At 62.5% G+C, this 104,341-nt stretch carries 85 protein-coding genes and 3 tRNA genes; 44 read left to right on the top strand and 44 right to left on the bottom strand.

The annotated features are described in order from the left end of the window. Positions 1-21: 21 nt before the first annotated feature. The 10 genes from fbp to QMK33_RS03660 all read right to left on the bottom strand — a co-directional run bounded on the left by fbp (position 22) and on the right by QMK33_RS03660 (position 11,795). Complete coding sequence (gene fbp / locus QMK33_RS03705; RefSeq protein WP_283563198.1) at positions 22-1,032, bottom strand: class 1 fructose-bisphosphatase; 1,011 nt, start codon at positions 1,030-1,032, stop codon at positions 22-24. 151 nt (positions 1,033-1,183) lie between these two features. After that, complete coding sequence (locus QMK33_RS03700) at positions 1,184-1,660, bottom strand: nuclear transport factor 2 family protein (RefSeq protein WP_283563197.1); 477 nt, start codon at positions 1,658-1,660, stop codon at positions 1,184-1,186. Positions 1,661-1,670: 10 nt separating this feature from the next. Continuing rightward, positions 1,671-3,041, bottom strand: a complete 1,371-nt coding sequence (locus QMK33_RS03695) for an MFS transporter (RefSeq protein ID WP_283563196.1) — start codon at positions 3,039-3,041, stop codon at positions 1,671-1,673. 79 nt (positions 3,042-3,120) lie between these two features. Beyond that, positions 3,121-3,765, bottom strand: a complete 645-nt coding sequence (locus QMK33_RS03690) for a beta/alpha barrel domain-containing protein (protein WP_283563195.1) — start codon at positions 3,763-3,765, stop codon at positions 3,121-3,123. A gap of 123 nt (positions 3,766-3,888) precedes the next feature. Next, positions 3,889-4,902, bottom strand: coding sequence for a sugar kinase (locus QMK33_RS03685; protein ID WP_283563194.1), 1,014 nt, complete (start codon positions 4,900-4,902; stop codon positions 3,889-3,891). A 345-nt stretch (positions 4,903-5,247) separates the two neighbouring features. Further along, entirely contained in the window at positions 5,248-6,693 is a 1,446-nt protein-coding gene (uxaC, locus tag QMK33_RS03680; RefSeq protein ID WP_283563193.1) for a glucuronate isomerase, read from the bottom strand. Positions 6,694-6,795: 102 nt separating this feature from the next. After that, a complete protein-coding gene (locus tag QMK33_RS03675; RefSeq protein WP_283563192.1) occupies positions 6,796-8,445 on the bottom strand; it encodes a UxaA family hydrolase in 1,650 nt (549 codons plus the stop codon). Positions 8,446-8,524: 79 nt separating this feature from the next. Then, complete coding sequence (locus QMK33_RS03670) at positions 8,525-10,057, bottom strand: tagaturonate reductase (protein ID WP_283563191.1); 1,533 nt, start codon at positions 10,055-10,057, stop codon at positions 8,525-8,527. 108 nt (positions 10,058-10,165) lie between these two features. Then, positions 10,166-10,999: a 5-dehydro-4-deoxy-D-glucuronate isomerase gene (gene kduI, locus QMK33_RS03665; protein WP_283563190.1), complete on the bottom strand. Its 834-nt coding sequence runs from the start codon at positions 10,997-10,999 to the stop codon at positions 10,166-10,168. A 139-nt stretch (positions 11,000-11,138) separates the two neighbouring features. Then, positions 11,139-11,795, bottom strand: coding sequence for an SDR family NAD(P)-dependent oxidoreductase (locus tag QMK33_RS03660; RefSeq protein WP_349361674.1), 657 nt, complete (start codon positions 11,793-11,795; stop codon positions 11,139-11,141). 278 nt (positions 11,796-12,073) lie between these two features. Between QMK33_RS03660 and QMK33_RS03655 the strand changes: the two genes are divergently transcribed. Further along, positions 12,074-13,108 (top strand): LacI family DNA-binding transcriptional regulator, encoded by a 1,035-nt coding sequence (locus QMK33_RS03655; RefSeq protein ID WP_283563189.1) that lies wholly within the window; start codon positions 12,074-12,076, stop codon positions 13,106-13,108. A 128-nt stretch (positions 13,109-13,236) separates the two neighbouring features. Here QMK33_RS03655 and QMK33_RS03650 read toward each other — a convergent pair whose 3' ends face one another. Next, entirely contained in the window at positions 13,237-13,701 is a 465-nt protein-coding gene (locus QMK33_RS03650) for a pectinesterase family protein (RefSeq protein ID WP_283563188.1), read from the bottom strand. Between the two features lie 620 nt (positions 13,702-14,321). Here QMK33_RS03650 and QMK33_RS03645 point away from each other — a divergent pair. After that, positions 14,322-18,506, top strand: a complete 4,185-nt coding sequence (locus tag QMK33_RS03645) for a DUF8696 domain-containing protein (protein ID WP_283563186.1) — start codon at positions 14,322-14,324, stop codon at positions 18,504-18,506. A gap of 200 nt (positions 18,507-18,706) precedes the next feature. Here QMK33_RS03645 and QMK33_RS03640 read toward each other — a convergent pair whose 3' ends face one another. Next, entirely contained in the window at positions 18,707-19,567 is an 861-nt protein-coding gene (locus QMK33_RS03640; RefSeq protein WP_283563185.1) for a fumarylacetoacetate hydrolase family protein, read from the bottom strand. Between the two features lie 174 nt (positions 19,568-19,741). Continuing rightward, complete coding sequence (locus tag QMK33_RS03635; RefSeq protein WP_283563184.1) at positions 19,742-21,655, bottom strand: DUF4350 domain-containing protein; 1,914 nt, start codon at positions 21,653-21,655, stop codon at positions 19,742-19,744. A 501-nt stretch (positions 21,656-22,156) separates the two neighbouring features. Between QMK33_RS03635 and QMK33_RS03630 the strand changes: the two genes are divergently transcribed. The 6 genes from QMK33_RS03630 to can all read left to right on the top strand — a co-directional run bounded on the left by QMK33_RS03630 (position 22,157) and on the right by can (position 29,636). Continuing rightward, positions 22,157-22,984, top strand: coding sequence for a phosphatase PAP2 family protein (locus QMK33_RS03630; protein WP_283563183.1), 828 nt, complete (start codon positions 22,157-22,159; stop codon positions 22,982-22,984). Between the two features lie 179 nt (positions 22,985-23,163). After that, positions 23,164-23,841: a response regulator transcription factor gene (locus QMK33_RS03625; protein WP_283563182.1), complete on the top strand. Its 678-nt coding sequence runs from the start codon at positions 23,164-23,166 to the stop codon at positions 23,839-23,841. 193 nt (positions 23,842-24,034) lie between these two features. Further along, positions 24,035-25,327, top strand: coding sequence for a sensor histidine kinase (locus QMK33_RS03620; protein ID WP_283563181.1), 1,293 nt, complete (start codon positions 24,035-24,037; stop codon positions 25,325-25,327). 74 nt (positions 25,328-25,401) lie between these two features. Then, positions 25,402-27,822, top strand: coding sequence for a TonB-dependent receptor (locus tag QMK33_RS03615; protein WP_283563180.1), 2,421 nt, complete (start codon positions 25,402-25,404; stop codon positions 27,820-27,822). A gap of 171 nt (positions 27,823-27,993) precedes the next feature. Beyond that, a complete protein-coding gene (locus QMK33_RS03610; protein ID WP_283563179.1) occupies positions 27,994-28,824 on the top strand; it encodes a DUF4249 domain-containing protein in 831 nt (276 codons plus the stop codon). A gap of 86 nt (positions 28,825-28,910) precedes the next feature. Next, positions 28,911-29,636 (top strand): carbonate dehydratase, encoded by a 726-nt coding sequence (gene can / locus QMK33_RS03605; RefSeq protein WP_283563178.1) that lies wholly within the window; start codon positions 28,911-28,913, stop codon positions 29,634-29,636. Between the two features lie 173 nt (positions 29,637-29,809). Here the strand turns inward: can and QMK33_RS03600 are convergent, their stop codons facing one another. Then, entirely contained in the window at positions 29,810-30,964 is a 1,155-nt protein-coding gene (locus QMK33_RS03600; RefSeq protein WP_283563177.1) for an acyltransferase family protein, read from the bottom strand. 111 nt (positions 30,965-31,075) lie between these two features. Here QMK33_RS03600 and QMK33_RS03595 point away from each other — a divergent pair, with 111 nt between their 5' ends. The 7 genes from QMK33_RS03595 (at position 31,076) to QMK33_RS03565 (ending at position 40,207) form a co-directional block, all read left to right on the top strand. After that, positions 31,076-31,984: a DUF3078 domain-containing protein gene (locus QMK33_RS03595; protein ID WP_283563176.1), complete on the top strand. Its 909-nt coding sequence runs from the start codon at positions 31,076-31,078 to the stop codon at positions 31,982-31,984. A 66-nt stretch (positions 31,985-32,050) separates the two neighbouring features. Next, entirely contained in the window at positions 32,051-34,060 is a 2,010-nt protein-coding gene (locus QMK33_RS03590) for a TonB-dependent receptor plug domain-containing protein (protein ID WP_283563175.1), read from the top strand. Positions 34,061-34,119: 59 nt separating this feature from the next. After that, complete coding sequence (locus tag QMK33_RS03585; RefSeq protein WP_283563174.1) at positions 34,120-35,025, top strand: EamA family transporter; 906 nt, start codon at positions 34,120-34,122, stop codon at positions 35,023-35,025. 66 nt (positions 35,026-35,091) lie between these two features. Next, positions 35,092-35,868, top strand: a complete 777-nt coding sequence (locus QMK33_RS03580) for a hypothetical protein (RefSeq protein ID WP_283563173.1) — start codon at positions 35,092-35,094, stop codon at positions 35,866-35,868. Positions 35,869-36,412: 544 nt separating this feature from the next. After that, positions 36,413-36,928 carry a hypothetical protein gene (locus tag QMK33_RS03575; protein WP_283563172.1) on the top strand — a complete coding sequence of 172 codons (516 nt, stop codon included), beginning with the start codon at positions 36,413-36,415 and terminating at the stop codon, positions 36,926-36,928. Positions 36,929-37,050: 122 nt separating this feature from the next. Further along, a complete protein-coding gene (locus tag QMK33_RS03570; RefSeq protein WP_283563171.1) occupies positions 37,051-37,212 on the top strand; it encodes a hypothetical protein in 162 nt (53 codons plus the stop codon). Positions 37,213-37,633: 421 nt separating this feature from the next. Continuing rightward, entirely contained in the window at positions 37,634-40,207 is a 2,574-nt protein-coding gene (locus QMK33_RS03565) for a type IA DNA topoisomerase (protein ID WP_283563170.1), read from the top strand. A 101-nt stretch (positions 40,208-40,308) separates the two neighbouring features. Here the strand turns inward: QMK33_RS03565 and QMK33_RS03560 are convergent, their stop codons facing one another. The 6 genes from QMK33_RS03560 to QMK33_RS03535 all read right to left on the bottom strand — a co-directional run bounded on the left by QMK33_RS03560 (position 40,309) and on the right by QMK33_RS03535 (position 48,328). Next, the gene (locus QMK33_RS03560; protein ID WP_283563169.1) at positions 40,309-41,724 is read right to left on the bottom strand and encodes a toxin-antitoxin system YwqK family antitoxin; all 1,416 of its coding nucleotides are present in this window, start codon (positions 41,722-41,724) and stop codon (positions 40,309-40,311) included. A gap of 169 nt (positions 41,725-41,893) precedes the next feature. Beyond that, entirely contained in the window at positions 41,894-43,363 is a 1,470-nt protein-coding gene (locus QMK33_RS03555) for a M16 family metallopeptidase (protein ID WP_283563168.1), read from the bottom strand. 8 nt (positions 43,364-43,371) lie between these two features. Further along, positions 43,372-44,814: a M16 family metallopeptidase gene (locus QMK33_RS03550; RefSeq protein ID WP_283563167.1), complete on the bottom strand. Its 1,443-nt coding sequence runs from the start codon at positions 44,812-44,814 to the stop codon at positions 43,372-43,374. A 167-nt stretch (positions 44,815-44,981) separates the two neighbouring features. Then, on the bottom strand, positions 44,982-46,163 hold the full coding sequence (locus tag QMK33_RS03545; RefSeq protein WP_283563166.1) for an acetyl-CoA C-acyltransferase: 1,182 nt from the start codon (positions 46,161-46,163) through the stop codon (positions 44,982-44,984). 150 nt (positions 46,164-46,313) lie between these two features. Continuing rightward, positions 46,314-47,327 (bottom strand): tetratricopeptide repeat protein, encoded by a 1,014-nt coding sequence (locus QMK33_RS03540; protein WP_283563165.1) that lies wholly within the window; start codon positions 47,325-47,327, stop codon positions 46,314-46,316. Further along, on the bottom strand, positions 47,324-48,328 hold the full coding sequence (locus QMK33_RS03535; protein ID WP_283563164.1) for a VWA domain-containing protein: 1,005 nt from the start codon (positions 48,326-48,328) through the stop codon (positions 47,324-47,326). The genes QMK33_RS03540 and QMK33_RS03535 overlap by 4 nt, the downstream gene beginning before the upstream one ends. 189 nt (positions 48,329-48,517) lie before the next feature. On the opposite strand from QMK33_RS03535, the gene QMK33_RS03530 reads away from it, so the two are divergent. The 5 genes from QMK33_RS03530 (at position 48,518) to QMK33_RS03510 (ending at position 51,817) form a co-directional block, all read left to right on the top strand. Next, positions 48,518-48,605 (top strand) — tRNA-Ser (locus tag QMK33_RS03530). A gap of 93 nt (positions 48,606-48,698) precedes the next feature. After that, positions 48,699-48,772 (top strand) — tRNA-Pro (locus QMK33_RS03525). Between the two features lie 16 nt (positions 48,773-48,788). Next, a tRNA-Arg gene (locus QMK33_RS03520) sits at positions 48,789-48,862 on the top strand. A gap of 193 nt (positions 48,863-49,055) precedes the next feature. Next, positions 49,056-51,077, top strand: coding sequence for a DNA topoisomerase (ATP-hydrolyzing) subunit B (gene gyrB, locus QMK33_RS03515; RefSeq protein ID WP_283563163.1), 2,022 nt, complete (start codon positions 49,056-49,058; stop codon positions 51,075-51,077). Between the two features lie 188 nt (positions 51,078-51,265). After that, positions 51,266-51,817, top strand: a complete 552-nt coding sequence (locus tag QMK33_RS03510) for a GNAT family N-acetyltransferase (protein ID WP_283563162.1) — start codon at positions 51,266-51,268, stop codon at positions 51,815-51,817. A gap of 6 nt (positions 51,818-51,823) precedes the next feature. Here QMK33_RS03510 and QMK33_RS03505 read toward each other — a convergent pair whose 3' ends face one another. Continuing rightward, the gene (locus tag QMK33_RS03505; protein ID WP_283563161.1) at positions 51,824-52,321 is read right to left on the bottom strand and encodes a nucleoside deaminase; all 498 of its coding nucleotides are present in this window, start codon (positions 52,319-52,321) and stop codon (positions 51,824-51,826) included. Positions 52,322-53,110: 789 nt separating this feature from the next. Here QMK33_RS03505 and QMK33_RS03500 point away from each other — a divergent pair. The 11 genes from QMK33_RS03500 to QMK33_RS03450 all read left to right on the top strand — a co-directional run bounded on the left by QMK33_RS03500 (position 53,111) and on the right by QMK33_RS03450 (position 64,747). Continuing rightward, the gene (locus QMK33_RS03500) at positions 53,111-53,680 is read left to right on the top strand and encodes a gluconate 2-dehydrogenase subunit 3 family protein (RefSeq protein WP_283563160.1); all 570 of its coding nucleotides are present in this window, start codon (positions 53,111-53,113) and stop codon (positions 53,678-53,680) included. Next, positions 53,667-55,385 (top strand): GMC oxidoreductase, encoded by a 1,719-nt coding sequence (locus tag QMK33_RS03495; protein ID WP_283563159.1) that lies wholly within the window; start codon positions 53,667-53,669, stop codon positions 55,383-55,385. Before QMK33_RS03500 ends, QMK33_RS03495 begins: the two co-directional genes overlap by 14 nt. 153 nt (positions 55,386-55,538) lie before the next feature. Next, entirely contained in the window at positions 55,539-57,215 is a 1,677-nt protein-coding gene (locus tag QMK33_RS03490) for a GMC oxidoreductase (protein ID WP_283563158.1), read from the top strand. A gap of 13 nt (positions 57,216-57,228) precedes the next feature. Continuing rightward, positions 57,229-57,834 (top strand): gluconate 2-dehydrogenase subunit 3 family protein, encoded by a 606-nt coding sequence (locus QMK33_RS03485; protein ID WP_283563157.1) that lies wholly within the window; start codon positions 57,229-57,231, stop codon positions 57,832-57,834. Between the two features lie 175 nt (positions 57,835-58,009). Further along, positions 58,010-59,260, top strand: a complete 1,251-nt coding sequence (locus QMK33_RS03480) for a nucleoside permease (RefSeq protein ID WP_283563156.1) — start codon at positions 58,010-58,012, stop codon at positions 59,258-59,260. 24 nt (positions 59,261-59,284) lie between these two features. Continuing rightward, on the top strand, positions 59,285-60,436 hold the full coding sequence (locus tag QMK33_RS03475; protein WP_283563155.1) for a Gfo/Idh/MocA family protein: 1,152 nt from the start codon (positions 59,285-59,287) through the stop codon (positions 60,434-60,436). A 7-nt stretch (positions 60,437-60,443) separates the two neighbouring features. Continuing rightward, a complete protein-coding gene (locus QMK33_RS03470) occupies positions 60,444-61,496 on the top strand; it encodes a sugar phosphate isomerase/epimerase family protein (RefSeq protein ID WP_283563154.1) in 1,053 nt (350 codons plus the stop codon). Between the two features lie 12 nt (positions 61,497-61,508). Continuing rightward, positions 61,509-61,982 (top strand): c-type cytochrome, encoded by a 474-nt coding sequence (locus QMK33_RS03465; RefSeq protein ID WP_283563153.1) that lies wholly within the window; start codon positions 61,509-61,511, stop codon positions 61,980-61,982. Positions 61,983-61,993: 11 nt separating this feature from the next. Further along, on the top strand, positions 61,994-62,881 hold the full coding sequence (locus tag QMK33_RS03460) for a hydroxypyruvate isomerase family protein (protein WP_283563152.1): 888 nt from the start codon (positions 61,994-61,996) through the stop codon (positions 62,879-62,881). 171 nt (positions 62,882-63,052) lie between these two features. Further along, on the top strand, positions 63,053-63,937 hold the full coding sequence (locus QMK33_RS03455; protein ID WP_283563151.1) for a sugar phosphate isomerase/epimerase family protein: 885 nt from the start codon (positions 63,053-63,055) through the stop codon (positions 63,935-63,937). 27 nt (positions 63,938-63,964) lie between these two features. Beyond that, on the top strand, positions 63,965-64,747 hold the full coding sequence (locus QMK33_RS03450) for a 3-keto-disaccharide hydrolase (protein WP_283563150.1): 783 nt from the start codon (positions 63,965-63,967) through the stop codon (positions 64,745-64,747). Positions 64,748-64,829: 82 nt separating this feature from the next. Here QMK33_RS03450 and QMK33_RS03445 read toward each other — a convergent pair whose 3' ends face one another. Next, a complete protein-coding gene (locus tag QMK33_RS03445; protein ID WP_283563149.1) occupies positions 64,830-65,717 on the bottom strand; it encodes a sugar phosphate isomerase/epimerase family protein in 888 nt (295 codons plus the stop codon). Positions 65,718-66,349: 632 nt separating this feature from the next. Further along, a complete protein-coding gene (locus QMK33_RS03440; protein WP_283563148.1) occupies positions 66,350-66,832 on the bottom strand; it encodes a VOC family protein in 483 nt (160 codons plus the stop codon). Between the two features lie 240 nt (positions 66,833-67,072). On the opposite strand from QMK33_RS03440, the gene QMK33_RS03435 reads away from it, so the two are divergent. Together QMK33_RS03435 and QMK33_RS03430 are read left to right on the top strand one after the other, a co-directional pair. After that, entirely contained in the window at positions 67,073-69,289 is a 2,217-nt protein-coding gene (locus tag QMK33_RS03435; protein WP_283563147.1) for a penicillin acylase family protein, read from the top strand. Between the two features lie 135 nt (positions 69,290-69,424). Beyond that, a complete protein-coding gene (locus QMK33_RS03430; RefSeq protein WP_283563146.1) occupies positions 69,425-70,696 on the top strand; it encodes a metal-dependent hydrolase family protein in 1,272 nt (423 codons plus the stop codon). A 12-nt stretch (positions 70,697-70,708) separates the two neighbouring features. Here QMK33_RS03430 and QMK33_RS03425 read toward each other — a convergent pair whose 3' ends face one another. Genes QMK33_RS03425 through QMK33_RS03415 form a run of 3 tightly spaced genes read right to left on the bottom strand, consistent with a single transcriptional unit; the run spans position 70,709 to position 72,399 of the window. Continuing rightward, positions 70,709-70,963, bottom strand: a complete 255-nt coding sequence (locus tag QMK33_RS03425; protein ID WP_283563145.1) for a hypothetical protein — start codon at positions 70,961-70,963, stop codon at positions 70,709-70,711. Continuing rightward, positions 70,963-71,574, bottom strand: a complete 612-nt coding sequence (locus QMK33_RS03420) for a sigma-70 family RNA polymerase sigma factor (RefSeq protein ID WP_283563144.1) — start codon at positions 71,572-71,574, stop codon at positions 70,963-70,965. The genes QMK33_RS03425 and QMK33_RS03420 overlap by 1 nt, the downstream gene beginning before the upstream one ends. Positions 71,575-71,619: 45 nt before the next feature. Then, positions 71,620-72,399 (bottom strand): DUF1223 domain-containing protein, encoded by a 780-nt coding sequence (locus QMK33_RS03415; protein ID WP_283563143.1) that lies wholly within the window; start codon positions 72,397-72,399, stop codon positions 71,620-71,622. Between the two features lie 240 nt (positions 72,400-72,639). Between QMK33_RS03415 and QMK33_RS03410 the strand changes: the two genes are divergently transcribed. Further along, a complete protein-coding gene (locus QMK33_RS03410; protein ID WP_283563142.1) occupies positions 72,640-73,350 on the top strand; it encodes a cytochrome b/b6 domain-containing protein in 711 nt (236 codons plus the stop codon). Positions 73,351-73,581: 231 nt separating this feature from the next. Then, the gene (locus QMK33_RS03405; RefSeq protein WP_283563141.1) at positions 73,582-74,445 is read left to right on the top strand and encodes a molybdopterin-dependent oxidoreductase; all 864 of its coding nucleotides are present in this window, start codon (positions 73,582-73,584) and stop codon (positions 74,443-74,445) included. Between the two features lie 33 nt (positions 74,446-74,478). Here QMK33_RS03405 and QMK33_RS03400 read toward each other — a convergent pair whose 3' ends face one another. Beyond that, positions 74,479-74,874 carry a hypothetical protein gene (locus tag QMK33_RS03400; protein WP_283563140.1) on the bottom strand — a complete coding sequence of 132 codons (396 nt, stop codon included), beginning with the start codon at positions 74,872-74,874 and terminating at the stop codon, positions 74,479-74,481. Between the two features lie 126 nt (positions 74,875-75,000). Next, entirely contained in the window at positions 75,001-75,156 is a 156-nt protein-coding gene (locus tag QMK33_RS03395; RefSeq protein WP_283563139.1) for a DUF2256 domain-containing protein, read from the bottom strand. Positions 75,157-75,248: 92 nt separating this feature from the next. Between QMK33_RS03395 and QMK33_RS03390 the strand changes: the two genes are divergently transcribed. Further along, positions 75,249-76,001: a class I SAM-dependent methyltransferase gene (locus QMK33_RS03390; protein WP_283563138.1), complete on the top strand. Its 753-nt coding sequence runs from the start codon at positions 75,249-75,251 to the stop codon at positions 75,999-76,001. Between the two features lie 96 nt (positions 76,002-76,097). Beyond that, entirely contained in the window at positions 76,098-76,508 is a 411-nt protein-coding gene (locus QMK33_RS03385) for an acyl-CoA thioesterase (RefSeq protein WP_283563137.1), read from the top strand. 154 nt (positions 76,509-76,662) lie between these two features. On the opposite strand, the gene QMK33_RS03380 is transcribed toward QMK33_RS03385, so the two are convergent. Next, positions 76,663-77,208, bottom strand: coding sequence for a DinB family protein (locus QMK33_RS03380; RefSeq protein ID WP_283563136.1), 546 nt, complete (start codon positions 77,206-77,208; stop codon positions 76,663-76,665). Between the two features lie 172 nt (positions 77,209-77,380). Here QMK33_RS03380 and QMK33_RS03375 point away from each other — a divergent pair, with 172 nt between their 5' ends. Further along, the gene (locus tag QMK33_RS03375; protein ID WP_283563135.1) at positions 77,381-79,066 is read left to right on the top strand and encodes an ABC1 kinase family protein; all 1,686 of its coding nucleotides are present in this window, start codon (positions 77,381-77,383) and stop codon (positions 79,064-79,066) included. Between the two features lie 23 nt (positions 79,067-79,089). After that, positions 79,090-79,704: a Uma2 family endonuclease gene (locus QMK33_RS03370; RefSeq protein WP_283563134.1), complete on the top strand. Its 615-nt coding sequence runs from the start codon at positions 79,090-79,092 to the stop codon at positions 79,702-79,704. On the opposite strand, the gene QMK33_RS03365 is transcribed toward QMK33_RS03370, so the two are convergent. Then, the gene (locus QMK33_RS03365; RefSeq protein WP_283563133.1) at positions 79,701-79,835 is read right to left on the bottom strand and encodes a WCX domain-containing protein; all 135 of its coding nucleotides are present in this window, start codon (positions 79,833-79,835) and stop codon (positions 79,701-79,703) included. The genes QMK33_RS03370 and QMK33_RS03365 overlap by 4 nt on opposite strands. Positions 79,836-80,162: 327 nt before the next feature. On the opposite strand from QMK33_RS03365, the gene ppk1 reads away from it, so the two are divergent. Further along, complete coding sequence (gene ppk1, locus QMK33_RS03360) at positions 80,163-82,496, top strand: polyphosphate kinase 1 (protein ID WP_283563132.1); 2,334 nt, start codon at positions 80,163-80,165, stop codon at positions 82,494-82,496. Positions 82,497-82,549: 53 nt separating this feature from the next. Here ppk1 and QMK33_RS03355 read toward each other — a convergent pair whose 3' ends face one another. The 5 genes from QMK33_RS03355 to QMK33_RS03335 all read right to left on the bottom strand — a co-directional run bounded on the left by QMK33_RS03355 (position 82,550) and on the right by QMK33_RS03335 (position 90,608). Continuing rightward, on the bottom strand, positions 82,550-83,527 hold the full coding sequence (locus QMK33_RS03355) for a Ppx/GppA phosphatase family protein (RefSeq protein ID WP_283563131.1): 978 nt from the start codon (positions 83,525-83,527) through the stop codon (positions 82,550-82,552). A gap of 255 nt (positions 83,528-83,782) precedes the next feature. Beyond that, a complete protein-coding gene (locus tag QMK33_RS03350; RefSeq protein ID WP_283563130.1) occupies positions 83,783-84,733 on the bottom strand; it encodes a type IV toxin-antitoxin system AbiEi family antitoxin in 951 nt (316 codons plus the stop codon). A gap of 200 nt (positions 84,734-84,933) precedes the next feature. Further along, on the bottom strand, positions 84,934-86,472 hold the full coding sequence (locus QMK33_RS03345) for a beta-helix domain-containing protein (protein ID WP_283563129.1): 1,539 nt from the start codon (positions 86,470-86,472) through the stop codon (positions 84,934-84,936). A 57-nt stretch (positions 86,473-86,529) separates the two neighbouring features. After that, positions 86,530-89,304 (bottom strand): TonB-dependent receptor, encoded by a 2,775-nt coding sequence (locus tag QMK33_RS03340; protein ID WP_283563128.1) that lies wholly within the window; start codon positions 89,302-89,304, stop codon positions 86,530-86,532. Positions 89,305-89,846: 542 nt separating this feature from the next. After that, positions 89,847-90,608 carry a glycosyltransferase family 2 protein gene (locus QMK33_RS03335; protein ID WP_283563127.1) on the bottom strand — a complete coding sequence of 254 codons (762 nt, stop codon included), beginning with the start codon at positions 90,606-90,608 and terminating at the stop codon, positions 89,847-89,849. A 320-nt stretch (positions 90,609-90,928) separates the two neighbouring features. Here QMK33_RS03335 and QMK33_RS03330 point away from each other — a divergent pair, with 320 nt between their 5' ends. Further along, positions 90,929-91,834, top strand: coding sequence for a prohibitin family protein (locus QMK33_RS03330; protein WP_283563126.1), 906 nt, complete (start codon positions 90,929-90,931; stop codon positions 91,832-91,834). A gap of 330 nt (positions 91,835-92,164) precedes the next feature. On the opposite strand, the gene QMK33_RS03325 is transcribed toward QMK33_RS03330, so the two are convergent. The 7 genes from QMK33_RS03325 to QMK33_RS03295 form a co-directional block, all read right to left on the bottom strand. Then, positions 92,165-93,949 carry an ABC transporter ATP-binding protein gene (locus QMK33_RS03325; RefSeq protein WP_283563125.1) on the bottom strand — a complete coding sequence of 595 codons (1,785 nt, stop codon included), beginning with the start codon at positions 93,947-93,949 and terminating at the stop codon, positions 92,165-92,167. A 745-nt stretch (positions 93,950-94,694) separates the two neighbouring features. Further along, a complete protein-coding gene (locus QMK33_RS03320; RefSeq protein WP_283563124.1) occupies positions 94,695-94,979 on the bottom strand; it encodes a hypothetical protein in 285 nt (94 codons plus the stop codon). A 78-nt stretch (positions 94,980-95,057) separates the two neighbouring features. After that, positions 95,058-95,216, bottom strand: coding sequence for a hypothetical protein (locus QMK33_RS03315; RefSeq protein WP_283563123.1), 159 nt, complete (start codon positions 95,214-95,216; stop codon positions 95,058-95,060). Positions 95,217-95,386: 170 nt separating this feature from the next. After that, positions 95,387-95,797, bottom strand: coding sequence for a hypothetical protein (locus QMK33_RS03310; protein WP_283563122.1), 411 nt, complete (start codon positions 95,795-95,797; stop codon positions 95,387-95,389). 730 nt (positions 95,798-96,527) lie between these two features. Beyond that, the gene (locus tag QMK33_RS23465; protein ID WP_349361671.1) at positions 96,528-97,421 is read right to left on the bottom strand and encodes a hypothetical protein; all 894 of its coding nucleotides are present in this window, start codon (positions 97,419-97,421) and stop codon (positions 96,528-96,530) included. A gap of 205 nt (positions 97,422-97,626) precedes the next feature. Beyond that, positions 97,627-98,013 carry a hypothetical protein gene (locus tag QMK33_RS03300; protein ID WP_283563121.1) on the bottom strand — a complete coding sequence of 129 codons (387 nt, stop codon included), beginning with the start codon at positions 98,011-98,013 and terminating at the stop codon, positions 97,627-97,629. Between the two features lie 201 nt (positions 98,014-98,214). Then, complete coding sequence (locus QMK33_RS03295) at positions 98,215-99,423, bottom strand: proline dehydrogenase family protein (protein WP_283563120.1); 1,209 nt, start codon at positions 99,421-99,423, stop codon at positions 98,215-98,217. Between the two features lie 199 nt (positions 99,424-99,622). On the opposite strand from QMK33_RS03295, the gene QMK33_RS03290 reads away from it, so the two are divergent. Next, positions 99,623-100,753 carry a chorismate mutase gene (locus QMK33_RS03290; RefSeq protein WP_283563119.1) on the top strand — a complete coding sequence of 377 codons (1,131 nt, stop codon included), beginning with the start codon at positions 99,623-99,625 and terminating at the stop codon, positions 100,751-100,753. A 107-nt stretch (positions 100,754-100,860) separates the two neighbouring features. On the opposite strand, the gene QMK33_RS03285 is transcribed toward QMK33_RS03290, so the two are convergent. Both QMK33_RS03285 and QMK33_RS03280 read right to left on the bottom strand, forming a co-directional pair. Continuing rightward, on the bottom strand, positions 100,861-101,277 hold the full coding sequence (locus QMK33_RS03285; RefSeq protein ID WP_283563118.1) for a hypothetical protein: 417 nt from the start codon (positions 101,275-101,277) through the stop codon (positions 100,861-100,863). 18 nt (positions 101,278-101,295) lie between these two features. Further along, on the bottom strand, positions 101,296-101,763 hold the full coding sequence (locus tag QMK33_RS03280) for a hypothetical protein (RefSeq protein WP_283563117.1): 468 nt from the start codon (positions 101,761-101,763) through the stop codon (positions 101,296-101,298). Positions 101,764-101,909: 146 nt separating this feature from the next. Between QMK33_RS03280 and aroB the strand changes: the two genes are divergently transcribed. Both aroB and QMK33_RS03270 read left to right on the top strand, forming a co-directional pair. After that, the gene (aroB, locus tag QMK33_RS03275; RefSeq protein ID WP_283563116.1) at positions 101,910-102,947 is read left to right on the top strand and encodes a 3-dehydroquinate synthase; all 1,038 of its coding nucleotides are present in this window, start codon (positions 101,910-101,912) and stop codon (positions 102,945-102,947) included. Between the two features lie 59 nt (positions 102,948-103,006). After that, positions 103,007-104,260: a 3-phosphoshikimate 1-carboxyvinyltransferase gene (locus QMK33_RS03270; RefSeq protein WP_283563115.1), complete on the top strand. Its 1,254-nt coding sequence runs from the start codon at positions 103,007-103,009 to the stop codon at positions 104,258-104,260. Positions 104,261-104,341 lie beyond the last annotated feature (81 nt).

Raw genomic sequence — 104,341 nt, 5'->3', positions numbered from 1 at the left:
CCGGGCGCGTGCGACGCGCCCCTACCCGGCTACCGCTTGCAGCTCGCGCACCAGGTCGGCCGAGCCCACGAAGAGCGGCACGCGCTGGTGCAGGTCGGCGGTGGGGGGCACGTCGAGCACTTCGGTGGCACCGGCAACTGCCAGGCCACCAGCTTGTTGGCTAATGAAGGCGATGGGGTAGCATTCGTAGAGCAGGCGCAGCTTGCCGCTGGGCCACTCGCCGGTGGGCGGGTAGAGGTAGATGCCGCCCGTGAACAGGTTGCGGTGGAAGTCGGCAGCCAGCGAGCCCACGTAGCGGGCCGTGTAGCGGCGCTGCTTGCAGGTGGTGAGGAAGGTGCGCGCAAATTCCGGGAAATCAAACCAGTTGCCTTCGTTGCACGAGAAAACCGCGCCCCGCGCCGGAATGGTGAGCCGGGGGTGCGAGAGGAAAAACTCGCCCAGGCTTGGCTCGTAGGTGAAGCCCGCCACGCCGTGGCCGGTGGTGTACACCAGCATCACGCTGGAGCCGTAGAGGATGTAGCCCGCCGCCACCTGCGCCCGGCCGCCCTGGGTGAAATCTTCGGCCCGGGCCGGCCCGCCGTAGCGGCTCACGCGCCGGTAAATGCTGAAGATGGTACCGGTGCTCACGTTGAAATCGAGGCTTACCGAGCCGTTCATCGGGTTGAGCGCCACCACGTATTTGCCGTCGTGGTTGCCGGTGTCAATAATTTCTTCCCGGGCCTCGCTGAGGATGGCGCAGCACTCGCGGCCGTTGGTGAGAGCCCGCACGAAGCGGATGTGCGCCTCCTCGCCCAGGCGGTGGCGCGGGGCGGTGGGCTGGCCCTCGGCCTCCACCACTTCGCCCATGCCGCTGAGGCCGGCGCGGCTCACTTCGCGCACCATTATTTTGCTGGCCAGGGCCAGGTCGCGCAGCAGCTGCGAAAGCTCACCGGTGGCAAACGGAAACTCGGCCTGCTTGCGCATGATGTAGCGCTCCAGGGTGGTGCCGACGGGGGTAGCCAGTTTGTCGTGCGAGGGTAGCGTGGGGGACATAACTATCGGGTATGAATTCGTAAAAGCCAGTCGCCATTGCGAGCAACGCGAAGCAATCGCATCCGAACGACCTAGCCCGAACGAAAGGCGCTGGTATCGTTCGGGTGCGATTGCTTCGCGTTGCTCGCAATAACAGGCTTTTTGCAGGTTGTTACTTGGCTTCCGGTTGCTTCTGCGATTGCCAGAGCACCACTTGCCAGCCTTTTTTGGGGTCTTTCACCTGCACGGTTACGTACTTGAGGTGGGCCACATTGGGCGTGCCGTCGGGCTTATTGGGCTGGTAGATAATAATTTGGCCATTGACTGCGGCGGCTTGGCCGTTGTTGTAGGCGCGCACGTTGATGTTTTCGACGTCGATTTTGTCGTACACGCTTTTGCCCTCGCGCACGCCCTGAAGGTAGTCGGTTTTGCCCTGCTGCTTGCCGTTGCTGTGGGTATATACCAGGTCGTCGGCAAAGGCTTTGTCCAGGAACGTGAAGTCCTTGCTTACCAGGGCAGCGAAGCGCTGGCGCTCCAGCTTATCGACCTCCTGGGCGGCGGCCTGGTCCTTGCTGTTTTTGGCCGGCGCCTGGGCCAGGGCCAGCAGCGGCAGGCCCAACAGGGCAAGGGTATACACTAACTGTTTCATAGTAAGTTGGTTAGGTGGTGGCAATACTATCGTCCTTATCGAGCTGAATGGGCTCCATGCGCGGCACCAGCGTAAACATGATAACCCAGGCCAGCAGGTAGGCCCCGCCGCAAATCAGAAACATGATGAAGTAAGCCTTGTCGAGCTGCCCGATGGCCTCGTAGTGCACAAACATTTTCTTTTGCACCAAGGCCGTGAGGGCGATGCCGCCCAGCCCGCCGGCCATGCCGCCAATGCCCGTAACCGAGGCCACCGCGCGCTTGGGAAACATGTCGGACACGGTGGTGAAAATGTTGGCGCTCCAGGCCTGGTGGGCCGCCGCCGCAATGCCGATTACCAGCACCGCCAGCCACATATTGAGCTGCCCCAGGTACTGCGCAAACACAATCGGGAACACGCAGAACGCAATGAGCAGCATGGCCGTTTTGCGGGCCTTGAAGGCCGGCATACCGCGCCGCATAAAGCCCAGCGGCAGGTAGCCGCCGCCCACGCTGCCAATGCTTGAGAGCACGTACACGGCCGCTACCGGCAGGGCAATGGCCGTGCCCTGGAGGTGGTATTGCTTGCCCAGGAAATCGGGGAGCCAAAACAGGTAAAACCACCAGATGGGGTCGGTGAGGAACTTGCCCGCCACGAAGGCCCAGGTTTGGCGAAACGAGAGCAGCTTGCCCCACGACGCCTTGGGCCGCTCCTCGGTGACGCCCTCCGTGGGCAGGCCCGCCGGAATGTCGGCGTTGATGTAGTCGAACTCGGCCTTGGTGAGGCGCTTGCTGTCAGCCGGGGTTTCGTAAATCAACATCCACAGCACCAGCCAGATAAAGCCCAGCGCCCCGGTGATAATGAAGGCCCACTGCCAGCCAATGGTTTCGGCAATGAGCGGCACCGTAAGCGGGGCCACAATGGCCCCCACGTTGGAGCCCGAGTTGAAGATGCCCGTGGCCAGCGCCCGCTCGCGCTGCGGAAACCACTCGGCCGTGGTCTTGATGGCGGCCGGGAAGTTGCCGGCCTCCGTAATTCCCAAAAACCCGCGCGCAATGCCAAAGCCCAACGTGCTGGTTACCAACGCGTGGCCCATGGCCGCCAGGCTCCACAGCACCGTCGAGAGCGCGTAGCCAATCTTGGTGCCCAGCTTGTCGATGATGCGGCCCACCCCAATCATGCCCACCGCATACGCCAGCTTGAAGGCGATTTCGATGTTGGCGTAGTCGCCGGCATTCCAGCTAAACGTCTTTTCGAGGTAGGGCTTCAGCAGCGAGATAACGGCCCGGTCGAGGTAGTTAATGGTGGTGGCAAAAAACACCAGCGAGCAGATGGTCCAGCGGTACCGGCCCATGGGCGAGGTATCGAGGCCGGGCGGCGAAGGGTAAAGGGTGGGATTCATAGGTAATGAGCAATGAGTAGTGAGCATTTGTCATTGCGAGCGCAACGCAGTGGAGCGCGGCAATAACAGGCTGTTGCAGCTACTTGCCAGCGGCCAAAAAGGCCATTAGCGGGGCCACGCGGCCGGTAATGGTGGCCGCATCAGTAGCGCCCTTAAAGAGCTGGGAGCCAATGCCCACCACATTTACGCCGGCCCCAAACCATTCGGTGAGGCTGGCCTCGGTGGGCTCCACGCCGCCCGTTACCATGAGCTTGGTGGTGGGCATGGGCCCGCGCAGCGATTTGATGTAGTCGGGCCCGACGAGGTTGCCGGGAAATATCTTCACAAGCTGCGCGCCGAGCTGGGTGGCGGCGTGTATCTCGTTGGGGGTGAGGGCGCCCGGTAGCCAGGCTACGCCGTGACGCTGGCAGGCGGCGGCCACGTCGGCGGTAGTTACGGGCTGCACCACGAAGGCCGCGCCGGCCGCAATGAAGCGCTCGGCCTCGGCGGCCGTGTAGATGGTGCCGATGCCCAGCACGAGGTCGGGGCAGCCATCGGCCACTAGCTGGGCCAGCTCCTGAAACACCTCAAAGGCGTTGGCCCCGCGGTTGGTAAACTCAAATACCCGCACGCCGCCCGCGTAGCAGGCCCGCACCACCGCCTGCGCGTAGGCCGCATCGGCGTGGTAAAAAACCGGCACCAGCGGCGCTTGCAGCGTGCGGGCGATAACTTCGGAAGAGGACATCTTTTTAAGCTGTTAGCTAATAGCTGCTAGCTGTTAGCTTGATGTTCAAATGGAAAGCGCCGGGGGCCAAGGTGGTGCCCGGCTAAGGGAAGAGCTAACAGCTAGCAGCTATTAGCTGACAGCTCACCTTAGCAGCCGCCCCGTGAGGTTGCCCTGCATGAGGTGCTCGACTTCGGCGGGCGTTACCAGGTTGATGTCGCCGTGGATGGTGTGTTTCAGCGCCGAGGCGATGGTGGCGAAGGACAGGGCTTGCTCGCAGCTCTCGTAAGTACTTGAGCCGTAGATGAAACCCGAAATGAATGAGTCGCCGCCGCCGATGCGGTCTACCACCGGCGAAATGTCGTAGAAGGGCGTTTCGAAGAACTCGCCCTGGTCCCAGAGCAAGCCGCAGATGCGCTCGTGCGAGGCACTCTGCGTTTGGCGGCGCGTGGCAATCACGCGCTTGATGTGCGGGAAGCGCTTGGCCAGCTGCTCGCTCATCGAACTGAAGCCGTTGGCCGAATTTGCGCTGGCCTTGATGCCGAACAGGTCGTCGGCGTCGCCCTCGGTGCAGACTACGATATCGCAGCCGGCTACCAGGCCGGGCATCACGTCCTGGGCCGTTTGGCCATACTGCCACAGGTTGCGGCGGTAGTTCACATCGGCCGATACGGTGAGGCCCAGGCGGCGGGCGGCCATGATGGCATCGGCGGTGGCCTGGGCGGCGGCGGCCGAAATGGCGGGCGTGATGCCCGTCCAGTGCAGCCAGCCAGCATCTTGCAGTATTTCGTCCCAGTTGAAGGCGGCCGGGTCGAGGTGGGCGAAGGCCGAGTCGGCGCGGTCATACACGATGCGGCTGGGACGGAGGGAGGCCCCCACTTCCAGAAAGTATAGGCCCAGCCGGTGGCCCTCGGTGAAGCGGCAGTGGCTGACGTCCACGCCGTAGCGGCGCAGGTGGTTGGCGGCGGCGTGGCCCAGCTCGTTGGCCGGGAAGGCCGATACGTGGGCGGCGGGCACGCCCATTTGGGCGAGGGCGGCGGCCACGTTGGCGTCGCCGCCGCCGTAGGTTACTTCGAGGGCAGCGGCCTGGGTCAGCCGATAGTTCAGCGGCGGCGAGAGCCGCATCATCACTTCGCCGAAGGTTACGACTTGCTTCATGGGGTGGGAATCAGCGCCCCGCTACGGGGTAAGCTGGACTTGGCGGGAGCGTATTCGACTTGAAAGGTAGGCCGCTAACGGGGTGCTTCGGGGCGCGTTTGGGGCTTTTTTTAACGCAAACGTTTCCGATAACCCGTCCGTGCAGCAGGCCAAAACTGTCAGTTTGGTAAAGGCAAGGCCTACAGCGGTTGCCAGTTCGGGTTACGTGCCCCGGTCCGCCGGCGGAGCCGATCGACCGGTTGACGGGCGCACCGCCTAGCTGGTCGTGCAGCTACCGTTATCGCGACAACCGGTCGGCCGGCGGAGCCGGCCGACCGGTTGTCGCAACCCGGCTTGGGGATTGTGCTAGCTGGCTGCCAGCTCGCCAGTGCTTGCCGGGGCCGCCGCCGGCGTGAAGCCGAAGTAGTCGCGGGCGTTGCCGTAACTGATGTTTTCGACCAGCTGGCCCAGCCAAGGCAGCTCCTCGGCGGGTAGCTCGCCGTTTTCCACGTCGCGGCCCAGCAGGTTGCACAAAATGCGGCGGAAGTACTCGTGGCGCGGAAACGAGAGGAAACTGCGCGAGTCGGTGAGCATGCCCACGAAGCGGCTCAGCAAACCCATGTTGCTGAGGGCGTTGAGCTGCTTTTCCATGCCATCCTTCTGGTCGAGGAACCACCAGCCCGAGCCAAACTGCATTTTGCCGGCCACCGAGCCATCCTGAAAGTCACCAATCAGGGTGGCAAACACGTCGTTATCGGCTGGGTTGAGGTTGTAAAGGATGGTTTTGGCCAGCTTGTCCTGGCTGTCGAGGCGGTCCAAGAAGCGCGACAGGGCCTGGGCCTGGGTAAAGTCGCCAATCGAGTCCCAGCCCGTGTCGGGGCCAAGCTGGCGCAGGGCGCGGGCGTTGGTGTTGCGCAGCGCGCCCAGGTGAAACTGCTGCGTCCAGCCCTTCTGCCAGTCCAGCTCAGCCAGGAAAATCAGCATGGCCGATTTGAATTGCTCCACCTCCAACGTGCTCAGCAACTGCTCGTTGCGGGCCTTGTCGAAAATGACGGCTACCTCCTCCTCCGTGTAGTCGGCGGCGTACAGCTGCTCCAGGCCGTGGTCGGAGAGTCGCCCGCCCTGCGCGGCAAAAAAGTCGTGGCGCTGGCGCAGGGCGTCCTGCAAGTCCTTGTACGACTGAATGTTAACGCCCGCAGCCGCGCCCAGCTTATCCAAGTATTGGCGGTAGTCGGCGGCCTCGGGCGTCATGGCCTTGTCGGGGCGGAAGGTGGGCAGTATCTGCGTGCTAAAGCCTTGGTTGGCAATGGCCTGGTGATGTTCCAGCGAGTCGGCCGGGTCGTCGGTGGTGCACACCACCTTCACGTTCATCTTGGTGAGCAGGCCCTGCACGCTGTACGCGGGCGTTTGGAGCAGCGCATTGCACTGGTCGTAGATGCGGCGGGCGCTGGTTTTGTTCAGCAGCTCAGTGATGCCGAAGTAGCGGCGCAGCTCCAGGTGCGTCCAGTGGTACAAGGGGTTACGCACGGTGTAGGGCACCGTTTCGGCCCATTTCTCAAACTTCTCCCAGTCGGTGGCGTCGCCGGTGACGAAGCGCTCGTTCACGCCGTTGGCCCGCATGGCGCGCCACTTGTAGTGGTCGCCGTAGAGCCAGATTTGGGTGATGTTCTCGAATTGCCGGTTTTGGGCAATCTGGTCGGGCGGCAGGTGGCAGTGGTAGTCAATAATGGGCTGCGGCGCGGCGTGAAAGTGGTAGAGCTGGCGGGCCGTTTCGGTGTGCAGCAGGAAGTCGTCGGAGAGGAAGGGGGTCATAACTTCAGTTATCAATGAGTAATTATCAATTGCTGTATAAATCAGTTTGTCATTGCCGCGCTCCACTGCGTTGCGCTCGCAATGACAAAAGGAGCTAAATACCTACAGGGACACGCCGCGCTTCCACGGAATGAAATCGGTTTGGCCGTGGCGCACGGCGCTCACTTCCAGGCCGCTGGCTACCTGAATAACGTAGTCTAATATCCGCGCGCCGGCCTGCTCAATGGTTTCGGCGCCGTCGATGACGGTGCCGGTGTTCACGTCGATGATGTCGGGCATGCGCTGGGCCAGCTTGGTGTTGGAGCTGATTTTGACGACCGGTGCGATGGGGTTGCCGGTGGGCGTGCCCAGGCCGGTGGTGAAGAGCACCACGTTGGCGCCCGAGCCCACTTCGGCGGTGGTGCTTTCGACGTCGTTGCCGGGCGTGCAGAGCAGGTTGAGGCCGGGCTTGGTGACGAGCTCGGGGTAGTCGAGCACGGCCACTACCGGCGACGAGCCGCCCTTGCGGGCCGCCCCCGCCGATTTCATGGCGTCGGTGATGAGGCCGTCGCGGATGTTGCCGGGCGAGGGGTTGCTGTCGAAGCCCGAGCCCACGGCCACCGCACTGTCGCCGTAGGCTTTCATGAGGGAGGTGAAGCGCTGGGCCGTTTCGTGGTCCACGGCGCGGTTCACTATTTCCTGCTCCACGCCGCACAGCTCCGGGAATTCGGCCAGGATAACCGAGCCGCCGAGCGCCACCAGCAGGTCGGAGACGTGGCCCACGGCCGGGTTGGCCGAAATGCCCGAAAAGCCATCCGAGCCGCCGCACTCCAGGCCGATGGTAAGCTTGCTGAGCGGCGCGGGCCGGCGCTGCTGCTGGTTGGCCAGCATGAGGCCGGCAAACGTTTGGCGCAACGCCGTGCTCACGAGCGCTTCCTCGGTGCCAATGGTCTGCTGGTCAAGAATAAACAGCGGCTTGCTGAAGTGCGGGTCGCGCCGGGTAATCTCGTCCTGCAACATGCTGGCCTGCGCGTTCTGGCAGCCCAGGCTGAGCACGGTGGCCCCGGCCACGTTGGGGTGGGTGATGTAGCCGGCCAGCAGGCCGCACAGCGACTGCGCATCCTGCCGAATGCCGCCGCAGCCGCCCTCGTGGCTCAAAAACCGGATGCCGTCCACGTTCGGAAACGGCTTGGCTTTCTGCTGGCTGCTTTCGGCCGCGTGCAGGTCGGTGGCCAGGATTTCCTCCACCGATTTGCCGGCGTGCAGCAGCGCCAGCAGGGCCTGGGTTTGGGGCTGGTAGCTTTTGCGGCGGGCGTAGCCCAGCTCGTTCACCAGGGCTTCTTCGAGCACCTGAATGTTGCGGTTCTCGCAGAAAACCAGCGGGATAACCAGCCAGTAGTTGGCGGTGCCCACGCGGCCATCGGCCCGATGGAAGCCCATAAAGGTGCGGCCCGCAAACTGCGTCACGTCGGGCTGGGCCCAGTGGTGGGGGTGCCGGCCCTCCTGGTAGGCGTCGGTGGCGTGGGTGAGGTTGGCGGTGGTGAGCAGGCCGCCCTGGCCCACGGGCGCGGCCACGCGGCCCACCAGCACGCCGTACATAGTTATTTCATCGCCGGGGGCGAAGGCTCGCAGCGCCAGCTTGTGCTTGGCGGGTATCTTCTCGGTGGTGGTCACGGTCACCCCGTCCCAGGTTACGGGCGTGCCGGTAGGCAGGTCGGTGAGGGCGACGAGCACGTTATCGGCGGGGTGAATTTTGGCAACTAAATGATTCATAAGTAATTAGCAAAAGCCTGTTTATCACTGCGAGGAGGAACGACGAAGCAGTGACAAACAGGCTTTTGTATAGTAGCTATTAAACAGGGACGCGCTGGTTTTTAGCTACTAGCGTGGCCAGGGTGGCGGTGGTGCCCTCGGCGGCCAGCTGGGTGAGGTAGCGCGTTACTGCCTCGGTAAAGCCGGGCAGGGCCGTAAGGTCGGTGCCCCAGAGCGCCACGTTGCTGAGCACAATCTGCGCCAGGCTGGCGGCCGGCTGGTGCTGCCACAAGTCGGCAAAGTAGCCGGCCTGCTCGTCCTGAATGGGGTATTCCTGGCCGTGGGCCTCGCCCAGCCAGGTGCTGCCTTCCTGGCGGGTGCCGCGCATGAAGAGCAGGTAGGCCGCGAAGCCCAGCGCCACGTGCTGCGGCACGGCCCCGAAGCGCCCGCAGTAGTGCAGCAAATCGGGCAGCACGCGCACACGCAGCTTGGCCGAGTAATTGAGCGTGATGGCCAGCCAGCGGTGCTCCACGGCGGGGTTGCGGAAGCGGTCGAGCACCTGCATGCCAAAGCGCTGGCCCACTTTTTCGTCGATGGGGTAGGGGATGCCGGGCAGCAAATCGGCCAGCAGCAGCTGGTGAATGTAGGCGAGCAGGTTCTCGTCCTTCATGGCTTCGCGCACGGTGGGCACGCCCGCCAGCACGGCCAGCCCGCAGGCCAGCGAGTGCGTGCCGTTGAGCAGGCGCAGCTTCAGCTCGCGGTGCTGCGTGATGTCGGGCTGCACCACCACGCCCGCGTCGGCCTGCTGAAAGCTCAGAATTTTCTTCACCCGCTCGTCGCCCTCAATGGCCCAGAGCAGGTACACCTCGGCCATGGTCAGCAGCTCGTCGGTATAGCCTAGCTCCTGGCTGAGGGTCGCGCAGACGGCCGCATCGGGCCGGCCGGGTACAATGCGGTCCACCAGCGAGTTGCACACCGTGTTGGCTTTGTCGAGCCAGGCCAGGAAGCCGCTGTCGGGCACCTGCTGCCCGGCCAGCTCGCGCAGAATATTGCGCAGCTTGGTGCCGTTGCCGGGCACCAGCTCGGTGGGCACAATGACGAGGCCCTTGTCGGCCGCGCCGGCAAAGGCCTCGTAGCGGGCCAGCAGCACGGCCAGCAGCTTGCCCGGAAACGAGCGCGGCGGCGCGGCGCGCACGTCGTCGGCCAGGTCGAGCACCAGGCCCACCTCGGTGGTGTTGGAGAGCACAATCTGCAAATCGGGGCTGGTGGCGAAGGCCAGCACCTGGGCCCACTCGCTGCGGGCCGCCAGCACCCGGCTGATGCTGGCGCACACCACGTTCTGGCTCACGAGCTGCTCATTTTCCACGCCGCGTACGCACACGGTGTACAGGTTATCCTGGCGGGCAAAGGCGGCGGCATCGCCACTGGCGGTGCTTTTCACCACCACCACCCGGCCGTTGAAAATACCCTGGCGGTTGGCTTGGTCAATCAGGAAATCGGACAGGCCGCGCAGCAGCACACCGGTGCCAAACTGCAACACTTTCTCGGGCAAGTCGAACAAGGCCGGCGCGGGCAGCACCACGGTGGGGGCCGCCGCCCGGGCGCGCACGAATGCTTCGGATAGAGTAGGCATGGGGGAACTGAATGCGGGAGGAAGAAGGAAGAAGTTGGAATTTTCGAAATAAGAAAGGGGAAATCAATTCTTCATTTCCCCTTCCAAATTCCTCGTTCAGCGCAAGCGTTAGCGCAAATCGGCCAGCGCTACGGCATCCATGTCGGTGTATTCGAGGTTTTCGCCGGCCATGCCCCAGATGAAGGCGTAGGCCGAACTGCCGCAGCCGGTGTGGATGGACCACGGCGGCGACAGAATGGCCTGCTCGTTGCTCACCCACAGCGGGCGGGTTTCCTGGGGCTCGCCCAGCATATGCAGCACGCGCTGGCCGGCCGGCAGGTTGAAGTAGAGGTAGGCCTCCATGCGGCGGTCGTGCACGTGGCTGGGCATGGTGTTCCACACGCTGCCCGGCTTGAGCTGGGTGAGGCCCATCACGAGCTGGCAGCTGGGCAGGCCCTCGTTGAAAATGTACTTGTAGATGGTGCGCTGGTTGGCGGTTTCCAGCGCGCCCATTTCCACGGGCGTGGCCTCGGCCTGGGTGCGGCGGGCGGTGGGGTACTCCTTGTGGGCCGGGGCCGAGAGCAGGTAAAACTTGGCCGGGTTGGCGGCGTCGAGGCTATGAAAAACCACCTCCTGGCTGCCCTTGCCCACGTAGAGGCAGTCCTGATTGCCCAGCTCAAACGCCACGCCATCGACCACCACGCGGCCCGCGCCACCCACGTTGAGGGCGCCCAGCTCGCGGCGCTCCAGAAAGTAGCTGGCCTTGAGGCCGCCGGGGCAGGGCAGGGGCAGGGCGGTGCCGGCGGCGGGCTGCGCGCCGCCCACCAGCATGCGGTCGTAGTGGGTGTAGGTCAGCTCGATAGCGCCGGCCGTGAAGATGTTTTCAATTAGAAAGTGCTCGCGCAGGCCAGCCGTGTGCAGGCTGGCGGTTTCGCGGGGACCAATGGCAAATCGGGAATTCATACGTAATAAGCAGTTAGCAGTGAGTAATGGGCAATGCAGTGAAAAGAAGCGAATTGCCCATGGAAGTTACCAGCCCACCCAGCCGCCGTGTTGCTGGCCTCGGTGGCCAGCAACACGGCGGGGCCGCGAAAATTATCGGCTACGGCCCAGCGGCCGGCCAGGATGCGGCTGAGGATGGCTGCGCTACGCTCAGCATCCTGGCGCAGCGCGGCGGTGTTGTTGGTGGCCACGCTATCGCATTCACGTTCAAGTTTTTGGCAGCCCACTCGTTGGCCAGGGCCTTGGTGAGGCTGCCGATGGCGCCCTGGCTGGCCGCGCAGCCCGGCACGTTGATGCCGCCCTGGAAGGTGAGCAGCGAGGCCGTGAAGATGATTTTGCCGCTGCTACGGGCCAGCATGGGGCCGGCCAGGGCGCGCGCCAGCCGAAACGGCGCGTCGAGGTTCACGCGCAGCACGGCGTCCCAATCTTCGTCGGCGTGCTCGGCGGCCGGCGCCCAGCGGATAATGCCGGCGTTATTAAACAAGATGTCGATAACCGGAAAGTCGGCCCGCACCTTATTAATAAAGTAATGAAAGTCACTAAGTTGGCTCAAGTCGGCGCGGTATTCCGCAAACTCGCGGCCCAGGGCCCGCACGCCCTGCTCGGTGATGCCGCCGGTGGGCAGGCCGCGCGATACGGCAATGATGTTGGCCCCGGCCTCGGCCAGGCCCAGCGCAATGGCTTGGCCAGTGCCGCGGTCGGCCCCCGCAACGAGGGCGCGCTTGCTGGCCAGACTAAAGCTCGCGGGGAGGCTCATATAAAAACAGGTGGGATTTGATTTTGGGGAGAACGAAACGCCGTTTGCTGCCACCCAGGGGTAGATGCTAGTGCCGAAGTTTAGGGCCGAAACCGGACGAGGTAGCCATAGGGGGGCGTTTTTATTTGCGCAATCGTTGCCGGTAACGTTTTCAAGGAGGGCGGGCCGGGCGGGCGCGGGGGCGCGGGGCGCGGTTCCCTTCCCTCAGCCTTTACCTTTAGCCGCGTGAGCCAGCTGGCTACTAGCCATTAATAATTGCATTTTAAGTAGAAATCAATTTGGCACCCGCCACCCTCAAAGACATTGCCCGCGAGCTCAATATTTCCGTCTCGACCGTGTCGCGGGCGCTGCGCGACAGCTATGAAATCAACGCTGACACCAAGCGGCTGGTGATGGAGTGCGCCGCGCGCCTGCACTACCGCCCCAACCCCATTGCGCTCAGCCTGAAAGGGGCCAGCAGCAAGGCCATTGGCGTAATCGTGCCGCAGATTGCGAATTATTACTTTTCGCAGGCTATTAATGGCATTGAGGAAGTGGCCAACCAGCGTGGCTACGACGTGCTCATCTTCCAAACCCACGAGGCCTACGACCGCGAAGTGGCCAACCTGCGCCAGGCCCTGGCCCGCCGCGTCGATGGCCTGCTCATCTCGCTGAGCAGCGAAACCAACGACGTGAGCCACTTGCAGGAATTGCAGCAGCAGGGCACGCCCATTGTGCAGTTCGACCGGGTGTCGGCGCTGCTGAACACCCCCCGCGTGGTGGCCGATAACTTCGGCGGGGCGTTTGCGGCCACCGCGCACCTGTTGCAGTCGGGGCGGCGGCGCATTGCGCACCTCACCATTCAGCCCTGGCTCAGCATCACGCAGGAGCGCCTGGCCGGCTACCGCGCGGCGCTGGCGCACTATGGCGTGCCGTATGAGGAGAGCCTGGTGCGCTTCGGCACTTTCGGCCCCGACGAGGTGGGCCCGCTCGTGGACGAGCTGCTGGCCCTGGAGCCCCGGCCCGATGCCTTTTTCACGGCCAGCGACCGGCTGGCGGTGGGCTGCCTGGCCGCGCTACGCCAGCGCCGCGTGGCCATCCCCGGCGACGTGTCGCTCATCGGCTTCACCAACCTCACGGTGGCCGATATGCTCGCGCCCTCGCTAAGCACGGTGATGCAGCCGGCCAAGCAAATCGGGCAGGAAGCCGTGGGCCGCCTGCTCGACCTCATCGAGCTGAAGCACCGCGCCGCGCCGCCAGCTACGCTCACCATGCCGACTACGCTGGTAATCAGGGAGTCGTCGTCGTGGCCAATTGATATCATAAGTAAATGATTGTCAATAAGTTATAAATAAAATGTCGTGAACATAGGGCCGGCGTTGTGCGCAAGCCCTGCAGTGTCGTTGGCCCCCGCTGCTTGTTTCCTGCGGCTCCCAGCCGGCCGCACCGCCGAAAGTATTTTTCAGCGTGTAGCGCTTGGCTTTGGTGGCAGTGAGCTGATGCGCCCAGTTGACCCGGCCCGAGGCGCGGGCACTGGGGCGGGCAGCCGGCCAATCAGCCTGGTACGCGGCGCGCCCGTTGGCAGCAGCGCGCCAGCTGCCGTAGCCGGCGGGCAGGATGTGCGCGGCTGGTGCGCAGCCCAGATACACGGTGCGGGGATGTGGCCCCAGGGGCGGCCCCGCAACACTTGGTGGCCGGCCGCATCGGCGGTGTGGTCGCGGCCGGTGATGACGGGGCCAGCCGCGCTTTCGCCCACCAGCCGCACGTGGGTTTTGTGGGCCCGCACCCCCAGCTTCTCGCGGTACATGCCGTTTTTGACCTCCATAGTGCGGTGGTCGCCGCTGCCGTTCTGCGCCACGCGCAGCAGTAGCACCTGGGGTGGCGGGGGCGGCCGCGCCGGCGGCATACCCAGGCCGGTAGCCGGCAAAATGGGGACCTGGGCAAGGGCCGGCCCCAGCGGCGGCAGCTAGCTGGCCCAAAGCTGGCACCAAGAAGCGCAGTGGCGGCAAGGTAATTAGGCCGGCCCGGCAAAAGGTCCGCCGCCCTGCGCACACTGCGAAAGGAGTAGTGATTCTTGAAATTAAAGATTGGATAAAAGCGATAAATAATAGTCCTGGCAAGTACTTTCGTGCCGACTCATTTCTCTCGTTTCTATGAACAAGCTTACGCTTATTGACCAACTAGGCACTGGTGATTCGCTTATTGGCCGGGCCCGCCGGCTAGCAACCAGTAAGCGTAGCCCCCGCAGCTTGCTGGCGGCAAGTTTTGGTGAAGCAATTCGAGCTAAATACCTGGTGATAATGGTTTTGTGGGTTTCGAGGCTTTGCCTGAGCCACGCTTGGGTGCCGTGCTAAGGCCAGCGCGCTTTAGCGGGGCCGGAAGCACAGCTTTTGCGTTTATAAAACTTTGATTATCAAAATTTTGCATAATTTATTGGTGGTATAGGCTACTTTGAAATGGTGCTTTCACAACGCATAGCGCGAGCTGGCCAGCCGGGTATTGCGGGCTGACCCCGGTAGTATTGCCACGTATCTATTCTTTTTTTCTATGAATTCAACTCTACTAGTTCGCTTGAATGCCTGGCTGCGGGTGGTACTGGTATTGCTGGTGCTGGGGGCGGCCCAATCGGCCCGGGCCGCCCACCTGCTGGGGGGCGAAATGACCTACCGCTACCTCGATGCCAACGGCCCGGCCATTGCGCCGCTGCGCTACGAGCTGACAGTGACGCTCTACAACAATTGCGGCAACAACGTAACCACGCTGCGGCCCTCGGCCAGCATCGGCATTTATGACCAGGCCACCAATGCCCGGGTGGCGCTGACCCTCGATAACTACGACAACACGGTGACCTACGCCGGGCAGGACGGCATGATGAGCATTCTGCAAACGTCGGTTTCGGCGTGCTTGTCGCCGGCCGTGCCGCCGGGCTGCACCATAACTGGGCCGTCGCTGCCCTACCGGGTGCAAAAGTTTGTGGGCGTGGTGAATTTGCGCCGGTCGGCCAAAGGCTACTACGCCCTGTTTACGGACGGCAACCGCAACAACGACGTGACCAACCTGTACCAGCCGGGAACGCAGGCCCTCACGCTGTACGCGGCCCTGCAACCCCCGCAGCTGCCCAACCACTCGCCGGTGTTTTCGGACGTGGCGGTGGCCGTTATCTGCGCCGGCGACACCACCATCCTGCTCAATAACGCCGTGGATGCCGATGGCGACCGGCTGGCGTACACGTTTGGGCAGCCCTACGGCATCGTGGGGGCGCTGGGCGCGTTGCCGCTGGGCGGCTTCGCGCTGCCGGTGCCGGTGCTCGCCTACGCGCCGGGCTACGGCTACTCGGCGGCCACGCCCTTTGGCACCGCGGCGGGCAACTTTGCGGCCCTCGACCCCGCCACTGGCATAGCTAAGTACTTGGCCAGCACGCCGGGCGGCAAGTACGTGGTGGCTGTGGATGTGAACGAGTACCGCACCATCAACGGCCAGGAAATCCTCGTTGGCACCACCCGGCGCGACTTGCAGCTGGTAGTGGCCCAATGCCCGGCTACCAAGGCCCCGGTGCTGCCGCCGCCAGCCGTAATGTCCCGCAACTACACCATCGAGGCCGGCAGTAGCCTCCGCATTCCGATTACGGTGACCCAGGCCGATGGCCACCCGCTAACCCTGACGCTCAACAGCCAGCTGCTCGACGGGCCCGGCGGCTACGCGGCCACCCTCAACGGCGACCCTGGCACCGTGGCCCCCGGCAACCCCACCGGCACCGCCACCATAACGGGTACCAATGGCACCGTTACGGGCACCTTCGCCCTTGCTACCACCTGCGCCGACGCCCGCCCCACGCCCTACGACGTGGCCCTCACGGCCAAGGATACGGGCTGCGCCGGCAAAACCGTGGTGGAGGTGCTGCACATTACCGTAACCAAGCCGGCGGGGCCTACCATCAGCGGGCCCGCAGTGGTGTGCGACCTGGGCATGCCCTATGGCTACGAAGCCCGCGGCAGCGCCGCCCGGGTAAGCTGGCGCGTGGTGGGGGGCACCCTCTTGGGCAGCCCCACCGCCACCACCGTGCAGGTGCAGTGGGGCAGCGCCGGCGGCACGCTCACCGTGCGGGGCACCGCGCAGTACGGCTGCCCCACCGACTCGGCCACGCAGCGCGTGGTGGTGGGCCAGCCCGTTGCGCTGGCCGTGGCCGGCACCCTAAGCATTTGCCGGGGCAGCAGCGCTACGCTCACCGCCAGCGGTGGGGTTACCTACACGGTGGTGGGCGGCCCCGCTACGCTCACCGGGCCCGGCCCGTTTGTGGTGAGCCCCACCCAAACGACCACTTACACCATTACGGCGCTGGCCACCAGCACCGCCTGCGCCACTACCTCGCAGGTAACGGTGGCGGTGCTGCCCGGCCCCGCCGCCGCCGCGGGCCCGAGTGGGCTCATCACCTGCTCGGGAGTACCCATTGGCCTGGGGGCCGCCCCGGTAGCGGGCAGCACCTACAGCTGGAGCCCGGCCACTGGCCTGAGCAGCGCCACGGCTGCCAACCCCACCGCCACGCTCACCAACCTCACCGGCGCGCCCATCACCCAGACGTATACCCTCACCGAAACCAGTGCCACCGGCAGCTGCCAGGCCAGCCACTCGGTCACGGTCACGGTGAGCCCGGCTATTGTGGCGGCAGCCGGCCCGATTACCGCCATCTGCTCGGGCGAGGTGGGGCAGCTGGGTGCTGCGCCGGTGGCGGGCTTTGTGTACAGCTGGAGCCCGGCTACGGGCCTCAGCAGCAGCACTATTGCCAACCCTACCGTGGCGCTGCCCAACGCCACCGGCGTGCCTGCTACCCAAACCTACACCCTCACCGCCACCAACACCCGCACCGGCTGCGTAGGCGTGGGCTCAGTAACCGTAACGGTGAGCCCCCCGCCCGTGGTGGTGCCCGGTTTGCCCATCGTCATCTGCTCGGGCGAGGTGGGGCAGCTGGGTGCTGCGCCGGTGGCGGGCTTTGTGTATAGCTGGAGCCCGGCTACGGGCCTCAGCAGCAGCACTATTGCCAACCCTACCGTGGCGCTGACCAATACTACCGCCGCGGCTGTTGTGCAGGCCTACACCCTCACGACCACCAACTTGGCCAACTGCTCGGCCTCGGCCTCGGTTACGGTGCGGATTAACCCGCTGCCCGTGGCGGCGGCGGGCCCGGCTATTGCTACCTGCGCGGGCATTGCGGTGCAGCTGGGCGCTGCGCCAGTGGCGGGCTATACCTACAGTTGGAGCCCGGCTATAGGCCTCAGCAGCAGCACTATTGCCAATCCCACCGTGACGCTGCCCAACGCCACCGGTGCGCCCATTACCCAGGGGTATACCCTGCTGGTGCGCAACCCGGCCACGGCCTGTGCCAACACCGCCACGGTAGCCGTTACGGTGAACCCGGCGCTGGGGGCCGGCACCATCGGCCCCGACCAGGCCCTGTGCCCCGGTACCAGCGCCGCGCCGCTCACGAGCGTGGCCGCCGCCCGCGGCGGCACGGGCACCTACACCTACCAGTGGGAAACCTCGCCCGACAACCTGAGCTGGGCCGACCTGGCGGGCGCTACCGGCCCCACCTACGCGCCGGGCGTGGTGGCCACCACCACCTACTACCGGCGGCGGGCCACGTCGGGCAACTGCACCGCGGCTACCTCCAACGCGGTGGCCTTGCGGCTGCAACCGGTGCTGCCAGTGGGCGTGGCGCTGGCCACTCCGGCCACGCAATGCGCCGGCCTGCCCTTCGTGTTTACCCCGGTGCCCACCAATGCCGGAGCCGCGCCCACCTACCGCTGGCTGGTGAATAACATCCTGGTAGCCAATGGCCCTACCTACACGGTAACCACGCTACGCAACGGCGACCAGGTGCGGGTAGAGCTCACGCCCACCGCCGGCATCTGCACCACGGGCGCAGCCACGGCTACCGTCACCATCAGCCTCACGCCGGCTCCGTTGCCCACGCTGGCCATCAGCGTGCAAACGGGGCTGCCGGTGTGCCCCGGCACGCCCGTGGTGTTTCAGGTAGATAAGGTGACGGACTCCGGGGCCAACCCGCTTTACCAGTGGCAGGTAGACGGCGCGGCCGTGCCTGGGGCCCAGGGCACCACCTTCAGCACCACCACCCTGCGCAATGGCCAGGCCGTGACGCTGGCCCTGCGCACTACCAACGCCTGCGGGCCCATTACGCTCATTTCCAATGCGCTACCGGTCAGCATCCTGGAGGGCCTTGAGGTGAAAGCAGGCCCCGACAAAACCGTTATGGAGGGCGACCACGTGACGCTCGAAGGCACAGCCAGCGGCAGCTATCCGGTAACCTGGACGCCCGCCGCCAGCCTGTCGTTTGAGGGCACCAGCCGGCTGCGGCCCATTGCCTCGCCCCTGGTTACTACCACCTACACGCTGTCGACCGGCAGCGGCTACTGCGCTATTAGCAGCACGGTAACCGTGACGGTGACCCCGCGCCTGCGCATTCCCAACGCCCTGAGCCCCAATGGCGATGGCCTGGACGACACCTGGCAAATCGACCACATCGGCGACTACGCCGCCAACAAAGTGACGGTGCTCAACCGCTGGGGCAACAAGATTTTTGAAACCTCGGGCTACCGCCGCGGCAACGAGTGGGATGGCACCATCAGCGGGCAGCCCGCGCCGGTGGGCACCTACTACTACCTCATCACGCTGGGCAACGGCAAGGCGTACACCGGGTCGCTCACGGTGGTGTATTAAGGCGGTTTGCTGGGTTGCGCACAGCTTAGCGCAGCTCCCAAATCAGCGTACAGATTGGCCGGTGTAACAGTCCTCACATAGCTGCCGGCTGCCGTAACCGAAGGCATAAAGCGTGTCCTGAAACCCCAGCAACCGGCAGGGCTGGCGGCGGCTGCGGTGAAAACAGGCCAACCTGCCAAAGCAGATTTAACGCACCCCGCCTATAAGTCGGCCGGGTGGGCGCGCACGGTTTGGCGGGCGGTGCCGAGGCAGGTGATACCCAGCTCCACCACGTCGCCGGGGGCCAGGAAGCGGGGCGGTTTCAGGCCGCTGCCCACGCCGGCGGGCGTGCCGGTCGAGAGCACGTCGCCGGGCAGCAATGTCATAAACTGGCTGACGTAGCTGATGAGGTAGGCCACCCCAAAAATGAGGTTGGCCGCGTTACCATCTTGCACCTTTTCGCCATTTACCGACAGCCACAGGCGCAGGCTTTTGGGGCTCGACAGCTCGTCGGGCGTGGCCAGCCAGGGGCCGAGCGGGGCGAAGGTGTCGCAGCCCTTGCCCTTGTCCCAGGTGCCGCCGCGCTCCAGCTGGTAGGCCCGCTCGCTCACGTCGTTGTGCAGCACGTAGCCGGCCACGTAGTCGAGCGCGTCGGCCTCGGGCACGTAGCTGGCGCGCTTGCCGATAACCACGGCCAGCTCCACTTCCCAGTCGGTTTTCACCGAGCCTTTAGGCAAAATAATATCGTCATCGGGCCCGGATATGGCCGAGGTGGCCTTCAAAAAAATAACCGGCTCGGTGGGCAGGCCCAGGCCCATTTCCTCGGCGTGGTCGGTGTAGTTGAGGCCGGCGCACACAATTTTGGAGGGCCGGGCCACGGGCGGGCCCAGGCGCGCGGTGGGCGCCAGGGGCAGCAGCAGCTCGCGCTGCACGGCCACGTAGGCGGCCAGCCGCGCCAGGCCATCGCTGGCAAAAAAGCGCTCGTCGTAGTCTTCGTCAAAGGCGCTGAGGTCGTAGCGCTGCCCATCGAGGACAATACCGGGTTTTTCGCGGCCGGGCTGGCCGTGGCGGATGAGAAGCATGGGAAGTAAGGAGCAGTGAGCAGTGAATAGTGAACAAAAGAACGTCAGGCAGCCCGAAGGGAAGCACCTTGCCTGGTGCACTAACCTTGCCGTGCCCCGCTTTTGATTACGGCCGCAAGCGAGATGCTTCCCCTCGGGCTGCCTGACGTTCTTTTGTTCATTGGCCACTGCTCCTTACTTCAGCAGCCAGCGCCCAAGGTCCTTGCCGGCCTGGAAATTCTCGAACGTAGCCGGGATTTTCCGCCCGTCGGTGTATTCGTTGTAGAGCCACGGGTCGCCGAGCACGAACACGCGGCCCTTGCCCACCTGCGCCGTGGCCATGATGACCTTGCCGCCATTGGTCACCAGCGGCTGGGCCGGGCTCTGCAACGCCAGCACCGACAACTCCTTGACATAAGCCGCTTTAGCTTGCTTGAAAACGGCCGCGCCGCTGGCCAAATCTACCCGGCCCTGCTCAAACTGGCTGCCCTGCACCATGTTCACGCTCTGGTTGGTGAACTGCATGCCGAAGCGCTGGGCCAGGGTGTTGAAGTGGGTGATTTCGCAGTTGGCGGTGTCGTTGGCGAGCAGCACCAGCGTGCCGCCGGCCCGCACCCAGTCGGCCACGGCCTGGCCATCGGCGGGCGATACGTAGTTGGGCGTGGGCGACTCTTTCTTAGAGTCGGGGTCTACTATCACGTACACGCGCAGGCCTTTGAGAGTGGCGGCGGTGGGGGCCGCGGGCACCGGCACGGTGCGCGCGCCCAGCTCGCGCAGCTGAGTGCCCCACAGCCAGAAGCCGCCGTTCGAGCGGTCCTCCCAGGTGTAGTGCCACTGCTCGGGCTGGCCGGTGAAGGCGTTTTTGCGCATTTCGTGGTTGAAATAGTAGTCGAGGCCCACGGTTTTGCCCTGGCCGGGCGCGTTTTCCTGCGCTATTTCCATCTCCGTGCTGGCCAGGATAAACGGGCCCACGCCCTGCAAATCGTTCTGGCGCAGCGGCTCGCTGAGGTAGTACTTGAACGAGCCATCGCGGTAGGGCGTGCCGCCCAGGCCGCCCGGGCCCACGGTGCCGTTGAGGGCCAGCGCGCCGTTTTCGGTGCTGATAAAGGTTTTCAAAATGCCGTCGTAGCCCTTGCGGGCCACGGCGGCGTATTTTTTATCGAGGTAATCCAGGCGCACGCCCTTGGCCAGCGCGTACACAAACATGCTGCTGCCCGAGGCTTCGGCGTAGTTGCCTTTTTCGGTTTCGTGGCCCATTACGAGGCTCCAGGTGCCGGTTTTGGCATCCTGGTACCTGGCCAGCACGGGGGCCAGGCGGCGCAGGTCCTGCACCAGCTCGGCGCGGTGGGGGTTGGTGGCGGGCACGTAGTCGAGCACGTCCACGAGGGCCATGGCGTACCAGCCCACGGCGCGGTTCCAGGCGTTGGGCAACTGCCCGGTGGCCTTGTTGGCCCAGGGCTGGGTGCGGCTTTCGTCGTAGCCGTGGCGCAGCAGGCCGGTTTTGGGGTCGAGCAGGTGCTTTTCGACGAGGGCAAACTGCTTGGCCACGTCATCGAGGCCGGCCGCGTCGCCCGTGAGGGCGCTGTACTGGGCATAAAACGGCGCGGCCATGTAGAGGTCATCGAGCCACATCTGGTTGGCATACACCTTTTTATGCCAGAAGCCGCCCTCCTTGGTACGCGGCTGCCCGGCCAGCTGCTTGCGCAGGGTGGCGGCGGCCAGCCGGTACTTCCCACTACCGGGCACCGAGAGCTGGCTGAGCAGCAGCAGGGCCGGGCCGGTGGCAAGGTTAGCAAGTGTGTAATCGGTGGCCTGGTAGGTGCGGATGCTGCCATCCTGCTGCACAAACTGGTCGAGGTTCTTCTGAATGTAGGTGAAGTAGCGGCCGTCGCCGGTGCGCTCCCACACCCGCTCCAACGCCTTGAGCATCAGGCCTTGCTCGTGGTCCCAGTACGCAGTTTTGCGGTTGGCAAGCACAATGGAGTCGGGGTGCTGGGCAATAAAGGCATCGGCCATGCGCTGCAACATGGCGGCCGGCGCGTTTTGGGCCGGGGCTAGCAGCGGCAGGGCCAGGGCGGCCGTGAGGAGGAGGCGGGTGGGAGAGGGCATAAGGGGAATTTCGTTTATCGTTTGGTGTCGGCCTTGAAGCGCCCCCGGCAGCACGGCGGGCAGCGTGGGCGGGCCCGGGGCAAAGGAGGCCACGGGGCGGGTTGGGCGGGGGGGCGCGCAGGGCCGCGAGGGCCAGCAGCGCCCCCGGCAGCAACGGAAAGCGGGGCATAGAAGCGGGTGGGAAAGTGGGGCCGCCCGGCCGCAGCCACTGAGCAACCAAAAGCAAAGAGCAGCCAAAACCAGGCGCAAACTCAGGTTTGGCCACGGAATACTAGGCCCGCCGGGCAGTATCTGCAAGCAACGGCCAGGATTTAGTTGCGCTATCGTTACCGGGAACGTTGCCGCTGGGCTTGCCCGCCGGGGCCTGAGGGCAAGCCCAGGTGGCCCGCCCACGCCAAGCAGCCGCGGCAGGATATCTTCAGAATCGGCCGCTAGGTTTGCAAAGGCAGCAAAAAATGGCTGACTTGCGTAGAGCGCATTTCAGTACCTTATCGTCACCCTATGCGTTCACTTTTTTCCTCTACCCGAGTGGCAGTGCTGGGCCTGTTGCTGAGCACTGCTACGCCCGTGCTGGCCCAGGTGCCGCTCAACCCCGCCAACCCCCCGGCCGCTACCGACACCACCCATAAGTACGAGAACCCGACCGGGGTGCCAACCACGGCCAAGCAGCCGTTCTTTAAGAGCAAGCTGTTCAGGGCGGTAGCTATTCCGGCGGTGCTCATTGGCTACGGGGCCTACACCTTCAACGGCAACGGCTTTTATACCAACCAGGAGGCGCAGCGCGACATCCACCGCATCTTCCCGTCGTCGCAGAGCCGCGTGGCCGACATTCTCATCTTTGTGCCCTACCTGGAGCTGGGGGCCGTGGCGCTGGCGGGCGTCGAAAGCCACAGCGACCGCATCAATACCCTGCTCATTATTGCCAAAAGCGAGGCTATTATGCTGGGCAGCACGTACATCGTGAAAGCGCTCAGCCACGAGGAGCGGCCCGATGGGTCGGACAACCTCTCGTTTCCATCGGGCCACACGGCGCAGGCGTTTTTGGCGGCCAGCATCGTGCACACCGAGTTTCGGGATAAAAGCCAGTGGTATGGCATCGGGGCCTACACCGTGGCTACCAGCGTGGCCGTGCTGCGCATGGTGGTGGACAAGCACTGGCAGAGCGACGTAGTGGCCGGCGCGGGCTTCGGCATCCTGAGCGCCCACCTGGCCTACCTCACGCACCGCAACCGCTGGGGCCGCAAGTCCATTGGCCGCGATGTGGGCATCGTGCCCACGTTCTACGGCAATACGCCCGGCCTGTGCCTGACGTGGCGCCCCTCGAAGTAGGAAGAATTGTAGGGCAAGCTTTAGCTTGCCGGCGCCTGGCCCAGTGTGGCATAATGTGCTGGCAAGCTGAGGGTTGCCACCAGGCGCCCCAGGCGCCGGCAAGCTAAAGCTTACCATACAGCCAGATTTACTTCAGAATTGACTCGTTTTTTCGCGGGCTACACCAGCGTTGCCTACCCATGAAATTACTGTTAGTTGAGGACGAGCCCGCCCTGCGCTCTACCCTTGTCGAGGCCCTGCGCCAGGGCGGCTACGTGGTGGAGGTAGCCGCCGACTTCACCCAGGCCTACGAAAAAATAAAGCTCTACCGCTACGACTGCGTGCTGCTCGACCTCACGCTGCCCGACGGCAACGGCCTCGACCTGCTGCGCGCCCTCAAGGCCGATAACTCGCCGGCCGGGGTGCTGGTTATTTCGGCCCGCAATGGGCTCGACGACCGCGTGGCTGGCCTAGACCTGGGGGCCGACGACTACCTGGTCAAGCCCTTTCATATCTCGGAATTGAATGCGCGGCTGCGGGCCATTATCCGTCGTCGTCGCTTTCAGGGTAGTAATCACTTGATTTTCAGAGATTTAACCGTATGGCCCGACCAGGCCGAGGTGCAGGTGCGCGGCGAGGCGCTCACGCTCACCCGCAAGGAGTACGACCTGCTGCTCTACCTGCTGGCCAACCCCGGCCGCGTGCTCACCAAGGAAGCCATTGCCGAGCATCTCTGCGGCGACTCGGTAGATGCGGCCGACTCATTCGACTTCATCTATACGCACCTCAAAAACCTGCGCAAAAAGCTTCAGGAAAAGGGGGCGGAGAATTATATTCGCACGATGTACGGGGTAGGGTATAAGCTTAGTAGTGAGTAGGTTGTGATGAAGGCATGAGGGTAATAAAAGAACATCACGCTCATCTGGCGGCCACGCAGTGAAGCAGCTCGCTCACTTCATTGAGCGGAAAGGCAACGTGCTAACAAATGATTTTACTGCCCCGTGCGAGCTGCTTCACTGCGTGGCCGCCAGATGAGCATGACGTTCTTTTATTACCCTCATGCCCTCAAAAATGAAGCTCCTCGCCGCCACCAACCGCTACTACCTGCTGCTGAGCGCGGGGCTGTTTGTGCTGGGCAGCGGGGTGCTGTACGTAGGCATTGAGCGGGCCGTGCGTGATGAGATGAGCGAGCAGCTGCACAACAACCAGCTGGAGCTGGAGGAGCGCGTGGCGGCCGGCCGGCCATTGCCCGAGCCCGTGTACCGGCAGCAGTACAGCGTGAGCGGCCAGCCCCGGCCGCTGGGTTTTTCCGATACGCTGCTGCTTGACCCCACCGAGGGCTCGATGGTACCGCACCGGCAGCTCACGTTTCGGGCGCTGGGGCCGGGGCAGCCCCCCGTTTGGGTAACGCTGCGCAAGTCGATGGTCGAAACCGATGAGCTGCTGGCCGCCACGGTGGGCAGCATGCTGGTGGTGCTGGCGCTGCTGCTGGCGGGCATTGTGGGGCTGCACCGCTACTTATCGGGGCGGCTGTGGGCGCCGTTTCAGCACACGCTGGCCACACTGCGGGGCTACGACTTGCAGCAGCACCAGCCGCTGGCCCTGCCCGGTTCTAAAATTGAGGAATTTGCCGAGCTCAACCAGGCCCTCACCCAGTTCAGCCGCCGCCTGGTGGCCGACTACGAGAGCCTGCGCGAGTTTACGGCCAACGCCGCCCACGAAACCCAGACGCCGCTGGCCATTATGCAGGCCCAGCTAGAGCAGCTGCTGCAACTGCCCGCCCTGGCCACCGATGCCGCCGCCGCCCCGCTGCTGGCCGACCTCTACGGGGCCACGCGCCGGCTTTCGCGGCTGCACCAGGCGCTGGGCCTGCTCAGCCGCATCGAAAACGGGCAGTTTCACGCCGCCGTGCCCCTCGACCTGGCCGCCCTGGTGCGCGAAAAAGCCGCCCAGCTGGCCCCGCTGCTGGACGCCCGCGACCTCACGCCGCACCTGCACCTGGCCGCCGCCCCGCCCCGCCAGCTGCACCCCGGCCTGGCCGATTCGCTGCTGCACAACCTGCTGCACAACGCCATCCGGCACAACGTGCCGGGCGGCGACGTAACGGTGCACCTCACCGCCCATGCGCTGGAAGTGAGCAACCCCGGCCCCGTGGTGAGCGGCGACCCGGCCCGCTTTTTCGAGCGCTTCCGCAAGCACAACGCCGCCTCCGAGTCGCCGGGCCTGGGCCTCAGCATTGTGCAGCAAATTTGCGCCTACTACGGTTTTGGGCTCAGCTACACGTTTGCGCCGGCCGGGGCGCGGCACACGCTGCGGGTAGCGTTTGGGCCGGGGCCGGGCGGCGCGGCGGTGGGCCGCGCCTGATTTTTCGGATAGGTTTTGGGCTGATTGGCCAACTAAACGCGGCCGCCTGGCCGCGCCGCCGGTAGCTTTGCGGGATGAAGCCACTAGCTATTCTTTTTCTGGTCCAGGTTAATCGAACGCGGGCTTTGGGGCTCGGCTGGGGCCGCGCGGCGGGGCGGCCGCTGGGGCTGCTGCTACTGGCCGGGGCGGGCTTCGGCCCCCAAACGGCTCAGGCTCAGGCCGCGCCGCAGGGCCGCATCACCATCAGCGGCACGGTGAAAGATGCCCAGACCGGCGAAGACCTCACCGGCGCGTCGGTGCGCCTGGTCGAGCTGCCCGGCGTGGGCACGGCGGCCAATGCCTACGGCTTTTACACTCTCACCGTGCCGGCCGGCACCTACACCGTGGAGGCCAGCTTTGTGGGCTACCCCGCCCAGCGCCGCCAGCTGGCCTTGGGCAAAAGCCAGCGCCTCGACTTCAAGCTGACCCCCGGCGGCCAGGAGCTGAACGAGGTAGTGGTAACCGGTCGCAGCTCGCAGGCCAACATCAGCCGGGCGCAGGGCGGCGTCGAAACGCTCGATATCAAGCAGATAGCCAAGGTGCCGGTGCTCTTTGGCGAGAAAGACGTGATTAAAACCCTGACCCTGCTGCCGGGCATCAAAACGGCGGGCGAGGGCAGCAGCGGCTTCTCGGTGCGCGGCGGCAACGTGGACCAGAACCTGATTCTGCTCGATGAGGCCGTGGTGTACAACGCCTCGCACCTGCTAGGCTTTTTCTCGACCTTCAACTCCGACGCTATCAAGGACCTGACCGTGTTTAAGGGCGGCATGCCGGCCCAGTACGGCGGCCGGCTCTCGTCGGTGGTCGATATCAAGATGAAGGACGGCAACAACCAGCAGCTCCACGGCAGCGGCGGCATTGGGCTCATTGCCAGCCGGTTGGCTTTGGAGGGGCCGCTGGTGAAGGGCAAGGGCTCGTTTCTGCTCACCGGCCGGCGCACCTACGCCGACGTGTTTTTGAAGCTCTCGCGCAACGAAACTACCAAGAACGCCAGCCTGTATTTCTACGATTTCAACGCCAAGGCCAACTACACCCTCAACGACCGCAACCGGCTCTATTTCTCGGGCTACCTGGGGCGCGACGTGCTGGGCATCAACAACTTCGGTAACAACTACGGCAACCAAACGGCTACGTTGCGCTACAACCACCTGTTTACCGACAAGCTGTTTTCGAATACGACGCTCATTTTCAGCAAGTACTCGTACCAGATTAAGATTCGGGCCAACGAGCAGGATTTCAGCATCGACTCCAAAATTCAGGACCTCAACCTGAAGCAGGATTTTGAGTACTCGCCCGGCGCGCGCCAAACGCTGCGCTTTGGCCTCAACGCCATTTACCACACCATTTCGCCGGGCCGCGTCACGGCCGCGGCCGATGCGGTGGTCAACTCCACGGCCGACCGCACCAACCACTCGCTCGAAACGGCCGGCTACGTATCGCACGAGTGGAGCGCCACCGACAAGCTCGACTTCACCACCGGCCTGCGCCTCTCGCAGTTCAGCCTGCTGGGTTCGGGTACTTACTCGGCGTACGATACGAATGGGAAGATTGTTAGCAGCCAGACGTATAACACGGGCGAAGTAGTAAAAACCTACCTCAACCTGGAGCCACGCTTTGCCGCCAGCTACGCCCTCACGCCCGACGTGTCGCTGAAGGCCGGCTACGCCCGCAACGTGCAAAACCTGCACCTGCTCAGCAACTCGGCCTCTACCTCGCCCACCGACCTCTACGTGCCTACCTCGCTCAACGTGAAGCCCGAGCTGGCCGACCAGCTCTCGGGCGGCTACTACCGGCGCTTGCAGGGCGGGGCGTACTCCTTCTCGGCCGAAATCTACTACAAGTGGCTCCAGCGCCAGGTGGACTACCGCGACGGCACCAACCTCAACGGCAACCAGGACGTGGAAAGCACCCTGCTCTACGGCAAGGGCCGCGCCTACGGCATTGAGCTGCTGCTGCGCAAGGAAACCGGCCGCCTCACCGGCTGGGTGGGCTACACGCTCAGCAAGAGCCAGCGCCAGTTTGCCGACATCAACGCCGGGGCCTGGTTTAATGCCCGGCAAGACCGCCCGCACGACCTCTCGGTGGTGGGCATCTACCAGCTCTCGCCCAAGTGGAGCCTCTCGGGCACCATTGTGGGCAGCACCGGCAACGCCGTGACGTTTCCCATTGGCAAGTACTTCGTGGCCGGCCAGGCCGTGAGCCTCTACGGCGCGCGCAACGGCGACCGCCTGCCCAGCTACCAGCGCCTCGACTTGGGCGCCACCCTCGAAAAGCCCCACCAGCAGGGTCAGCGTTGGCACAGCTCCTGGAACTTCTCCATCTACAACGTGCTGGGCCGCGAAAACCCCTACACCATTACCTTCGAAACCAACCCCGACGACGCCACCAAAACCCAGGCCCTGCAAACGGCCTTGTTTCGGATGATACCCTCGGCTACGTACAATTTCAGCTTTTAGGTAGTTGTCGTTCGGGCGGGTGGCCTCGCCCCCCGGTCCCCTCTCCTTCAGAGAGGGGGAGCCGGACGACTTTCTTCCTACCACAAGGTGCAGATTCACTTGCGCCCGGCTCCCCCTCTCTGAAGGAGAGGGGGCCGGGGGGTGAGGCGCCCCGCCAGAACGACCATCTCCATGCAATTTCCTTTCATCCTCCGCCAGCTGGCCCTGGCCGCTGGCCTGCTCACCGCCGCCTCGTGCCAGAAAGTGGTGACGCTCGACCTCAAAAACACCAGCCCGCAGCTAACCATCGAAGCCAACCTGGCCGACGATGGCCAGCCCTGCACCGTGCTGCTCTCCAAGAGCGTCGACTACACCCAAACCAATAGCTTCCCGGCCGTGAGCGGGGCTGCCATTACGCTTAGCGACGACGCGGGCGGCCGCGAAACCCTGGCCGAAACCAGCACCCCCGGCAAGTACCGCGGCCGCACCCTCACGGGCCAATCGGGCCGGCGCTACATGCTGCGCGTGGAAACCGAGGGCCAGGCCTACGTAGCGGCCTGCACGCTGCCCGCGCCGGTGGTGCCGCTGCTGAGCCTCAAGGCCCAGAAAAGCGTGGTGGGTACCAACATTCAGCTCGTGCCCGAGTACCAGGACCCGGCCGGCGTGCCCAACTACTACCTGTTTCGGCAGTACCGCAACGGCCGGCTCAATAAGACCATTTTCCTGCAGAACGACGAGTTTACCGATGGTAAGCTCAACGCGCGGGGCCTCAATGCCCAGGGCGGCGGCAACAATGCCGACGATGCCGACAAGCTGGCCACCGGCGACAGCGTGCGCGTGGAGATGCAAAACCTGGACCCCAACGCCTTCGAGTACTTCCGCACCCTCAACCAGACCTTGCAGGCGGGGGGCGCTTTTAGTACCACGCCCGCCAACCCGAAGTCTAATTTTGCGGGCGGTGTGCTGGGCTATTTCAGTGCCCACTCGCGGCGGCAGCGTAGCCTGGTGGTGCCTGCCTTATAAGCCCAGCGGGCCGAACACGAACCGCACCCAACTGCGTATACATATTTTCTTTTTCCTTCATCAACCAGCCCAACGGCTCTCTTCTTATGCCCGGAATTGAGGACATTCTAGCCAACAACCGCCAGTGGGTAGCCACTAAAAACAACGAAGACCCCGAGTTTTTTCAGCGCCTGGCCAACGGCCAGCAGCCGCGCTACCTGTTCATTGGCTGCTCCGACTCGCGGGTGCCGGCCTCGGGCATCACGGGTACCGGCCCGGGCGAGATGTTTGTGCACCGCAACATCGCTAATATGGTGGTGCACACCGACATGAACCTGCTCAGCGTGCTGCAATACGCGGTGGAAGTACTGGGCGTGCAGGATATTCTGGTGTGTGGCCACTACGGCTGTGGCGGCGTGGCGGCAGCCGCGGCCAACAAGCAGTATGGCCTGATTGACAACTGGTTGGTAAATATCCGCGACGTGGTGCGCCTGCACGAAACCGAGCTGCTGCGCATCAAGGACGATACGCAGCGTATGCGCCGCCTGGTAGAGCTCAACGTGATTGAGCAGGTGCGCAACCTGGCCAAAACCAACATCATTCAGAACGCCATGCGCGGCGAAAAACCGCCCCGCCTGCACGGCCTCGTGTACGACATTGCCGATGGCGTGCTCAAGGACCTGGATATGCACGGCGATGCGGTGATGGAGGAGATGGAGCACATCTACGGCGTAGATGCCGCCATCGAGAAGGGCGACGAAGCCGACCCCTACGAAGGCCCCCAGGTAGGCCCCACCGAAGAAGCCGAATGGCGGCCGAACGGGGGCAAGTAGCTGGTTGAGCAGGCGGGAGCAGCCCAGCGTGCTGAACGCAGGAGGGCCTCTTGCCTGGGGGAGTAACTTAATCGTCCCACGACGTTGGTTGCTCTCCCAGGCAAGAGGCCTTTCTGCGTTTGGTACGTCGTTGTGGTAGCGTATGTTCGGGCAAACTACTGCTAGTAAATAACTTATGCTAAGCTGGTCTGCCGTGGCGCTCGGTTGGTGCGGGCTAGCAGCCAGCGGTGCACCGGCCGCTCAAAAAAGCGGTAGCCGAGCTCGGCGAGAATAATAGTGGCCACAAACTGCCACCCTACGTGCCGGCTCCAGCCAAATGCACCGCGCCACCAAATGCTGAAAAGACCCACGTGAAACAAGTAAAAAAAGTAGGAGCTGCGGCCCAGCATTTGCAGTAGCGGCGTGGCTAGCCAGCGGCGCAGCCAGCTGGCCTCGGCCAGCAGCCCCGCCAGTAGCAGCGCCATGGCTAGCGGAAAAGCCACGATACTGAGCACGATGGCCGACGGGTATAAGTTGCCCTCGTAGGCCGGCTGGGGTGAGTTGATGGTGGCCAGCGCGCCCACCAGCAGCGCCATGCCCAGCGCTCCGGCCAGCGTGCGCCACGGCCACGTAGCTGCCGCGCAAGTGGGCCGCGCCCGCCACCAGCGCGCCAGCCCCACGCCGAGCGTGAACTCCAGCACGCGCCCAAAAAAAGTGAAGTTGAACAGGTGGTAATAGGAGCCGAAAAAGCCATGTAGCGCCGGCCGGCCCTGGCATAGACAGGTTAGCAGCAAGCCAAATGAGAAGACAGCCGCCACGAACCCCACGGCCCCCTGCCAACCGCGCCGCCCCCACAGCACTAGCAGCACGGGCACCGAAAAGTAGAAGCATTCCTCGGGCGTGAGCGACCAGCCCTGGGGCAGCCCTACGTACTTGAGGGTGCTGGAAAAGCCGCGCAACATGCTTTCGCTCAGAAAAACGAGTAGCAGCGAATTGCCCACTTTGCCCGCCGGCAGGGGCCAGTAGATGCGGGCCAGCACCGACGTGTTGAGCAGCAAGTAGGCCGGGTAGATGCGTGCTGCGCGCCGCCAAAAGTAGGCGCGCCACCAGCCCCGGCTTAGCTGCACGCTGCCCTGGTAGCGGTGGGCAATAACGAAGCCGCTGAGCACAAAAAACATGCTCACACCCAGGTAAAACTGCCGGCAAACCAGGTCTACCCAGCCCTCATGCCACGCCAACGGCCGGAAGTGTAGAAAAAAAACTAGGTAGGCCGCCACCGCCCGCAGGCCGGTGAGCGCCGGGTAATAGGCAGTTGCGCCGGCGGGCGCGGTAGGGATAGTGGGCGACATGGGCCCGCAAAATACTAACCCCGGCGCAGCCTTGGCCACCTGGCCGCAGCGCCCCAATACATTTGCACCAGCTTAACCGCGGCAAGCTGCCGCTTGCGGCAGGCGCTTTTTATGAAAAAACCCGTTACTCTTTTCTTGCTCGCGCTCGGCTGGGTGGGCACCGCCCAGGCCCAGGCGGTGCCCGCCGTCGCGCCCGCCGATACCGCGTACTGGCGCACCAGCCTCAAGGCGGGCGTTAACCTCAACGAGGCGGTGATATCGGATAACTGGAAGGGTGGTGGGGCTACCTCGCTGGGCCTGAGTACGCTCTTTAACGGCCAGGCGCACTACCAGCGCGAAAAGCGCAGTTGGGACAACGAGGCCGATTTTCTCTACGCCGGGCAGTACACCCGCGGCCAGGGCTACCGCAAAACCAACGACCGCCTGTGGCTCGACACCAAGTACGGCCACGCCCTCACGCCTAAGTGGGCCCTGTTTGGGTCGCTGAACCTGCTCTCGCAATTCGCGCCCGGCTACGACTACTCGGGCGAGGTGCCGCGGCTGGTATCCAGCTTTTTAGCGCCGGCTTACCTGACTAATGCGTATGGTATTGATTTTCACCCAAATAAGCGTTTTAGCCTGCGGCTATCACCGTTTGCGCCGCGCCTTACCCTGGTGCGCGGCCTGGCGCGCTTCCAAACCCTGCCTACCGATGTGGTGTATGGCGTGAACCCCGGCCACCACACGCGCTGGGAGGTGCTGGCGGCCCAGGTGCTGGCCACCCTCGACCAGCCGCTGGGCCCCAGCGCCAACTTCAAGGCCCGCTACCTGCTCTTCACCAACTACGGGGCGTTTCGGCTCCGCGACGTCAACCAGCGCCTCGACGTCACCCTCACGGCCAAAGTATATGGGTTGCTGAGCGTCAATTTTCAGAGCACCTTACTATATCAATACGACCAGGACCCCGGCATCCAGTTCAGCCAGGGGCTGGGCCTGGGCTTGTTGCTAACGCGCCAGAAGCCGGTGGTAGTACCGAAATAAACGTAGCCTTAGTGGGTTTTCGGTGGGGGTGGCGGGTACCTTTGCGGCCGTTTTCAAACCCCTCTTATGCCCCTGTTTTTACGAAATACCCTGGCCCTGGTATCGCTGCTGCCGCTGGCGGCGCAGGCCCAGCGCCCGGCCACCCCCGCCGACAGCGCCCGCCAGCGCGAGCTGAGCGAGGTAACCGTGTACGCCACCCGCCTCGGCCAGCTGGCGGGCCAGAGCGGCCGCTACGTAACCGTGGTGCCCGGCAGCACGCTCAGCCGCTACCCAGTGGCCTCGCTCGACGATTTGCTGCGCCTGCTGCCCAATATCGAGGTGCAGAGCCGGGGCAACTTTGGGGCGCAGGCCGACATTACGCTGCGCGGCTCCACGTTCAACCAGGTGCTCATTTTGCTGGATGGCATGCGGCTCAACGACCCGCTTACGGGCCACTTTGCGGGCTACCTGCCCATTACGCCCGCCGAAATCGAGCAGCTCGAAATAGTGCGTGGCCCCGGCGCGGCTCTCTACGGCCCCGATGCCGTGGGCGGCTTCATCAACATTGTAACTAAGACCTTTGCCGCCACCCACCGGCCCGATGCCGTGGAGCTGGCCGGTACTTTCCTGGCCGGCGAATACGGCCTTAAGAGCACCAATGCCGGCTTTTATGGCCAGGAGAAGGGCCTGCGCCTGGCGGGCGGCATTCTCAACAACACGGCCAGCGGCCAGCTGCTGAACCTGCCCGGCGGCCTGCGCAACGACTTCAAGCTGAATACCTACTCGCTGTCGGGCGCGTACCAGCTCACCGAGAAGTTCAGCGCCGCCGCCCGCGCCAGCTTCGACCGGCGCGACTTCAACGCCCAGAATTTTTACACTACCAACGCTGGCGACCGCGCCCGCGAAACCACCAGCCGCGACTGGTACCAGGGCCAGCTACGCTACGAGTGGAACGAGCGTGCCCGCACCGAGCTCTCCATTGTGGGCACGGCCAGCACCGACCTCTACGTGTATACGCCCACCACGGCGGCCAGCGACCACCTCCTGCACTACCTCAACGTGCAGGGTCAGCATCAGTTGCAACTATCTGCTAAAGTGCGTGTTACGCTAGGTGGCCAGGCCGACCGCCGCGCCGTGCAGAGCAACGACCGCGGCGACCACGCCGTGTGGCACACCGGGGCGTTTGCGGTGGCGGCCATTGCGCCCACGCCGGGCCTCAACGTGACGGCCGCCCTACGCCTCGACCACGACCAGAACTACGGCACCGAGGTGGTGCCCCAGCTCAACGCCAGCCAGCAGGTGGGCGAAAAGCTGACCGTGCGCGGGGCCGTGGGCCGCGGCATCCGGGCCCCCAACTTTACTGAGCAGTATAACTCGGCCATTCGGCCGGGCGTGGTGCCCACCGGCTTCAACGTGGGCAACCCTGGCCTGAGCGCCGAGCGCACCATCAACTACGAAGCGGGCCTCGACTACCAGCCCCTGCCGGCCCTCACGTTGCGCGGCACGTACTTCAACCGCTACGGCCGCAACCTGATTGACTACGTGAGCCAACCTAGTCAGCAAGTGATAGAGGCTACGGGCTTTACCAACCTGGATACGAAGCCAGGGAATACCACCACCTACCGCTTCGCCCAAAACCTGTTTGCAGTGACTACCCAGGGCATTGAAACGGAGGTGACTGCCCGCGCCCAACTAGCTGAGGGCTTGAAGCTTGATGGAAGCGTGGGCTACACCTACGTGAACCTTGCTACCGAGGGCGATGTGCAGTCGCAGTACCTCTCCAACGTGGCGCGGCACCTGGTGGCCGGCAATGTGAGCCTCACGCACCGCCACTTCACGGTGGCGTTTGGCGGCTTGTTCAAGCAGCGCGCCGGGCAGAATACCGTAGTCACGCCCACCAATGGCCAGCTGGTGGCCAGCCTCACGCCGAGCTACGCCGTCTTCAACGCCCGCCTCGACCTGGCCCTGCTGCCCGAGCGCGTGTGGCTGGTGGGCCAGGCCCAAAACCTGTTCAACGCCAAGTATTCCGACCTGCTGGGGGCCCAGATGCCCACCCGCTGGCTCATGGCCGGCGTGCGCGTGGCGCTGCGGAAGTGATACAGTGCCACCCGTCATTGCTTCGCGGTGCTCGCAATGAAAATTTTATAGCTATCTTAATGATTACCAAACCCTCCCGCCTTCTATTCATCGCCGCTTTTGCGGCCGTGTACCTGCTGTGGGGCTCCACGTACCTGGCTATTAAGTACGCCATCGCCACTATGCCGCCTTTCCTGATGGCGGGTAGCCGCTTCGTGCTGGCGGGCGGCATTTTGGCGCTGGCGGGCCGGGCCTCGGCCACCTACGAGCGGCCCACCTGGGCGCAGTGGCGCACGAGCGCGGTGGTGGGGGCGCTGCTGCTGGTGGGCGGCAACGGCCTGATAGTGCTGGCCGAGCGCACGCTGCCATCGAGCCTGGCGGCGCTGCTGGTGGCCAGCGAGCCTTTTTGGGTGGTGCTGCTGGGTTGGTGGTGGCTGGGCCAGGCGCGGCCCAGCGGGCGGGTGGTGCTGGGGCTGCTGCTGGGCTTTGGGGGCGTGTATCTGTTGGTAGGCGAGCAGCTGACGGCCGGTGGGGGCGGGGCCCAGCTGCTGGGCGTGGGCCTGGTGTTGCTGGCGGCCTTTAGCTGGGCGGCGGGCTCCATCTACGGGCTGCGCGCGCCGCGGCCCCGCTCGCCGGTGCTGGCCTCGGGTATGCAAATGCTGTGCGGCGGCACGCTGCTGCTGCTGCTGGGCACGGCCACTGGCGAGTGGCGGGGGCTGCACCCCAGCCAGTTTGGCACGGCGGCGTGGCTGGGCTGGGGCTACCTGGTAGTGTTTGGCTCGCTGGTGGCGTTCACGGCGTATAGCTGGCTGCTGCAACACGCCCCGCCGGCGCGGGTGGCCACCTACGCCTACGTGAACCCCGTGGTGGCGGTGCTGCTGGGCTGGGTCCTGCTGCACGAAGCCCTTACGGCCCAGATGCTGGTGGGGGCGGTTGTTATCGTGGGCTCGGTGGTGCTCATCACCACGCAGCAAAAGCAAGTTTGAGGGCCATGTAGTTCCGTTTGCTTTACCTTGCCCAAGTGTACCTAACTAAGTAGTGAGGAAGAACTTATGGGAAACTACACGTACCTGATTATCCGCACTGAAACGGAACAGAAAGAGCTGCTCGAAGCCAAGAACTTCCTGCCCTTTTTCTGGCTGACCCTGCTCGATGAGCCGGCCCTGGCGCGCGCCGAGCCTACCTGGAATTATGCCTTCTATGTGTGGCTAAATGGCGATGAGTACGAGCGCGAAACCCTGGACGATATCTGGCCCCGCCTCACCAACATCCACCTCCATAAGCCCGAGCTACTAGCCAACAGCGCCAAAGCCCAGCGCTGGCTGCAACACTACCACCCCGCGCTCGCGGCGGCCTACCAGGACTTTGTACGCTACCTACTGGCGCACTTGCCGGCCGAAGACGACCATATTCACCTGGATATCTACTCGTTAGCCGGGATGCAAGGTGCCGAGGGGCTGCTGGCAAGCCTGCGCGAACAACTCACGGCCATCGACCAGCTTCACCCCGGCCCGCTGGGCAGCCTGCCCCCCGACCTGCTCGCCCTAACAGGCTTTGCCAGCCTGCCGCCGGCCGTTGGGGAGGCCTACCCCGCTCTGCGCCAGCTCCGGGCCGCCCCGCCGCCGCCCGCGCGCCCGCCCACCCCGCCCGCCAAGGGTAGCCCACGCACTGCCTGGTGGGCCGCGCTAATCGGGCTAATGCTCCTATACACCAGCTACCGAGGCTACCACAAAGAGGGCCTGAGCTGGCTAGTGGCCAGCGTAGCGCTGGCCGGCGGGGCGGCGCTGGTGGCGGGCATCTTTCTTGCCCGCCTAAAGAAGGTGAGCTAGCGCCTAATCGCTAAATCAGGTTGTCGCGTGAGCGAGGGCTGAACGACTGGCCAGGCGGCGCACGCGTCAACCAGTCGGCCGGTCCCGGCGTCGGGCCGGGTGAATGACTGGCCAGGCGGCGCACGCGTCAACCGGTCGGAAGCCTCCGGCGTCGGACCGGTGCATGGCGCTAAGGGACACAGAAACAAGGGGATAGGGTAGTGGTAGATTTTAGTGCGGCGGCCGACTAATTAGGCGGAATATTGCGGCACATGCTGCATCTGCACCAGCAGAACTACTTGTCAAACACCCTACCTTATGCGTATTTTGCTATTGCTGTTTTTTGCCGGGGGCGTGGGGCAGGTGTTACCCCTGAGCCGGGGTTGCCAGCGCCCCCACTTTATTGTTTACCAAGGCAGACTTTAGTGGGAGCTTTTTGATTTATTATGATATTGATTAACAAGAGTTTGAAGAATAAATAAGAGGACTTCAGCGGGCTCGTTTCAGATTAGGTAATGCGAAAATACCCACCGTATTTCGCCCAGTCAATTATCCTTTCTGAGCCATGAAACACCTTGTTCTAAGCCTAAGTCTGCTGCTGGCTACCCTGCCAGCGGTAGCGCAAGTTTCCAGCCCTGGCCCCGCCGCCCGGCCCGATTCGCTTGCGGCCGCCCTGGCCACCGCGCCCGCCGTGCCCGATGCCGCGCCCGCCCCCGCGTTTGCCGCGCCCGATACGGTGGCGGCCCTGCACCAGTTGTTTGAGCGGGGCCGGGCCCGGCGGCGGCGGCTGGTGTTTGGGGCCCTGGGAATAGGCGGGGGGCTCACGGCCTTTGGCCTGTTCTCGAAGCCCGCCACCAACGACCCCCTCGATGCTGGCCTCACGCGCCTCTTCGGCGTGGCGGTGGGGGTTACCACCACGGCCATCGTGGCCGCCGGTATGATAGGCTTCGACCAGTACAGCCGCCTGAACGAAAAGCAGGCCTTAATGGACTTACAAAACAACGCCTTACCCAAGCGCGTGCGCCGCCAATTAACCCCCGCGTACTTCGAGCCCTACAAGCCCGGCCCCGGCCGGCGCTAAGCGGCACCTCGCTTCCTGCTCAGCATTTCGGGGCCTTTCGCTGCTTAAATAACGGGTTTCTGCCTTCTGAAAACGTCAGCATTGCCCCATAATTCGCTGCCGTCACTTGCTCTTTCTGCGCTATGAAAACGCTACTCTTGCCAATTGCCCTGGAGCTGGCCAGCTTCCCCGCCACCACCCAGGCGCAGGCCCTCGCCACTACTCCCGCGGCTACTTTCACACCGGCCGCATCCGATACGGTGGCGGCCATCCACCGGCTGTTTGCCGCCAAGCGCCGAGCGTGAAGCTGTGTACTAGCAGGCACCATACTGGCCGCGCTGGGAGTTGCTGTTGTAGTGGCATCGCAACCCCAAGAGCATAGCGGTGGGGGCGGCAGCTTTGCGCTCAGCAACGGTCCAATAGTTGGTTCAGCAGGCAAAGCTGTGCCAGCGGCGGGCATTCTCGGGGTGCCAGCAGTAACCGCCGAGCTGCTATTTTATTGCGACTTCAGCCGCCGAAGCGAAGAGCAGGCGCTGGAGGAGTTCCACACGCATCAGCTCCCAAAATTTATCAAACGGAAGCTTAAATCCAAGTATTTTCACTAAAACTCGCTAACCAACTCCCAACCAAACTGATTGGATAAAGCCGACCTTTTCACACCGTATTTTTGTTGATTGAACACGCCGCCGAAATCTGCGAAATCCGCGTAATCTGTCTAAATCTGCGATGAAAGTTTGCCTTGCCGAAAAGCCCAGTGTGGCCCGCGAAATTGCCCAGGTTATCGGGGCCGACCGGCGCATGGACGGCTACTACGAGGGCAACGGCTACCAGGTAACCTGGACGTTTGGGCACTTCTGCCAGCTTAAGGAGCCCGACGACTACCGCCCCGAGTGGAAGCGCTGGAACCTGCACGACCTGCCCATGATACCCGAGCAGTTCGGCATCAAGCTCATGCGCCGCGACGAGGGCGTGGTCAAGCAGTTCAACACCATCAAGCGCCTGCTCGACGCGGCCACCGAGGTCATCAACTGCGGCGATGCCGGGCAGGAGGGCGAGGTCATTCAGCGCTGGGTTATTCACGAGGCCAAGTGCCGCAAGCCAGTGAAGCGCCTCTGGATTTCGTCGCTCACGGAAGAGGCTATCCGCCAGGGGTTTAATAACCTGCGCGACGGTAAGGAATTCGACAGCCTCTACCAGGCCGGGCGCAGCCGCGCGGTGGGCGACTGGCTGCTGGGCCTCAACGCCACGCGCCTCTTCACCCTCAAATACACCACCTACCAGGACAAGCAGCTGCTCAGTATCGGGCGGGTGCAAACGCCCACGCTGGCCTTGCTGGTGGCCCGCCACCACGAAATCACCAACTTCCGGCCCGAGCCGTACTGGGTGCTGAAAACGCAGTACCGCGATACCACCTTTACGCGCATCAACACCGAGGCCGAGCAAAAGCAAGCCCAGGACGCCCCCGACGAGCAGAGCCGCCTGCGGGCGCTGGGCTACTTCGTGAAGGAAGACGAGGCCAACCAAGCCCTGGCCGCCGTGCGTCCCGCGCCGCTCACCGTCACGAATGTTGAGATTAAAAAAGGCCGCGAGTCGCCGCCGCGCCTCTTCGACCTCACCGCGCTGCAAGTGCAGTGCAACAACCAGCTGAGCCTCTCGGCCGAGGATACGCTCAAGATTGTGCAGGCCCTCTACGAGAAGAAGGCCGTGAGCTACCCGCGCGTCGATACCACGTTTTTGCCCGACGATGTGTACCCCAAAATCCCGGGTATTCTGAAGGGAATCGGCTACTCGAATCTCACCGCGCCGCTGCTGGCCAATAAGATTCCGAAGACGCCTAAGGTATTCAACAACAACAAGGTAACCGACCACCACGCCATCATCCCGACGGGTAGCGGCGGGCCCGGCGGCGGCATGGAAACCAGCGTGTACGACATCATCGTGCGTCGCTTCATCGCCGCCTTCTACCCCGACTGCGAGGTGAGCAACACCACCGTGCTGGCCGAGGCTGCCGAGTACCTGTTTCGGGTGCGCGGCCGCCAGATTCTCAGCCCCGGCTGGCGCGTGGTCTACGGCGACCCGGCCCAGCAAACCGCGCCCAAGCCCGCCGCCCCCGCCGGCGCGGCTACTGATAAGGCCGCCACCGGCAACGACGACGACGACGTGGTGAGCACCGTGCTGCCCAGCTTCGCCAAGGGCGAAAGTGGCCCCCACCAGCCGCGCCTGGAAAGCAAGATGACCCAGCCGCCCAAAGACTACACCGAGGCCAGCCTGCTGCGCGGCATGGAAACGGCCGGCCGCAACATCGACGACGAGGAGCTGCGCCTGGCCATGAAGGAAAGCGGCATTGGCCGCCCCAGCACCCGCGCCGCCATCATCGAAACGCTGTTCAAGCGCAACTACATCCGGCGCGATAAAAAGCGCCTGCTACCCACGCCCACCGGCGTCGAGCTGATTGGCCTCATCACCAACCCCACCCTAAAATCGGCGGAGCTTACTGGCCAGTGGGAGAAGAAGTTACGTCAAATTGAGCGCAACGAATTGCCCTCCGACCAGTTCCTGGACGAGCTAAAGGGCCTGGTGCGCGAGATGGTGCAGGAGGTGAAAACCGACCGTAGCGGCCGGGCCGTTTCGTCAACTGCCAACTCTCAGCCGCTAGCTGGCAGCCCTGAACAAGCCAAGGCTGCCAGCCGAATAGCGGCCGCCCCCAAGGAAAAAGCTAACAGCCAACAGCTAACAGCTAACAGCTTAGGAACCTGCCCCGCCTGCAAAACCGGCCACATCCTGCGCGGCAAAACGGCCTTCGGCTGCGCCCGCTTCCGCGAGGGCTGCCAGTTCCGGCTACCCACCGAGATTTTGGGCAAAAAGCTGACCGACTCGCAGGTGAAGAGTCTGTTTGCCAAGGGCCGTACGCAACTCATAAAAGGCTTCATGACGGGCGCGGGCGAGAAGCTCGACGGCGCGCTGGTGCTCGACGCCAGCCTCAACCCCGAGCTGGTGCCCGCCGCCGAAAGCAAGCCCACCACCGCCACCGACCCCGGCCAGATTCCGTGCCCCGTGTGCAAGCTTGGCACCATGCTCAAGGGTAGCAGCGCCTTCGGCTGCTCCCGCTTCCGCGAAGACTGTCAGTTCCGGGTGCCCTTCGAGTGGGGTGGTAAAAAGCTGACTGATACGCAGTTGCGCCAGTTGCTCCGCCGCGGCGAAACGGGGGTTATCAAGGGGTTCTTATCAGCCAAAACCGGCAAGAAATACGACGCCGCGCTGAAAGTGGAGGAGGGCCGCGTGGTACCCGTATTCAGTTAGTAGCGTAAGCTTTAGCTTGCGAGTGAGCGCAGCGAGCATCTTGCGCCAGGGTCGTTCGGTCCCGCCTGTTCGCTGCGCTCACTCGCAAGCTAAAGCTTACGCTACTTTTTTTTCGGCACGTAGGGCTTGCCGTTGAGTTTGGTGCGGGTGGTGGCCCCGGCGGGCTTGCCGTCGCGGTACGTTACCTGGCGCGCAATATTGTGGCCGTCAGCTTTGTAGTAGGTCCAGTCGCCGCTTTGCTTGCCATTTTTGTAGAGGCCCGTCACGGCCGGGCTGCCATCGTCGTGAAACTCCTGGAAGGCCCCCACCAACAGGCCCTTGAGGTAGTTGGCCTCCTTGCGGGCCTGGCCGCTGGCGTAAAACTCCTGGCCCAGCCCGGTTTGCAAGCCATTAATATCGAATTGCTGGCGCGTTTGCACTTTGCCGGTGTCAAAATACGTCACGCGTTCGCCGGTGAGCTTGCCGGTGAGGCCGTAGGTTTCTACTTGGCGCGGGGTTTTGCCGTCGGGGTAAAACTCGCGCCAGGTGCCGGCCGAGCGGTTGTTTTTGTACTGCTCCTCGGCCTGGCGTGGCTGGCCGGCGGCGTCGTAGTAGCGCGTTACTTTGCGGTCGCGGCCCTGGGCGGCGTAGTCGGTTTCTTCCTTTAGCTGGCCGCTTTCGTAGTAGCCCAGGCCGCGGCCGGTGGGCGTGCCCAGGCGGTAGGTGGTTTTGCCGCGCACCTTGCCGCTTTCGTAGTACGAAGTGGCGGGGCCGTCGAGGGCGGCGGTGCCGGTGCGCGGGGCCACGCGCTTGGTGAGGTCGTCGCCGAGCTTGTTGGTAACCTGGCGCTCACGCAAGGCCCCGGGGGCGTAGGTGCCTTCGGTTTGGAGCTGGCCGGTGGGGTAATAGGCGCGGTAGCTGCCCTTGCCGGTTTTGTCGTTCATCACCGTCTCGCTTTCGAGCTGGCCGGTTTCAAAGTACGTTTTGTAAGAGCTGGCCAGCAGGCCATTACGCAGGGTGCCTTCGCTCTGTACCTTGCCGCTGGGATAAAAGAACTTCACCGGCCCGTTGGGCTGGCCGTCCACGTAGGTGACCTCAGCGGCGGCCTGGCCATTGGCGTAAAGCTCGCGCACCGCGCCGTTGGGCTGGCCCTTCACGAGGGTGGTTTGCAGCTTGATTTCGCCGGTGGGGAAGTAGGTAGTGAGCGGGCCGCTGGGCTCGTCGTCGAGGAAGGTACCGACCTGGGCCACCTTGCCATCGGCGTAGTAGGTTTTGAAGGGCCCCTGGCGCACGCCGGCCAAGTAGGTAGCCTCTAGCCGCCGCCCGCGGTTAGCGTGAAACTCCACGTAGAGCGAGTCGCGCTTGCCGTCGGTGTAGCGGGTTTGGGCTTCGAGGCGGCCATTGGGGTAAAAGCGCTTGTAGGGGCCCTGCATCACGGTATCGCGGGCTACGAGAGCCCGGAATATCTCGTGTGGATGCAGCTTAGTCGAGTCAAACCAAATCGTAACACGCTGAGAGCGTTGGGCTTGGGAAGCCAACGGCAGCAGTAAAAATAACAACAGATATCGCATAGGGGGTACAACGCGCCCAGGCATTTTTTTAGCGCAAAGTTTGGCAAAGTTGGCAGAGTTTCGCGGAGTCAGCTGCCTCAGCCTTTGCGAAACTCTGCCAACTTTGCCAAACTTTGCGCTAAAAATGGCTGACTGCCTACAGCGGCTTTTTTTGCGAATCCCTGTACTGCTTGAGCTGGGGCGCAATCACCTTCTGGTCGCCCACCACCACGGTCGTCATGGCCTCGGGGCGGATGTACTGGCGCGCCGTGGCGCTGACCTGCGCGGGCGTGACAGCGTTGATGTTCTGCACCTGCTCGGTCAGGTACGTATCGGGTAGTCCTTGCAAGTGCATGGTGCTGAGTTGGTTAATAATACCGCCCGGCGTGGAGTTGCGCAGCACAAACATCCCGGTTTCGTAGTTCTGAATTCCTTTCAGCTCGGCGGCCGAGGGTGGCGTCTTTTGCAGCAGCTCAATCTCCTTCACAATCTCTTTCAGGGAGTTATAAGTGTCCTTGGTGGTCACGTCGGCTTGTTCTATCCACAGGCCGGTGTGATAATTTGTATCGATGTAGCTGTAAGGCGAATACGTGTAGCCCTTGTCCTCCCGAATGTTGCGCGTGATGCGCGAGCCAAACGAGCCGCCCAGCAGCGAGTTGGTCACGCGCAGCCGCACGTAATCGGAGTTGGTGGGGTCGACAGCGGGCAGGCCAAGCACGAGCGTCGATTGCGGCGCGCCGGGCCGGTCCTGGGTCAGCACCGCCGCCCGCGTAAGCGCCTTAGCCACCGGAATGAGCGGCGCCGGCCCGGCCGGCCACGCGGCCCACGCCGCCTCAATAGCCTGGTGCAACGCCGGCGCATCAAACTTGCCGGCCACAAAAATAGCGGTGCGCCTGGCTCCGTACTCCTTGTCGTAGAAGGCTTTAGCCTGCACCAGCGTGAGGGCGTCTAGCTGGGCATCGGTGGGCAGGGGGCGGCCGTAGGGGTGGCCCGCGTACACGGCCTCGCGCATTTTTTGCTCGGCCTGGAAGCCTGGCTGAGCGCGCTGCAAGTTCAGCTGCCGCTTAAAATCGGCGGTGAGGCGCGGCAGTTCGCCGGCCGGCAGGGTGGGGTGCTGCACCACGTCGGCTAGCAGCGCCAGCAGCTGGGGCGCGTACTCGCTCAGGCAGTCGGCCCGCAGGTAGGTTTGGTCGGCCCCGGCGCTGATGCTGAGCGAGCCGCCCATGCCGGCTACCTGCCCGGCCAGCGCGGTGGCCGGCCGGGTGGGGGTGCCCTCCTTCAGCAGCCGCGCTAGCAGGTCGGCAATGCCCGTCTGCCCCTCGGGCTCGTGCACGTTGCCCGCCTGAATGGTGATGAGCACGGTGGTCTTCGGAATCTCGCCAAACGGCACTAGCTTGGCCTGCAAGCCATTAGCCAGGGTAAATTCTTCGCGCGGCGGTAGCTTGAAGTCGCGCGGGGCCGCGCCGGGCGGGGGTGTTTCCTGGGGCGCGGCCGGGGCGGCGGGCGCAGCTTTGGCCGTAGGGGCCGGCTTTTTGGGCTTCGGCCGGGTCGTTTGGGCGAGGGCCGGCGGCAGGGCGAGCAGCGAAAAGCAGGCGGCGCTGAGCAGCCCGGTAACAAGGGTTTTCATAGGAAGCATCAGTTTTTAGCCAGCGGGTTAACGAGCAGAATGGTGCGGTTGGTGGGCCGCAGGTAGTCGCGGATGGTCTGCTGCATCAGCTCGGGCGTCACCTTCCGAAACTCCGCCTCCAGCCGGTTGATGCGGCCGGGGTCGTTGTCGAACAGCGCAAACGCGGCCAGCAAATCAGCCCGCCCAAAGTTGTCTGACCCGCTGAGCTGGTCGTAGAGCGAGCTGCGCAGCTTTATCACCGCCAGGTCGAGGGTGGCCTGGCTCACGCCACCTTTAGCCAGGCGGTTTATTTCCTGGTCGAGTACGCTCACCACCGAGTCGGCCTTCACGGTCTGGTCGTAGGTGAGGTCGCCCATCCACAGCATGGGGCCGCTGTAATTGAAGGCGTTACCAAGGTAATTGATGCCGCCGTTCACGTTGTCGGTGAGGCCGCGCCGTTGCACCATGGCCTGGTAGAGGCGGCTGTCCTTGCCCTGCAACAAAATCTGGTCGAGCAAAATCAGCGCGTAATATTCCGGCGTGTTGCGCTCGGGCATGTGGTAGGCGAAGGCCAGCGCGGGCTTGGTGGCCAGCTTGTCATCCTGCGTGAAGCGCTGCTCGGCCTCTTGGCGCGGCTCGGTGAGGTCGGGCTTGGGCGGGCGCGGGGCACCCGGAATAGTGGCGTAGTACTGCTCGACCCACGCCTTGGCCTGGGCGGGCTCAAAGTCGCCCACCACGGCCAGCACGGCGTTGGCGGGCGAGTAATAGGTCTTGAAAAATGCCTGCGCATCGGGCAGCGTGGCCGCGTCGAGGTCCTTCAGGTCGCCATAAAAATTGTGCGCGTTGTTCCAGTTCTTGTTGGCTTTCTGGGGCATGTCGAGCCACGGAAAGCCGCCGTAGGGCTGGTTGAGCACGTTCACGCGCACCTCGCTTTTTACCACGCCCTGCTGGTTGGCCAGGCTGGCCGGCGTGAGGGCGGTGCCGCGCATGCGGTCGGCCTCGGCCCACAAAATGGTTTCGAGCTTGTTGCTCGGTACCACCTCGTAGTAGTTGGTAAAGTCGAAGCGCGTCGAGCCGTTCATTGCCCCACCATTCTGCTGAATGAGGTTGACAAACTCCATCTTGCCCAGGTTTTTCGAGCCCTGAAACATCAGGTGTTCAAATAGATGCGCGTAGCCCGTGCGGTTGCGCGGCTCGTTGCGAAAGCCCACGTTGTAATACGCGGCCACCGTGGCCGTGGGGGCCGTATGGTCGGGCGAAAGCACCACCCGCAGCCCATTGGGCAGGGTGTAATACTCCACCGGAATCTGAAAAGCCGGCGCGGCCGGCACTGTTGCCACCGCAGCCGCAGCCGCCGCCGCCGGCGGGGTAGTCACTACCGACCCGGCGCGCGGGCTGCACCCGCCCAGCAGTAGCCCCGCCGCAAGTACGGGCCAGCCAAAAGTCAGTAAAAAAGCAGGCAAGTGTTTCATAAGCAGCAGAGAGTAAGGTGAATGACGCTGCCAACCTACTCAATTTTTCGTGTTCCTCCCCTAATCAAGCTCACTTACCCCAAAAAAAAGAGGTCCCGCCCAGTCCGAAGACCAAACGAAACCCCTTCTAACTTGCGAAACCTCTTTTAACCTCGCAAAACCTTGCGCTATAGCTTTTCTAACACAATGGAGCTGGCCCCGCCGCCGCCATTGCAAATACCGGTAACGCCGATTTTGCCGCCTTCCTGCTGCAACACGCTCAGCAGCGTGGTCACAATGCGCGCGCCCGAAGCCCCCAGCGGGTGGCCCAGGCTCACGGCGCCGCCGTACACGTTCACCTTGGTGCCTTCCAGGCTGAGCAGCTTGTTGTTAGCCAGCGAAACCACCGAAAAAGCCTCGTTAATCTCGTAGAAATCAACGTCTTTCGCCTCCAGGCCCGCATTCTTTAACGCCTTCGGAATAGCGATGGACGGTGTGGTCGTAAACCACTCCGGCGCCTGCTCAGCATCGGCAAAACCGCGGATGAGGGCCAGCGGCTTAATGCCCAGCTCCTCCGCCTTTTCGCGGCTCATGAGCAGCACGGCCGCCGCGCCGTCGTTGAGGGTCGAAGCGTTGGCCGCCGTCACGGTGCCCTCTTTGGTGAAGGCCGCCTTCAGGCCGGCAAACTTCTCAAACTGCACCTTGGTGTACTCCTCGTCGTCGCTGACGATGGTTTCCTTGCCGCGCACCGTAATCGTCACGGGCACAATCTCATCCTTCTTTTTGCCGGCCTGGGCGGCGGCGGCGCTGCGCTCGTAGCTCTGGCGCGCAAAGGCATCCTGCTCCTCGCGGGTGATGCCGTAGTGGGCGGCCGTGGCATCGGCCGCGTTGCCCATGGCGTAGTCGTGGTAGGGGTCCCAGAGACCATCGCGCACCAGGCCGTCAATCATCTGGCCATTACCATACTTAGCGCCGAAGCGGGCTTTATCGAGGTAGTAGGGCACGTTGCTCATGCTCTCCATGCCACCGGCCAGAATAACCTCGGCCTGACCCAGCATAATCGCCTGGGCAGCATACATAATGGCTTTTGAGCCCGAGGCACACACCTTGTTCACGGTGGTGCATTCCACGGTGTCGGGCAGGCCGGCTTTCTTGGCCGCCTGGCGGGCCGGGGCCTGGCCCAGGTTAGCCGAAATCACGTTGCCCATAATCACCTGCTCAACCAACTCGGGCGCTACGCCAGCCTTGTCCAGGGCCCCTTTCAGGGCAATGGCGCCCAGCTCAGTGGCCGAGAGCGAGGCCAGGGCGCCGCCAAACGAGCCAATTGGCGTGCGCACGGCGGCTACGATAACTACTTCTTTTACTTGCATATACAGGAGGGGTGGGAATAAGGAAATCGAAAAAGGCAGTAGGTGGGTGGGGCCGGCCGCGTAGCGCTACACGCCAGGCAATCGGCCCCGCTCAAAAACTAACAAACCTTCGTTTGTTTGCTCAAAAGTACGGCGGCCGCTGTAGTTCGCTCACCAGGTAGGCTGGCCGGGGGCAGGGGCCTCCCCCTGCCGGGGGCGGGGGCGCTGCTGCAAATACTGCTGCTCATCGGCCCGCAGCGCATCAAGTACCTGCTGGGCCTGGGCGGGCGTCAGGTTCATGGCATTCAGGCGCTCCCGCTGGGTTTGCAGCTGCAAGTCGGCGTCGGTGGCCGCCTCGGTGCCGGGCCGCTGGCCTTGGCCGGCGGGCGCGCTGGCATCGAGGCCCCGCTGGCGGCCGGGCGCGGTGCCGCTGGGCAGGGGCCGCGCCTCTCCCTGGCCGGGCCGGAAGCCGCCGTTGGCGCTGGTACCCGCGTTGGGGGTGGGGCGCTGGCGGTCGGGCTGGCCGGTGGCGCTGGGCTGGGGTGCGGCGGTGGGGCCGCTGGCCGGGGGCTGCATGGGGTCGGGGGCCTGGCCGGGGCGGTTGGTGCCTTCCTTATCCGCCGGCTGGGGCGCTTTGCCGCCCTTTTCGCGCTGTGTAGAGTCGCGCGGGGTGGGGCGCTTGGGGGCGGGCGTGCTAGTGGCCGGTGGGGGCAGCTCGGGGGTATCGGGCCGCTGGTGAGCCAGGTATTGACTCAGTACCTCGTAATTGTAGCGCGCCGTGGCATTGGCCGGGTTCAGCTTGAGCGCCTGCCGCAACAGGCTGATGGCTTGCGCAAGCTGCTTCTGCTGCACCAATAGCCCCGCCAGCTGCTGCCGCGCCGCGCTGCCAATGGCGGCCGGCACGCTGGGGGCCAGCAGGCGGGTGTAGGTGGTGCGGGCCCCCGCCAGCTGGCGGGCGCGCGCCTGCGCCAGCCCCAGGTTGAGTAGCAGGGCCGGGCTAGGTCCCGCGCGGCCCGCCAGCGCCACGGCCTGCTGGTAGTAGTATACGGCCTCCGTGGGCTGCCCGCCCGCCAGCGCCGCCTGGCCCCGCGCTTGGGCCGCGTTGTGCTCGCGTACCTGCGTTAGCCAGTGCCAGCCAGGCAGGCCGCCACTCAGTACCAGCACAAGTAAGAACCAGCTTTTCATAGTTTGAGGCGTAGTACGCGTACCGTTATCAGGCTGTCAATCAACAATAAAGCGAGCGCAATGCCCAACGGGTAGCGGTAGCGGTTATCGGCCACGGCCACCGTGCGGGCCGTGGCCGCACTGGCCGTGGGGGGCAGGTTGCGCAGGCTATTCAGGAGGGTGGTCAGGCCGTTTTCACGGTCGTTGAGGGCTACGTACTGGCCGCCGGTTTGGGCAGCTACTTGCAGCAGTGGGGCCTCACGCAGGCGGCTCACTACCGGGTGGCCCTTGGCATCGCGCAGGCCTACTTTGCCACCCGGCGCGGGCACTGGGCCACCGGCGGCCGTGCCCACGCCCACCGTGTATATCCGCGCCCCGGTGCGGCCCAACGCCCGCAGCACGGGCTCCAGGTTTTCACCAAAGTCTTCGCCGTCGCTCACCAGCACGGCCGCTACGGTGCGCGGCGGCGCGGCCACGCCGCCGGGGGCCGTGGCGGGGGCGGGCCCCAGGCGGGCCAGCAGCAGGTCGAGCGGGGCCCGCAGGGTGGTGGGGCCGGGGGCCGTTAGCCTGGTGCTCAGGGTATTCAAAAACAGCTGCAACGAGCCTTGGTCATAGGTGAGGGGGCACTGCACGTAGGCCTGCGAGCCAAATACGATGAGCCCCAGCCGGTCGGCCGGGAAGGCGGCCGCCAGCTCATTGAGGGCCGCCTGCGTGCGCAGCAGGCGGGTAGGGGCCACGTCGGCGGCATCCATCGAGCGCGACACGTCTACGAGCAGCCACAGGTCTTGTCCGCTGCTGCGCACGGCCTGCTGGCGCACGCCCAGCGCTGGGCCCAGCCAAGCTATTAGCAGCAAAGCCCCAGCTACCAGCCGCAGCGGCAGCTTCCAGGCTAGGCGGCCCACGCCAAGGCCCAGCCGCTGCCCCAGCCGCGCCGTGCGCACGGTGTAGAGCGCCAGCAGCAGCAGCAGCAGTGATAGCCCGGCGGCTGCCAGCCAAAAATCAGGGTAAGCCCAGGTAAACATGTGTGCAAAGGAAGCCCGGGAGCCCGCAAAACCAGGAATTTTGCGCCCAAGCCAGCTCCACAGTGGGTTCCGCAGTAGGCAGTTGCGCAAACGACGCGTAAAAACTTCTCGAAAAGTTGAAGGAATCTGGTTTGTCTGCGTATCTTTGCAGCCGCTAAGACCAACCGGGACTTGGCAAGCCACTTGTACGGAGAAGTGGGTGAGTGGCTGAAACCAGTAGTTTGCTAAACTGCCGTAGCTCTAAAGGTTACCGGGGGTTCGAATCCCCCCTTCTCCGCGCTTTTTTGAATTGTGAATTAAAAATCAGAAAGCAGAAATTGTTTAACCGCAATTTTTAGCTCCTGATTTTTAATTCATAGTTAAGTCACCTCGGGGTGTAGCGTAGCCCGGTATCGCGCCTGGTTTGGGACCAGGAGGTCGTAGGTTCGAATCCTGCCACCCCGACATATTGAATGGATTTGACCCCATAGCTCAGCTGGATAGAGCAGCTACCTTCTAAGTAGCCGGTCATTGGTTCGAATCCAATTGGGGCCACGTTGAAAGGTCCTGGATTGAGCTTCAAACAAGCACATAAAAAAGCCCTTGCCGACCTCGGTAAGGGCTTTTTTTGGCCCCTGAAATACCAGGGAAAAACCCGGTAAATACTAGGCAAAATGGAATAAAAAGAGTACTTTTGGTTGTTCTCTTTGTGACTGTATTTTCAGTCGGCTTAACCCCCCTCTCTCGCATGAGTGAAGTAGTAGAAAAGAAAGCCCCCGCCGATTATTCGGCCGATAGCATTCAGGTGCTGGAAGGGCTGGAGGCGGTGCGCAAGCGCCCCAGCATGTACATCGGCGATACGGGTATCAAAGGCCTCCACCATTTGGTGTGGGAAGTAGTAGACAATTCCATTGACGAGGCCCTGGCGGGGCACTGCGACCTGATTCAGGTTACGATTAACGAAAATAACTCGGTTACCGTCCGGGACAACGGCCGGGGTATTCCCGTGGACTGGCACGCCAAGGAAGGCCGTTCGGCCCTCGAAGTGGTGATGACCGTGCTGCACGCCGGCGGCAAGTTTGACAAGGACAGCTACAAGGTATCGGGTGGCCTGCACGGCGTGGGCGTGAGCTGCGTAAACGCGCTCAGTATCGACCTCAAGGTGAACGTGCGCCGCAAGGGCCACCTCTACGAGCAGGAGTACTGCATTGGTGCGCCCCTGTATCCGGTGAAGGAGATTGGTGATACTGAGGAGCACGGCACGGAAGTACGCTTCCTGCCCGACCCTAGTATATTTACCGAAACCGAGTACCGCTACGCCACCATCGCGGGGCGCCTGCGCGATTTGTCGTTCCTCAACAAGGGCATCCGCATCACGCTCACCGACCGCCGCGACGTGCTGACCGGCGATGCGGCCGTGGGCCACTCCGACGCCGAGGGCTTCCGCTACGAGGAGTTTTACTCGACGGGCGGCCTGCGCGACTTCGTGCTGTACCTCGATGGCACCGAGCGGCCTTCGCTGCTCGCCGAGCCCATCTATGTGGAGAGCGAGAAGGGTGGTGTGCCCGTGGAAGTAGCGTTGCAGTACAACACTTCCTACCAGGAGAACGTGTATTCCTACGTAAATAATATTAACACCATTGAGGGCGGCACGCACGTGGCGGGCTTCCGCTCGGCTGTGACGCGGGTGCTGAAAAACTACGGCGACAAGCGCCAGCTATTTGATAAGGCCAAGGTAGATATTACCGGCGACGACTTCCGCGAGGGTCTCACCGCCGTTATCTCGGTGAAGGTGATGGAGCCGCAGTTTGAAGGCCAAACCAAGACCAAGCTCGGTAACTCGGAGGTAAGCGGCGCGGTGAACGCCGCGGTAGGTGAAATCCTGGGTCAGTACCTGGAGGAAAACCCCGGCCAGGCCAACCGCATCATGGACAAGGTTATCTTGGCCGCCAAGGCCCGCATCGCCGCCCGCAAGGCCAAGGACATGGTGCAGCGCAAGAACGTGCTGGGTTCCAACTCCTTGCCCGGCAAGCTGGCCGACTGTTCCGACTCTGACCCCGAGGTGTGCGAGCTGTACCTCGTCGAAGGTGACTCGGCTGGTGGCACTGCCAAGCAGGGCCGCAACCGGGCGTTTCAGGCCATTTTGCCACTGCGTGGTAAGATTCTGAACGTGGAGAAAGCCCAGGAGCATAAGATTCTGGAGAACGAGGAAATCAAGAACATGATTACCGCGCTCGGCGTCACGTTCAACGAGCGCAAGTCACTGGCCTTCGGCACCGACGACGATGGCAACGAAACTGGCCCGCTCAACTTCGACAAGCTGCGCTACCACAAGGTCATCATCATGACCGATGCTGACATCGACGGCTCGCACATTCGGACGCTGATTCTCACGTTCTTCTTCCGCTACATGCGCCAGCTCGTGGACCAGGGGCACATCTACATCGCCCTGCCGCCCCTCTATCTCGTGAAGCGGGGCAAAGAGGAGCGCTACTGCTGGACCGAAGAGGAGCGCGTACTTGCGCAGGACGAAATTGGCCGTGGCAAGCCCGATACCGTGCATGTGCAGCGTTACAAGGGCTTGGGCGAGATGAACGCCGAGCAGCTCTGGACTACCACCATGCAGCCCGCCACCCGCACCCTGAAGCAAGTAACCGTGGACTCGGCCGCCGAGGCCGACCACCTCTTCTCCATGCTAATGGGTGACGAGGTAGCCCCCCGCCGCGACTTCATCGAGCAAAACGCGAAGTACGCCAAGCTCGATGTCTAACCCGGACCGCAGATTCAAACGGATTTAACGGATTTCGCAGATACGTCGCTTCGCTCCTTTGCTACGCGATAGGGGAGAATATAAAAAGGGCTGCCTTCTTGGGCGGCCTTTTTTAATATGGAGATACTTGGTCTGGGCTTGTCTCTTTGGGACTAGCTGGCACGGGTTGGCTACTTTTACCCAGATACTTGCAAGGCTTTGCCGCCTTAAAACCAATGTCCCAGCTACAACTACTGAATAGCACCCATGCTGATACTGACGAGATTTTCAGGCTGTATCAGCTTGCTACTAACTATCAGAAAACCAAGCCAAATTCAGTTATTTGGTTGGGTTTTGAGCGGTCGCTGGTGGAGCAGGAAATTCGGGAAAACCGGCAGTGGAAACTGCTTATCAACGGTGTTATCGCCTGCGTTTGGGCAACTACGGACAACGACCCCGAAATTTGGGAAGAACGCAATGCTGACCCGGCCGTGTACATCCACCGCATTGCGACTAACCCCGATTTTCGGGGCCAGGATTTAGTAGCAAAAATTGTAGCCTGGGCAACTGGTTACGCACGGCAGAAAGGCAAAAAATACGTGCGTCTTGATACCATAGGTGATAATCAAGGACTTATCCGGCACTATACTTCCTGCGGGTTTACGTACCTAGGCTTAGTTAAGCTCAAAAACACGGCTGCCTTGCCAGCTCATTACCAGAATTCTACCGTCAGTTTGTTTGAGCTGCCGGTGGAAAGATAGAACTGCTCAATACGCAGCCTTGCCTTCCTTAGCGGCCCACGCCTCAAATGCTACGAGCGCCTCTTCGCGCAGGAACTGCTGCATGGGTAACTGCCTTTCAGATAGTGGTTTATCTATTTCATCGTAGATAAACTGGTCGTCGAAGCCGATGGCGGCGGCGTCGGCTTTGGTGTTGGCGTAGAACACCCGCGCCGGGCGGGCCCAGTAGATGGCACCCAGGCACATGGGGCACGGCTCACAGCTGGTGTAGAGGTCGCAGCCGTCGAGCTGGAAAGTGCCCAGCACTTGGCAGGCCTTGCGAATGGCATCGACCTCGGCGTGGCAGGTGGGGTCATTGGTACTGGTGACCTGGTTGAAGCCCCGGGCGATAATCTGACCATCTTTGACCACGACCGCGCCAAAGGGACCGCCGAAGCCGGCCTGCATCTTTTCCAGCGAAAGTTGAATGGCTTCGCGCATGAAGCCGGCTTCGGGAAAGGTGGGTGAACTGTGGGGATTTTTCATGAGCTGATAATCAGGATATTATTTCGGCGCGGTAATAAAACTTCTGATTTACCGGAATCTTTTGCCGGGTTGTTTGTTCTACCTGCGTGAAAGAATAGTTTTTTAAGGTGTTTTGGTTGGAAAGCCCTTCGCTAATGGCGTAGGGCTTTTTTCATGCCCTACCAGCCCGGGCTGGTAGGAGAGTGGCAACCCAAAAACTGCGGCCGCAAAATTAGGGCTTTTGCTTGGTTTGGCGCTTCCTGCGGCTGCCCAGGCTGAGGGCACCGTTACTGACTAACGGGTGTTGCCTCGCTTGGCAAACTAAGCTGGGTTTGAGCGGCCAGCGCACAGAAGTGGCCGCTGGCGCTGAAAAAGACTCGCTTTTTACTGATAGTTTATTAACAAAAAATACCCACAAGCTAGGCCATAGGTAGCCGGGCGGGGTAGTGGTAGTGGCCGCCGGGTACGCCACATGGGGTTGCCACAAGGGCTACTGTGGCCGAGGACTATCAGCGCTATGTTCGGCTACGCAAAAGTGCTGTGCCAGCGCTGCGCAGGTAACTATGAGTAGAATATAAGTTACTTATTTACCGTGAGTTATCTAGTTTGGAGAGTTGGTATAGCTGCCTGCGACCCAACCAGGCCAGGCCTTGGCAGGCCTTGACGTGAGGTGCCTTGACTGCGTCAACTGGCGCACCCTGCGGGCCGCAGCGCGTGGTGGTCTTCTTGCCCGAACAATAGTGAAATGCTGGTTTGGGAAAGCCGGGAAACGTGTAATTTGCAGTAACTACCTCTTTTCCTACCCGCACTATGAACCGGCGATTAGCTGTTAAAAACTTTGCGTTGCTGGCTGCCACGGCCACCTTGCTACCTAGTTGCTTCTCGCAGTCGGAAGATGGCAAGCAAGCCGCCGCGCCGCCTGCCGCGGCCGTGACGGCTGACCAGCAGCAGTTGCTGGCTGAGGTCTGCGAAACCATTATCCCTAAAACGGATACGCCGGGAGCTAAGGACCTGGGCCTGCATCTCTACGTGCTTAAAATGCTGAAAGACTGCACACCAGCCAAGGAGCAGGAGCTGTTTATGACGGGCCTGAAGCAGCTGGACGGCGCTGCGCAGAAGCAGCACGGCCAGGCATTTGCGGCCAGCACGGCGGCCCAGCGGCTGGCTTTGCTCCAGCGCATCGACCAGCAGCCCGACGGGTTTTCGCCCGAGTTGATGGGCTTTTACCGGATGGCCCGGCAATTGACCGCTGATGGCTACAAGGGTAGTAAGTACTTCATGACCAAGGAGGTAGTGTATGAGTTGGTGCCCGGCCGCTACAACGGCTATTACCCAGTAAGTAAAGTAGATTTATCCGTTCCGCACCATGGCCAATCTTAATATCGACAGCGTAAAGGAGCGCACCTTCGACGCCATTGTCATTGGCTCGGGCATGAGCGGCGGCTGGGCCGCTAAGGAGCTCACTGGTAAAGGATTAAAAACCCTGGTAGTGGAGCGGGGCCGCCAGGTAGAGCACAACAAGGATTACCCCACCACCAACCTCAACCCCTGGGAGTTTCCGCACGGCGGCAAGGTGCCGCTGGCCGTGCGCGAGGCCAACCCCATTGCCAGCCGCTGCTACGTGTTTAAGGAGGACGCCATGCACTTTGTGGTGAAGGACGCGGAGCACCCCTACGTGCAGGAAAAGCCGTTTGACTGGATTCGGGGCTACCAGGTGGGGGGCAAGTCGCTGCTGTGGGCGCGCCAGACCCAGCGCTGGAGCAAGTACGATTTTGAGGGCCCGGCCCGCGATGGCTTTGCCGTGGACTGGCCCATTCGCTACGACGACCTGGCCCCGTGGTACAGTTACGTGGAGAAGTTTGCGGGCATCAGCGGCAACCGCGACGGCCTGCCCGCGCTGCCCGATGGCGAGTTTATGCCCGGCTTCCCGCTCAACGCCGCGGAAGACTACTTTCGGAAGGAGCTGAAAAAGAGCCACCCCGACCGGCACGTTATTAGTGCGCGGTGCGCGCATTTATCTCAGCCCCAGCCCATTCACTACGAGCAGGGGCGGGTGCAGTGCCAAAACCGGGTGCTGTGCCAGCGCGGCTGCCCGTTTGGCGGCTACTTCAGCAGCAACTCCTCCACCCTGCCGTGGGCGATGAAGACGGGCCACCTCACGCTGAAGCCCGATTTGGTGGTGCAGTCCATCCTGTTTGACGAGCAGAAGGGCCGGGCCACCGGCATTCGGGTCATTGACACGCATACTAAGGCCGTTACCGAGTACTACGCGCCCGTGCTGTTTGTGAATGCCGGGGCCTTGAATACCAATCTGTTGCTGCTCAACTCTACTTCGCAACGCTTCCCTAACGGCCTGGGCAACGACAGCGGGGTGCTGGGCAAATACGTGGCGTTTCACAACTACAGCGCCCACATATCGGCCGAGTACGAGGGCCTGAAGGAGTTTACCACCGATGGCCGCAACCCGGCGGGCGGCGGCTACCTGCCGCGCTTTCGCAACGTGTTTAAGCAGGAAACCGACTTCTTGCGCGGCTACGCCACCAGCTTTGGCGCATCGCGCGGGTTGGTGCAGCCCGAGCACGGCCTGGGGGCCGATTTCAAGCAGCAGCTGGAGCGCCCGGCGCTGGGGCCGTGGCGGGTGCAGTCGGGCATGATGGGCGAAACCATCCCGAAGGCTACCAACTACGTGCGCCTCGACCCCACCCGCAAAGATGAGTGGGGCATGCCCTTGCTGTCGATATCGGTGGGCTACGACGACAACGACGCCAAGATGAAGCAGGACTTCTTCGAGCAGTTTACCGACATGTATACCAAAGCCGGCTTTGTCAATATTAAGGCCGTGGACACCGGGCAGGCCCCGGGCCTTGACATCCACGAAATGGGCGGCGTGCGCATGGGCCGCGACCCCAAGACGTCGTTGCTCAACCAGTGGAACCAACTACACGCCTGCCCCAACGTGTACGTAACCGACGGCGCCGCCATGACGTCTACCTCCACCCAAAACCCCTCGCTGACCTACATGGCCCTCACGGCCCGCGCCGTAGACCACGCTGTGCGCGCCGCCAAGCGCGGCGATGCGGTTTGAAAAGTGAGTAATTACTGCTACCTTGCCGGGGAGTAAAATACCTATGCCGCTGCGGGCGAATTAATTACAACCAATTGGCCTTTAAGCAAACAGCCAACGAATAGAGGCCAGCTCCTTCCGTCTATTTCCCACCCTATCGTTTTGTAGTAGTTCATGGAAAAAAACACATATGATGCCATTGTAATTGGCTCAGGTATATCAGGCGGTTGGGCAGCTAAAGAGCTGACTGAAAAAGGATTAAAAACAATAATGTTGGAGCGTGGCCGCAACATCGAGCACGTAAAAGATTACGTAAACGCCAATAAAGCGCCCTGGGAGCTGCCCCACCGCGGCGGCAAAACCCAGCAAATGATAGCCGACTACCCGGTATTGGGGCGCGACTATACGCTGAACGAAGCTAACCTCGACTATTGGGTCAATGAAAAGGAGAGCCCCTATACGGAGGTGAAGCCTTTTGACTGGTTTCGGGGCTACCAGGTGGGTGGGCGCTCACTCATGTGGGGCCGGCAGTCGTACCGCTGGAGCGACTACGATTTTGAGGCCAACGCCAAGGACGGCATCGCCGTGGACTGGCCCATTCGCTACAAAGACCTGGCGCCGTGGTATAGCTACGTGGAGAAGTTTGCGGGCATCAGCGGCAACCGCGATGGCCTGCCGCAGCTACCCGACGGCGAGTTTATGCCGCCCATGGAGATGAACGTGGTGGAGAAAGACGTGGCCGCCCGCATCAAAAAGAACTTCAAAAACCGGCACATGGTGATTGGCCGCACGGCCAACCTGACGATGCCGCACCACAACCGCACCAACTGCCAGTACCGCAACAAGTGCTGGCTGGGCTGCCCGTTTGGGGCGTATTTCAGTACGCAGTCGGCCACGCTGCCCGCGGCCGTGGCCACCGGCAACCTCACGCTACGGCCGTTTTCGATTGTTACTAAAATCTTGTACGACAAAGACACCAAGCGCGCCAAGGGCGTGGAGGTGCTCGATGCCGAAACCAACCAGACCTACGAGTACTACGCCAAGGTTATTTTCCTGAACGCCTCGGCCCTCAACTCGGCCTGGGTGCTGATGAACTCGGCCACCGACGTGTGGCCCGAGGGCTTGGGCAGCAGCAGCGGCGAGCTGGGCCACAACCTGATGGACCACCACTTCCGGGCCGGCGCGCACGGCGACGTGGAGGGCTTTGAGGACAAGTACACGTATGGCCGCCGGGCCAACGGCATTTACGTGCCGCGCTTCCGCAACCTGTTTGGCGATAAGCGCGACTACATCCGCGGCTTTGGCTACCAGGGCAGCGCCGGCCGCGAGGGCTGGAGCCGCGAAATTCCGGAAATGAGCATCGGCGGCGAGTTTAAGGACGCGCTCACCGAGCCTGGCAAGTGGACGATGGGCATGACAGGCTTCGGCGAAACGCTGCCCTACCACGATAACCGCACGTTCTTGGACAAAACCAAGAAGGACAAGTGGGGCCTGCCCGTGTTATCAATGGATGCGCACATTCGGGAAAACGAACTGAAAATGCGCGTCGATATGATGAACGACGCCCAGGAAATGCTCGAAAAAGCGGGCCTCAAAAACGTGAAAACCTACAACGGCAGCTCGGTGCTGGGCGGCGGCATCCACGAGATGGGCACCGCCCGTATGGGCCGCGACCCCAAAACGTCGGTGCTCAACCAGCACAACCAGGTGTGGGACGCGCCCAACGTGTACGTGACCGACGGCGCGGCCATGACCTCGGCCGCCTGCCAAAACCCCTCGCTGACCTATATGGCCCTCACGGCCCGCGCCGTGGACCACGCTGTGAGCGAAATGAAAAAGCAAAACATTTAACTAACAGCCTGTTATGAACCGCCGCAACGCCCTCGCCCGCGTGGCCGTCCTGATGGGCGGCACCGTTATTGGAGCCGATTATTTTTTGACCAGTTGCTCTTCACCCGGCAAGGAGGAAGCTAAAACCGACACCTCGGGTACCGCCGGCGGGGCCAAAGTAGCCTTCACGCCCACCCAAATTGGGCTGCTCGATGAGGTGGGCGAAACCATTTTGCCCGCCACCAGCACGCCGGGGGCCAAGGCCGCCAAAGTCGGCAATTTTATGGAGGTGATGGTGCGCGACTGCTACAAGCCCGCCGACCAGCAAGTTTTCCTTACCGGCCTCACCAGACTCGACCAGGATTGCCAGAAAATGCAGGGCAAAGCCTTCCTGGCCTGCGACCCGGCCCAGCGCACCGCCTTCCTCACGGCCCTGGATAAGGAGCAGAAGCAGTTCACCCAAAACCAGCGCAAGGACGACCCCAGCCACTATTTCCGCATGATGAAGGAGCTGACGCTACTCGGCTTTTTCACTTCCGAAGCGGGTGCTACCAAGGCGCTACGCTACCTGCCCGTGCCTGGTAAGTACGACGGTAATGTGCCTTACAAAAAAGGTGACCGCGCCTGGGCTACCAGCTGATAACACCTTGGCTACTAGTAAAGAACGTTGTGCAGACCGCCGGAAAGCATCGCGCGCGGCAGCAATCAAAACCGTTGAACGAGTGAGATTACTACTCCACGCGCGATGTCTCCCGGCGGTCTGCATGCCAACGATTACGCCCTAATCACCACCTGCCTTTTCCCACCCGCTGCTTATGACGCCGACCGTTCGCTTCAAACTGTCCCTGATGATGTTCCTGGAGTTCTTTATCTGGGGCGCTTGGTTTGTGACGCTGGGTACGTACCTGCTGCAAAACCTGCACACCAGCGGCATTCAGGTGGGCGTGGCGTTCCTCACCCAGTCCATCGGGGCCATTGTGGCGCCTTTCGTTATCGGGCTGATTGCCGACCGGTTTTTCTCGGCCCAGAAGATATTGGGTGTGCTGCACCTGGCCGGGGCTGTGCTGCTGTGGCAGGCAGCGGGCGCCCCCGATTTTGGGGCGTTTTACCCATACATCCTGATTTACATGATTTTGTACATGCCCACGCTGGCGCTGGTTAACTCCATCTCCTTCCGGCAAATGCAGAATCCGCAGCAGGAGTTTGCCAATATTCGGGTGCTGGGCACCGTGGGCTGGATTGTGGCCGGTCTCACCATTGCCAAGCTGGGCTGGGAGGAAAGCGGCACCCTGGTGCTCACGCTCAAAATGGCGGCCGGCGCGTCGGCGCTGCTTGGGGGCTTCAGCTTTTTGCTGCCTGCCACGCCGCCGGTGAAAAAGGCTGGCCCCACCACCATGGGCGACCTGCTGGGCCTTGACGCCATCCGGCTCCTGAAAAACCGCTCATACCTGATTTTCTTCCTGGCGTCGGTGGCTATTTGCGTGCCGCTGTCCTTCTACTACGGCTTCACCAACCCGTTTCTCAACGAAGTGGGTATGAAGTCGGCGGCCGGCGTGCAGAGCCTCGGGCAGGTCTCGGAGGTGCTGTTCATGCTGCTTATTCCGGTGTTTTTTGCCCGCCTGGGCGTGAAGAAAATGCTGGCCATCGGCATGCTGGCCTGGGTGGTGCGCTACGTATTCTTTGCCTTCGGCAACGCCGACAGCAACTACTGGATGCTGATTGCGGGCATTGTGCTGCACGGCATCTGCTACGATTTCTTCTTCGTAACGGGCCAGATTTACACCGATAAGCTGGCCGGCGAGCAGTCGAAAAGCGCGGCCCAGGGCTTCATCACGCTGGCCACCTATGGCGTGGGTATGCTCATTGGCTCGCTGCTGAGCGGCCAGATTGTTGATGCCCATATAATTAAGGTTAATCTGCACGACTGGCAAACCATCTGGCTGATTCCGGCGGCCATTGCGGCGGCCGTGCTGGTCGCGTTCCTGCTCCTTTTCAAAGACCAGCGCGTGAGCGTGCCGGCCGAGGAAATGAGCTTCATCGAAACCAAGGCCCGCCTGGAAGTATAAGCAGCTGATTTACTGATTTTTAGTATGAAGTTACGCTTGGGAATGATTGGCGGAGGTACCGGGGCCTTTATTGGCGCGGTGCACCGCCTGGCGGCCAACCTCGATGGCCTGTATGAGCTAGTAGCGGGCGCGTTTAGCAGTGACGCGGCCAAGTCGGCGGCTACCGGCGTGCTGCTGGGCTTGGCGCCCGACCGCGTATACGGCTCCTTTCAGGACCTGATTGCCCGCGAAAAGCAGCGGCCGGCGGCCGAGCGGGTGCAGGTTATTGCCATCGTAACGCCCAATTATTTGCATTTTGAGCCCGCTCGGCTGGCTCTCGAAAACGGCTTCCACGTCATCCTCGACAAGCCGATGACCTTTTCGCTGGCCGAGGCCAAGCAGCTGCAAACCGTGGCCGAGGCCAGCGGCTGCCTGCTCTGCCTCACCCACACCTACACCGGCTACCCCATGGTGAAGGAGGCGCGCCAGTTGCTGGCCGCCAACACGTTGGGGCCTATTCGCAAGGCCTACGTGGAGTATCCGCAGGGCTGGCTGAGCAAGTTTGAGGAGGGCGGCGACAACAAGCAGGCCGCCTGGCGCACCGACCCCGCCCGCAGCGGCGTGGCCGGGGCCATGGGCGACATTGGCACGCACGCCTTCAACCTGCTGGAATATGTAACTGGCCTGCAAGTGGTTAAGCTGTGTGCTGACATAAACACGGTAGTAGCCGGGCGGCAACTCGATGACGATGGGGCGGTGCTGCTAAAGCTCAATAACGGGGCCAGCGCCGTGCTCATGGCCTCGCAGATTGCGGCCGGCGAGGAAAACAACGTCAAGATTCGGGTGTATGGCGATAAGGGCGGGGTAGAGTGGCAGCAGGCCGATAACAATACCCTGCTGGTGAGGTGGTTGGATAGCCCGGCCGAGATTCGGCGTACCGGTACCGGCTACGTCGGCTCTTTTGCGCAGCACAATGCCCGCGTGCCGGCCGGCCACCCCGAGGGCTATATTGAGGCCTTCGCCAACCTCTACCGCAACTTTGCCCTGACGCTGCAAGCGCGGGCCAATGGCACACCCGCCACGCCCGAAATGCTTGATTTCCCGAGTATTAGCGATGGGGTGCGGGGCATGGCGTTTATCGAGCACGTTATTGCCTCGGGTAAATCGACTGAAAAATGGACCGAATTCACCGTTTGATTAAGCTATGACTACTATCCAGGGACCGGCCGTTTTTGTGGCCCAGTTCATCGGCGACGAAGCCCCTTTCAACACGCTGGAGGGCATTTGTGCCTGGGCCAAAGACCTGGGTTTCAAGGGTATTCAGCTGCCCACCACTGATACGCGCTTCATTGACTTGCAGTTGGCGGCCGACAGCCAGACCTACGCCGACGAGCTGAAGGGCAAGGTGAACGCCGCCGGCCTGGAAATAACCGAGCTCTCGACCCACTTGCAGGGCCAGCTGGTGGCCGTGCACCCGGCCTACGACCAGCTGTTTGACGGCTTTGCGCCCGAGGCGTACCGTAACAACCCGTTTGCGCGCCAGCAGTGGGCCGTGCAGCAGCTGAAGGCAGCCGCCAAGGCCTCGCGCCGGCTGGGCCTGAAGGCGCACGCCACGTTTAGCGGCGCGCTGCTGTGGCCCATGGTGTACCCTTGGCCCCAGCGCCCAGCCGGCCTGGTCGAAACCGGCTTTGCGGAGCTGGGCCGCCGCTGGCTGCCCATTCTGGACGAGTTTGATGCCCAGGGCGTGGATTTGTGCTACGAAACGCACGCCGGCGAAGACATTCACGATGGCATCAGCTACGAGCGATTTTTGACGGAGGTGAACGACCACCCGCGCGCCTGCCTGCTCTACGACCCCTCGCACTTTGTACTGCAATGCCTTGATTACCTGGAGTATATCGACATCTACCACGAGCGCATCAAGATGTTCCACGTGAAGGATGCCGAGTTTAATCCCACCGGCCGGCAGGGCGTGTACGGCGGCTACCAGCCCTGGCTGGACCGCGCCGGCCGCTTCCGCTCGCTGGGCGATGGCCAGGTCGATTTCAAGGCCATTTTCAGCAAGATGGCGCAGTACAACTTCCCCGGGTGGGCCGTGCTGGAGTGGGAGTGCGCCATTAAGAACTCCGAAGATGGGGCCCGCGAAGGGGCCCAATTTATCAAAGACCACATTATCCGTGTGACTGACAAAGCTTTTGACGACTTTGTAGCTACCGCGGCCAACCCCACTTTCAACAACTCCCTGCTCGGAATCTAACCGCCGCCTCCTATGAAAAAAATTGCTTTGCTCCTCAGCCTCGGCGCGCTGGTTGCCGCCTGCGACTCGGGCTACAAGCCCGACGGGGCCGATACCCAAGCGACCGTAACTACCCCGGTCGATGCTACTGCCCACGACACGACGGCCGGCGCCAAAGTTGCGGCCGTGGCCAACCAAGTGCAGGTAGACACCAACGTGACCAAAATCGGCACCGAGCACTCGGGCGGGGTCATGAATAAAGGGGCGCAACTAATTGCCGGCTCCGACTGCGGCGGCTGCCACAAGCAGAATGAAAAGGTGGTGGGCCCGTCCTACGTCGAAATAGCCCAGAAGTATCCGGCCACCGCCGCCAACATTGCGATGCTGGGTAATAAAATCATTACCGGCGGTAAGGGTAACTGGGGCGAAATCCCCATGACGCCGCACCCCACGCTGGCCCTGGCCGATGCCAAGGAAATGACCAAGTATATTCTGAGTCTCAAGTAAAGCTTCCCACAATGGCCCCGCAACCCACTCGCCGCACGGCGCTCAAAAACCTGCTGGCCGGCACGGCCGCGGCCGGCGTAGCGGGTGCGCTAAGTGCTTTTGCCTCAGCCGACCAACCCCTAGCAAAGGCAGTGTTGAAAAACAATATCAAGCAGTCCGTTTGCCGCTGGTGCTTTGGCGATATGCCGCTCGACCAGCTGTGCGCCGCCGCCAAGGGCATGGGCCTGCAAGGCATTGACCTAGTGGGCCCGGCCGACTGGCCCACGCTCAAAAAGTACGGCCTCGACTCGCCGATGTGCAACGGCGCGGAGCTGAACCTGACCGATGGCTTCAACGACCCCAAGTACCACGCGGCGCTGCAAAAGCGGTACGCTGAGATGATTCCGCTGGTGGCCAGGGCGGGCTACAAAAACCTGATTTGCTTTAGCGGGAGCCGCCGCGGCATGAGCGACGAAACCGGCCTGGCCAACTGCGTGCAGGGCTTCGCGCCGCTGCTGAAGCTGGCCGCCCAGCACAACGTGGTGCTGGTGATGGAGCTGCTCAATAGCAAAATCGACCACCACGACTACCAGTGCGACCGCAGTGCCTGGGGCGTGGCCCTGGCCAAGCGCGTGGGCTCCGAAAACTTCAAGCTGCTCTTCGACATCTACCACATGCAGATTGACGAGGGCGACATCATCCGAACCATCACCGACCACCACGCCTACTTTGCGCACTACCACACGGCGGGCGTGCCCGGCCGCCACGAACTAGACGACTCACAAGAGCTTAACTACCCGGCCATTGTGCGCGCCATCAAGGCTACGGGCTTCACGGGATTTGTGGCCCAGGAGTTCGTGCCCACGCAGGCCGATAAGCTGGCCTCCCTGCGCAAAGCGGTGCTGCTGTGCGACGTGTAGGGGTAGTTGCTTGCGCGCGCTGGCATAGTTCATGCAGACCGCGGGGAAGCATCTCGCGCGCATTGTTGAACCGAAGGTCAGCGGAGCTAACGATTGAGCTGGTACCCCGGGCGAGATGCTTCCGCAAGCTCAGCATGACGTTCTGAATCACACTAAAAATTTACCAATACTATGACGCAACGCCGGGATTTTATAAAGCAAGTTGGCGTACTATCCGCCGTGTCGCTGACGGCGCCGGGGCTGCTGCTGGCCGCGCCGGCCGCGCCCAAAGTGGGCTTGCAGCTGTATAGCCTGCGCGACTACATCGGCAAAGACGTGAAGGGCACGCTGGCGAAAGTGGCCAAAGCCGGCTACCAGACCGTGGAAACCTACGGCTACAGCCGCGACAAGCACTTCTGGGGGCTCACGGCCCCGGAGTTGAAGGCGGCGCTGGCAGCCAATGGCCTCACTACCACCAGCGGCCACTACGACATGGGCGCGTTTATGAGCACGGGTAATGAGGACGACCTCACCGCCTACATACAGGCGGCCAAGGCCAGTGGGCAAACCTACCTCATTGTGCCGTATCTGGATGACAAAGTGCGCACGTCGGTGGCTGATTTTAAGGCCATTGCTACGAAGCTCAACAAGGCTGGTGCGCTGTGTAAATCGGCGGGCCTGCGGCTGGGCTATCACAACCACGACTTTGAGTTTAAAGTACTGGGCGGCAACACGTTGTATGACGTGATGCTGAAGGAAACCGACCCGGCGCTGGTTGATTTTGAGCTGGACATTTACTGGGTGGTGCGGGCCGGCCAGGACCCCATTAAGCTGATGCAGGCGCATCCCAAGCGCTTCCCGCTCTGGCACGTGAAGGACATGGACAAGGCCAAGCCGGAGTTGAATACTGAAGTAGGAGCGGGGTCCATTGACTTCAAAAAGATTTTTGCCCACGCTACCGTGGCTGGGCTCAAGCACCCGTTTGTGGAGCAGGAAAACTTCGGCATGGACGCCTATAAAAGCATTACGCAGAGTGCGGCGTACATCAAGAAAAGCTTGCTGCCCGCTCTGAAATAACTTTCCTCTAAACCCACCCTTTCGCGCATGAACATTCGCCTGGCTGCTACCGCTCTCTTGGCCCTCGGTGTGGGGGCCGCCCACGCCCAGCAAACCGGCAAGCCCGAGGACACGGAGGTGTGGGAGCCCGTGCCTAAGGTGGTGACGCCCGGCAAAACCGTCGGCGACGCCCCCAATGACGCCATTGTGCTGTTCGACGGTAAAAACCTTGACCAGTGGACCTCGACCGACGACCACAGCGTGGCCGCGCCGTGGCCGGTGTCGGGCGGCATGTTTACGGTGAAAAAGGGCACTGGCAACATCGAAACCAAGCGCTCCTTCACCAACTACCAGCTGCACCTAGAGTGGCGCGTGCCGGCCAACATCAGCGGCACCGGCCAGGCGCGCGGCAACAGCGGCCTGTTTCTGGCGTCGCTCGGTAAGGGCGACCTCGGTTACGAACTGCAAATGCTGGATTCGTACAACAACAAGACGTACGTGAACGGCATGGCCGGCAGCATTTACAAGCAACTGATACCGCTGGCCAACCCCACCCGCAAGCCCGGCGAGTGGCAGGTGTACGACATTGTGTGGACGGCCCCCACCTTCGCCGCCGGCGGCGCCATGGCTACGCCCGCCCGCGTAACGGTACTGCTCAACGGCGTGCTCGTGCAAAACAACGTGACCCTGAAAGGCCCCACCCAGTACATTGGCCCGCCCAGCTACCAGGCCCACGGTGCGGCCCCCATCAAGCTGCAAGCCCACGGCGATAAGAGCGAGCCGCTCAGCTTCCGCAACATTTGGATACGGGAGCTGTCAGCGGATAAGTAGTTTGTTATTAGTATGTTATGAAAAAACGTCATGCTGGGTTTGCCCAAGCATGACGTTCTTTTTTGCGGGCTAGGAGTGCTGCCTACACCAAATTCTTCTTGATGTAGTTGATGCTCTGCGTGATACTATCAAACGGCGAGCCGGGCGTAACATCCTGCTCCACAAAGAAATAGGCGAGGCCCGCCTCGTCGGCGTGGGCGAATATCTTCTTAAAGTCGATGCTGCCGTTGCCTACTTCGGTGAAGGCGTGCTGCGGCGTGCGGTCCATGTCTTTGACGTGCCAGAGCGGGAAGCGGCCGGGGTGCTGCTTGAAGAGGGCGAGTGGGTCGTGGCCCGCCTTAGTTACCCAGTACAGGTCCAACTCCATCTTTACCAGGTCTTTGTCGGTGCTGGTGAGCAGCAGGTCGTAGGGCAGCTTGCCGTCCTGGGCCTGGAATTCGAAGTCGTGGTTGTGGTAGCAGAGCTGCAAGCCGGCCTTGTGGGCGCGCTCGCCCGCCTTGTTGAGCTGCTCGGCAATGTACTGGTAGTGGTCAAGGTTACCGCGCTCAGGCTCCGACAGATAGGCGCACACCATGTATTTGACGCCCGCCGCGGCGGCATCGTCCACGGCGCGGTCCCAGTCGTGGAGCATGGTGCCCCGCACGGGGGCCCCGTTGGCTTGCTCCTCGCCCAGGCGGTAGTGGCTGCTGGGCATGATGAGGCCGTTTTGCTTGAGCAGCGCGGCAAAGGCCTGGGGCGTCATGCCGTAAAATTGCTGGCTGCCGGTGTAGGTGGCGCCCTCTACCGAGTTGAAGCCGATTTTGGCCAGGTGGGCCAGCGTGCCGGCGGGGTCTTTGGCCATGGCCTCGCGCACGGTGTAGAGTTGCAAGCCCACGTAGCGCTTGTTGTAGGCGGCAAACGCGGAGGGCGCTACCAGCAAGCTGGCAGAAAGCAGCGCGGCGGCGGTCAGAAAGCTTCGGCGGGTGGTCATAGCAGGGAGAAATGGGGTGGGTGGAAAGAAAGTGCGCCGCATGGGCGGGCGGAATTGGGGAGGCAATATAAAGCAGCCGCGTAATCTTGGCAGTAGGCGCGTGCTAAGCGGCCTATATTCAGCGAATTACCAGCCATTACTTCAGGAGCGTAACGAGCCGGAGTAAAAGAAAATTTGGGGCCAAAGCGCTCGTTGCCCAGCAGCTTACCGCGAAAAACTTAGTAATTCAACGTCCAGCAGCCCCCCTTTGCGGGGCCACCGCCCGCGGGTCCGCTGCCGCCGCGCTGCCTTATGGAGGCCGCCCGCCGCCGCACCCAGCCACCATAGCTGCCCGCGAAAAGGAGGGAGGCCCGCCCGAAGTATCGGCCACCGATTATCTAACGCGAAGCAGGGTGCCCAAAACGTGCAGCCAGGGCCGGAAGGTCTGTTTAGGAGGATTTTGAAGCGCTTTCTGCCGAAAAAGTACCCCCTGCTCCGGCAGGAGGGCAGTAATTTTGCCTTGCAAAACAGGTAGTTGTCCGCGGCATTGTGGCCCGGCGGCTGGTGTCCGTGCAGGCCACCGGCCCAGGGGGCTATCAGCGTGAAGTTGGAAGCGTCGGGGCTAGGGGGTAAGGTGCCACCAGGGCGATACCCTAAAACTTATCATCATTCACCTCCAGCCAGAAATTATCCGGGTCTTGGAAATACACCTGTTTGATACCGTCGGGGCGCACGGTAGTCAGCTTCTGCTCGCCCTGCCAGGTGCCGTAGCGCACGTGCGCCTGGTCGAGGCGCGCCATAAAGGCCTTAAGGTCGTTGACGCGGAAAGCCAGGTGCGAGTTGATGTCGTGCGGCTCCACCTTGGCCGCGCCCTGAATGACGTGCAGCTGGCTGTGGGCCCCGGTGCGAAACCAGATGTGCTTGCCATCCTTAAACGGCTCCGGAATCTCGGTCAGGTTCATCACATCGCGGTAAAACGCCGCGCTCTTGGCCAGGTCATGCACGTAGAGCGCCGTGTGGTTGACGGCCACCGGCACCTCCTGCGCCGCCGCGCGCGAAGCCAGGCCGGGGGCCGCGGCGGCCAGCAGGCCTCCCAGCACAACGAGGTATTTTATGCGTAAGCTATTGAAAAGCATAAGATTGGGTGGGATTATGGAAGTGGGTAGCTAACGGAAGCGCGGGCCGCTAACCCGGCAAGCCCCGCCCGGCGGCCTAACTTGCAGCGGGGCCGCTCCCGCCACAAAATCAGCGCAAACGGCTTGTCAGGAAGTAGTCAGGCGAAATGAGACGGCACTCGTACTCTTCGCAACTACTTGTTAATCAAAACAAAAGCTAGTAGCTAACGGCTAGTAGCTACTAGCTCAAGACATTAGCTGATGCACAAACTTACTACGCTCCTGTTGTTGCTGGCCGCTGGGGAGGCTAACGCCCAGGCTTTTACGCCCGCCGAAATGTCCCGCTGGCAGCAGCAGGCCCGGCGCGTCAGTATCACCCGCGATACCTGGGGCGTGCCCCACATCACGGGCAAAACCGATGCCGACGCGGTTTTTGGCCTGCTCTACTCGCAGTGTGAGGACGATTTTGCGCGCGTCGAGGACAACTACCTCACTGCGCTGGGCCGACAGGCCGAAGTGCGGGGCGAGGCCGCCCTCTACGAGGATTTGCGCCAGCGGCTGTTTCTGGATTCAACGCGGGCGGTGGGCATTTACAACCGCAGCCCCCGCTGGATGAAGGACCTGCTGCACGCCTTTGCCGACGGTACCAACTACTACCTGGCCACCCACCCCGCGGTGCGGCCCCGGCTGCTGCACCGCTTCCAGCCCTGGATGCCGCTACTCTTCAGCGAGGGCAGCATTGGGGGCAACGTGAGCGTGGTGCCCCTGGAGCGCCTCAAGGCGTTCTATAGCCAGCAAAAAGGGACCTCGTATCAGCCGCCTAAAGCGGAAACGCGGCTGGCCTTTGAGCAAGCCGACGACGAGCCGACCGGCTCCAACGGCTTCGCCATTGCGCCCGCCAAAAGCGCCAGCGGCCACCCGCTGCTGCTCATCAACCCGCACACTTCGTTCTACTTTCGCTTGGAGGTGCAGATGACCAGCGCCGCCGGCCTCAACGCCTACGGGGCCGTTACGTGGGGGCAATTCTTTATTTACCAGGGATTTAACGAGAAATGCGGTTGGATGCACACCTCCAGCCAGGCCGACTCGATGGACGAGTACCTCGAAACGGTAACCGAGCAGGCCGGCAAGTTCGTGTATCAATATGAAGGCCAGCAGCTGCCCGTGGTAACTGATACGTTGTCATTGGTTTACCTGAAGGATGGCCGGCGGCAGCGGCGCACCTTCACCACCTACCGCACGCCCCACGGCCCGGTGGTAGGCAAGGTAGGGGAGAAGTGGCTGACCGTGAAGATGATGGACACGCCCCTCGAAGCCCTGGAGCAGAGCTACCTGCGCACCAAGGCCCACGACTACGCCGGCTTTCAAAAGGTGATGCGCCTCAACGGCAACGCCTCCAACAACACGGTGTTTGCTGATAACCAGGGCACTATCGCCTACTGGCACGGCAACTTCATGCCCCGCCGCTCCGCCGGCTACGACTTCAGCCAGCCCGTCGATGGCAGCCTCAAAGCCACCGAGTGGCAGGGCCTGCACAAAGTGGAGGAGCTGGTGCAGGTGCGCAACCCCGCCAGCGGCTTCATCCAAAACTGCAACTCGACGCCCTACACCGTGGCCGGCCCCACTAGCAGCCCCGCCAAAGCGCAGTACCCCAGCTACATGGCTCCCGATGCCGAGAACTACCGGGGCATTAACGCGGTGCGCGTGCTGAGCCGCAAAAAGGTCTTCACCCTCGATACGCTCATTGCCGCCGCCAACGACCCGCACCTGGCCGGCTTCGAAAAGCTGCTGCCCTCGCTGCTGCGCGACTGCCAGCTACTGCTCGACGAGCCGGGCGGCACGCTGCCCGCCGGGGTCGAAAAAGCCCTGCCCATACTACGCGCCTGGAACCTGAATTACAGCCAAACCTCGGTGGCCCAAACGCTGGCCATCTACTGGGCCGAGCGCTTGCAGCGGCTGGCCCGCCCCCGCGTGCCGGCCGGCCAAGCCACTGATTACATTAGCTTTACCAACTTCCTCATTGAGCACACCGCGCCCGATGAGAAGGCCCAGGCCCTGAGCGAAACCCTGGCCGAGCTCACCCGCGACTTCGGCAAGTGGCAGGTGCCGTGGGGCGAGGTCAACCGCTACCAGCGCCTCACCGGCCGCATCGACGAAACCTTTGATGACCAGCAGCCGAGCCGCCCGGTGGCCTTCACGTCGTCGGCCTGGGGCTCGCTGGCCGCGTTTGGCGCGCACACCTACCCCGGCACCAAAAAGCGCTACGGCGGCATAGGCAACAGCTTTGTGGCGGTGGTCGAGTTTGGCCCCCGCGTGGTGGCCCGCTCCGTGGTAACGGGCGGCCAGGCCAGCCGCCCCGGCGACAAGCACTTCACCGACCAGGCCCCGCTTTACTGCGAAGGCCAGTTTAAGGACGTGTGGTTTTACCCCGAGGATGTGCAAAAGCACGTCGAAAAGCAGTACCGGCTGGGCGAGTAGCGCGAAGCTTCCGCTTTCGTGCGCGAGCGCAGCGCGCCTCGCTATGCGCGCCGTGCGATACCGCCTGCTCGCTGTGCTCGCGCACGAAGCGGAAGCTTCGCGCTACTTGTCATAAGCGCCTCAAACCTAGCCCCTATGCCTAAATTTATAATTATTAATGCATTGGTTTTCTGGTTATTAACGCCAGTATTCAGCCGCGCCCAAACCTCGGCCCTGCTCCTGCACCCCGCCGCCGTGTTCGACGGCCAGGACCTGCACCCCGGCTGGGCCGTGCTGGTCGAAGGCGAGAAGATAACCGCCGCCGGCCCGGCCGCGCAGCTGGCCGCCCCGGCCGGCGCGCGCACCCTGGAGCTGCCCGGCCTCACGCTGCTGCCGGGCCTCATCGAGGGCCATTCGCACCTGCTGCTGCACCCCTACAACGAAACCAGCTGGAACGACCAGGTGCTCACCGAGCCGCAGGCCCTGCGCGTGGCCCGCGCCACCGTGCACGCCCAGCGCACGCTGCAAGCCGGCTTCACCACGGCCCGCGACCTGGGCACCGAGGGTGCGGGCTACGCCGATGTGGGGTTGAAAATGGCTATTGACCAGGGTATTATCCCCGGCCCGCGGCTACTGGTGGCTACCCGGGCGCTGGTCGCCACCGGTAGCTACGGCCCCCACCTGGCCGCCGTGGAGGACCTGCCCCAGGGTGCGCAGGAAGCCGATGGCGTAGATGGCATTGTGCGGGCCGTGCGCGAGCAAATTGGCCACGGGGCCGACGTTATCAAGGTGTACGCCGACTACCGCTGGGGGCTGAACAACGCGCCCGAGCCCACTTTTTCGCAGGAAGAGCTGACGCTGATTGTGCAAACGGCCCGCTCGGCCGGGCGCGGCGTGGTGGCCCACGCCAGCACCGCCGAGGGCATGCGCCGCGCCACGCTGGCCGGCGTCGAAACCATTGAGCACGGCGACGGCGGCACGCCCGAAGTCTTCCGCCTCATGAAGCAGCGTGGCGTGGCCCTGTGCCCTACGGTGGCCGCCTCCGACGCCATTTCGCGCTACAAGGGCTGGAAAAAGGGCCAGGGCCCCGACCCCCAGCGCATTGTGGAGAAGCACCGCGCCGTGCAGGCCGCCCGCCAGGCCGGCGTCATGTTGGCCATGGGTGGCGACGTGGGCGTGTTTCCGCACGGCGACAATGCCCTCGAAATGGAGCTGTTGGTGCAGGACTACGGCCTCACGCCCCTCGAAGTGCTGCGCCAGGCCACCAGCGGCAACGCCCGCATTTTCCACCTCGCCGACCGGGGCCGCATTGCGCCCGGCCTGCTCGCCGACCTCGTGGCCGTGGCCGGCAACCCCACCCAGCAGGTGCAGGCCCTGCGCCAGGTGCGCCTCGTGCTGAAGGGCGGCGTGCTTTATAAGCAGCCCTGAGTAGTAGCTGCCCTACCGGAGCGCCTGCGTAATCTGGTCCTGCCACTGCGCTTTCATGGCTGCGGTAGCGGGTGTAAACGGCTCTGGGCTGTGCGGGGCGAGGCGCGCCAATAGCCGGCTTTGGGCCTCGTAGCGCCGGCAATACACGCACAGGCGCAGGTGGGCCCACAGGCGCAGGCGCTCGCCGGGCCGCAGGGTGGCCGCGGCCCGGCGCTCGATGAGGCGCGTGGCCGTGCGGCAGTCGCGCACAAAAGCAGGGAGTAGCATCAGCTTGGGGAAGAGGTGGGTAGGGGCGGGGCCGCCAGCCAGTGGCGCTCCAGGCACTGGCGCAGGCTGAGCTTGGCGCGGTGCACCAATACCCAGAAGTTGGCCGCCGATAGCGCCAGCTCCTGGCAGATGTCGGCGGCCGGAATTTCCTCCACGAAGCGGCGGGCAAACACCAGCTGCTGGCGCGCCGGTAGCCGCTGCTGGCAGGCCGCCAAAATCCGTTGCAGCTCCTGCTGCTCCAAGGCATCGTGGGCCGGGGGCCAGGCCTGCGGGGCCTGGGCCGCCAGCCAGTGGCCATCCGGGCCAAAGAGCGGCTCGGCCGTTTCGTGGTCCTCGGGGGCGGAGTCGGCTTGTTCTACTGCCGCCCGGCGCGCTAGCTGGCGATAAAAATCCACCAGCTTGTGCCGTAAAATCACGAACAGCCAACTGCGCTCCGACGCCTCGCCCCGAAAGCCAGCGCGGGCCGCCAGCGCACTCAAAAACGTTTCCTGCACCAGCTCGGCTGCCGCCTCAGCTTCCCGCACGCGCCGGTAGGCAAAGCGGTACAAATCAGCCCCGTAGCGGTCGGGCCACCGGGATGGGTCAAGCGAGTGAGCAGCAGAGTCGGCCACGAAAGAAGGGGTTGGTGCCGCAAGTAACGCGCTGGTTTGCCGGCGCTACTGCGCCCGTGCACCCTCGCCCAGCGCCAGCGTGCCCACGCCTACCACTTGCCGGGTGCGCACCGCCTGCACCAGTACCACGGCCCGCAGGTGGGCGGGGTTCCAGCCGGCGGCCAGCGCCAGGGTGGGGGCCGCCTCGAAGGTGCCCGTAGCGGGCACCTCGCCCAGCGGGCGCAGGCTGCGTACCACGGTGGCGTGGCGCAGCAGCTGGCCCGCGTTTTCGCCCCGCCCCACCTGCGTAGAGAGGCCGCTTTCGGTCACGAACAGCACTACCTGCGCTGGGCCAATGCCGGTGGGCAGCTCCGTTACTTGCACGCGCAGCGGCTGGCCGTCGCGGCCCCCGCTCAGGCGCACCTGGGCCTGGGGGGCCTTGGCCGCGCGGCCAATGGCCGCCAGCAGGTCGGCGCGGCGGCTGCCTACCAGCTCTTCGCGGCCCTGCACCACCGCCTGGGGCGTGTAGGAGCCACTGCCGAAGTGGGCGGCGTACTGGCCCTGCCGCGCCGTGTAGGCCGGGGCCGAAAAGGCATCCTGCCAGCCGAGCCGGTTCCAGTAATCGACGTGCTGGCCGAGCGCGATTATCTCGGCCCCCGGCACGGGCTGGCTGCTTTCCAGCTCACGCAGGGTGGCGTCGGCGCTCGGGCAGCTGGAGCAGCCCTCCGAGGTAAACAGCTCTACCACCACGGGCGTGCGCGCCGGGCTAGGGCTCACCGCCGGCCCCAGCGTGGTAAATCCGGCCAGGCTCAGCAGCCCGCCAATACTTGCAAACAGCATTTTCATACGGCTAACGCTAAAATGATGACTGGCCACCCGTGGGCCGCCGGTTTGGCTAGACGCCGATGGTGCCCCATCCTTACACATAAGCTGCGTCTGGCCGGTTATAAATAAAAAAGAAGGTTTCCGATGTAAGACCCGCCGCGTCGCCGCGTCTGCCCCAGGGCCAGCGGCTACCAGCCCGCGCCCGGTCTTGCTTGGGTAGCGGCTTACATTCGTAGTAGCGCACCCGCTTTTCGCTTTTGTATGAAAAAACTAGTTGAGAAACATCCGCTAGCTATCCGCTGGTTTCACTGGGTCAATTTCCCCGTGCTCATGCTCATGATATGGAGCGGCCTGTGGATATATTGGGCCAATGATATTTACCGCATTGGCTGGGGCTCTACCACGCTCTACAAGTTCTTCCCGCAGTCGTTCTACGCCGCCACCCACCTCGACCACAAGCTGGCGCAGGGCATGGCCTGGCACTTCATGCTGATGTGGGTGTTTTTCATAAATGGCTTATTATACGTAGGTTACACATTAGTGTCGGGCGAGTGGCGCTACCTGCTGCCCAACCGCCACTCCTTCCGCGAAGCCATCGAGGTGACCTTGCACGACCTGGGCCTGCGCAAAACCGCCCCGCTGGTGCAGAAGTACAACGGGGCCCAGCGCATCGCCTATACCGCCGTGGTAATCATGGGAATAGGCTCGTTGCTGACGGGCCTGGCCATCTACAAGCCCACGCAGTTTGGCTGGCTCACCCAGACGCTGGGCGGCTACGAGGCGGCCCGCGTGCAGCACTTTTTGCTCACGGTGGGCTACGTGCTGTTTTTTGTGGTGCACGTGGCGCAGGTGGGCCGCGCCGGCTGGAATAACTTCCGCTCTATGGTAGCCGGCTTTGAGATTGAAGACGTGCCCGCTGCTGGTGTCACTGGCAGTATGCTGGCCCAGCGCGACCCCGATGCCAAGGCTTAGCGTTGCTGGCCAGCCGGCCCCGGTCCGCCGGCGCAAGCCGGCCAACCGATTGTCGTTGTTAAGCGTGGTGTATTCGCTGGGTGAAGCAAGTTTAAGCCCGCCGTGTTTGCTGGGTGAAGCAAGTTTAAGCCCGCCGCCTGCAACGACAACTAGTCGGCCGGCTTGCGCCGGCGGACCAGCGAATTATCCTGGTTAATGTGTTGATAATAAATAAATTAACGTACTAGTAGTATGGCTCTGGAAGTAAAGCCCCCCGCCGACAACCCCATTCCGCCGCACGTATCGCCCGATGGCCAGGACCTGACGCTGCCTCCCGGCTCGGCCCTCGACCGCGAGGCTACGCGCCGCACCCGGCGCTCGTTTATCGGCCTGGGGCTGGCCGGGCTGGGCGGTGTGCTGGGCTGGCGCTACCTGCTCAACCGGCCCGATGCCGAAGGCACGCCGCTGCCCTTCCGGCGCGTACTCGATGCCAACGGCCGCCTCTCGGCCGCCTATTTCCGCGAAACGCGGCTGGCCCCCGAGTTTGCCAAAAGCCAGGGCGTGGCCCAGGTGCGCACCAACGGTACCGCCGGCCTGCAATCGGCTATCGACCTGGGGGCCTGGCGCTTGCGGGTGCAGCCCTACGGCGGCGGCCCGGCCCAGGAGTTCACTTTGGCCGACATCAAAGCCCTGCCTCGCATTGAGATGACGACCCAGCTCAAGTGCATCGAGGGCTGGAGCATTGTGGTGAACTGGGCCGGTACGCGCTTCGCTGATTTCCTGGCCAAGTACCCGCTGGCCAGCCGCAGCGGCCAGCCCATCAGGGACATAGCCAACCCGCCCGCCGACCTGGCGCCCTACGTCAGCCTCGTCACGCCCGACGAAAAATATTACGTGGGCCTCGATATGCACAGCGCCATTCATCCCCAAACGCTGCTCTGCTACGAGATAAACGGGCAGCCCCTGAGCATAGCGCACGGCGCGCCGCTGCGCCTCGTCACGCCCCTCAAGTACGGTATCAAGCACCTCAAGCGCATCGGTACTATCGCCTTCGCCGACGTCCGCCCCGCCGACTACTGGGCCGAACTAGGTTACGACTGGGACGCGGGACATTGAGTTTACTTAGCGTAAGTCCTCCCGCCAACTGAATTACATTACCACCCGCAGCTCGTAGTGTTCGGCGTTGGTACTCTGGGCGTTGGGTACGCTCCAGGCGCCTACGCGGCTGGGGCCGTAGCCGAGGTTCACTTTCACCCACTCGTTGCGGGTGGGCAGCAGCGCCATAATATCCTGGGTGAGGCCATTGAGGTCGGCCTGGGCATCGAGGCGGCGCTGGGCTAGCTCGTCGGCGTGCTGGTCGAACGAGCCGGTGGGCGGGCGCTGCTCAAACTCGGCGGCCGAGGTAGCCACGGCCGCATCGTGCGCGGCTTCGTTGAGGTCGGCCACGGTGAGCTTGCGCAGGTCCTCTTTGGCCACGAGGTACGCTTCTACTTTTTCAACGAGCGGTTGGAGGTCGGGGCTGAGGTAGTCGAGGTTGGAGGCCATTATTCTTTGTTAAGGGGTAATTAGACAGAGGAGCAACGAGAAACATAAGAACGTCATGCTGACGGCACCAACTCAACCGTTCGGTGCTGCGAGCGAACTGCTTCCTGCCGCCAGCATGACGCTCAATTAAGCGGGGGTGGCCGGCTTGTTGCGCTGGCACCTTTCGCTGCAATATTTCACCTCCGCCCAGTTGTTGCGCCACTTCTTGCGGTACTCGAAAGGCAGGCCGCAAGTGACGCAGATTTTGGTGGGAAGCTGACCTTTTTTCTGGGAAGCAGCCATGGGGCGAGGATGAAAACGAAAAGCTGCCGGACCTTTGGCGGCCGGCCCGGCGCTGTTTACGTTCAAACGCGCGTCACCGGCCATCCTCTCCTATGCCCCACCACGCCCCCGACCTTATTGGCCAAGCCCTGCTCGACTACCAGCACGGCCAGCACGCCGCCGCCCTCACCGTGCAGTGCAGCGCCGCCGATGACGAGCCCCTGCCCGCCGCCTACTTTTTCCGCACCCTGCTGGCCATGCCCGAGCTAGAGCGCCAGGCCCTCGACGAGTGCCGCGGCCGCGTGCTCGACCTGGGGGCCGGCGCGGGCTGCCACGCCCTGGAGCTGCAAAGCCGCGGCTTTGCCGACGTGCGCGCCATCGACCACTCGGCTGGGGCAGTGCAGGTGATGCAGGCCCGCGGCGTGCGCGAAGTAGCCTGCCACGACATCTTCGCGCCCCGCACTGCCAGCGAGCGCCCCTACGACACCATCCTGATGCTGATGAACGGCCTCGGCCTGGCCGGCACCCTCGAAGGCCTCGATAAATTTCTGGTGCACGCCCGCACCCTGCTCGCGCCCGATGGCCAGATTCTGGCCACGTCGTCCGACATCAGCTACCTCTACGAGGACGAGGAGGGCGCGCTGGTGTTCAACCTCAACGGCCCGTACTACGGCGAGGTTGCGTACACTTTTCAGTACAAGGACCAGGCCGGCGAGCCGTTTCCCTGGCTTTTCATCGACGCCTCGCTGCTGGAAGACGCAGCCCGCGCCGCCGGCTACGAAGCCGAGTTTCTGGGCGAAGACGAGGGCGGCCAGTACCTGGTGCGCCTCACCGTAGTAGGCGGCTTCGAGCCAGCCATTGATTAAGTTAGGCAAAGCCGTTCGTCCTTGCCGCGCTCCACTGCGTTGCGCTCGCAATGACGAACGGCTTTGCCTAAGTTTGATAATTAAAAAAGACTATAAATGACTCACGAGCAAGAATATACCGTACGCTGGGCCGAGCTGGACCCCAACGGCCACATGCGCCACTCGGCCTACGCCGATTTTGCCGCCGACCAGCGCGTGCAGTGGCTAGCCACCATCGGCTACGACATCCGGCGCTTCGGCGAACTGCGGCTCGGCCCCATCCTGTTTCGCGAAGAAACCAAGTTTCTCAAGGAGCTGCACGGCGGCGAGCGCACTCGGGTAGAGGGCCGCGTAACGGCCGCCGCGCCCGACGGCTCCCGCTGGACCATCCTGCACACCATCTACAAAGCCGATGGCCGCGTGGCCGCCACCGTCGAAGTCGATGGCGCCTGGCTCGACCTCGACCGCCGCAAGCTCACCGTGCCGCCTACTGATTTGGCCCAGGCGCTGGCCGTGGGGGAGGAGTAAGTGGGTAGGTGAGTAAGTGAGTAAAAAAAACGTCATGCTGAACGCAGTGAAGCATCTCTACCACGCCGCTAGGTTGCTAATCCTCACGGCGTGGTAGAGATGCTTCGGCAGGCTCAGCATGACGTTCTTTTTTACTCACCTACCCATTTACCGCTTATTTACTCAGCACCTTACTAATACGGTTAAGCTGCTGCTGGTGGTGCAGCGTATGGTCGAGCACCGAATTTATCGTTTGGCCCAAGGTGAGCCAGCCGGCGCGCGGATGCCGGAATACGGTGTGGTTCAGCTTGGTACCCGGAAACTCGTGCAGCACCTGTTCCAAATCGCGCCGGATGCTGGCCCACTCGGCGCGCAGTTCGGGCAGGGGCGCAATGGTGGTAGGGTCGGGCGGCGGCGGCAGGGTGGGCGGCACCTTAAACCTGAGGCCCGGCAGGCGCAGGGCCAGCCGCAGCAGCGTGGCCCGCAGCCGGTGCTTGGCCTTGGATAGCTGCCACTTGCTGTTGTCCGAGGCCAGGGTGCGGCGCAGCGCACCGGCGATGCTTTTTTCGGCCGTGAGCAGGTGGTGAATCACCTGGGCCGCCGCCCACTGGCCGGGCACCGGGTGGGTGTAGGCGCGCGGCCCCAGCGCCTCGGCCGAGGCCAGGGCGTTTTCGGTGGCGCGGTCGAGCTGCTCAAATACGACGTGCAGGCGGTTGGTCATGGGTGGCGTGGGCGGGTGGGGTGGGAGAGGCGTAGATTTGGCTAAAAGGTAAGCACTGGGCGGGCGGGCAGCGGCAAGCCGCTGGCGTTGCAAAACGGCGTGTACGCTGGCCTGCAAAATTCGTGCAACCCCCGGCCCGCCGGCCGCTCACCTGCTCTAAGTCGCTCGTCCCGTGATTTTTAAAAATACGATTTCCAACCTCACGCGCATCCGGCAGGTGGCCGAAGTGCTGCTGCGCTACGGCTTCGAAGACGTGGTAACCACCACGCCCCTGCGCCGCCTCGTGAGCCAGAGCCGCCGCCTGCGCTGGCTCGAAGCCGACGAGCGCCCCGTGTTTCAAACTACGCGTTGGGAGCGTATCCGCTTGATAATCGAGGAGTTGGGTCCCACCTTCATCAAGCTGGCCCAGGCCCTGAGCAACCGCGCCGACCTGCTGCCCCAGGCCCTCATCGACGAGTTTGAGAAGCTGCAAAGCAACGTGCCGCCCTTCCCGGTGGAGGAGGCGCGCCAGATTATCGAAGCCGAGCTGGGCCGCCCGCTGGCCGAAGTATTCGCAGCGTTTGATGATGAGCCGATTGGCTCGGCCAGCATCGGGCAGGTGCACCGGGCGCGGCTACCCAGCGGCGAAGAAGTAGTGGTGAAAATCCAGCGCCCCGGCGTGCGCGAAAAAGTGGAGGGCGACCTGCGCCTGCTGCACGAGCTGGTGCGCCTCACGGCCACCTTTTTGCGCGGCCAGGGCCTCGCCAATCCCCAGGACGTGGTCGATGCCTTCGAGCGCAGCATGACCAAGGAGCTGGACTACACCTCCGAGGCCCGCGCCATGGAGCAGCTGCGCAAGCTCTACGAGCGCTACACTACCTTCTACATCCCCAAGCCCTACCGCGAGCTGAGCACCAGCAAAATTCTGGTTATCGAATTCGTAAATGGCTGTAAGATAACTGATAAGGCCCAGCTGCTGGCCTGGGGCCTCAGCCCCGAAACCGTGGCCGAAACGGGCATGGACATCTACCTGACCCAGATATTCGAGTTCGGGTTTTTTCACGCCGACCCGCACCCCGGCAACGTGCTGGTGCGCCCCGATGGCACGCTGGTGCTCATCGACTTTGGTATGGTGGGCAAGCTCACCAAGCAGCAGAAATACGCCTTCGCGGGCGTGTTCATTGGTATGGCCCGGCAGGATGCGCGCAGCATGGCCCTCAACTTCCGGCGCCTGGCCATCAGCAGCGACATCCCCGACATGCGCACTTTCGAGGCCGACCTCAGCCTGCTCATCGAAGACTTCGTGGTGCTCGACGTTAAGGACATGAGTATGAACGACTTGGCTGATTCGCTCCAGGGCATCATCTACCAGTATAAGCTGCAAGTACCGGGCGCAGTGTTCCTCATTTTGCGGGCGCTGGTTATCCTGGAAGGTATCGGCAAGGTGCTGCACCCCAATTTCAACACCTTCGAGTTTGTGCGGCCCTACGGGGCCAAGATTTTGCGCGAGCAGTACTCGCCCGAGAACATCCTCAGCGAGGCCGAGTACACGGGCACCCAACTGCTGGCCCTGCTGCAAACGCTGCCCATCGACCTGCGCCAAATCATGCGCAAAATCAGCAAAGGCGAGCTGCGCGTGAAGGTCGAGCTGAGCGGCTACACCAGCCTGCTGCGCGTGGCCGACCGCCTCGTCACGCGCACCATCCTGGCCCTGCTCACGCTGGGTACGCTGCTGTTTGCGGGCCTGAGCCTGCTGGGCCATTATTCGGCCGCCATGCCCTACTACCGCGGCCTGCCCGTTATCACCTGGTACAGCCTCGGAGCTACTGCGTTTCTGACGCTGCTGCTGACGCTGCCGCGCCGCGCCCGGCGTGAGTAGGCGCTTTGCCGTAACTTGGAGCTATGACCCCGACGAGGCCCGTGATTACCGACATTTCGCAGCTCGATTTGAGCCAGTCGTACACCTACGCCGACTACCTGAGCTGGAAGTTCAGCGAGTACGTAGAATTAATCCGCGGAAAAATATTCCGGAAAATGTCGGCCCCGGTTTCGGCCCACCAGATAATTTCTGGTAACTTATCCGGTGAGCTTTACGTGCACCTGAAAAGAAAGCAGTGCCGGGCTTTTGCCGCGCCCTTCGATGTACGCCTGCTGCGCAGCTCGGGCAATGGCGATGCCCAGATTCGGACGGTGGTGCAGCCCGACCTGTGCGTAGTCTGCGACCCCGCCAAGATTGACGCGCGCGGCTGTCTGGGCGCGCCCGATTGGATTATCGAAATTATTTTGCCCAGCACGGCGTGCCTCGACACGGCCACCAAATTTGATTTGTACGCCGAAAACGACGTGACGGAATACTGGCTGGTTTTCCCGCTCGATAAAATAATTCAGGCCTTCGTGCGCAGTGAGCAAGGGGAATACGTGCTGGTAAATTCGTACGAGCAGTCTGGCCCGATACCCAGCCACACCCTGTCGGAATTAACGCTGGAGTGGGCCGATATTTTTGACGGCGTCGATTAGTTGGGCGTTGTCTGTTGCTGCTGCGCTGCCGCTGCGGCGTGTCTCGCCCGCACCCACTCGCACAGGCTGGCCGGGGCCAGCGCCTCCACCTCCGGCCCGTAGCTGAGTAAGTAGTTCCATGGACAGCTCATGGGTAGGATACACGCGTAGCGCCAGTCGGATTTCGTCCTCACTTTGCACCAGCACCCGCTGCGACGCGTGCAGTGTGGGAGCATAGCGCTACTACTTCCTGCGGGTCTGCATCTTGCGGCCGTGGGTCTGTTACCAAGTAGCCCAATGCCGAAGGCTCCAAAGGTGACTACTTACCGCGCCAAACCGCGTCGTTTTCACTGGGCCCCAAAATTATTCTTCCGCGCCCGGCACGCGCCAACGGCCGCCAAGCCGTTATTTTGTCTAACTGACACGCCTGCGCCGGTCGAATCCGCGAAATCCGCGCAATCAGTCTAAATCTGCGATTTATGAAATTGTTCAAGTCTGCCGACCTTATCCGCAAAAGCAAGTATATCAGCCGCGATTTGAGCTGGCTGCGCTTCAACTACCGGGTGCTCGACCAGGCCAAGGACCCCAGCCGCTCGCTGTTTGACAAGCTGCGGTTTATGAGCATCACCAGCTCCAACCTCGACGAGTTTTTCATGATTCGGGTAGGCTCGCTTTATAACTACCTCGACTACGGCAAGGAGCGCGTCGATTACTCGGGCATGCGCGAATTGCCGTTTCGGCGCAAGCTGCTCGACTTTGCGCACCGCTTTGTTAACGACCAGTCGCTCATCTACTTAAATGAGCTGAAGCCGCAGTTTGAGAAGCAGGGTTTCAGCATCCGGCGGGTGGAGGAGCTGACCGAGATTGAGCTGAAAAAGGTGGAAGGCTACTTCAAAAACACCGTTTTCCCGCTGCTCACGCCCATGGTGTACGACTCGTACCACGGCTTTCCGCTGCTCATGAACCAGGTGCTGGCGTTTGGCGTGGTCACGCGCGAAAAGGCGGCCGGCGAGGGCGTGCCCGTGTCGGCCACGCCCGACGTGGAGAAGGGCCAGGAGCGCCTCACCTTCGTGCAGATTCCGCAGAACCTGACTCGGTTTTTTGAAATCACGCGCAAAGACCGGGTGGTGTTCGTGCCCATCGAGGAAATTGTGCGGGCCAACCTGCACAAGCTGTTTCGCAACGTGGAGATTGTGTCGGCCGACTTGTTCCGGGCCACCCGCAACGGCGATTTTACGCTGGAAGAATCGGAAGACATCGACAGCGATTTTATTAAGGAAATACAAACCGGCCTCAAAACGCGCAAGCGCGGCCGGGTGGTGCGCGTGGAGGTCGAGCCCGACGCCTCGCCCTACCTGATGAGCATTCTGCGCGAGCGCTGGAATATCGACAATGGCAACATCTTCGTTATCCCGGTGTTGCTGGATATGAAGGGGTTGAACCAGATTTTGCGCTACCCAAGCTTCAAGGGTAAGGGGGCTAAGCTGCCCGCGTCGGTGCTGCCATTGAGCCTGCCTGAGGGCGCCGAGGACAACATGTTCGAGTACCTCAAGCACCACGACGTGCTGTTGCACCACCCCTATAATTCAATTGAGCCCGTGGTGCGGCTACTGGAGCGCGCCGCCGAAGACCCGCACGTGCTGGGCATCAAGCAAACGATTTACCGGCTGGCCGAAGACTCGCGCGTGAGCGCCGCTTTGCTGAAGGCTGCCGAGAATGGCAAGCACGTATCGGTGCTGTTTGAGGTGAAGGCACGCTTCGATGAGGAGCGCAACATTCGGGAGGGGGCGCGGCTCGAAAAGGCCGGCTGCTTCGTCATCTACGGCGTGGGTAAGTACAAGACCCACACCAAGATGCTGATGATTATCAGGAAGGAAGGCGAGAAGGTGACGCGCTACGTGCACATCGGCTCGGGCAACTACAACGAGCAAACCTCGCGCCTCTACACCGACCTGAGCATGCTCACCACCAACGACACGTATGGCCACGATGTGTCGGAGTTTTTCAACGTAATCACCGGCCACTCGCAGCCCGACGATTACGAGTACCTCATTACGGCCCCGCGCGACATGCGCCAGCAGCTTATCCACCTGGTGCGCGAGGAGGCTAAAAACGCTAAGAAAGGTCTGCCCAGCGGTATCGTAATAAAAATGAACTCCCTGGAAGATAGAGAGTTGATTGATGAGTTTTACAAGGCCAGCCGGGCGGGTGTGCCCATCCGGTTCATTGTGCGGGGCATTTGCTGCCTGCGGCCGGGCCGGGCCGGGCTGAGCGAAAACATCGAGGTGAAGAGCATCGTGGGCGAGTACCTGGAGCACGCCCGGCTGCTGTACTTCCACCACGGCGGCGAGGCGCGCCTCTACGCCGGTTCGGCCGATGCCATGGTGCGCTCGTTTGACCGCCGCATTGAGGCGCTGTTTTTGATTGCCAACCCGCAGCTGCGCCGCGAGGCTATTCTCATCTTGCAGCTCAATCTGCTTGATAATCAGAACAGTTACCTCATGCGGGAAGATGGCGCCTACATCAGCCAGCGGCCCAACTCCGGCGAGCCGGCCATCAACATTCACCGCGACTTTTACCGCCGCCCCGACGAGGCCCAGCTAGCCCAGGCCACCCCCGAAGGCCTGCTGGCCCTGCTGCACGACCAAACCGCCAAGCGCCGCCAGCTAGTAGCTGACGAAGCTGCCGCTGCCGCTGTGGCCGTGGTAGCCCCGGCCATAGAAGAGGGCGACGACTTTGGGCAGGGCGAAACAATTACGGATGCCGAAATAGCCCAGGAAGCTGATATGGCGGCCACGGTAGTGGATGAGTAGGGCCGCCCGTCCTTGCGAGCGCAAAGCAGTGGAGCGCTCGCAAGGACGGATTGCTACACCAGCGGCCCGTTTTCCACGTCGGCCACTGGTAGGATACTGGGGTGCACGGTGGGGCTGATTTCGTCGAAAAACTGCTCGAAAAGTGCCTGTAACATCCCGTCTTTCAGGCCGATATCGGGCACAATCATGCTGCTGACGTTGGCCCAATCCATGGCGGCGAGGTAGATGTGGCCGGCGGGCACAATCACATCGGCGCGGTCGGGGTTGAGCATGGCCACATTCACGCGCTCGGTCATGGTCATGGCCCCGAGGCGGTCGAGAATGGCCTGCACGCTGCGCTTGTTCACGGGCTTGTTGGGCGCGGCCGGCGACATACTGTAAATCTTGTTGATGTTGCCGCCCGTGCCAATGGCGCGGGTTACGTGGTAGCGGCGGGCGTTTTCGCGCACCCAGGCCTCCATGCGCTGCCACAGGCCGTTCATCTCCTCCACGGTGCGGCCGCTTTCTTCCTGCTGCATGCGCCGGATGGAGCCGATTTCGAACGACTGCGCGGCCACCTTGCGGCGGTCGTGGTAGATGTTGAACTCGGTGCTGCCGCCGCCCACATCAATGTGCAGGTAGTGGCGATTATCCTCCAGCACGTGCTCGATTACCCGGTTGATGTATGCGGCTTCGTCTTGGCCATCAATTACTTGAATGTTTAGCCCCAGCTCCTCCCGCACGCGCGCGGCCACGGCTGCGCCGTTGGCGGCGGTGCGCATGGCCGAGGTAGCGCAAATGAGATGGTGCGATACCTCGTGCACCTCCATCAAGAGCTTGAGCGAGTGCAGAAACTTGACGAACTTGTCGGCCTTGCGCGGCGGAATTTCGCCGGTGGCGAATACGTCTTCGCCCAGGCGCAGCGGGTAGCGCACGTACTCGACGCGCTTGAGACGGTAGCGGCCGTTAAAAAAAAGCACGGCCGAAATCTGGCAGCGCACGGCGTTTGAGCCAATATCGATGGCGGCGAGCTTGGTAAGCTGATACTCCATGGTGCAAAGCTAACCGCAGATTCAAACGGATTAAACGGATTTCGCAGATACGCCCGCTGCGCGGACTGATTACGCGGGCGTACGCGCTTGGTGGGCAGCTTGGTGCCCGCGTAGCGGGCGCATTTGCGCAACCTGTGGAGTTGGGCGTTGGTTGAGGAACTGCTCAAGCGCTTCGCTCAAGCTCAGTGGTACGCCAGGGCAAGTACTGTGCACGGCCGGCTGACTGGGTAATAAATTGTTATAACTAATTGATAATCAAGTAGTATTGTTACTGAATGCTGCCGGTAGCGTAGTGGTTAAGTACCGCTCCCACAGTTGGTGCGCCAGGGCATCGCAAAACGGCTTTTGGCTGGCCAGCAGGTCGGCATATACAAGTAGGGGGGGTACGCAGCGCGGGTCGGTCGGCGCGAAGCAGGCGGCAGGCGCAAAGGCGTTGAGGATTTCAAGCTGACCCTGGGTGTTTGGCACCAGGTCAAGCTGCTTAATTAATTGGCTGCGAGGTGATTGGCTGTATAGCGTCAGGCTGCTTGGCACGGCCGACGTTTGCAGGAGTAGGTGCGCGGCCGCTTCGCCACTCCACAGGCATTCGGCCGGCAGGGCTTGCTGGTACCACCTGGCCAGCGTAGCGGGGTTGCGGGGGCTGTAGCGGTGCGCGTTCAGGCGGGAGCGCAGCGTTTTGGCGTACCGGGCAAGCCAGTAGTGAGCAGGAACTGGCAAGCACAGCTTGCTGCCCGCCAGGTTGGTGTTTTCTTGCCAAAAGCCTTGCTCTGCAAGGCTACGCAGTACCCGCCGCACCAAGAGCACAGGCAGCTGCGCATGAGCCGCCAGCTTGGGCACGGCATAAGTAGACAGGGCGGGCTCCAGCACTAGCTGAAACAACAGCCGCAACTGCTGCACCTGCAGCGCCGGGCTGATAACGGCGGGCCTGGGAGCCCTGGGCGGGGCGCAGCCCTGCACGCTCACCAGCAAGCCAGGGTGCCGGAGCCATGCATTACCCACGGCATCAGCGTAGTACTGGCCCTGCGCGCGCAGCTGCGCGCCAAGCTTGCTCGATACGTAGTCGTACACCAGCAGGGTGGGGTACTTCGCAGAGGCTGGGTCGGGGGCGGGCGGCTCCGTGGCGGCGGCGGGCCGCGTGGCCAATAGGCAAAGGGCGGAGCCTATCTGCCAGAGCTGCGCACCGGCGGCCACCGCGGCCTGCGGCATAATGAGCGTAGCCAGATTACGCTGCAAGCACTGGCGTACCTGCTCAAGCAGTGCACTGGAAGAGGGGGAAATCAACGTGGGCAACAGGGGAAAAACCAGGCGGCGGCGAGGCGGCAGCTACCAAAAAAAAAGCCAAAGCTGTGCACCAGCCCTGGCTTCTATTATTATATCTTATTTATAACTAACTGCTAGCCAATAAGTTAGTATTCTGTGTTCTGCGGGTCAAAGTTAGTCCAGGTCGCCAGCCAGCTGGTGGCTCCAGCGGCGTTGGGGTCAGCAAAAGCCCCGATGTAGTTGACTTTGGTGAAGAAGGAATCCGTGAGCTTGTCATCGGTGAAGCTGGCCGGCACGGCGGGTGCGGTAGCCGGCGACACGGTTACGATGGGCGAGCCCGTGCGGGGCAGGAAGCTCGGGGCCGTCAGATTGAAGGGGTTGAGCAGCTGCACGTTGTCGGCCGTAACGTAGCGGCGATTGACGTTGGCGGCCACCTTCAGCCAGGTAAGCGGCCCCACGGCCGCGCCCCAGGCGGAGGAGTCGGCGCTCATAACGCTGTTTATGGTGAGGCTACCGGCCCCGCCGGTTGGCCCTACGTAGAGGATGCTGCGCTGGCCGGCCGTGGAGTTGGACCCTACCAAGGAGCCGGCTACGATGTTGTTTTTAAACCGGGCATCGCCGCGGGCAATGGCGCCCGCCGTGGGGGCCCCGTCGATGAGGATGCCCGTGGGGTAGCCCATTATTACCGAGTTCATAATGCTCAAGGCCGAGTTGCGGCGGATGTGCGCGCCCGCCGTGTACTGCGGGCTGTAGTTGGCGGCACCTGGGTTCAGGATGGGCCCCACCGCCGTAACGTTGGAGAACACGGCCGAAGTCTGGGGCAGGTTGGCCGAAGCGTTGGAGTCGTTATCCGACTCAAACGCCTTGGAGCCCGACTGGTCAGCCTGCAAGGGGTCGCGCAGCGACACGGCGAATTGAATTTTGCCCGAGAAGCCGTTATCGGTATCGAAGTCGTCGTCGAACGTGCGATGGGCTACCAGGTACTTGGCGTTCACTGTGCCACCAAACCATTCAAATGCATCATCGCCCGAGTACGACACCTGGATGTGGTCCATGACGGTGCCGCTGCCCACGGCGGCCAGCGTAAGGCCATTTACTTCGTTATTGGGCGAGAAAGCTACCCCGCCAAACTCCAGGCGCACGTATTGCAGCGTGCCCGAATTGTCGGCAGCGTTGGTGCCGCCAAACTTGGTGGTGGGGCCGCCCTCGATGGTTGGCAGCGTGGTGCCCACGATGGAATTGACGGGCGCGTTGCCGGCAATGATGAGGCCGCCCCAGTCGCCGTAGTTGCGCGAGCCCTTGGGCTGGTTGGAGGTAAAAACGATGGGCTTATCAACGGTGCCCACGGCTATAATCTTGGCCCCGGGCTCGATAATGAGGGCCCCTTTGGTGTCCTTATCCCCCTTGATGATGGTGCCGGGCTCAATGGTGAGCGTGACGCCGCTGCGCACGTACACGTAGCCCTTGAGCAGGTACTTATTGCTGGCCGTCCAGGTGGTGTTGGTGGTGATACCTACTGTCCCTGTTTCTACCGTTACTGTAGTGCCGGTGGGCGTGGTGGGCGTAGGGGGGGTGGTGGTGCCGCCGCCGGTGGTATTGGGAGCGGGGGTAATGTCCTTCTTTTCGCACGAGGCCATGAACAGCAGCGTGATAAGCGAGCCTGCGGAGAGGATATTCTTTTTCATCAGAAAAGGAAGAAAGGGAGGTAATGAAGGCGAGAGGAGGAAGCGTTGAAAGGCAGCTTAGGGCAGCGGCGTGGCTGGGCGGGGCTCCAGGCTAAAGCGCAGACCCACTGTGTAATAGGTGCCCCGCTTGTAGTGGGTGAGCGACGGGTCGTCGGCCGTGTATTTCTGGTCGCGGTTGTAGTCCTGCACCAGGTTCACGGGCTGGTTGAACAGGTCCTGAATGCCCGCGTTCAGCGAGAAGCGGGAGGTAATCGTCTTGGTCAGCGACAGGTCTACCGTCTGGCGGGGGCGTTCCACCACGTCGGGGTACTGGTCGCTGCCGGCAAACAGGATGCGCGGCCCAAACACGTTGTAGAGCGCCGTTACCTGCCACGCGTTGTCGGGGGTGTTGAAGTACAGGCCGCCGTTGAACACGTAGGGCGACTGGCCTTGCAGGGCGCGCTTGCTGTTCCAGGCCACGATGCCATCGCCGAGCGTCACCTGGCTTTTAATGAGCGAGGCGTTGAATACTACCGAGAGGTTGCGCAGCGCCTCGTTTGCAAAGCCCAGGTTCTTTTTCAAGTCCAGTTCCACCCCGTAGGCGTAGGCGCTCGGCGCATTGGCAAAGGTGTAGGCCAGGTTGGAGGTCAACACCACCACGTTTTCGATGGGGTTCTGGAAGTTTTTGTAGAACGCGCCAATGTGCACCAGCTCGCCGGCCGAGGGGTACCACTCATAGCGCAGGTCGAAGTTGTCGATGGTGGCAACTTTGAGCGGGCTATCCGGGGTGAGGTACAACGAGCCGTAATTCAGCACGTTAAAGTCAAAGTCGTAGTAAAAGAACGGAGCGGCTTCGCGAAACTCGGGCCGGTTGAGGCTCCGGCCGTAGGAGGCGCGCACCAGGTTGGTCGCGTTGAGGTTGTAGCTCAGGTTGGCCGAGGGCAACACGAAATTGGTGGTCACATCCTGGCTCACCGGCTGGCCGTTGAGGCCCGTCGTAATGGACTGCACGTTGCGCTCGTAGCGGGCCCCGGTCACCAGCTTTAGCTGCTCGGTGAAGGGAATGTTAAGTGATAAGTAGCCGGCTTTCAGCTCGTTGTGAGCGTTGTAGCGGTAGGTCGAGTTCAGGTCCTCATCCACGCGCCACCCGTTGGAGCCGATGTTGCCCGGCGAAAAAATATTGCCCACGTCCTCGTTGCGAAGGCCCGCCACGCCGCCCGTAGTGAGCGAGTAGCCAAAGGCGCGGGCGTCGAAGCCGCGGCGGCGGTACTCCAGGTAGGTGCCGGCCCCGATTTCAACCTGGCGGCCCGCCACGTCTACGGTGCGCTTCAGGTTGGCATTGACGGTGAAAATGTGCTCGCTGAGTTTCTGGTACAGCCGGCCCGCGTTGTTAACGTCTACCTGGCCGGCGGCCGGCGTGAGCACGGTTTGCGTTTCGGGTGCGGCATCAGAGCCCGGCGTAATCTGGTACGATACGCGGCGCAAATCGGGCTCATTGCGGGCCGAGTAGCCATAGCCGCCCACCCAGTCGAAGTGCGTTTTATCATCGGCCGAGAGGTGGGTGCCCGCCAGCTGGCCGGTGTAGGTGGTGCGGCCCTGGTAGCCTTGCAGGTAGCTGCGGCGGTTAAGAATGCCGCTATCGTCGCGGCCATCGCGCGTTACCTGCTGGTTGCGCGACTGCTGGCTGAACAAATTGCGCAACTCCAGCCGCCCCCCATGGGGCAGCACGAGGCTGAAATTCTGGATAGCCCCGAGCCGGATGTTGTTCGTCGATTGGTCGTCGCGAAACTGGTCGGTGCGCTGCCCCGCGCCATCAAACAGGTTGCGGCTGATGTTGAAATGCGTGTAGGTGTTGGTGTAGTTGAGCGATGACACGCTGCCAATTGCCAGCCCGCCAATGGTGAGCTGGTCGAGGTACGAGGCATTGAAGCGGATGTCGGGCATCGCCTTCATCTTGTAGACGGCGAAGTTGTTGTCGAGCTGCTTGGCGTAGAAATCGCGCTCGTACTGCTGGTAGGCCGTGCTGAGCTGAGGCATCCCGTTCGGCAGGTCGCGCTTGGCAGCCCCGAAGCCAAACGCGTCGCCCGCCTGGGGCTTATCGGAGTAAAAGTCCTTGCCCGTGGTGCCCTGGCGATAGCCCGAAGAGTAGTTAACCGTGAGCTGGCGCTCGTTGAACACCGGCTTGCGCAGGTACACTTTTACCAGGCCCCCGGCAAAGTCGCCGGGTAGCTCGGGCGAGGGGTCTTTGAATACCAGCACCCGGTCGATGAGCGAGCTGGGCACAATGTCGAATGAAAACGACTTGCGGTCCGTCTCCGAGCTGGGGGCAGTTACGTCGTTGAGCCACACCGCGTTGTAGCGGTCGCTCAAGCCCCGAATCTGGATAAAGCGGTTATCCACAATCGTGACGCCGGGAATGCGCCGCACCACTTCGGCCGCATCGCGGTCCTGGGTTTTCACGATTTGCTCCGACGAAATACCGCTCACCACCACGTTGGCCTGCCGGATTTCGTTAATCACCGATACCTCCGTGTTGGTGCGCCGCACGCCGCTCACTACTACCTCGTCAAGCTGCTGGTTGTCGGCCTCAAGCTTGCCGTTGACAACGGTCGTTTTACCGGCAACGACGGCCACTTGCTGCACCGTTACCGTTTTGTAGGACACCGAGGAAATGCGCAGCGTGTATTCCCCGACCGGTACTTTAGTGAGTAGAAAAACGCCTTTCACATCGGTGGGTCCCGCAATGGTGGTGTTTTCTAGGTGGGCAGTGCCCCCAATAATGGGCTCCTGGGTTTTGGCATCCTTAAAGGTGCCCTGAATGCTGCCCGTGCCTTGCGCCGCAGCGCTAGCCAACGACCCAACGCACAATAAGAAAGCTAAAACAAGCTTGGTAATAGGGTCTTGCATAATGGGTGCAAAATTCCCCCGCACCTATTTCGCTAATATAACGGCCGTGTTACCAAATGAATTTAGCATGAAACCGCCATTTTTGCTTCCCACTTGCACGTGGGTACTCCCCAAAAACCAGACGGTCAAGGCGGGTTAGCTTGGCCCGGCAATGTGCCCCGGTTGCTCAGGCCAACCCCGGCGGCTCGGGGGCAAGCCTACTGCCCGAGCGCCGGTTGAGCGCTTGTGGGGAAAGGTAGCAACCCCTTTTTTAGCGCTCCAAAGAGCAGGTTAGCGCCGCCGAGCTACGCTTCTATATCTGGCTCCCCGGGTTTGGGCATGGCTGCGCGGGCCTGCTGCCCCGCAACTGTCCTGCTGGCCCCTTCTCAAGCAGCCACGGCCCCACCAACGACCAACCCCCCCCCGCAACTTGCGCGCGGCGCGGGGATTGGTGGTTGGCCGGGGCTTGGTACGTAAATTATTGATAAATAATAAGTTAGCTAAACAGCTTACTCGCCCGGCGCTGCGATGCCCAGGGCCTGTAAGTTGGCCGCGTACTTGTCGTAGATGACGCGCAGGTCGGCATTGTGCTTGGTGGCATCCACGCCCTGGCTCACGTTGGCCGAATGGAAGCGGTGCAGGTGGCTGTAGTGCGGGCACAGCACGGGCAGGTGGCCGGCCAGCAAAAAGCGCACATAGAGGTCCAGGTCTTCGGCCATGGCCAGTTCGGCGTCGTAGCCGCCCACGGCATCGAGCAGCGCCTTGCTGTAGCACACATTGCCCTGAATGAAGTGCTCGGCCCGGAAAATGGCGGTGAGCATGGCCGTGGGCGAGTCAAATTGCCAGGCGTAATAATCCTCGCTGGGCAGGTAGCGAGCCTGCTCGTCTACGCGCAGGAAATCGGCTACCAGCCAGGGCCGGCCGGGGTGGGCCTCAATCTGGGCGGCGTAGTGGTAGAGGGTGCGCTGCAGCAGCAGGTCGTCGTCGTCGAGGGGCACCACCCAGGCGTCGGCGGGCGTATGCTGGCTCAGCTCGTTGCGGGCAAAGCCGGGGCGCTTGGGGTCGGGGTGCTGCCAGTGGCGCAGCGGCGGGTAGGGCTGGGCGGCGGCAGCGGCGAGCACGGCGGCGGTGCCATCGTCGGGGCCATTCTGGTAAAGCAGGTGCTCGAAAGAAAAATCAAGCGGACCCGTGATGCTGGCCCGCACGCTGGCAATGGTTTCGGGCAGCAGGGCGCGCCGCTGGTGGGTGGGGGTAATTACTGAAAAATGCATTAGCTCCTCTTTCGGATTAGGCGGCCCAAAAGTTACGCCGCCACTCCGGCACCAGGCAGTAGTGGCTGCACTTTACGGGGCTGGCGGGTGTTGAGAAGTACCACCCGACTCGCCACCAGGGTGCTTTATTTTGGCTGCTGCATCTAACGCTTATTTTTTGGTAAAATACTGACTATAAGGCCAGTATAATTAGTAAGCAGTTGCGCTAACGCAGCCCGGCGCCCGGCGGCGCATGGGCGCTGGCCTAGCCGCCGGCTGTTGCGCTGGCCCGGGGGTTACTTTCAGCGGCCGACCTCACTTTTTATTTAACTACTCATTCTATGCTGCTCGTTTTTCTTGGATTTATTGTGTTGATAGTGGGCCTGAATGCCGGCCGTTATTCAGAGGGTTTGGGGCGCTGGCGCAACGGCCTTCTGGTACTGGGCGGGGGGCTATTGGTGCTGGGCGTGGCCTTTAGCACGGTGGTGCAGGTGGGCGTGGGCCAAGTGGGCGTGCAAACGCTGTTTGGGCAGCCCCAGCAGCGGGTGCTGCCGCCCGGCCTGAGCGTGGTGAACCCGCTGGTAGACGTGACGCGCTTCGACACCCGCACCCAGAACTACACCATGTCGGCGGTGCGCACTGAGGGCCAGCAGGCCGGCGACGATGCCATCCGGGTGCTCTCGGCCGACGGCCTGGAGGTGGTCATCGACCTCACCGTGCTCTACCACGTGGTGTCCAGCGAAGCGCCCAAAATCCTGGCTACCATTGGCGAAGACTACCAGGATAAGGTGGTGCGCGCCCTGGCCCGCACCCGCATCCGCGACAACGCCGTGTACTACGACGCGGTGGCGCTGTATTCGACGCGCCGCGAGGAGTTTCAGACCCGCATCCTGGCCGCCATCGAGAAGGATTTTAACAGTAACGGCCTCAAGCTTGACCAGCTGCTTATTCGCAATATTCAGCTGCCCGAGTCGGTGAAACGCAGCATCGAGAGCAAAATTTCGGCCGAGCAGGATGCCCAGAAAATGGAGTTTGTGGTGCAAAAGGAAAAGCAGGAGGCCGAGCGCAAGCGCGTAGAGGCTCAGGGCATTGCCGATTACCAGCGCATTGTGAATACCCAGCTGAGCGACAAGCTGTTGCAGTACGAGTCTATCAAGGCGCAGCAGGCCATCGCTACCTCTCCCAATGCCAAGGTCATCATCATGGGCGGCAAGGGTACGCCGCAGATGCTGATTGGGGATAAGTAAGAAGCAACCCACCTTGCGGGGCTGCCCCGGCCGGCCGGGGCGAGCTGGCCGGCCGGTTAGCGTTGCGCAAGCTCAGCCACAACAACGACAAGCGGCCGGCCGGCCGGAGGCAAGCAAAAAGAACGCCTTACTGTAGGGCAGAGCCTATGCGGATAGCCTTTTAGCGAGAAGTTCTGAGCAGGACGGCCTGGATATGAGGTTAGAGTGATTCCGGAGTTCATATACAGAATTAAAAATGATAAATCTGGCTGTCAGATTTATCATTTATCATTTTTAATTCATTCCGAAAGAGTACACCAACTTGGGAACGGCTCTATCAGTCCGGTATCACTACCGCGCCGGCACCGCGCTGGTTTCCTTGCGCTCGCCAATCTGCTGGCGCCACATGGCGTAGTACAACCCTTTCTGCTCCAGTAGCTCGTTGTGGCGGCCGGCCTCGGCCACCTGCCCGCGCTCCAATACGAAGATGCGGTCGGCGTGCAAAATCGTGCTCAGGCGGTGGGCGATGAGCACGGTAATGTGCTGGCGTGAGCCCGAAAGCTCGCGCACCGTGCGGCCGATTTCCTCCTCCGTGAGCGAGTCGAGGGCCGAAGTGGCCTCATCAAACACCAGCAGCGTGGGATGGCGCAGCAGGGCGCGGGCAATGCTGAGGCGCTGCTTTTCGCCGCCGCTCACCTTCACGCCGCCTTCGCCAAGCACGGTGTCTAGGCCCTTGGGGGCGCGGGCCAGCAGGCCATCGGCTGCGGCCTGGTGCAGGGCGTGCAGGCACTCCTCGTCGGTGGCTTGCGGGGCCACGAAGCGCAGGTTTTCGCGGATGGTGCCGGCAAACAGCTGCGTATCCTGCGTAACGAAGCCAATTTGCTCGCGCAGCTGGTCAAGGTCTACCTGCGCGCTGGGAATGTTGTTGTAGAGAATCTCGCCCGAGAGGGGCGGGTAGAGGCCCACCAGCAGCTTCACGAGCGTGGTTTTGCCCGAGCCGCTGGGGCCCACAAAGGCAATGGTTTCGCCGAGCTTGGCCCCGAACGAAATGTCCGACAGGGCCGGCACCGGGGCCGTGAGGTGCTTGAAGGTAACGTGGTCGAAGGCCAAGGTTTCGATGCGGTTAACGGCCTGCGGGTGGGCCGGCTTCACATCGCGCGGGGTGTCTAGAATCGTCTGGAAATTGCCCAGCGAAATCTGGGTCTCGCGGTAGGTGCCGATGATGGTACCCAGCTCTTGCAGCGGCCCGAAGATGGAGAACGAGTAGATGAAGAACGAGAAAAACTCGCCCAGGCTAATGTGGTTTTGCACACGCAAGTACAAGAGCATCAAGATGATGATATTGCGCAGCAGGTTTACAAACGTGCCCTGCACAAAGCTCAGCGAGCGCAGGTAGCGCACCTTGCGCAGCTCCAGCTTCAGGATTTTATCGGTGATGCCGTTCAGGCGCTCGGTTTCCTGCTGGGCCAGGCCCAGGCTTTTAATGAGCTCAATGTTGCGCAGGCTCTCGGTGGTGGAGCCGGCCAGGGCCGTGGTTTCGCCCACAATGGTCTTCTGAATGACCTTGATTTTCTTGCTGAGCGCAAAGCTCAGAATGCCCAGCAGCGGAATAGTGATGAAGTAGCCCAGCGCAATGGGCCAGTACACAGTAATGGCGTACCACATCACGAAGATGATGCCCACCAGCGCCGTAAACAGCACATTGACAAAGCTTTGAATCAGCTTCTCCACATCAAGGCGCACCTTCTGGAGCTTGCCCAGGGTCTCGCCCGAGCGCTGGTCCTCAAACACCTGGTAGGGCAGGTCGAGCGAGTGGCGCAGGCCGTCGGAATACATGGTGGCCCCCAGCCGCTGGGTAATCACGTTGACGTAGTAGTCCTGAAAGTTTTTGGCAATGCGGCTCACCATGGCCACGCCCAGCATCATGCCGATGTAGGGAATGGCTTCCCAGAAAAACGGCCAGAACGGCACCAGCCGCAGCCCGCTCAGCGCCCCGGTGCGCGGCACAAAGTGGTCGACCAGCTTGCGAAATAAGTAAGGGTCGAGCAGCGAAAAAACCTGGTTGACGGCCGCCAGCACCAAAGCCAATACTAGTAGGGGCCAGTAGCGCCGTAGGTAAGAATAGAGAAGTTGCATAACACGAGTGCGCCGGGCCTCACGGCCCGGCAGCAAGCTAAAAAGTGGCGCTGGCTGGCCAGCGCCGTGTAAAAAAGATAAACTGGTTGGCCAACGGCGCGGGCCGGCGCAGCTGCGGCAACACTAGTAGCAACTACTTCGCAATTAATTGAACAACAGGCTATTAAGTATTTATACGAGTGGCGCACCGTGGCTGGCACTAGCCGGCTGGTGTTGCCCAGCGCCACGGCACCCGCAAGGAAGTAGGCAAACCAACCGGGCAAGTACCTGCCGCTAAAGCTGGTTGTAGGGGCCTCAACGCACAACGCTTTGTTGAGGCCTGGGGCAGTAAGTGCAAAGGTAAGTCGGCCCTGCAAAACCTAGACAAGGGTATTGCGGGCAGCAGCAACTGGGGTGCGCGAAGAAGGGGTAAGCGTAAGAAACTAACCCACTCCTGCGTGAATAGTTGCCACGGGCCCAAAGGAGGGCGCCGGTTTTTTGCTGCCGCCTGCCACCCAGGGCGCGCGCCAGCTGCACGGCGGCGCAGGTCGGAGCGGCGGGCCAACAGGCCAACGGAAATACGCAGCAGGCTAAATTTTAAACTCTTACCTTAATCTTGTTCGTCGGTGAGCGCGCTGCGCAGTGGAGCGCGGTCAGCTTTCCTGGTCGTCCTCGGCACTGGGTTAGTAGCCCTGGCATGCGGGGCAGCCTGCCGCGCCTCACTGCGCAGCGCACGCACTAACAAACGAGGGCTGGCCCCACTTACTTAGCCAGCGGCGACGACACGTGGGGGGCTTCGGGGTCTGTTGGTGCGGGGCTTGGCGGGCGGGGGGCCGGCCGGAGTTTTGGGCCTGGGGGCCAAGCGGGTGCTCACGGCCAGGCCCTCGGTGAGGTTTTCGGTGAGGTTTTCGGTGGGGTTGCTAACGAGCAGCTTGCCGCCCTTCAGGCCCTGCGTCATTCCCACGGCCGCCACTTTGGGGTCGATGCCCAGCACCAGCGCATTGGCCGAAATAAGAATGCTGCGCGCAGTCCGGGGCAGGCAGAAACGCACCTACGCATACACGCCGGGGTGCAGCAAGCGCTGCTGGCGGTGGTTGGGCAGCACCACCCCGGTGCGCCGCGTACGGGTTTAGTCGTCAAGGGCTTCCGCATTGTGGGCCACCCGGCCCCCAAATGGCTTAGTAGGAAACTTGGGCACCAACACACTGGCTCGCAGCCCGCGCCGAATGCCGGGCACGAAGTTTTGGGGCACGTCCACGAAAGCGCGCAGCGTGTCGGCTTGCTCCACCTTAAACAACTGGGCGCCAGTGGTATTGCCGCCAGTTACGAGGGTGCCTGTTTCCGCGTTGCGTTGCGCTGCGTTGCAATGCCGTCGAATGGGGCAGTTACCTGGCGGTAGCTGCGCTAGTCTTACAGCTGCCGCACCACTGCCTACTGGGCCTTGCCCACGTCCAGCTCCTACTTGAAAATAGCCCCCACAGGCTCCTGCTGTTGATGCGGCCGTAGAAGCTGCGCGCCAGGCGCAGGTTGGCCTGGGCCTGGGCAATCTGCTGAGTCTACCTCGGGTGCGGCAATGGTGGCCAACCCCTGGCTCTTACGCACGCGCTGGCCGATGTCGGCCGTCCAGCTCGGCCCAAAACCATTGACGCGGGCAAAGGCAAAGGGTTCGTGGTTGGCGGGCAGTGTTATAGTGGTATCGGGCGCGGCTTGGGCGCCCTGCACCACGGCCAGCCCCGGCCGAATCAAGGCGTCTGCCGTGGTAAACAGGTTCGGCTCGCCCAGCGTTTCCGAGCTGCGTGAGGCTTTGGCAATGGGCACGCTGGAGGCCGAGTAGCGGATAATGAGCGGCGGCGTGATGCCCGGCGGCACCCGCAGCAGCGTTAGTGAAATGGCTGTGAACTGGCCCCCGCCCGCGTCGGGGGTGGCCCCCGGCTGGGAGAATGCCTTTATCAGGCCAATGCCTTTAAGACTCTGGCTCTCAAACTACTCAATATTGGTAACGGTAGTGGTGAAAGCCCGCTCGTTGGGAATTACGATGCGTTGGTTCAGCTCCTGGGGCGCAATGCCGGCGTAGGTTTAGATAACGCCCACTACCAGCATGGGAATGTCGGGGAGGATATCGACCGCTATGCGCTGAATCGTCAGCACGCCGCCAATGAGAATCAGCAGCGCCATCACTACGAAGATGTAAGGCTGTGCCAGGGCCAACCGAACTATTCGTATACGCTATGCTCTGGGTGAAGGCTTGCGGTGCTCGTTCAACCGATAAACCCCACGGCCCTAGCCCGAATTCTGCACTACAAACTACTTGCAATGAGGATGGTTGTACTGCGGCCCATAAGTAGCCAGCCAGCTAATAGGTTCATTGATAGTATGTTAGCTAACTACTAGCTGCGAAGAGTACGGCGGCAGGAAGAACGGCAACGGGTAGCATTGTGCGGTAACCAACACGGAGCCAGGCAGCAGGAGCCTGGGCTGCAAGCTACCCACGGCATTGCAGAGTGGGTACTAAGCTGCTTAAAAATAGCCAACGCAACAAGCAAAAAAAGAGCCTCTCCCAATTGGGAGAGGCTCTTTTAAAGACTGAGCTTATGGCTAACTAGTAGCGGTAAACTTTGTCAGCGTTGTTGGTTTTGAACTGCTCTTCGAAGTACTTGGCATCTTCGGCGTTGCGCGGCTTTACACCCATCACAATACCGCCGTTCTTGATGCCCTGCTCGTACTCAGCGGCATGCTCCTCGGGAATACCCGAGCCTACCAAGGCACCTACCAGGCCACCCGTGAGGCCACCTGCACCGGCACCAGCCAAAGCTGCGGCCAGCGGGCCAGCGATAATCAGGCCGAGGCCCGGCAGCGCTACCGACGTGCCAATGGCGGCGATAGCACCAATGATGGCACCAGCAGTGCCACCAATAGCAGAGCCTACGCCCGCACCTTCCATCGCCTTGTCGCCCAACTCAGTGCGCTCAGCATCGTACTCATCATTGAACTGGCTCTTGCGGGTGTCATCCGACATCATCAAATGCACATCGTCTTTGTGGTAGCCGCGCTCGTGCATCGACTGGTAAGCCTTCTCGGCGCTGCTGCGGTCGCGGAAGATACCGCTCGTAGTGCTGCCGTCTTTGTAGTCGTAGCTGTCGTTTTCGCCAGTGAAGGCATCCTTCACGGCGTGGGCAGCGCGGTCAGTTGTGTTTTGCACGGCATCAACGCCGCGGCCTACTGCAGCACCGGTAGTGCCTGCTACGTTTGCGCCTTTTTGGGTAGCGCTAAAGTCGTCGCCGGGGCGGGTGTCCGAGTCAGTGCCGTTGGTAGGCGAGGCAGCAGGAGCTGCTCCTTCGGTGGTGTTGTTATAATCAGTGCCGCCAGCGTAGCTGGTGCTCTCGTTGCTAAGGTTACCGCTGTTGCCAAGGCCGGTGCCCGTGTTGCTGGTACCGTAGTTGGCGCCTGCGCCAGTGCCTGAATTCATCGGGTTGTTTGAATCGTTGGTGCTCATCGGAAAAGAAGTAGGTGTTAAGAATAAATCGGCAAGCAAGCAAGTGCTTGGCCTTTGGTAGCTAAACGGGGGTAAGGGAGCGCAGGTTACGTAGCTGGCCCAGCTAGTAGCTGGCAGGAGCACCTCCGGCAGTATAAAGCAAAAAATAAGCCCCAACCTTAGTTGGAGCTTATTGCTTTACTATTAATAAGTTGAGCTGATAAAATTACTCGGCTGCTACTTCGCGAGCAAACTGCGCATAGTTGTCTTCATTTTGCCAGAAAGCGCGACATTCTTTTATCAGGTCCTTCAGGAAGTTTTCATCTTGCTTAAGAGTGCGCCACTCGCCCATGCCCAGGCGCTCGCAAAGCTTATAAAAGTTATCACCCTGGCCCTTGGAGCCTTGCACACGAACCAAGCTGCTCAGAATGGGCCGGCCCGCGGCGTGCTCGGCAGTAGATATTTCAGTCAGAATCTCGTTGAGGCGCGACTTCTCGTGCGAGATGTCGAGGTTCAGGCCCAGCTCAGATTCTTGCACCAGCGTGAGGTAACTGACCGTGCCGGCTTGTTGGCGAGCGTAGCGGATGAGGTAGTGACGGAGGCGAATAATCATAGACAAACGGGCGGCTCCGACGCTAGCGAATGGCTAGCGGGGCCTTTGTTTTTACGAAAAAGGGTGGGACTTAGATTGCCCAACCCCAACTAGCAGCTCGCAAACGCGTTTTTTGCCAGCCGGTTAGGGAGAAGTAGGTTATTCTACCAAAAATCGGGCCTACGTTGCAAAAATCTCCATCCTGCCCCAAAAAATACCTCGCTACCGGCCCTGGCGGCGGCGCAGCTCCTTTTGGATAAGCAAGAACTCGCGGCTGCTTTGGCCCGCAATGGCCGTGTTTTCGTTGGCGCGGCGCAGCAGGTAGGGCATCACGGCGCCCACCGGGCCATAGGGCACGTACTTGGCGGTGTGGTAGCCGGCGTGGGCCAGGTTGTAGCTCAGGTTGTCGCTCATGCCGTAGAGCTGGGCAAACCACACGCGCTCATCGCCGGGGGCAAGGCCCGCCTGCTGCATCAGCTGCGTGAGCAGCAGCGAGCTGGCCTCGTTGTGGGTACCCGCGCACAGGCTGATGCGGTCCACGTGCTGCACGCAGTAGCGCAGGCTCTCATTATAGAGGTCGTCGGTGGCCTGCTTGCTGGGGTTGATGGGGGTGGCGTGGCCGCGCTGCTGGGCCACGCGGGCCTCCTTTTCCATGTAGGCCCCGCGCACCAGCTTCACGCCCACGTAGTAGTTGGCTTGCGCGGCGCGGTCGTGGGCAGCTTGCAGCGCCTCCAGGCGGTCGTGGCGGTAGAGCTGGTAGGTGTTCCAGACAATGGCGCGCTCGTCGTTGTAGCGCCGCATCATGTCCTCGGCCAGCTCATCAATGGTGTGCTGAAACCAGCTTTCCTCGGCATCCACAAACAGGCGCACGCCGTGCTTGTGGGCGCTGGCACACAGGGCATCGAGGCGCTGCTGGCCGCGGTCGAAGCTGGCCTGCTCGGGCGCGGTGAGGGCGGTGCCAGCCTGCTTCTTTTCGAGTAAGGCGGTGGGCATCAGGCCCGTTACCTTAAAGACCGAGAACGGGATGTTGGGCGTGGTGGCGGCTATGGCGATGGTGGCCAGAATCTCGTCGCGGGTGTGGTCGAAGCTGCGGTCGTTGCCGGTGCCCTCCACCGAATAGTCGAGGATGGTGCCGATGTGGTAGCGGCCCAGCTCGGCAATCACCGGCTTGCACTCGGCAATGGTTTCGCCGCCGCAAAACTGCTTGAAAATGCTGTGCTTGATGAGAAACCTGGTGCCCGGGAAGTTCAGCTTGAGGGCCGACTGCATGAGGCCGCCGCCGGCTTTTACCAGGCTATTATTGTTCATAGCCGCAAACAGGGCGTACATCTTGCGCAGTTCGCCGTCCGACTTGGCTTCGAAGGCAATGCGGGTGTCTTCAAATGAGATGGGGGCCACAGGTGGCGCGGGCACGGCGGAAGGGGCGGACATGGGAAACGGGTGGGGGAGGGGCTGGAAGAGACGAGTGTGCGAAGATACGGCCGCCTTCCAAAAACCCTGTTCGGGCCAGGTTAGTTACTTTTGTACTTTAATGTAGCGTGGACTCTGCGGAGTCCGCGCGTACGCAACGATAGCAACCACCCAGCCGTCCCCACGCGCAGACTCGCAGAGCCCGCGCCACCCCCCGTTAATGGAAAATACTGCTACCGCCGACACGTACTTCACCCGTCGGCTGGCCACTAAGGGCCACCCCATCATCATTGCCGGCCCCTGCTCGGCCGAGTCGGAAGAGCAGGTGCTCACCGTGGCCCGCGCCCTCAAGGCCGCCGGCCAGGCCGATATGTACCGCGCCGGCATCTGGAAGCCGCGCACCAAGCCCGGCGGGTTTGAGGGCATGGGCACCGCCGCGCTGCCCTGGCTGCAAGCCGCCCGCCAGGAAACCGGCCTGCCCATGTGCATTGAGGTGGCCACGCCCAAGCACGTGGAAGAAGCCCTGAAGCACGGTATCGACGTGCTCTGGATTGGGGCGCGCACCACCGTGAACCCCTTCGCGGTGCAGGAGTTGGCCGACGCGCTGGCCGGCACCGGCACGCCGGTGATGGTTAAAAACCCCGTCAACCCCGACCTCGCGCTCTGGATTGGGGCACTGGAGCGGCTAGAGCGGGCCGGCATTACCGACCTGGCGGCTATTCACCGCGGGTTCAGCACGTTTGAGCCCTCGCGCTACCGCAATGCGCCCACCTGGGCCATTCCGATTGAGCTGAAAACCCGCTACCCGCAGCTGCCGCTCCTCAACGACCCCAGCCACATTGGCGGCGCGCGCGATTTGCTGCTGCCCATCGCCCAAAAGGCGCTGGACCTTGACTACGACGGCCTCATCATTGAGACGCACCCCGACCCCGACCACGCCCTCAGCGATGCCGCCCAGCAGGTGACGCCCGCCCGCCTCCAGGAGATACTGAGCGAGCTGAAGTATCGCTACCGCAGCTCCAACAACGTGGACTACCGCAACAAGGCCGAGGAGCTGCGCCAGAAAATGGACACCGCCGACCACGAAATTCTCGAAATGCTGGCCCGCCGCATGGCCCTCATTCAGGAGCTGGCCGAGTACAAGAAGGAAAACAATGTGAAGATTTTGCAGCTGGAGCGCTGGCAGGAAATCTTCAAGACCCGCCCCGAGTGGGGCCGCAAGCTCAACATCGACGAAAAATTTGTGGGCGAGCTCTACAAGCTCATCCACATCGAAAGTATCCGGCAGCAAACGGTCGTGCTCAACGGCCGCTCCGTTGATGAGGAGGTGAACCTGGGCCCCGGCCTGTGAGTCTGGCCCTCGCCTTTACTCAAAAGCCCTTCCGGCCACGTGGCCGGAAGGGCTTTTGAGTAATTGCCCATCCATTTTGGCGCTTTGCAAGTGGGGCACACCCGCGGCTACTGGCGGGTGTAGGTATACTTGGGGCCGTCGGCCGCGCTACACTGGTCGATGACGAGGGTGTTGCTGGTCAGCGTGTAGGCACCTTCCGGGACGTAGGTGTTGGGGGTGCTGGCGGTGAGCGTAATAATCGGCTCGCTGGTGCCACCCCCGCAGTTGCTGCCCTGGCCCGTGGCGTAGGTGCCCTCGGCCGCGAGCACCTTATTGCGGTACAGCTTGAAGTGCTGGCTGGCATCGAAGGTGACCGACTCGTTGGGCAAGGGGTAATTGGGGGGGCAGTTGCACTGGTAGGCGGTTACGCGCCAGCTGCCCACCAGCGTGGTGCCCTGCGCGGCCTCCGGCTCGGGCGAGCTGGCGGTGCGCTGGCAACCGGCGAGGCCGGTAACTAACAGGAGCAAGGAGAGGGGCTTAGTCATGGGAAAGGAAAAGATTGGTTACTCGGCTACCCAGTGGTATTTCTCCTCCGAGCCGCCATCGAGGCACACCGACTCGCCGGTGAGCAGCAGCGTTTGCTGGCCGCCCTGCTGGCTGAGGGTGTATAGCTTACGCGCATCGTTGGGCAGGGTAGCTTCTTCGGTAGTAAAAACGAGCAGCGGCACCGGGCTCACCGAGCCGCAGGGCGCGGGCGTGCCCATGGTGAGCTGGTAGCTGGTTTGGTAGTCGGGCTGGCCGCTGCGGCGCAGCATGAGTTGGCCTTCGGGGCGAAAGGTAAGCTGCCGCGAATACCCTTCCGTGGCCGGCGTGCGCAGGCCCGCAAACGAGCCGGTGGTGTCCCATTCCCAGTGCCCGGTGGCCATGGCCAGCTCGTCGTAGCTGGCGGGCCGAATGTCGGCTTCGTCCTGGCAGCTGGTGGCGAGCTGGGTGGTGAGCAGCAACGTGGCGAAGAGCAGTAGTCGGTTCATAGAAGCAAAGTAAGGATGCAAGCAACGGGGTATAGCTGAAGGGAGCGCCAATCGGCGAAAACAGTTGCACCCCGCCGGGCTTACCTAAAGCGGCATGGGTCGCCCGGCCTTTTCTTTGCACTCGTCACACTTCCGTTGCTGTACCCTTGACTAACCCGCCCACCATCGGCCCCGCGGCCCTGCCCGCCCTGGCCGAGCTGCTGCGCCAGGCCCCGCCGAGCCGCCTGTTTGTGCTGGCCGATGCCAATACCGCCCGCGACTGCTACCCCTTGCTGCGCGCGCAGCTGCCCGCCCACGAGCTGCTGGTCATCGAAGCTGGTGAAGTGTATAAAACTCTGACAACCTGTGAGATAGTCTGGAGCTGGCTCACCGGGAACCAGGCCGACCGCCACGCGCTGCTCGTGTGCCTGGGCGGCGGCGTAGTCACGGATTTGGGCGGCTTTTGCGCCGCCACCTACAAGCGCGGCCTGCGCTGCGTAGGCGTGCCCACCACCCTGCTGGCCCAAGTAGATGCGGCCATAGGCGGCAAAACGGGCGTTGATTTCCAGGGGTTTAAAAACCACATCGGCGTGTTTCAGGAGCCGGAAGCGGTGTTTATGGAGCCCACTTTTCTGGCCACGCTGCCGGCCGGCGAGCTGCGCTCGGGCTACGCCGAGGTTATCAAGCACGCCCTCATTGCCGACGCGGAAGCTTTTGCCGCCCTGCACGGGCTGGCCGTGGCCGCCGTGCCCGACTGGACGCCCATCATCCGCCATTCAGTCGCCATCAAAGAAGCCATTGTGGCCCAAGACCCGCACGAAAGCGGCCCCCGCAAACTGCTCAACTTTGGCCACACCGTGGGCCACGCCCTCGAAAGCTACCTGCTGGCCCAGCCCGGCCGCGCCGTGCGCCACGGCGAAGCCGTGGCGGCGGGCCTGGTGTGCGAGAGCTGGCTCTCGGCCCAGCGCGGCCTGCTCAGCGCCGAGGAGCTGGCGCAGGTGCGCGCCGTGGTGGAGCTGTCGTTTGAGAAGCTGCAATTCAATGCTAGTGAGCTGGATGAGATTGCCGCCTACGCGTTGCACGACAAGAAAAACCGGGGCCACGTTATTAAGTGCACGCTGTTGCGTGGGCTGGGCCACGGCATTTTTGACCAACCTGTGACGCTAGCGGAGATTAAGGATTCGCTGCGGGCATATGCCGCGTAGGGTAAGCTGAAGCTTACTCTACATATCAACGGCAAGCTGAAGCTTACCGCACATTTTATATGACCAACCAACCTTTGCACTGGCCGGGTGGCCCTTTGAGCGGCACGGCCCACCTGCCCGCTTCCAAAAGCGAGGCCAACCGTGCCCTGCTGCTTCAGCGCCTGGCCGGCGGCGGCACGCTCAGTAACCTTTCCGAAGCCAACGACACTGTGCTAATGGCCCGCCTGCTGGGCCAGGCCGCCACCACCAACCACCTCGACGCCGAAGATGCCGGCACCGTGATGCGCTTTATGACGGCCTACCTGGCCGTAACCGGCTGGCGCGGCACCCTCACTGGCGCGGCCCGCATGAAGCAGCGGCCCATCGGCATTCTAGTGGAGGCGCTGCGTACGCTGGGCGCCGAAATCGGGTATGCCGAAAAGGAAAACTACCCGCCGCTCACGTTTGGCGGCCAAGCGTTGGTGGCCCGTGGCCCGCAAACCGAGCTAGCCGTGCGCGGCGACATCAGCAGCCAGTACATTTCGGCGCTGCTGCTGGTGGGGCCCACACTGCCCGGTGGCCTGCGCCTGCGCCTGACCGGCGACATTGGCTCGCGCCCCTACATCCGCATGACGCTGAGCCTGATGCGGCACTTTGGGGCCACGGCCACCGAGCTGCCCGGCGAAGTAATCGCGGTAGCGCCCGGCGGCTACCGCCCGGCCGACTACGCGGTGGAGAGCGACTGGTCGGCGGCCAGCTACTGGTACGCGCTGGTGGCGCTGGCCCCGGCGGGCTCGGCCATCGAGCTGCCCGGCCTGCGGCAGGAGTCGTGGCAGGGCGACCACGTTGTTCAGGACATTATGCGGCCGCTGGGCGTCAGCACCGAGTTTTTGGCCGATGGGAGCGGGGTGCGCCTCACCCAAACGGCCCTGGCCCCCGCGCCGGCCACCTACGCGCCCCTCGACTTCACCGATTGCCCCGACCTGGCCCAAACCGTGGCCGTGGTAGCGGCCGCCCTGGGCCGCCCGCTGCGCCTGAGCGGCCTGCACAGCCTGCGCATCAAGGAAACCGACCGCATCGCGGCCATCCAGACCGAGCTGCGCAAGTTTGGGGCCGATATGCCCGAGGTAGCGCCCGGCGTGTTCGAGGTGCAGCCGGGCAGCTTTAAAGTTGACGGCCAAGTAGTTGCTACCTATGAAGACCACCGCATGGCCATGGCATTTGCGCCGCTGGCCATGCGCGGGCCGCTGCTGGTGCACGAGCCGCAGGTAGTGCGCAAGTCGTACCCCAGCTTCTGGCGGGCGCTGGCGGCCGCGGGCATGGTAGTGGATTGATTTGACCTTTTTATTAAGTGGTTCATAACCTGATTGTTAAGTTAGCTTTCGTGCCCCAGTCCGCCGGCGCAGCCGGCCGAC

Source organism: Hymenobacter sp. H14-R3 (assembly GCF_030063445.1).
GTDB lineage: Bacteria > Bacteroidota > Bacteroidia > Cytophagales > Hymenobacteraceae > Hymenobacter.
This window is presented reverse-complemented; position numbering and strand designations above follow the sequence as displayed.

What these genes read in the sequence shown, in the direction of transcription:
- QMK33_RS03390 (WP_283563138.1), top strand. Translation starts at nt 75,249, where the DNA reads ATGCCCCACCACGCCCCCGACCTTATTGGCCAAGCCCTGCTCGACTAC.
- QMK33_RS03430 (WP_283563146.1), top strand. Translation starts at nt 69,425, where the DNA reads ATGCCTAAATTTATAATTATTAATGCATTGGTTTTCTGGTTATTAACG.
- QMK33_RS03610 (WP_283563179.1), top strand. Translation starts at nt 27,994, where the DNA reads ATGCAATTTCCTTTCATCCTCCGCCAGCTGGCCCTGGCCGCTGGCCTG.
- QMK33_RS03565 (WP_283563170.1), top strand. Translation starts at nt 37,634, where the DNA reads ATGAAAGTTTGCCTTGCCGAAAAGCCCAGTGTGGCCCGCGAAATTGCC.
- QMK33_RS03695 (WP_283563196.1), bottom strand. Translation starts at nt 3,041, where the DNA reads ATGAATCCCACCCTTTACCCTTCGCCGCCCGGCCTCGATACCTCGCCC.
- can (WP_283563178.1), top strand. Translation starts at nt 28,911, where the DNA reads ATGCCCGGAATTGAGGACATTCTAGCCAACAACCGCCAGTGGGTAGCC.
- QMK33_RS03500 (WP_283563160.1), top strand. Translation starts at nt 53,111, where the DNA reads ATGAACCGGCGATTAGCTGTTAAAAACTTTGCGTTGCTGGCTGCCACG.
- QMK33_RS03270 (WP_283563115.1), top strand. Translation starts at nt 103,007, where the DNA reads ATGACCAACCAACCTTTGCACTGGCCGGGTGGCCCTTTGAGCGGCACG.
- QMK33_RS03595 (WP_283563176.1), top strand. Translation starts at nt 31,076, where the DNA reads ATGAAAAAACCCGTTACTCTTTTCTTGCTCGCGCTCGGCTGGGTGGGC.
- QMK33_RS03335 (WP_283563127.1), bottom strand. Translation starts at nt 90,608, where the DNA reads ATGCATTTTTCAGTAATTACCCCCACCCACCAGCGGCGCGCCCTGCTG.
- fbp (WP_283563198.1), bottom strand. Translation starts at nt 1,032, where the DNA reads ATGTCCCCCACGCTACCCTCGCACGACAAACTGGCTACCCCCGTCGGC.
- QMK33_RS03400 (WP_283563140.1), bottom strand. Translation starts at nt 74,874, where the DNA reads ATGGCCTCCAACCTCGACTACCTCAGCCCCGACCTCCAACCGCTCGTT.
- QMK33_RS03485 (WP_283563157.1), top strand. Translation starts at nt 57,229, where the DNA reads ATGAACCGCCGCAACGCCCTCGCCCGCGTGGCCGTCCTGATGGGCGGC.
- QMK33_RS03410 (WP_283563142.1), top strand. Translation starts at nt 72,640, where the DNA reads ATGAAAAAACTAGTTGAGAAACATCCGCTAGCTATCCGCTGGTTTCAC.
- QMK33_RS03625 (WP_283563182.1), top strand. Translation starts at nt 23,164, where the DNA reads ATGAAATTACTGTTAGTTGAGGACGAGCCCGCCCTGCGCTCTACCCTT.
- kduI (WP_283563190.1), bottom strand. Translation starts at nt 10,999, where the DNA reads ATGAATTCCCGATTTGCCATTGGTCCCCGCGAAACCGCCAGCCTGCAC.
- QMK33_RS03540 (WP_283563165.1), bottom strand. Translation starts at nt 47,327, where the DNA reads ATGAAAAGCTGGTTCTTACTTGTGCTGGTACTGAGTGGCGGCCTGCCT.
- QMK33_RS03575 (WP_283563172.1), top strand. Translation starts at nt 36,413, where the DNA reads ATGAAACACCTTGTTCTAAGCCTAAGTCTGCTGCTGGCTACCCTGCCA.
- QMK33_RS03645 (WP_283563186.1), top strand. Translation starts at nt 14,322, where the DNA reads ATGAATTCAACTCTACTAGTTCGCTTGAATGCCTGGCTGCGGGTGGTA.
- QMK33_RS03490 (WP_283563158.1), top strand. Translation starts at nt 55,539, where the DNA reads ATGGAAAAAAACACATATGATGCCATTGTAATTGGCTCAGGTATATCA.
- QMK33_RS03440 (WP_283563148.1), bottom strand. Translation starts at nt 66,832, where the DNA reads ATGCTTTTCAATAGCTTACGCATAAAATACCTCGTTGTGCTGGGAGGC.
- QMK33_RS03590 (WP_283563175.1), top strand. Translation starts at nt 32,051, where the DNA reads ATGCCCCTGTTTTTACGAAATACCCTGGCCCTGGTATCGCTGCTGCCG.
- QMK33_RS03380 (WP_283563136.1), bottom strand. Translation starts at nt 77,208, where the DNA reads ATGACCAACCGCCTGCACGTCGTATTTGAGCAGCTCGACCGCGCCACC.
- QMK33_RS03700 (WP_283563197.1), bottom strand. Translation starts at nt 1,660, where the DNA reads ATGAAACAGTTAGTGTATACCCTTGCCCTGTTGGGCCTGCCGCTGCTG.
- QMK33_RS03690 (WP_283563195.1), bottom strand. Translation starts at nt 3,765, where the DNA reads ATGTCCTCTTCCGAAGTTATCGCCCGCACGCTGCAAGCGCCGCTGGTG.
- QMK33_RS03470 (WP_283563154.1), top strand. Translation starts at nt 60,444, where the DNA reads ATGACTACTATCCAGGGACCGGCCGTTTTTGTGGCCCAGTTCATCGGC.
- QMK33_RS03675 (WP_283563192.1), bottom strand. Translation starts at nt 8,445, where the DNA reads ATGAATCATTTAGTTGCCAAAATTCACCCCGCCGATAACGTGCTCGTC.
- QMK33_RS03280 (WP_283563117.1), bottom strand. Translation starts at nt 101,763, where the DNA reads ATGAACCGACTACTGCTCTTCGCCACGTTGCTGCTCACCACCCAGCTC.
- QMK33_RS03635 (WP_283563184.1), bottom strand. Translation starts at nt 21,655, where the DNA reads ATGCCCTCTCCCACCCGCCTCCTCCTCACGGCCGCCCTGGCCCTGCCG.
- QMK33_RS03425 (WP_283563145.1), bottom strand. Translation starts at nt 70,963, where the DNA reads ATGCTACTCCCTGCTTTTGTGCGCGACTGCCGCACGGCCACGCGCCTC.
- QMK33_RS03545 (WP_283563166.1), bottom strand. Translation starts at nt 46,163, where the DNA reads ATGCAAGTAAAAGAAGTAGTTATCGTAGCCGCCGTGCGCACGCCAATT.
- QMK33_RS03615 (WP_283563180.1), top strand. Translation starts at nt 25,402, where the DNA reads ATGAAGCCACTAGCTATTCTTTTTCTGGTCCAGGTTAATCGAACGCGG.
- QMK33_RS03295 (WP_283563120.1), bottom strand. Translation starts at nt 99,423, where the DNA reads ATGTCCGCCCCTTCCGCCGTGCCCGCGCCACCTGTGGCCCCCATCTCA.
- QMK33_RS03355 (WP_283563131.1), bottom strand. Translation starts at nt 83,527, where the DNA reads ATGGAGTATCAGCTTACCAAGCTCGCCGCCATCGATATTGGCTCAAAC.
- QMK33_RS03505 (WP_283563161.1), bottom strand. Translation starts at nt 52,321, where the DNA reads ATGAAAAATCCCCACAGTTCACCCACCTTTCCCGAAGCCGGCTTCATG.
- gyrB (WP_283563163.1), top strand. Translation starts at nt 49,056, where the DNA reads ATGAGTGAAGTAGTAGAAAAGAAAGCCCCCGCCGATTATTCGGCCGAT.
- QMK33_RS03370 (WP_283563134.1), top strand. Translation starts at nt 79,090, where the DNA reads ATGACCCCGACGAGGCCCGTGATTACCGACATTTCGCAGCTCGATTTG.
- QMK33_RS03600 (WP_283563177.1), bottom strand. Translation starts at nt 30,964, where the DNA reads ATGTCGCCCACTATCCCTACCGCGCCCGCCGGCGCAACTGCCTATTAC.
- QMK33_RS03290 (WP_283563119.1), top strand. Translation starts at nt 99,623, where the DNA reads ATGGAAAATACTGCTACCGCCGACACGTACTTCACCCGTCGGCTGGCC.
- QMK33_RS03570 (WP_283563171.1), top strand. Translation starts at nt 37,051, where the DNA reads ATGAAAACGCTACTCTTGCCAATTGCCCTGGAGCTGGCCAGCTTCCCC.
- QMK33_RS03660 (WP_349361674.1), bottom strand. Translation starts at nt 11,795, where the DNA reads ATGAGCCTCCCCGCGAGCTTTAGTCTGGCCAGCAAGCGCGCCCTCGTT.
- QMK33_RS03450 (WP_283563150.1), top strand. Translation starts at nt 63,965, where the DNA reads ATGAACATTCGCCTGGCTGCTACCGCTCTCTTGGCCCTCGGTGTGGGG.
- QMK33_RS03345 (WP_283563129.1), bottom strand. Translation starts at nt 86,472, where the DNA reads ATGAAAAAGAATATCCTCTCCGCAGGCTCGCTTATCACGCTGCTGTTC.
- QMK33_RS03325 (WP_283563125.1), bottom strand. Translation starts at nt 93,949, where the DNA reads ATGCAACTTCTCTATTCTTACCTACGGCGCTACTGGCCCCTACTAGTA.
- QMK33_RS03435 (WP_283563147.1), top strand. Translation starts at nt 67,073, where the DNA reads ATGCACAAACTTACTACGCTCCTGTTGTTGCTGGCCGCTGGGGAGGCT.
- QMK33_RS03455 (WP_283563151.1), top strand. Translation starts at nt 63,053, where the DNA reads ATGACGCAACGCCGGGATTTTATAAAGCAAGTTGGCGTACTATCCGCC.
- QMK33_RS03535 (WP_283563164.1), bottom strand. Translation starts at nt 48,328, where the DNA reads ATGTTTACCTGGGCTTACCCTGATTTTTGGCTGGCAGCCGCCGGGCTA.
- QMK33_RS03630 (WP_283563183.1), top strand. Translation starts at nt 22,157, where the DNA reads ATGCGTTCACTTTTTTCCTCTACCCGAGTGGCAGTGCTGGGCCTGTTG.
- QMK33_RS03670 (WP_283563191.1), bottom strand. Translation starts at nt 10,057, where the DNA reads ATGCCTACTCTATCCGAAGCATTCGTGCGCGCCCGGGCGGCGGCCCCC.
- QMK33_RS03585 (WP_283563174.1), top strand. Translation starts at nt 34,120, where the DNA reads ATGATTACCAAACCCTCCCGCCTTCTATTCATCGCCGCTTTTGCGGCC.
- QMK33_RS03350 (WP_283563130.1), bottom strand. Translation starts at nt 84,733, where the DNA reads ATGCCGCAGGCCGCGGTGGCCGCCGGTGCGCAGCTCTGGCAGATAGGC.
- QMK33_RS03580 (WP_283563173.1), top strand. Translation starts at nt 35,092, where the DNA reads ATGGGAAACTACACGTACCTGATTATCCGCACTGAAACGGAACAGAAA.
- QMK33_RS03415 (WP_283563143.1), bottom strand. Translation starts at nt 72,399, where the DNA reads ATGAAAATGCTGTTTGCAAGTATTGGCGGGCTGCTGAGCCTGGCCGGA.
- QMK33_RS23465 (WP_349361671.1), bottom strand. Translation starts at nt 97,421, where the DNA reads ATGAGCACCAACGATTCAAACAACCCGATGAATTCAGGCACTGGCGCA.
- QMK33_RS03365 (WP_283563133.1), bottom strand. Translation starts at nt 79,835, where the DNA reads ATGAGCTGTCCATGGAACTACTTACTCAGCTACGGGCCGGAGGTGGAG.
- QMK33_RS03395 (WP_283563139.1), bottom strand. Translation starts at nt 75,156, where the DNA reads ATGGCTGCTTCCCAGAAAAAAGGTCAGCTTCCCACCAAAATCTGCGTC.
- QMK33_RS03550 (WP_283563167.1), bottom strand. Translation starts at nt 44,814, where the DNA reads ATGAAACACTTGCCTGCTTTTTTACTGACTTTTGGCTGGCCCGTACTT.
- QMK33_RS03480 (WP_283563156.1), top strand. Translation starts at nt 58,010, where the DNA reads ATGACGCCGACCGTTCGCTTCAAACTGTCCCTGATGATGTTCCTGGAG.
- QMK33_RS03285 (WP_283563118.1), bottom strand. Translation starts at nt 101,277, where the DNA reads ATGACTAAGCCCCTCTCCTTGCTCCTGTTAGTTACCGGCCTCGCCGGT.
- QMK33_RS03685 (WP_283563194.1), bottom strand. Translation starts at nt 4,902, where the DNA reads ATGAAGCAAGTCGTAACCTTCGGCGAAGTGATGATGCGGCTCTCGCCG.
- QMK33_RS03620 (WP_283563181.1), top strand. Translation starts at nt 24,035, where the DNA reads ATGAAGCTCCTCGCCGCCACCAACCGCTACTACCTGCTGCTGAGCGCG.
- QMK33_RS03445 (WP_283563149.1), bottom strand. Translation starts at nt 65,717, where the DNA reads ATGACCACCCGCCGAAGCTTTCTGACCGCCGCCGCGCTGCTTTCTGCC.
- QMK33_RS03465 (WP_283563153.1), top strand. Translation starts at nt 61,509, where the DNA reads ATGAAAAAAATTGCTTTGCTCCTCAGCCTCGGCGCGCTGGTTGCCGCC.
- QMK33_RS03460 (WP_283563152.1), top strand. Translation starts at nt 61,994, where the DNA reads ATGGCCCCGCAACCCACTCGCCGCACGGCGCTCAAAAACCTGCTGGCC.
- QMK33_RS03475 (WP_283563155.1), top strand. Translation starts at nt 59,285, where the DNA reads ATGAAGTTACGCTTGGGAATGATTGGCGGAGGTACCGGGGCCTTTATT.
- QMK33_RS03300 (WP_283563121.1), bottom strand. Translation starts at nt 98,013, where the DNA reads ATGATTATTCGCCTCCGTCACTACCTCATCCGCTACGCTCGCCAACAA.
- QMK33_RS03495 (WP_283563159.1), top strand. Translation starts at nt 53,667, where the DNA reads ATGGCCAATCTTAATATCGACAGCGTAAAGGAGCGCACCTTCGACGCC.
- uxaC (WP_283563193.1), bottom strand. Translation starts at nt 6,693, where the DNA reads ATGACCCCCTTCCTCTCCGACGACTTCCTGCTGCACACCGAAACGGCC.
- QMK33_RS03405 (WP_283563141.1), top strand. Translation starts at nt 73,582, where the DNA reads ATGGCTCTGGAAGTAAAGCCCCCCGCCGACAACCCCATTCCGCCGCAC.
- ppk1 (WP_283563132.1), top strand. Translation starts at nt 80,163, where the DNA reads ATGAAATTGTTCAAGTCTGCCGACCTTATCCGCAAAAGCAAGTATATC.
- QMK33_RS03640 (WP_283563185.1), bottom strand. Translation starts at nt 19,567, where the DNA reads ATGCTTCTCATCCGCCACGGCCAGCCCGGCCGCGAAAAACCCGGTATT.
- QMK33_RS03555 (WP_283563168.1), bottom strand. Translation starts at nt 43,363, where the DNA reads ATGAAAACCCTTGTTACCGGGCTGCTCAGCGCCGCCTGCTTTTCGCTG.
- QMK33_RS03330 (WP_283563126.1), top strand. Translation starts at nt 90,929, where the DNA reads ATGCTGCTCGTTTTTCTTGGATTTATTGTGTTGATAGTGGGCCTGAAT.
- QMK33_RS03385 (WP_283563137.1), top strand. Translation starts at nt 76,098, where the DNA reads ATGACTCACGAGCAAGAATATACCGTACGCTGGGCCGAGCTGGACCCC.